The sequence below is a fragment of the Bacillus sp. AR13-1 genome, from assembly GCF_008042285.1.
Classification (GTDB): domain Bacteria; phylum Bacillota; class Bacilli; order Bacillales; family Bacillaceae_G; genus Bacillus_A; species Bacillus_A mycoides.
The window spans coordinates 57,672-158,422 of sequence record NZ_QNUA01000005.1 but is presented as its reverse complement, the minus strand read 5'-3'; the positions used below and the strand labels follow the sequence as shown (position 1 = coordinate 158,422).

The 100,751-nt window shown below is 36.4% G+C and carries 104 protein-coding genes, 8 pseudogenes and 1 other annotated feature (1 of these 113 only partly in view); of the genes and pseudogenes, 80 read left to right on the top strand and 32 right to left on the bottom strand.

The window, feature by feature from the left end:
• The 9 genes and pseudogenes from DN408_RS32315 to DN408_RS02595 all read left to right on the top strand — a co-directional run.
• Positions 1-2,362: pseudogene (locus tag DN408_RS32315) on the top strand (DNA translocase FtsK); the annotation flags it as partial.
• Positions 2,363-2,423: 61 nt separating this feature from the next.
• Complete coding sequence (locus DN408_RS02630; protein WP_147739949.1) at positions 2,424-3,542, top strand: nicotinate phosphoribosyltransferase; 1,119 nt, start codon at positions 2,424-2,426, stop codon at positions 3,540-3,542.
• A gap of 251 nt (positions 3,543-3,793) precedes the next feature.
• Positions 3,794-5,104 carry a UDP-N-acetylmuramate--L-alanine ligase gene (gene murC, locus DN408_RS02625; RefSeq protein WP_002015598.1) on the top strand — a complete coding sequence of 437 codons (1,311 nt, stop codon included), beginning with the start codon at positions 3,794-3,796 and terminating at the stop codon, positions 5,102-5,104.
• 121 nt (positions 5,105-5,225) lie between these two features.
• Positions 5,226-5,639, top strand: coding sequence for a MerR family transcriptional regulator (locus DN408_RS02620; protein WP_002015599.1), 414 nt, complete (start codon positions 5,226-5,228; stop codon positions 5,637-5,639).
• Positions 5,629-6,520, top strand: a pseudogene (locus tag DN408_RS02615) (DMT family transporter). Before DN408_RS02620 ends, DN408_RS02615 begins: the two are co-directional and overlap by 11 nt.
• A 64-nt stretch (positions 6,521-6,584) precedes the next feature.
• A complete protein-coding gene (locus DN408_RS02610; RefSeq protein WP_002015602.1) occupies positions 6,585-7,133 on the top strand; it encodes a GNAT family N-acetyltransferase in 549 nt (182 codons plus the stop codon).
• Positions 7,130-7,621, top strand: coding sequence for a GNAT family N-acetyltransferase (locus DN408_RS02605; protein WP_078177729.1), 492 nt, complete (start codon positions 7,130-7,132; stop codon positions 7,619-7,621). Before DN408_RS02610 ends, DN408_RS02605 begins: the two co-directional genes overlap by 4 nt.
• Before the next feature lie 76 nt (positions 7,622-7,697).
• Complete coding sequence (locus DN408_RS02600; protein ID WP_078177727.1) at positions 7,698-8,102, top strand: PH domain-containing protein; 405 nt, start codon at positions 7,698-7,700, stop codon at positions 8,100-8,102.
• A 335-nt stretch (positions 8,103-8,437) separates the two neighbouring features.
• Complete coding sequence (locus tag DN408_RS02595; RefSeq protein ID WP_002129451.1) at positions 8,438-8,872, top strand: hypothetical protein; 435 nt, start codon at positions 8,438-8,440, stop codon at positions 8,870-8,872.
• 37 nt (positions 8,873-8,909) lie between these two features.
• Here DN408_RS02595 and DN408_RS02590 read toward each other — a convergent pair whose 3' ends face one another.
• Entirely contained in the window at positions 8,910-10,025 is a 1,116-nt protein-coding gene (locus DN408_RS02590; RefSeq protein ID WP_002167560.1) for an aminopeptidase, read from the bottom strand.
• A gap of 187 nt (positions 10,026-10,212) precedes the next feature.
• On the opposite strand from DN408_RS02590, the gene DN408_RS02585 reads away from it, so the two are divergent.
• The 5 genes and pseudogenes from DN408_RS02585 to ccpA all read left to right on the top strand — a co-directional run bounded on the left by DN408_RS02585 (position 10,213) and on the right by ccpA (position 14,107).
• On the top strand, positions 10,213-10,722 hold the full coding sequence (locus DN408_RS02585; protein WP_050001013.1) for a DUF948 domain-containing protein: 510 nt from the start codon (positions 10,213-10,215) through the stop codon (positions 10,720-10,722).
• A gap of 2 nt (positions 10,723-10,724) precedes the next feature.
• The gene (ytxJ, locus tag DN408_RS02580; protein WP_002067603.1) at positions 10,725-11,051 is read left to right on the top strand and encodes a bacillithiol system redox-active protein YtxJ; all 327 of its coding nucleotides are present in this window, start codon (positions 10,725-10,727) and stop codon (positions 11,049-11,051) included.
• A 113-nt stretch (positions 11,052-11,164) separates the two neighbouring features.
• On the top strand, positions 11,165-12,181 hold the full coding sequence (locus tag DN408_RS02575) for a CamS family sex pheromone protein (protein ID WP_002015611.1): 1,017 nt from the start codon (positions 11,165-11,167) through the stop codon (positions 12,179-12,181).
• A gap of 172 nt (positions 12,182-12,353) precedes the next feature.
• Positions 12,354-12,833: pseudogene (locus DN408_RS31850) on the top strand (bifunctional 3-deoxy-7-phosphoheptulonate synthase/chorismate mutase); the annotation flags it as partial.
• Positions 12,834-13,108: 275 nt separating this feature from the next.
• The gene (gene ccpA / locus DN408_RS02560; RefSeq protein ID WP_002034370.1) at positions 13,109-14,107 is read left to right on the top strand and encodes a catabolite control protein A; all 999 of its coding nucleotides are present in this window, start codon (positions 13,109-13,111) and stop codon (positions 14,105-14,107) included.
• Between the two features lie 34 nt (positions 14,108-14,141).
• Here the strand turns inward: ccpA and DN408_RS02555 are convergent, their stop codons facing one another.
• Together DN408_RS02555 and DN408_RS02550 are read right to left on the bottom strand one after the other, a co-directional pair.
• The gene (locus DN408_RS02555) at positions 14,142-14,504 is read right to left on the bottom strand and encodes a DUF4288 domain-containing protein (RefSeq protein WP_002184820.1); all 363 of its coding nucleotides are present in this window, start codon (positions 14,502-14,504) and stop codon (positions 14,142-14,144) included.
• A gap of 15 nt (positions 14,505-14,519) precedes the next feature.
• A pseudogene (locus DN408_RS02550) lies at positions 14,520-14,627 on the bottom strand (DUF3949 domain-containing protein); the annotation flags it as partial.
• A gap of 111 nt (positions 14,628-14,738) precedes the next feature.
• Here DN408_RS02550 and DN408_RS02545 point away from each other — a divergent pair.
• Entirely contained in the window at positions 14,739-15,011 is a 273-nt protein-coding gene (locus DN408_RS02545) for a DUF3917 domain-containing protein (protein WP_002129437.1), read from the top strand.
• A gap of 50 nt (positions 15,012-15,061) precedes the next feature.
• Here the strand turns inward: DN408_RS02545 and mscL are convergent, their stop codons facing one another.
• The 3 genes from mscL to DN408_RS02530 all read right to left on the bottom strand — a co-directional run bounded on the left by mscL (position 15,062) and on the right by DN408_RS02530 (position 17,335).
• Positions 15,062-15,463: a large-conductance mechanosensitive channel protein MscL gene (gene mscL / locus DN408_RS02540; RefSeq protein ID WP_002015591.1), complete on the bottom strand. Its 402-nt coding sequence runs from the start codon at positions 15,461-15,463 to the stop codon at positions 15,062-15,064.
• 128 nt (positions 15,464-15,591) lie between these two features.
• Positions 15,592-16,518, bottom strand: coding sequence for a Gfo/Idh/MocA family protein (locus DN408_RS02535; protein ID WP_002129436.1), 927 nt, complete (start codon positions 16,516-16,518; stop codon positions 15,592-15,594).
• Between the two features lie 136 nt (positions 16,519-16,654).
• Positions 16,655-17,335 (bottom strand): ankyrin repeat domain-containing protein, encoded by a 681-nt coding sequence (locus tag DN408_RS02530; RefSeq protein ID WP_002167563.1) that lies wholly within the window; start codon positions 17,333-17,335, stop codon positions 16,655-16,657.
• 171 nt (positions 17,336-17,506) lie between these two features.
• On the opposite strand from DN408_RS02530, the gene DN408_RS02525 reads away from it, so the two are divergent.
• From DN408_RS02525 to DN408_RS02515, 3 genes are all read left to right on the top strand, one after another.
• Positions 17,507-18,961 (top strand): sensor histidine kinase, encoded by a 1,455-nt coding sequence (locus DN408_RS02525; protein WP_016120905.1) that lies wholly within the window; start codon positions 17,507-17,509, stop codon positions 18,959-18,961.
• A gap of 1 nt (position 18,962) precedes the next feature.
• Complete coding sequence (locus tag DN408_RS02520; protein ID WP_003191846.1) at positions 18,963-19,652, top strand: response regulator transcription factor; 690 nt, start codon at positions 18,963-18,965, stop codon at positions 19,650-19,652.
• 87 nt (positions 19,653-19,739) lie between these two features.
• Positions 19,740-20,009 (top strand): hypothetical protein, encoded by a 270-nt coding sequence (locus DN408_RS02515; protein WP_147739948.1) that lies wholly within the window; start codon positions 19,740-19,742, stop codon positions 20,007-20,009.
• 66 nt (positions 20,010-20,075) lie between these two features.
• Here the strand turns inward: DN408_RS02515 and DN408_RS02510 are convergent, their stop codons facing one another.
• The 4 genes from DN408_RS02510 to acuA all read right to left on the bottom strand — a co-directional run bounded on the left by DN408_RS02510 (position 20,076) and on the right by acuA (position 23,537).
• A complete protein-coding gene (locus DN408_RS02510) occupies positions 20,076-20,936 on the bottom strand; it encodes an alpha/beta fold hydrolase (RefSeq protein WP_370458374.1) in 861 nt (286 codons plus the stop codon).
• A gap of 143 nt (positions 20,937-21,079) precedes the next feature.
• Positions 21,080-22,246: an acetoin utilization protein AcuC gene (gene acuC / locus DN408_RS02505; protein WP_078177721.1), complete on the bottom strand. Its 1,167-nt coding sequence runs from the start codon at positions 22,244-22,246 to the stop codon at positions 21,080-21,082.
• Positions 22,243-22,887 carry an acetoin utilization AcuB family protein gene (locus DN408_RS02500; RefSeq protein WP_002167567.1) on the bottom strand — a complete coding sequence of 215 codons (645 nt, stop codon included), beginning with the start codon at positions 22,885-22,887 and terminating at the stop codon, positions 22,243-22,245. The genes acuC and DN408_RS02500 overlap by 4 nt, the downstream gene beginning before the upstream one ends.
• Before the next feature lie 17 nt (positions 22,888-22,904).
• The gene (gene acuA, locus DN408_RS02495) at positions 22,905-23,537 is read right to left on the bottom strand and encodes an acetoin utilization protein acetyltransferase AcuA (RefSeq protein ID WP_002112293.1); all 633 of its coding nucleotides are present in this window, start codon (positions 23,535-23,537) and stop codon (positions 22,905-22,907) included.
• Positions 23,538-23,713: 176 nt separating this feature from the next.
• On the opposite strand from acuA, the gene acsA reads away from it, so the two are divergent.
• The 7 genes from acsA to tyrS all read left to right on the top strand — a co-directional run bounded on the left by acsA (position 23,714) and on the right by tyrS (position 29,691).
• Positions 23,714-25,432 carry an acetate--CoA ligase gene (gene acsA / locus DN408_RS02490; protein WP_016102955.1) on the top strand — a complete coding sequence of 573 codons (1,719 nt, stop codon included), beginning with the start codon at positions 23,714-23,716 and terminating at the stop codon, positions 25,430-25,432.
• 144 nt (positions 25,433-25,576) lie between these two features.
• A complete protein-coding gene (locus DN408_RS02485; protein WP_002129425.1) occupies positions 25,577-26,041 on the top strand; it encodes a GNAT family N-acetyltransferase in 465 nt (154 codons plus the stop codon).
• A 185-nt stretch (positions 26,042-26,226) separates the two neighbouring features.
• Positions 26,227-26,784: a maltose acetyltransferase domain-containing protein gene (locus DN408_RS02480; protein ID WP_002129424.1), complete on the top strand. Its 558-nt coding sequence runs from the start codon at positions 26,227-26,229 to the stop codon at positions 26,782-26,784.
• 67 nt (positions 26,785-26,851) lie between these two features.
• Entirely contained in the window at positions 26,852-27,307 is a 456-nt protein-coding gene (locus DN408_RS02475) for a hypothetical protein (RefSeq protein WP_002129423.1), read from the top strand.
• Complete coding sequence (locus DN408_RS02470) at positions 27,288-27,833, top strand: RNA polymerase sigma factor (protein ID WP_002129421.1); 546 nt, start codon at positions 27,288-27,290, stop codon at positions 27,831-27,833. The genes DN408_RS02475 and DN408_RS02470 overlap by 20 nt, the downstream gene beginning before the upstream one ends.
• Positions 27,814-28,059: a hypothetical protein gene (locus DN408_RS02465; protein WP_002129419.1), complete on the top strand. Its 246-nt coding sequence runs from the start codon at positions 27,814-27,816 to the stop codon at positions 28,057-28,059. The genes DN408_RS02470 and DN408_RS02465 overlap by 20 nt, the downstream gene beginning before the upstream one ends.
• A 77-nt stretch (positions 28,060-28,136) precedes the next feature.
• Positions 28,137-28,365, top strand: a binding site (T-box leader).
• A gap of 69 nt (positions 28,366-28,434) precedes the next feature.
• Positions 28,435-29,691, top strand: a complete 1,257-nt coding sequence (gene tyrS / locus DN408_RS02460; protein ID WP_002015575.1) for a tyrosine--tRNA ligase — start codon at positions 28,435-28,437, stop codon at positions 29,689-29,691.
• 78 nt (positions 29,692-29,769) lie between these two features.
• Here the strand turns inward: tyrS and DN408_RS02455 are convergent, their stop codons facing one another.
• Positions 29,770-30,072, bottom strand: a complete 303-nt coding sequence (locus DN408_RS02455) for a YjdJ family protein (RefSeq protein ID WP_002167568.1) — start codon at positions 30,070-30,072, stop codon at positions 29,770-29,772.
• 185 nt (positions 30,073-30,257) lie between these two features.
• Here DN408_RS02455 and DN408_RS02450 point away from each other — a divergent pair, with 185 nt between their 5' ends.
• Positions 30,258-30,386: a hypothetical protein gene (locus tag DN408_RS02450; protein WP_000050938.1), complete on the top strand. Its 129-nt coding sequence runs from the start codon at positions 30,258-30,260 to the stop codon at positions 30,384-30,386.
• 379 nt (positions 30,387-30,765) lie between these two features.
• Here DN408_RS02450 and rpsD read toward each other — a convergent pair whose 3' ends face one another.
• Positions 30,766-31,368, bottom strand: coding sequence for a 30S ribosomal protein S4 (rpsD, locus tag DN408_RS02445; RefSeq protein ID WP_002015568.1), 603 nt, complete (start codon positions 31,366-31,368; stop codon positions 30,766-30,768).
• A gap of 398 nt (positions 31,369-31,766) precedes the next feature.
• Between rpsD and megL the strand changes: the two genes are divergently transcribed.
• Positions 31,767-32,945 carry a methionine gamma-lyase gene (megL, locus tag DN408_RS02440; RefSeq protein WP_078177719.1) on the top strand — a complete coding sequence of 393 codons (1,179 nt, stop codon included), beginning with the start codon at positions 31,767-31,769 and terminating at the stop codon, positions 32,943-32,945.
• 199 nt (positions 32,946-33,144) lie between these two features.
• On the opposite strand, the gene DN408_RS02435 is transcribed toward megL, so the two are convergent.
• On the bottom strand, positions 33,145-33,624 hold the full coding sequence (locus tag DN408_RS02435; protein WP_002129416.1) for a GAF domain-containing protein: 480 nt from the start codon (positions 33,622-33,624) through the stop codon (positions 33,145-33,147).
• A 147-nt stretch (positions 33,625-33,771) separates the two neighbouring features.
• Between DN408_RS02435 and refZ the strand changes: the two genes are divergently transcribed.
• Entirely contained in the window at positions 33,772-34,410 is a 639-nt protein-coding gene (gene refZ / locus DN408_RS02430) for a forespore capture DNA-binding protein RefZ (protein ID WP_002088994.1), read from the top strand.
• An 11-nt stretch (positions 34,411-34,421) separates the two neighbouring features.
• Here the strand turns inward: refZ and DN408_RS02425 are convergent.
• A pseudogene (locus DN408_RS02425) lies at positions 34,422-34,730 on the bottom strand (EamA family transporter); the annotation flags it as partial.
• On the opposite strand from DN408_RS02425, the pseudogene DN408_RS31845 reads away from it, so the two are divergent.
• The 8 genes and pseudogenes from DN408_RS31845 to DN408_RS02385 all read left to right on the top strand — a co-directional run.
• A pseudogene (locus tag DN408_RS31845) lies at positions 34,729-35,280 on the top strand (LysR family transcriptional regulator substrate-binding protein); the annotation flags it as partial. The pseudogenes DN408_RS02425 and DN408_RS31845 sit on opposite strands and share 2 nt — an antisense overlap.
• Before the next feature lie 248 nt (positions 35,281-35,528).
• On the top strand, positions 35,529-37,238 hold the full coding sequence (gene ezrA, locus DN408_RS02415) for a septation ring formation regulator EzrA (RefSeq protein ID WP_002129414.1): 1,710 nt from the start codon (positions 35,529-35,531) through the stop codon (positions 37,236-37,238).
• A 426-nt stretch (positions 37,239-37,664) separates the two neighbouring features.
• Positions 37,665-38,807 (top strand): cysteine desulfurase family protein, encoded by a 1,143-nt coding sequence (locus DN408_RS02410; protein WP_002167571.1) that lies wholly within the window; start codon positions 37,665-37,667, stop codon positions 38,805-38,807.
• A 6-nt stretch (positions 38,808-38,813) separates the two neighbouring features.
• Complete coding sequence (thiI, locus tag DN408_RS02405) at positions 38,814-40,028, top strand: tRNA uracil 4-sulfurtransferase ThiI (RefSeq protein ID WP_002129411.1); 1,215 nt, start codon at positions 38,814-38,816, stop codon at positions 40,026-40,028.
• 79 nt (positions 40,029-40,107) lie between these two features.
• Complete coding sequence (locus tag DN408_RS02400) at positions 40,108-40,302, top strand: alpha/beta-type small acid-soluble spore protein (protein WP_000168891.1); 195 nt, start codon at positions 40,108-40,110, stop codon at positions 40,300-40,302.
• Between the two features lie 212 nt (positions 40,303-40,514).
• On the top strand, positions 40,515-42,101 hold the full coding sequence (mbcS, locus tag DN408_RS02395; RefSeq protein ID WP_002167572.1) for an acyl-CoA synthetase MbcS: 1,587 nt from the start codon (positions 40,515-40,517) through the stop codon (positions 42,099-42,101).
• Positions 42,102-42,204: 103 nt separating this feature from the next.
• A complete protein-coding gene (locus tag DN408_RS02390) occupies positions 42,205-42,636 on the top strand; it encodes a VOC family protein (RefSeq protein WP_003191807.1) in 432 nt (143 codons plus the stop codon).
• 88 nt (positions 42,637-42,724) lie between these two features.
• Positions 42,725-44,293: an amidohydrolase gene (locus tag DN408_RS02385; RefSeq protein WP_078177716.1), complete on the top strand. Its 1,569-nt coding sequence runs from the start codon at positions 42,725-42,727 to the stop codon at positions 44,291-44,293.
• A gap of 221 nt (positions 44,294-44,514) precedes the next feature.
• On the opposite strand, the gene DN408_RS02380 is transcribed toward DN408_RS02385, so the two are convergent.
• On the bottom strand, positions 44,515-45,318 hold the full coding sequence (locus DN408_RS02380; RefSeq protein ID WP_002015552.1) for an NAD kinase: 804 nt from the start codon (positions 45,316-45,318) through the stop codon (positions 44,515-44,517).
• Positions 45,319-45,523: 205 nt separating this feature from the next.
• Here DN408_RS02380 and DN408_RS02375 point away from each other — a divergent pair, with 205 nt between their 5' ends.
• From DN408_RS02375 to ackA, 5 genes are all read left to right on the top strand, one after another.
• A complete protein-coding gene (locus DN408_RS02375) occupies positions 45,524-46,162 on the top strand; it encodes a DUF2953 domain-containing protein (RefSeq protein ID WP_147739947.1) in 639 nt (212 codons plus the stop codon).
• Positions 46,163-46,174: 12 nt separating this feature from the next.
• Positions 46,175-46,570 carry a GerW family sporulation protein gene (gene ytfJ, locus DN408_RS02370; protein ID WP_000350005.1) on the top strand — a complete coding sequence of 132 codons (396 nt, stop codon included), beginning with the start codon at positions 46,175-46,177 and terminating at the stop codon, positions 46,568-46,570.
• Between the two features lie 135 nt (positions 46,571-46,705).
• Positions 46,706-47,206, top strand: a complete 501-nt coding sequence (gene tpx, locus DN408_RS02365) for a thiol peroxidase (protein ID WP_002015549.1) — start codon at positions 46,706-46,708, stop codon at positions 47,204-47,206.
• Positions 47,207-47,417: 211 nt separating this feature from the next.
• Positions 47,418-48,404, top strand: coding sequence for a class I SAM-dependent methyltransferase (locus tag DN408_RS02360; RefSeq protein WP_002088985.1), 987 nt, complete (start codon positions 47,418-47,420; stop codon positions 48,402-48,404).
• 299 nt (positions 48,405-48,703) lie between these two features.
• Entirely contained in the window at positions 48,704-49,897 is a 1,194-nt protein-coding gene (gene ackA / locus DN408_RS02355) for an acetate kinase (RefSeq protein WP_002129402.1), read from the top strand.
• Between the two features lie 28 nt (positions 49,898-49,925).
• On the opposite strand, the gene DN408_RS02350 is transcribed toward ackA, so the two are convergent.
• Entirely contained in the window at positions 49,926-50,360 is a 435-nt protein-coding gene (locus DN408_RS02350; protein ID WP_050001021.1) for an NUDIX hydrolase, read from the bottom strand.
• Between the two features lie 71 nt (positions 50,361-50,431).
• Positions 50,432-51,067, bottom strand: a complete 636-nt coding sequence (locus DN408_RS02345; protein WP_002129398.1) for a DUF1796 family putative cysteine peptidase — start codon at positions 51,065-51,067, stop codon at positions 50,432-50,434.
• 137 nt (positions 51,068-51,204) lie between these two features.
• Here DN408_RS02345 and DN408_RS02340 point away from each other — a divergent pair, with 137 nt between their 5' ends.
• On the top strand, positions 51,205-52,038 hold the full coding sequence (locus tag DN408_RS02340) for an EcsC family protein (protein WP_002129397.1): 834 nt from the start codon (positions 51,205-51,207) through the stop codon (positions 52,036-52,038).
• Positions 52,039-52,069: 31 nt separating this feature from the next.
• Here the strand turns inward: DN408_RS02340 and DN408_RS02335 are convergent, their stop codons facing one another.
• Positions 52,070-52,732, bottom strand: a complete 663-nt coding sequence (locus DN408_RS02335; protein ID WP_002015542.1) for a YitT family protein — start codon at positions 52,730-52,732, stop codon at positions 52,070-52,072.
• Positions 52,733-53,589: 857 nt separating this feature from the next.
• Between DN408_RS02335 and DN408_RS02330 the strand changes: the two genes are divergently transcribed.
• Entirely contained in the window at positions 53,590-53,784 is a 195-nt protein-coding gene (locus tag DN408_RS02330; protein WP_002034321.1) for a hypothetical protein, read from the top strand.
• Positions 53,785-53,812: 28 nt separating this feature from the next.
• Here DN408_RS02330 and DN408_RS02325 read toward each other — a convergent pair whose 3' ends face one another.
• Entirely contained in the window at positions 53,813-54,130 is a 318-nt protein-coding gene (locus DN408_RS02325) for a hypothetical protein (RefSeq protein ID WP_002129395.1), read from the bottom strand.
• A gap of 167 nt (positions 54,131-54,297) precedes the next feature.
• Between DN408_RS02325 and DN408_RS02320 the strand changes: the two are divergent.
• Positions 54,298-55,504, top strand: a pseudogene (locus DN408_RS02320) (argininosuccinate synthase).
• Positions 55,501-56,889: an argininosuccinate lyase gene (gene argH, locus DN408_RS02315; RefSeq protein WP_002143374.1), complete on the top strand. Its 1,389-nt coding sequence runs from the start codon at positions 55,501-55,503 to the stop codon at positions 56,887-56,889. The pseudogene DN408_RS02320 and the gene argH overlap by 4 nt, the downstream one beginning before the upstream one ends.
• 58 nt (positions 56,890-56,947) lie before the next feature.
• Here argH and DN408_RS02310 read toward each other — a convergent pair whose 3' ends face one another.
• Together DN408_RS02310 and DN408_RS02305 are read right to left on the bottom strand one after the other, a co-directional pair.
• Complete coding sequence (locus tag DN408_RS02310; protein WP_078177715.1) at positions 56,948-57,514, bottom strand: DinB family protein; 567 nt, start codon at positions 57,512-57,514, stop codon at positions 56,948-56,950.
• A gap of 98 nt (positions 57,515-57,612) precedes the next feature.
• Positions 57,613-57,792: a hypothetical protein gene (locus tag DN408_RS02305; protein ID WP_002129390.1), complete on the bottom strand. Its 180-nt coding sequence runs from the start codon at positions 57,790-57,792 to the stop codon at positions 57,613-57,615.
• 225 nt (positions 57,793-58,017) lie between these two features.
• On the opposite strand from DN408_RS02305, the pseudogene DN408_RS02300 reads away from it, so the two are divergent.
• Positions 58,018-58,709 (top strand): annotated as a pseudogene (locus DN408_RS02300) (hypothetical protein).
• 43 nt (positions 58,710-58,752) lie between these two features.
• Here the strand turns inward: DN408_RS02300 and DN408_RS02295 are convergent.
• A complete protein-coding gene (locus tag DN408_RS02295; RefSeq protein WP_001066676.1) occupies positions 58,753-59,211 on the bottom strand; it encodes a universal stress protein in 459 nt (152 codons plus the stop codon).
• 147 nt (positions 59,212-59,358) lie between these two features.
• Here DN408_RS02295 and DN408_RS02290 point away from each other — a divergent pair, with 147 nt between their 5' ends.
• On the top strand, positions 59,359-60,150 hold the full coding sequence (locus tag DN408_RS02290) for an SDR family oxidoreductase (RefSeq protein WP_002034312.1): 792 nt from the start codon (positions 59,359-59,361) through the stop codon (positions 60,148-60,150).
• Positions 60,151-60,364: 214 nt separating this feature from the next.
• The gene (gene ald / locus DN408_RS02285) at positions 60,365-61,498 is read left to right on the top strand and encodes an alanine dehydrogenase (RefSeq protein ID WP_002015529.1); all 1,134 of its coding nucleotides are present in this window, start codon (positions 60,365-60,367) and stop codon (positions 61,496-61,498) included.
• 51 nt (positions 61,499-61,549) lie between these two features.
• On the opposite strand, the gene DN408_RS02280 is transcribed toward ald, so the two are convergent.
• Positions 61,550-61,975, bottom strand: coding sequence for a hypothetical protein (locus DN408_RS02280; protein ID WP_016127532.1), 426 nt, complete (start codon positions 61,973-61,975; stop codon positions 61,550-61,552).
• The gene (locus DN408_RS02275; protein WP_002003636.1) at positions 61,972-62,235 is read right to left on the bottom strand and encodes a helix-turn-helix transcriptional regulator; all 264 of its coding nucleotides are present in this window, start codon (positions 62,233-62,235) and stop codon (positions 61,972-61,974) included. Before DN408_RS02275 ends, DN408_RS02280 begins: the two co-directional genes overlap by 4 nt.
• A gap of 131 nt (positions 62,236-62,366) precedes the next feature.
• Here DN408_RS02275 and DN408_RS02270 point away from each other — a divergent pair, with 131 nt between their 5' ends.
• From DN408_RS02270 to DN408_RS02240, 7 genes are all read left to right on the top strand, one after another.
• A complete protein-coding gene (locus DN408_RS02270) occupies positions 62,367-62,795 on the top strand; it encodes a hypothetical protein (RefSeq protein ID WP_016127530.1) in 429 nt (142 codons plus the stop codon).
• Between the two features lie 45 nt (positions 62,796-62,840).
• Complete coding sequence (locus DN408_RS02265) at positions 62,841-63,173, top strand: cupin domain-containing protein (protein WP_016127529.1); 333 nt, start codon at positions 62,841-62,843, stop codon at positions 63,171-63,173.
• The gene (locus tag DN408_RS02260) at positions 63,170-63,964 is read left to right on the top strand and encodes a GNAT family N-acetyltransferase (protein WP_002129377.1); all 795 of its coding nucleotides are present in this window, start codon (positions 63,170-63,172) and stop codon (positions 63,962-63,964) included. Before DN408_RS02265 ends, DN408_RS02260 begins: the two co-directional genes overlap by 4 nt.
• Positions 63,965-63,967: 3 nt before the next feature.
• A complete protein-coding gene (locus tag DN408_RS02255) occupies positions 63,968-64,312 on the top strand; it encodes a DUF6176 family protein (RefSeq protein ID WP_016120886.1) in 345 nt (114 codons plus the stop codon).
• Positions 64,313-64,436: 124 nt separating this feature from the next.
• The gene (locus DN408_RS02250; protein WP_002129374.1) at positions 64,437-64,946 is read left to right on the top strand and encodes an RNA polymerase sigma factor; all 510 of its coding nucleotides are present in this window, start codon (positions 64,437-64,439) and stop codon (positions 64,944-64,946) included.
• Positions 64,927-65,940 carry an anti sigma factor C-terminal domain-containing protein gene (locus DN408_RS02245; RefSeq protein ID WP_078177714.1) on the top strand — a complete coding sequence of 338 codons (1,014 nt, stop codon included), beginning with the start codon at positions 64,927-64,929 and terminating at the stop codon, positions 65,938-65,940. The genes DN408_RS02250 and DN408_RS02245 overlap by 20 nt, the downstream gene beginning before the upstream one ends.
• A gap of 63 nt (positions 65,941-66,003) precedes the next feature.
• The gene (locus tag DN408_RS02240) at positions 66,004-66,210 is read left to right on the top strand and encodes a hypothetical protein (RefSeq protein WP_002129372.1); all 207 of its coding nucleotides are present in this window, start codon (positions 66,004-66,006) and stop codon (positions 66,208-66,210) included.
• A gap of 13 nt (positions 66,211-66,223) precedes the next feature.
• On the opposite strand, the gene DN408_RS02235 is transcribed toward DN408_RS02240, so the two are convergent.
• Both DN408_RS02235 and pepQ read right to left on the bottom strand, forming a co-directional pair.
• The gene (locus tag DN408_RS02235; protein WP_078177712.1) at positions 66,224-67,054 is read right to left on the bottom strand and encodes a DUF2785 domain-containing protein; all 831 of its coding nucleotides are present in this window, start codon (positions 67,052-67,054) and stop codon (positions 66,224-66,226) included.
• Positions 67,055-67,211: 157 nt separating this feature from the next.
• Positions 67,212-68,309: a Xaa-Pro dipeptidase gene (gene pepQ, locus DN408_RS02230; protein ID WP_002184836.1), complete on the bottom strand. Its 1,098-nt coding sequence runs from the start codon at positions 68,307-68,309 to the stop codon at positions 67,212-67,214.
• A gap of 149 nt (positions 68,310-68,458) precedes the next feature.
• On the opposite strand from pepQ, the gene DN408_RS02225 reads away from it, so the two are divergent.
• Positions 68,459-69,142 (top strand): metal-dependent hydrolase, encoded by a 684-nt coding sequence (locus DN408_RS02225; RefSeq protein WP_002129370.1) that lies wholly within the window; start codon positions 68,459-68,461, stop codon positions 69,140-69,142.
• A 40-nt stretch (positions 69,143-69,182) separates the two neighbouring features.
• On the opposite strand, the gene DN408_RS31265 is transcribed toward DN408_RS02225, so the two are convergent.
• The gene (locus tag DN408_RS31265) at positions 69,183-69,341 is read right to left on the bottom strand and encodes a hypothetical protein (protein WP_002184837.1); all 159 of its coding nucleotides are present in this window, start codon (positions 69,339-69,341) and stop codon (positions 69,183-69,185) included.
• Between the two features lie 247 nt (positions 69,342-69,588).
• On the opposite strand from DN408_RS31265, the gene DN408_RS02220 reads away from it, so the two are divergent.
• Entirely contained in the window at positions 69,589-70,902 is a 1,314-nt protein-coding gene (locus tag DN408_RS02220) for a DRTGG domain-containing protein (RefSeq protein ID WP_002034295.1), read from the top strand.
• 213 nt (positions 70,903-71,115) lie between these two features.
• Positions 71,116-71,379: a DUF3949 domain-containing protein gene (locus DN408_RS02215; protein ID WP_002034294.1), complete on the top strand. Its 264-nt coding sequence runs from the start codon at positions 71,116-71,118 to the stop codon at positions 71,377-71,379.
• A gap of 8 nt (positions 71,380-71,387) precedes the next feature.
• On the opposite strand, the gene DN408_RS02210 is transcribed toward DN408_RS02215, so the two are convergent.
• Positions 71,388-71,693, bottom strand: a complete 306-nt coding sequence (locus DN408_RS02210) for a YtpI family protein (RefSeq protein ID WP_002129367.1) — start codon at positions 71,691-71,693, stop codon at positions 71,388-71,390.
• 315 nt (positions 71,694-72,008) lie between these two features.
• Between DN408_RS02210 and DN408_RS02200 the strand changes: the two genes are divergently transcribed.
• Positions 72,009-72,941, top strand: a complete 933-nt coding sequence (locus DN408_RS02200) for a DHH family phosphoesterase (protein WP_002167586.1) — start codon at positions 72,009-72,011, stop codon at positions 72,939-72,941.
• 52 nt (positions 72,942-72,993) lie between these two features.
• Here DN408_RS02200 and ytrI read toward each other — a convergent pair whose 3' ends face one another.
• Complete coding sequence (gene ytrI, locus DN408_RS02195) at positions 72,994-73,497, bottom strand: sporulation membrane protein YtrI (RefSeq protein ID WP_002088948.1); 504 nt, start codon at positions 73,495-73,497, stop codon at positions 72,994-72,996.
• Complete coding sequence (locus DN408_RS02190; protein ID WP_002015507.1) at positions 73,494-73,907, bottom strand: YtrH family sporulation protein; 414 nt, start codon at positions 73,905-73,907, stop codon at positions 73,494-73,496. Before DN408_RS02190 ends, ytrI begins: the two co-directional genes overlap by 4 nt.
• A 42-nt stretch (positions 73,908-73,949) precedes the next feature.
• Here DN408_RS02190 and dnaE point away from each other — a divergent pair, with 42 nt between their 5' ends.
• The 8 genes from dnaE (at position 73,950) to DN408_RS02150 (ending at position 84,820) form a co-directional block, all read left to right on the top strand.
• The gene (gene dnaE, locus DN408_RS02185) at positions 73,950-77,282 is read left to right on the top strand and encodes a DNA polymerase III subunit alpha (protein ID WP_033707218.1); all 3,333 of its coding nucleotides are present in this window, start codon (positions 73,950-73,952) and stop codon (positions 77,280-77,282) included.
• Positions 77,283-77,415: 133 nt separating this feature from the next.
• Positions 77,416-78,624, top strand: a complete 1,209-nt coding sequence (gene ystJ / locus DN408_RS02180; RefSeq protein ID WP_161793975.1) for an NADP-dependent malic enzyme — start codon at positions 77,416-77,418, stop codon at positions 78,622-78,624.
• Positions 78,625-78,638: 14 nt separating this feature from the next.
• A complete protein-coding gene (locus tag DN408_RS02175) occupies positions 78,639-79,283 on the top strand; it encodes a FadR/GntR family transcriptional regulator (protein ID WP_002129364.1) in 645 nt (214 codons plus the stop codon).
• Between the two features lie 185 nt (positions 79,284-79,468).
• A complete protein-coding gene (gene accD, locus DN408_RS02170) occupies positions 79,469-80,338 on the top strand; it encodes an acetyl-CoA carboxylase, carboxyltransferase subunit beta (protein ID WP_002015500.1) in 870 nt (289 codons plus the stop codon).
• Positions 80,326-81,300 carry an acetyl-CoA carboxylase carboxyl transferase subunit alpha gene (gene accA / locus DN408_RS02165; RefSeq protein ID WP_000818787.1) on the top strand — a complete coding sequence of 325 codons (975 nt, stop codon included), beginning with the start codon at positions 80,326-80,328 and terminating at the stop codon, positions 81,298-81,300. Before accD ends, accA begins: the two co-directional genes overlap by 13 nt.
• A gap of 128 nt (positions 81,301-81,428) precedes the next feature.
• Positions 81,429-82,388, top strand: a complete 960-nt coding sequence (pfkA, locus tag DN408_RS02160; protein WP_002015498.1) for a 6-phosphofructokinase — start codon at positions 81,429-81,431, stop codon at positions 82,386-82,388.
• Between the two features lie 53 nt (positions 82,389-82,441).
• A complete protein-coding gene (gene pyk / locus DN408_RS02155; protein ID WP_002015497.1) occupies positions 82,442-84,199 on the top strand; it encodes a pyruvate kinase in 1,758 nt (585 codons plus the stop codon).
• A 231-nt stretch (positions 84,200-84,430) separates the two neighbouring features.
• A complete protein-coding gene (locus DN408_RS02150; RefSeq protein WP_002129362.1) occupies positions 84,431-84,820 on the top strand; it encodes an FxsA family protein in 390 nt (129 codons plus the stop codon).
• 474 nt (positions 84,821-85,294) lie between these two features.
• Here the strand turns inward: DN408_RS02150 and ytvI are convergent, their stop codons facing one another.
• The gene (gene ytvI / locus DN408_RS02145) at positions 85,295-86,413 is read right to left on the bottom strand and encodes a sporulation integral membrane protein YtvI (protein WP_002129361.1); all 1,119 of its coding nucleotides are present in this window, start codon (positions 86,411-86,413) and stop codon (positions 85,295-85,297) included.
• 431 nt (positions 86,414-86,844) lie between these two features.
• Between ytvI and DN408_RS02140 the strand changes: the two genes are divergently transcribed.
• The 5 genes from DN408_RS02140 to DN408_RS02115 all read left to right on the top strand — a co-directional run bounded on the left by DN408_RS02140 (position 86,845) and on the right by DN408_RS02115 (position 91,958).
• A complete protein-coding gene (locus DN408_RS02140; protein ID WP_000625507.1) occupies positions 86,845-87,306 on the top strand; it encodes a DUF441 domain-containing protein in 462 nt (153 codons plus the stop codon).
• A gap of 435 nt (positions 87,307-87,741) precedes the next feature.
• Positions 87,742-88,857 carry a citrate synthase gene (gene citZ / locus DN408_RS02130; protein WP_012261808.1) on the top strand — a complete coding sequence of 372 codons (1,116 nt, stop codon included), beginning with the start codon at positions 87,742-87,744 and terminating at the stop codon, positions 88,855-88,857.
• A 160-nt stretch (positions 88,858-89,017) separates the two neighbouring features.
• Positions 89,018-90,310: an NADP-dependent isocitrate dehydrogenase gene (icd, locus tag DN408_RS02125; RefSeq protein WP_002088934.1), complete on the top strand. Its 1,293-nt coding sequence runs from the start codon at positions 89,018-89,020 to the stop codon at positions 90,308-90,310.
• 19 nt (positions 90,311-90,329) lie between these two features.
• Positions 90,330-91,268 carry a malate dehydrogenase gene (gene mdh / locus DN408_RS02120; RefSeq protein ID WP_002131240.1) on the top strand — a complete coding sequence of 313 codons (939 nt, stop codon included), beginning with the start codon at positions 90,330-90,332 and terminating at the stop codon, positions 91,266-91,268.
• 216 nt (positions 91,269-91,484) lie between these two features.
• The gene (locus DN408_RS02115; protein ID WP_002015489.1) at positions 91,485-91,958 is read left to right on the top strand and encodes a MaoC/PaaZ C-terminal domain-containing protein; all 474 of its coding nucleotides are present in this window, start codon (positions 91,485-91,487) and stop codon (positions 91,956-91,958) included.
• Between the two features lie 54 nt (positions 91,959-92,012).
• On the opposite strand, the gene DN408_RS31840 is transcribed toward DN408_RS02115, so the two are convergent.
• Positions 92,013-92,144, bottom strand: coding sequence for a hypothetical protein (locus DN408_RS31840; protein ID WP_002015487.1), 132 nt, complete (start codon positions 92,142-92,144; stop codon positions 92,013-92,015).
• A gap of 91 nt (positions 92,145-92,235) precedes the next feature.
• Here DN408_RS31840 and DN408_RS02110 point away from each other — a divergent pair, with 91 nt between their 5' ends.
• The 8 genes from DN408_RS02110 to DN408_RS02075 form a co-directional block, all read left to right on the top strand.
• A complete protein-coding gene (locus DN408_RS02110; protein ID WP_002129357.1) occupies positions 92,236-92,472 on the top strand; it encodes a hypothetical protein in 237 nt (78 codons plus the stop codon).
• Between the two features lie 164 nt (positions 92,473-92,636).
• Positions 92,637-93,356 carry a two-component system response regulator PhoP gene (phoP, locus tag DN408_RS02105; RefSeq protein ID WP_002129355.1) on the top strand — a complete coding sequence of 240 codons (720 nt, stop codon included), beginning with the start codon at positions 92,637-92,639 and terminating at the stop codon, positions 93,354-93,356.
• Positions 93,349-95,112, top strand: a complete 1,764-nt coding sequence (phoR, locus tag DN408_RS02100; RefSeq protein ID WP_002167588.1) for a sensory box histidine kinase PhoR — start codon at positions 93,349-93,351, stop codon at positions 95,110-95,112. Before phoP ends, phoR begins: the two co-directional genes overlap by 8 nt.
• Before the next feature lie 284 nt (positions 95,113-95,396).
• The gene (gene polA, locus DN408_RS02095; protein ID WP_002164995.1) at positions 95,397-98,030 is read left to right on the top strand and encodes a DNA polymerase I; all 2,634 of its coding nucleotides are present in this window, start codon (positions 95,397-95,399) and stop codon (positions 98,028-98,030) included.
• Positions 98,031-98,042: 12 nt separating this feature from the next.
• On the top strand, positions 98,043-98,873 hold the full coding sequence (gene mutM / locus DN408_RS02090; RefSeq protein ID WP_002015480.1) for a DNA-formamidopyrimidine glycosylase: 831 nt from the start codon (positions 98,043-98,045) through the stop codon (positions 98,871-98,873).
• 72 nt (positions 98,874-98,945) lie between these two features.
• Positions 98,946-99,578 carry a sporulation membrane protein YtaF gene (gene ytaF / locus DN408_RS02085; protein WP_002129352.1) on the top strand — a complete coding sequence of 211 codons (633 nt, stop codon included), beginning with the start codon at positions 98,946-98,948 and terminating at the stop codon, positions 99,576-99,578.
• Between the two features lie 53 nt (positions 99,579-99,631).
• Positions 99,632-100,234, top strand: coding sequence for a dephospho-CoA kinase (coaE, locus tag DN408_RS02080; protein WP_078177711.1), 603 nt, complete (start codon positions 99,632-99,634; stop codon positions 100,232-100,234).
• A 109-nt stretch (positions 100,235-100,343) separates the two neighbouring features.
• Positions 100,344-100,751: the start of a glyceraldehyde-3-phosphate dehydrogenase gene (locus tag DN408_RS02075; protein WP_002129350.1), read on the top strand. Its footprint extends 621 nt past the window's final position; only the first 408 of its 1,029 coding nucleotides appear in the window; its start codon is at positions 100,344-100,346; the stop codon falls past the right edge of the window.

Sequence of the window (100,751 nt, the reverse complement as noted above, 5' to 3'; positions counted from 1 at the left end):
AAGTTGTGGAATTAGAAGAAACTAAGGAAGCGACAGAAGAAGTTGTGGAATTAGAGGAATCTAAGGAAGCGACAGAAGAAGTTGTGGAATTAGAGAAATCTGAGGAAGCGACAGAAGAAGTTGTGGAATTAGAGGATACTGAGGAAGGACAGAAGAAGTTGTCAAGAATAGAGTAATTGAAGAAACGATGAAGACAGATTTAGTGGAAAATACACCAGTTGCAGAGCAACCAGTGATTTCTCAACAAGAAACAATTACGTTCAAGGAAGAAAGTGAAGTATTCGTACCAGTTTCAGAAACGGATGAGCAAACAAAGAAAGATGTTCAAAACTTTGCGAACGTTTTAATTGAAGAAGCGGAAGAAAAGAAGCAAGTTGCTGAAGAACAGCCTGCTTTACAAATAGAAGAACCGAAACGTGAGAAAAAACGTCATGTCCCATTTAATGTTGTCATGTTAAAGCAGGATAGAAAGAAATTAATGGAAAGACATGCGGCAAGAACGAACGTAATGCAATCAACTGTCAGTGAACGAGTGGAAGAAAAGCCAGTGCAGCAAGTGGTAGTAGAACCACAAGCAGAAGAAAAGCCAATGCAGCAAGTGGTAGTAGACCTGCAAGTGGAAGAAAAACCAGTGCAGCAAGTGGTAGTAGACCCGCAAGTGGTAGTAGACCCGCAAGTAGAAGAAAGTCCAGTGCAGCAAGTGGTAGTAGAAGCCCAAGTGGAAGAAAAACCAATGCAGCAAGTGGTAGTAGAAGCTCAAGTGGAAGAAAAACCGATGCAGCAAGTGGTAGTGGAACCGCAAGTGGAAGAAAAACCGATGCAACAAGTAGCGGTGGCTGGACAAGTACAAGAGTCAATTTCAAGTACGGAAGTACAAGAGAAAGCATATGTCGTAAATCAAAAAGAGAATGATATGCGCAACGTACTACAAGCGCCACCGAAGTATGAACTTCCGCCATTAACGTTGTTGTCAATTCCACAGCAGGCAGCATTAGATAATACGGAGTGGCTAGAAGAACAGGAAGAATTATTAAATACGACATTTAATAATTTCCATGTTGGAGCACATGTTATTAATGTGTCACAAGGGCCGGCGGTAACTCGTTTTGAAGTACAACCAGACCCAGGTGTGAAAGTAAATAAAATTACAAATTTAAGTGATGATATTAAGTTAAGTTTAGCTGCGAAAGATATTCGAATTGAAGCGCCAATTCCAGGGAAGAGTGCAATTGGAATTGAAGTTCCAAACAAGGAAAGTAAGCCAGTATTCCTGCGTGAAATTTTAAGAAGTCCTGTATTTACAAAGAGTGAATCACCGCTTACAGTTGCGCTGGGGCTTGATATTTCCGGTGATCCAATTGTAACGGATATTCGAAAAATGCCACATGGACTTATTGCGGGTGCAACTGGTTCAGGGAAAAGTGTGTGCATTAACGCGATTTTAACGAGCATTTTATATAAAGCGAAGCCGCATGAAGTGAAGTTGATACTAATTGATCCGAAGATGGTTGAGCTTGCACCATACAATTCTGTTCCACATCTTGTAGCACCTGTTATTACTGACGTAAAAGCAGCTACAGCTGCGTTAAAGTGGGCGGTTGAAGAGATGGAACGTCGTTATGAATTGTTTGCTCATGCTGGTGCTCGTGATTTAACTCGTTACAATACGATTGTAAGTGGTAGAGAAATCCCAGGTGAGACATTACCTTATATTGTAATTGTCATTGACGAGTTAGCGGACTTAATGATGGTTGCTCCTGGTGATGTGGAGGAAGCGATTTGTCGTATTGCACAAAAAGCGCGTGCTTGTGGTATTCACTTATTAGTTGCGACGCAGCGTCCATCTGTAGACGTTATTACAGGTTTAATTAAATCAAACATTCCAACGCGTATTGCGTTTACAGTATCATCTCAAGTTGATTCGCGTACGATCATCGATATTGGGGGCGCGGAGAAGTTACTTGGTCGTGGTGATATGCTATTTTTAGGAAACGGCACATCTAAACCAGTTCGTGTACAAGGTGTATACGTATCAGATGATGAGATTGAAAGAACAGTTGATCATGTGAAAAAGCAAATGAAGCCAAACTACTTATTTAAGCAAGAGGATTTATTAGCAAAATCAGAGCAGAGTGAGTCTGAAGATGAACTATTTTTTGATGCATGTCAATTTGTTGTAGAGCAAGGGGGAGCGTCCACATCTTCTGTACAGAGAAAATTCCGCATAGGTTATAATCGCGCGGCACGTCTAATTGAAGAGATGGAGTCGCAAGGGATTATTTCTGAAGGAAGAGGAACGAAACCGAGAGATGTCCTTATTTCTGAGGATGAATTCGCTGCTATGCAGGAAACAAATGTATAGGAAACGGTTTTGCTGTATACTAATAGAAAATGTTGGATAGTAAAGTAGGGAGTAAAGCGACATGAAAGAAATTGAATTAAAATTAAAAGGTGAAATAAATCGACTAACAAATAAAACATTTAAATTTGATGAACGTGTTGGAGAAGGCTGGTTCTCTGCCGTTTACTTTTTAAAAACTAGAGAAATCATTGAAGAACTTCGCCCGAAAAGCGTTGTAACAATGCAGTTTTTTCAAAAAGAACATGCAGTTCTTTGCGGAGCAGATGAGGTAATCGCATTGCTACAAACATTTGCCAAAAATCCTGAGGAATTAGAAATTCATTCTTTAAAGGATGGCGATAATATTAGTCCGTTTGAAACAGTTTTAACAATTCATGGTCCTTATGAATACTTCGGCTTTTTAGAAGGTGTAATTGATGGGATTTTAGCTCGTCGTACATCAGTTGCGACAAACGTATATAACGTTGTCCAAGCTGCACGTAGTGTAGATAAAGAAAAACCGGTTATTTTCATGGGAGATCGTGACGATCATTATACGCAACAAGCTGGTGACGGCTATGCGGCATACATCGGAGGTATGAGCGCGCAAGCGACGCATGCAATGAATGAATGGTGGGGCAGAAGTGGTATGGGGACGATGCCTCACGCTTTAATTCAAATGTTTAATGGTGATGTTGTTGAAGCTGCAAAGGCATATCATAAAAAATTCCCAGAAGATGAATTAGTCGTACTAATTGATTATAACAATGATGTCATCACAGATGCACTTCGCGTAGCGCGTGAATTTGGATCAACATTAAAAGGTGTACGTGTCGATACGTCTCGCACAATGATTGATCAATACTTCATTCGTCACCCAGAAGTACTTGGAACATTCGATCCACGTGGTGTAAATCCATCACTTGTATTTGCACTTCGTAAGGCTCTTGATGAGGAAGGGTTCCAACATGTAGATATCGTTGTAACTGGTGGGTTTGATGAGAAGCGTATTCGTGAATTTGAAGCTCAAAATGTTCCTGTCGATATATACGGAGTAGGAAGTAGCTTATTAAAAATGAATATTGGTTTTACTGGTGATAACGTAGAATTAAATGGAAAACCAGAAGCAAAAGCTGGTCGTAAATACCGTCCAAATTCACGTCTAGAGCGTGTTCAATTAGAAACAAAAGAAGATATGTAAAAGCGAGAAAAACTGATAGGTGATTGACCCTATCAGTTTTTCTGTTATCATAGTATAGCGGCTTGTTTTTTGCTATAATAAATGTGTTATGGACATAAAAGAAGTACGTACGAGTTTATCACTGATAAGTGAATATAAAAAGAAATTCACTGCATCAGAAATGTATGATGATTACCAAAATAAGAAAAGATTCATATACTGTCTTATAGATAGGCCGTTGTATTAGTTCGAAATGTTGGAGGTTCTTTAAGATGACAGTTTACCATTTTGTAGGAATTAAAGGAACAGGAATGAGTTCATTAGCACAAATTCTTCATGACATGAAGCATACTGTTCAAGGGTCTGATTATGAAAAGCGTTTCTTTACACAAACAGCATTGGAAAAGCGTGGTATTTCCATCCTTCCTTTTGATAAGAATAATATTAAAGAAGGACAAGTGATTATCGCAGGAAATGCATTTCCTGATACGCATGAAGAAATCGTAGCAGCAAAAGAATTAAATATCCCAGTACATCGTTACCATCACTTCTTAGGTGATCTTATGAATCAGTACACAAGTGTTGCTGTAACTGGTGCACATGGAAAAACATCAACAACTGGTTTGTTAGCCCATGTAATGCAAGGTGCACACCCAACATCATACCTTATTGGAGATGGAACGGGGCATGGGGTAGAAAATAGTAAGTATTTTGTATTTGAAGCTTGTGAGTATCGTCGTCATTTCTTGTCTTACTATCCAGACTATGCAATCATGACAAATATCGATTTCGATCACCCAGATTACTTTGCAGACATCAATGATGTATTTAATGCATTCCAAGAGATGGCATTGCAAGTGAAAAAAGGTATTATTGCATGTGGTGATGATGAAGAACTTCAAAAAGTTCAAGCGAAAGTACCTGTTATTTTCTATGGATTTGGAGAAGATAATGATTTCCAAGCACGTAACATTCAAAAGAGAACTGATGGTACTATATTCGATGTATTCGTTCGTAATACGTATTATGACACGTTCAAAATTACAGGATACGGCGATCACAGCGTATTAAATGCATTAGCAGTAATCGCGCTTTGCCATTATGAAAACGTTGATGTAGAAGCAGTTAAGCATCAGCTAACAACTTTTGAAGGCGTAAAACGTCGCTTTAATGAAAAGCCAATGGGAGAACAAGTTATCATTGATGACTATGCACACCATCCGACAGAAATTAATGCAACGATTGAAGCAGCTCGTCAAAAACATCCAGAGCGTGAAGTTGTCGCTGTATTCCAACCACATACATTCTCACGTACAGAGAAATTTTTAGATGAGTTCGCGGAAAGCTTAAGTAAAGCTGACCAAGTATACTTATGTGATATTTTCGGATCAGCACGTGAAAACAAAGGTGAATTAACAATTGAAGATCTGCAAAAACGTATCGATGGCGCAGAACTAATTACAGATACAACAACGGATGTGTTAAAGAAACATAAAAACGGCGTTCTTATTTTCATGGGCGCAGGTGACATCCAAAAATTCGAAGCAGCTTACGTAAAAGAAGTTCAAGTTGCAGAGAAGTAATAGAAAAGACGCATAGCTTGGCTGTGCGTCTTTTTTTGTTGTGTCCGATTTTTATTTATGTATTGACCTAGAGTTAGCTCTAGGTTGTAAGATGAATATGTAAAAACAAGGGGGAGAAAACATGTATAAAATCGGTGAAGTCGCAGAATTAACAGGGATGGGTATTCATACTTTGCGCTATTATGAGAAACTAGGTTTATTGCCACCACCAACGCGGAATAGTGGCATTCGTCAGTATACAGAAGGTGATGTGCGCCTATTAAAATTTTTATATTCATTAAAGCAAACAGGAATGTCTTTAGAAGAGATGGCTGAGTTTGCAAGTGACGGATGTATTATAGAGGAGATTAGACAGCGGGAAGAGGAAGTACCTGCGAAAATAAAAAAGAGGATTTCAATTTTAACAACACACTTAGATCGTTTAAGGGAACAGCAGGAGCAATTGCAAAAAGTAGTTTTGTTAACAGAGGAGAAGTTAGAAATTTATTATGGTTTTCTAGAAGAGAAAAACTCGGAGGCCAACAATGAAGAATAAAGTATACGCTCAGTTACTAGGGTTTGCGATTTTCACTGGTGGAACATTTAATGCTTCGAAATATGCGGTGCAATATTTCGAAGCGATTCATATAGCGGCATGGCGTTTTGGGATTGCTGCATTTGTGATGTCTGTTAAAAATACGAAAAGATTTTGAGGTGGAGGTATGGAGGCAGAATAGGGCTTATTACCTTTTGCTAGGTATTGTTGGTGTATTTGGTTTTAACTTCTTTTTCTTTTTAGGTATGAAACATACAGAAGCTATTAATGGTGCACTTATTATGGCGACGAATCCGCTCTTTACGATGCTATTAGCAAGTGTTATTTTACGAGAAAAAATTATAAAGCGCCAAGGTATTGGAATGTTACTTGCATTACTTGGTGTTGTTTTTGTACTTACACAAGGTTCATCTACAATACTACAAAGCTTATCATTTTCAAAAGGGGATTTTTATATTTTATTAGGGAATATTTGCTGGGCGTTATACGGTGTACTAGGCAGAAGGTTTATTAAAACTGGTAGCCCAATACAAACTACGACATATACGATGACGATTGGTGCTCTTGCCTTTATTGTGATATCTGTCACTCAAAAAAGTATAGTACCAGTTTTGGAAGTTCCTTTGTTAGCTTGGGGAGCGATTCTCTTTATGGCAATTGGAATGAGTGTGCTCGGTTACTTATGGTGGAATAATGGAATTGCTCAAATTGGGGCAGCAAGGACATCTTTATTTTTTAATTTAGTGCCTGTTGTTACAATGATTATTTCTTTTATTGAAGGAGTAAATATAACGCCCGCACAATCTGTAGGAATGATATTAGTTGTTACGGGAGTATTATATTCTTCTGGTTTTATACAAATAAAACCGAAAAAAGTGTGAATATTTAACATTTTGTATCTGTAAGTGTTAGAATAATAAGAAAAATAAAAAGGGGCTAAAAAACATGTTCACACTCCGAGTAGATGACGAAATCGAACTACAACTATTAGAAAAACATCATAAAGAGGAATTATATCAATTATTAGATCAAAACCGTAACCATTTAAGAAGATGGCTCCCTTGGGTAGATGGAACGAAATCAGCTGATGCGTATAATGAGATTTTTCCGATGTGGTTAAAGAAATTTGCAGAGGGAGATGGGTTTGAGGCTGGTATACGCTATAAAGGAAAGCTCGTTGGGATGGTAGGTATTCATCCGGTGAGCTGGGGTAAGAAAGCTACGAGTCTTGGATATTATCTTGCAGAAGATGCTGGCGCGAAAGGTATTATGACGCGAAGTGTGAAGGCTGTGCTTCATTATGCATTTGATAATTTAAAGCTGAATAAAATTGAAATTCGTTGCGGTGTTGAAAATGCGAAAAGCCGTGCGATTCCAGAACGTTTAGGTTTTAAATTAGATGGTATTTTAAGAGATGACGAATGGTTATACGATCATTTTCAGGATATCGCTGTGTACAGTTTACTAGCTTCAGAATGGAAAAAAATTCGATGAACGAGAAGGTTTGTATTATTCCGTATGAAAGTATGTTTCAAGAGGAAGTAGTAGATCTTATCGTTCATATTCAGCGAAAAGAGTACAAGGTCCCTATTACGAAAGAAGAGCAGCCGGACTTACTTGAAATAGAAACGTTCTATCAAAGGGACAACGGAAATTTTTGGGTAGCAACTTATGATGGGAAAGTAGTTGGAACGATAGCTTTATTAGATATTGGGAAGCATCAAGTAGCGCTAAGAAAAATGTTCGTGAAGAAAGAGTTCCGCGGAAAAGAATGGGGCGCATCACATACGCTACTTCAAACGGCAATTTCTTGGGCGAAAGAAAAGAACTTGGAAGACATTTATTTAGGAACAACAGTTAAATTTCTAGCAGCACACCGTTTCTACGAAAAGAATGGTTTTCAAAGCGTGAGTATAGAAGAGTTGCCAAAAAGTTTTCCAGTGCTAGAGGTAGATAAGAAATTTTATAGGTATACTGTTTAAAAAGGTCATTCATAAATGGACTTTTTTTATGAACTAAAATGGAAAAAATGGTATAATTTAGTTAGGGGGTGTGTGTATGGATTTTCCAATTCAAAGAAGTAAGTCAGCGGTAATTTTCGTTAGTCTCACATTAGCTTTTATGTTTGTGTATCCAATTGTCATGCTTTTCACAAATAAAGAGCAGTGGATGTCAGCGTTGATTGGAATGGGTTTATGCTTCATTGTAAATGTACCAATCGTTTGGGAAATATTTATTAAAAAACATAAAGTGGAAAATGGCGTATTAAAATATGGTATTTTAAATGACGATGTTGTATTAAAAGATATAAGAGTTGTTCGTCAAGTTGGGAAATCACTTGAAATTACGACGAATGCATATAAAGTACATATGATTGCGATGCCGCAAGATATGACAAGTTTTTTGTCACTTGTTGAGAAAGAGAATCCACATGTAAAAATAGAAATGGTAGGTAAGAGATGAAGTATGTAAAACTTTTACCCCGCATTAACGGGCAGTAAGACTCCCACCTCAAAATTCGGCAGGAGCAAAGAAGTTAGGTGGGAGTCGGGCTGCCCGTAAAAGCCCGATTGGTGAGGGCTAATAATCAGTGGGGGATGAACAAAACCCCCACTGATTAAAGTTTCACTTTATTTTGTTTGTGCTTGTTGGTTGCACTAGAGTATATATGAAATGGGATTTGCCCTTATATGTCCCAATATTAATAGGTACTATCGCAGTGACGCTTTTATTTTATTTTCATTTTTAGCAAACAAAAAGCGAGAAAAATAGCTCCATATAAAGTAGGGGGATTAGAAATGAAAAAGATCTATATGTTGTTTTTATTTCTGCTAACTGCATCCATTCTTTTAATAGGATGTAGTGCGAAGAAAGAGAAGTCTGATGTTAGTTTAGAAAAGGCACAAAAAATTGAAATTGAATCGCTTATTGATTCGAGTGATAAAAAAACAATTACCGATAAGAAAGAAATCACAAAGTTGTTTGAATCAATCAAAATGGATGAGTGGGAAATGGAATCGGCTCCTTTAGATACTCCGCAAGGGAAAACGTTTAAAATGTATCAAGAGGATACACCGAAATTATTGGATTCGGGTAAAGATAAAAAAGAGTTACATGAAATTGGTACTATGACAGTATATAAAGATGTCCCTTATGTCGAAGTTGAAATGAAAAATAAGAAAATGAGTTTTAAAGTGCCAGAAGATGTGGCGAAAGATTTATTACAATATTAATAAAAAGACGCTCGGAGAAAATTCCGAGCGTTTTTCATTATTTTAAGTTCTCTGGGTTTAAAGCTTCTAGTTCAGTTACAACGAAGCGTCCGTCTTTACGGATTAATACGTCGTCGAAGTAAATTTCACCGCCGCCGTATTCAGGGCGCTGAATGCATACTAAATCCCAGTGAATGTTAGAGTTGTTGCCGTTCCATGCATCATCATAAGCTTGTCCAGGTGTGAAGTGGAAGCTGCCATCGATTTTTTCATCGAATAGGATGTCTCCCATTGGATGTAAGATGTATGGGTTTACGCCGATTGCGAACTCACCAACGAAACGCGCGCCTTCGTCTGTATCGAAGATTTTGTTAATGCGCTCTGTATCATTTGCAGTTGCTTCAACGATTTGACCGTTCTCAAATTTAAGTTGTACATTTTCAAATGTATAACCGTTGTAAGGAGATGGTGTATTGTATGAAACTGTACCGTTAACAGAATCGCGAACTGGTGCAGAGTATACTTCACCATCTGGAATGTTTAAATGACCCGAGCATTTAATAGCTGGAATGTCTTTAATAGAGAATGTTAAGTCAGTTCCAGGGCCAGTTAAGCGAACCTTATCTGTTTTATTCATTAATGTAACAAGGCTATCCATCGCCTTATCCATTTTACCGTAGTCTAAGTTACAAACTTCGAAGTAGAAGTCTTCGAAAGCTTCTGTGCTCATTTTAGCAAGCTGCGCCATAGAAGCATTTGGGTAGCGAAGAACAACCCAGCGTGTTTTCGGAACACGGATGTCTCTATGAACTTTTTTGCCAACTGTTTGGCCGTGAACTTTCATACGTTCACTTGGAACGTCAGCTTGTTCGTTAATGTTATCACCAGAGCGAAGGCCGATATAAGCGTCCATATCTTTCATTACGCTTGCTTCATATGCAGCGATTTGTTCGAAATGTTCTTCAGTAGCACCCATTAATAAAGAGCGATCTACTTGATGATCTTTTAAAGAAACGAATGGGAAACCACCAGCTGCATATGCTTCTTTTACAAGTGCAGTTACAAGTTCTTTTTGTAAGCCAAAGTTTTCAATTAATACTTTTTCGCCTTTTTGTAAACGAATAGAGTAGTTAATTAAATTGTATGCTAACTTTTCAATGCGTGGATCTTTCATATGTAAAGCCTCCCTACTAATTATGTATCCTCTCCTATTGTAACCTACTTAGTGGAATTTGTTGAATCATTTATGTTACAGTTAACGAATAAGTATGAAAATTCTAATGATAAGATAGGGATTAGAATGAAACGGAAAATGATTGTATAATGGGAGAAAGTATGAAAAAGATAAAGGAAGTGATGAAATGCAAGTTCTTCTATATGTAAGTGCGGCTATTATCGCGGTTGCTTTCGCAGTATTAGTAGTGTATGTATGCAGAACGTTGTTATCGGTTCAGAAGACGTTAGAAAACGTTGCGAGCACGTTAGAAGGTTTAGAAAAGCAAATGCAAGGAATAAGCGTAGAGACGGAGCAATTATTACATAAGACAAATGCGTTAGCTGATGATATTCAACAGAAGTCACAGTCGCTAAATAAAGTAGTAGAAGGTGTGGATGGAATCGGAACGACGATCCACTCTTTAAATACGAAGCTTCGCAACGTTTCAGAGTCTGTTACGGACGAAATTGAAAATAATGCAGATAAAGTGGCACAAGTTGTACAGTGGAGCAGTGCAGCAATTGAAGTATACAACCATTACCGTACTACGAGACAAGAGAAAAAGGTTGAAAAAGAAGAGCGTAAACTTGAGAGAGCTGAGCAGAAGGCTGAAAAGAGAGAGAAGCGCTCTAGACTTCGCATGAGAGGTGAGTAACGATGAGTATGATGAAGATTGAAACGATTGAAGAACTTGAAGCGTTAGTAGAAAAGAACGAGCCTTACGTTCTTTTTAAGCATAGTACGACATGCCCAATTAGTCACGGTGCATATACTGAGTTTCAAGCGTATTGCGGTGAAGAAAGAGAAGTGCCAGCATATTACTTATACGTACAAGAGGCGAGAGATGTTTCGAACCATGTTGCAGAGCAGTACAGCATTAAGCATGAATCTCCGCAAGTGTTATACATAAAAGATGGAATGGTAGTATGGCATACATCGCACTGGAATATTAAAAAAGAAGCTTTAGAAGAGAATGTAAAATAGGGAGAGGCAAGCGAAGGGCTTGCTTCTTTTTTATTTTGTTGCAATATATTTAGTGGTACACTAGAGATACTTTAAAACTAAGTAAATTGACTTTTGAAAGTGGGTTTTAAGCAATGAAGAAAATGGCATTATGCATCGCAAGCTTAAGTTTATTACTGGGGGCTTGCAGCAATAATACTATTGAGAAGAAGGATGAAGTTGTACAGAAAGATACGAAAGAAAAAAGTATGATTCCAAGAACTGCTGTTTCTAAGGATTACTATAGAACTGTTATTCCTTTAAAAGAACAAAAGGTAATTAATACAGTTAATGTTAAAACTAATTCTAAACTAGATTTAGCAGAATATGAAAATGGTTTAATGGATATTGCTTCAAAACAATTCGATACAGAAAATTACGTATTACAATTAAATCAATATATTCCAGAGAAAACAATTGATGAATTAGTTACGAAACAAGAAGTACCAGTTTTGACTAATATTATAGAACAGGACTACTTCGGCAAACAAAATTCAAATGAACTAAGCTTATCTGGCGTTGTTATTGGTTTATCTATGTCTTCAAGTGTATCTAATGAGGAAGCTATTTCTAAAGGTACTGAAGTCGCTAAGGGGCTTATAGAAGCTATTAATAAAAATGATAAATATAACAAATCTCCAATTACGTTTGCTATATTTAAGCAAGAAAGTACAAGTTCTTTAAAGAATGGTACTTATATTTCAAGCGCTACTGTTCAAAAGAACGAGACTAATCTTGGAAATTGGGATACTATTGATGAAAAGTCGTATTCGTATCCTTCTCAAGAATTTGGGGGGGCACATGGAGAAGATAATGATAAGCTAAAGAAATTTTCTGAAGCAATGAAGGCATTTTCTCCAGGAGATTATATCCCTGTTAATGCTAAGATTTCTTATAAGCAAAATAAGATGGATAAATTAAAGATGGATATTGTCGTTAAATATAACGGTAAGTCAGAATTAATGGCACTCTCTCAAACGGCTGCTCAAAGTATGTTAGAACAATTTCCTAAAGATGCTAAAGTTCAATTACAAATAAAGTCCGAGAATAAAATCGAGGCTGTTATTATAAAAGAGAAGAACAGCGATAAACCGTTTGTTTCTTTCCTATAATAAAAAAAGACAGTTTTTAAGCTGAGGCTACTGAAAAAGTGAATACTTCGAGAAAAACATTTCGAATTTCCTAAAGATGTTGAAAGAAGAAAGGAGGTCATTACCTGTACATAGTAGGGAATGACCTCTTTTTTCTTATGAAATAGACTCTTTCAGTGCCTTCTTTAAAGTGTCAGATTATGTTGATGTTATTCAAATTGGCGCTCGCAATATGCAAAACTTTGAACTGTTAAAGGCAGCTGGTGCTGTAAATAAACCAATATTATTAAAGCGTGGTTTATCAGCAACAATTGAAGAATTTATTAATGTAGCAGAATATAGTATGGCAGAGGGGAATGGTAATATCATTTTATGTGAGCGTGGTATTCGCACATATGAATCAGCAACGCGTAATACGCTTGATATTTCCGCTGTGCCAATTTAAAAGAAAGAAACACATTTACCTGTTGTTGTCGATGTAACACACCCTACAGGGCGACGTGACCTTCTCTTACCGTTTGCAAAAGCGGCTATGGCAATTGGTGCTTTTGCTATTATGGCTGAAGTACATCCAGACCCAGTAGTTGCATTATCAGATGAAGCGTAGCAAATGGACATTCCAGAATTCAATGAGTTTATGAAAGAATTAAAAGCATTCGGAAGTAAATTATAAAAAGATTTCTTAGTCTATGTAGGCTTGTTACATAGCTTTTTTACAAAAATTGACCTTTTTTGCATAAAAAATACGAAAATACGAGAAAAGAAGCGAATTTTTTCGAAACTTTTGCGGGAAAATATTGTATGACCCTGTGTTTTTAGCGTATCATTAGTAAAAGGAAGAACTCGGGACGATTGTTGGCATCTGCAAATAGAGTTGATGTCTTTTTTTCATTCAAGTGAACCGATACATAAAAATAGATAACATAAATAGAAGGAGTGTGCGAAGAGATGAACGTAACAATCTATGATGTAGCGCGTGAAGCAAATGTTTCAATGGCTACCGTATCACGCGTTGTGAATGGTAACCCAAATGTAAAGCCTACAACAAGAAAGAAAGTATTAGAAGCAATTGATCGTTTAGGATACCGCCCGAATGCGGTAGCACGTGGACTAGCAAGTAAGAAGACAACTACAGTGGGTGTTATTATTCCGGATATCTCAAATACGTTTTATGCAGAACTTGCTCGTGGAATTGAAGATATCGCAACAATGTACAAATATAACATCATTTTAAGTAACTCTGACCAGAACAAAGAGAAAGAGTTCCACTTATTAAATACGATGCTTGGGAAACAAGTGGACGGGATTGTTTTCATGGGTGAAGATATTACAGATATTCACGTTGAAGAGTTCAAAAAATCTCCAGTACCAATTGTATTAGCAGCGTCATTTGATGAACAAAATGAAACGTCATCAGTAAATATTGATTATACACAAGCAGCTTACGATGCAATGAAGCATTTTATTGAGCAAGGACATAAACGTATCGGTTTCGTCTCTGGTCCTTTCATTAATAAAGCAGGAAGCGCGAAGAAGTTACAAGGTTATAAAAAAGCTTTAGAAGAAGCAGGTATTTCATATGATGAAAATCTTATAATTGATGGAGATTACACATATGATTCAGGTATAGAAGCGTTTGAAAGACTTTGGGGCATGGATGAAAAACCAACAGCAATCTTCGTATCTTCTGATGAAATGGCACTAGGTGTAATCCACGCAGCACAAGACGCGGGATTAAACGTACCAACGGATATCGAAGTGCTTGGTTTTGACAACACACGTCTTGCATTAATGGTTCGTCCGCAACTTTCGACAGTTGTACAACCAATGTATGATATCGGTGCAGTAGCAATGCGTCTACTAACGAAATATATGAACAAAGAAAAAGTAGAAGATCACTCAGTTATCTTACCTCACCGTATCCAATTTAGAGATTCAACGAAGTAAGAATAAGAGAGCTCACAGCGATAGCTGTGAGCTTTTATTCATATTCAGGATAATGGTGTTTAACTACTGTATCTACACTTTCAGTTTTCTTAACATGTAAAAAGCGTGCATATAATTCTTTTCCTGTCTCAAATGGTGTGTCATCTAATTCGAAAACATGCAACACTTTTCTAAACGTCCATGTTACTTGCTCGCCGTACATATTATCGTACGTATCTTCAGACTGTAGAGCTATCTTTTCACCTAGCTCATGAGCTTCCTCTAAACTGTTCGCCTTAACGAGAATGATACTTTCTTCAAAAAGTGTATCGTGATTCTCTTCATAATGTTCATCAATTTTACTAGGATTAGGTTTACCTGAATGGACAGATTCAAATAATAATTTTACAGCATACACATGAGATCAGTCTCCTTATGCTGAATGTTTTATTTTATAAACAATACTCGCGATAAGTGAAGCGGGTATTGTAAATACGTTGCTTTGATAATGGTAATGTATTTGGGATTCTTTATAAGACATTCGCTACAGTTGGGGGTATTCCTTGTTATATGTCACACAAGTGCAAATTTAACTATTATAGGGCAATGTCATGTATAATAGAAAGAAAAGGCTTGTGAGGGGGGAGAAGAGATGATCGTTCTTTGGATAATTACGCTTTGCATGACTGCTATTTTTGCATATATGACGTTAAAACAAAATGGCTTAAAGCGATTTGTTCCAGGAAGTATTCTTGCAGGAATCGCCCTTATCACGTATGTAATTTCTATTTTTATTGAAAGTGTATCAGTGGACATGAGCACAAGTTTAATGTTCATGGGTATTACACTATTTGCAGGTAGCATTATGGTACTTATGGTTGCAGGTATTATTGCATTTATTCATATGAATTCGGAAACGTTATAGCATATAAAAAAAGGCATGTCCCGAGGGGGCATGCCTTTTTATCCGTTCAATTATGCTCTATCTTTAGAAGAGTTTTGTTGTTTTAGTAAGTCGCGAATTTCGCCAAGAATTTCTTCTTCTTTTGTTGGTTCTGGAAGTTCTTCTTTCTTTTCTTCTTCTTCTCTTTTAGATGTTAGTTTGTTGAAAACTTTAACAAACATAAAGATAGCAGCTGCAATAATTAAGAAATCAAAAATAGTTTGGATGAAGTTACCATACATAATAGATGATTTACCGAATGTAAGTTTTAAATCTGTAAAGTTAACGCCGCCCAGTACCATACCAAGTAATGGTGTGATGATATCTTTAACTAAAGAACTAACGATTTTACCGAATGCAGCACCGATTACAACCCCGACAGCTAAATCGATTACATTCCCTTTGAATGCGAATTTTTTAAACTCGTTCCACATGTGTTAATCCCATCCTTTCCACGATTCAATATGAAATTTATAATTCCTATCAACATATTCTATAGAAATTTGTGATAGAAATAAAGAGGAAATGGGAATGAAAGTAAATTCTGAAAAATGTATCCGTTTTAATTTTTGCTTACAGCTTGCAGTAGAGATTGGAGCATTTGTTGAGATTTTAATCCTTCTAATCCATCTACAATAGGCTGTGTATCACCTTGTACACATTGGATAAAATGATGAACAGCATCTTCAAATCCGCGCTGCTTTAACGTTGTCTCCCATGATGGTGAACCACTTTGTGAAACGGAGTTTTCTTGCTCAATTTCAAATGTGTTCATATTTTTTACGCGAATGATTTTACCTGCCGTTACAAGTTCAATTTGTTCTAAATTTGTACCTGCATGGCGGTGCATCGCCGTAGAAAGTAAAAGTCCATTTGCAGTTGTATATGTATGATGTCCGTAAAGAAGTTCGTTCTTTTCATTGATTTGCATCATATTATGAACGATGTTAAGGTCATCGTTAGCTAACCAGCGAGCAGTATCTACAATATGTAAGTAATCATCTAACATAGTAAAGTCATACGTATATGGCCCCACCTTATTTGTGCGGTGCTTTTCAATTCGAATCCATGAAGTATCATTAGCTTGCTCTTTGGCAGTAACGTACATAGGAACGAAACGGCGATTAAATCCCACCATTAACTTTCGATTATACTTTTCACTCATTTCAACTAGCTTCTCTGCTTGCTCAGTAGTAGCAGCTAGCGGCTTATCAACATAAACATCGATTCCTTTTTTCAGAAGTTCAGAAACGATTTCATAATGTGTAGCAGTTGAACTATGAACGAAAGCCGCATCACATTCTGAAGCGAGTGCCTGAAGGTTAGCGAAATCTTGAATACGATATTGCTCGCAAATTTGTTTTCTTTTATTAACATTAGGTGTAAACGCTCCCACAAAAGTCCAATCAGTTTCCTTTGTCAGTGTTGGAAGGTAAGCCTTTTGTGCAATACTGCCTAATCCAATCATTCCAATACGAGGTTTGCTCATGTTTTTTTCCCACCCTATTATAAATATATAAGTTGTCTAGCTGTATAGCTATGTGACGAAATAACTGTAGCATAGACTGGGGAGAATGGCAAAAAATAGATTTAAAAATGATACGTTTTTTATAGGAAATGAGCTTTTATTTATTTGTCGCTAACAAAATCTTCTCTATCTCTTCAAAGTTATGAACACGGGCATGCTCTAGCGGGGTAACACCATCGTTGTCGGGAATATTTACATCTGCACCGTGCTCAATAAGAAGCTGAATGACTTGTTGCTGTGTTTCGTTTCCATTACTTAGTACGATGGCTTCCATTAAAGCGGTCCACCCGAGATTATTTACATGGTTAACATCAATAGTTGTTCGCGTAAGGAGTTCTTTAATAACATCAATATAGCCATGTTCTGAGGCGGGGATAAGAGCTGTTCCGCCGTAACGATTTGTAAGCGATGGATCTGCACCGGCATCAATCGTTAGTTTTAAAATATCAAAGTAACCTTCTGCACCGGCGTATAGAAAGGGATTGTTTTTCATATCGTCTTGGATATTTACGTCAGCCCCTGCTTCAATAAGCACTTTTGCAGTTTTTACATCATTTTTGTATGTAGCAATCATAAGAGAAGTACGTCCTTTATTGTCCGTTATATTTATGTCAGCCCCTTTTTTGAGTAATGATATAACAGTATTCGTTTCTTGTTTCTCAGTAGCTGTTAGTAGTGCTGTCTCCATGTTTGTCATCTCCTTTTTAACTTCTTGTTCTTGTGAGCATCCTTGTAAAAAAATTACGCAACATATCATGCTTAATGTTTTTTTGAACATGGAATTTCAACCTCCTTTTGCAAGCAATTCGGTATCCTAATTTAAACTGTAAAATAGGAACATTAAATTTTTATAAACTGGTGCTAAAATTACTATAAAATCGCTTGAGTATTTGAACATATATTTTTATGCTTATGAATAACAAGGTTTGTTAAAGTGAGGATGTAAGATATGTCTATTAAAACAAGATTTTTATTTTCTTATATCGCTGTTATTCTCGTTTCCATCACGCTCATATTAGTCGCGGGATTTTTAATTGTTTTTTCCATAACAGGAGACTTGGAATCAGTGAAAAATTTCTATAAAAGTTCCTATATTCAAAAGCCGCTTACGCCAGAAGAAGAGAATACGTATATTGAATTGAAATTAGCGGCAAAAAAAAATCAATCACAACTATTAGATGAATCGTTCGTTTCATCACTTGAAAAAGAAGGTGTGAAAATAGTTGTAAGAAAGGGAGAAACCATTTCTTATGCTACAAAAATATTTGAAGGTGTATCTTTAAAAGAAGCCATTCCGAAATTTGAATCAGCAAATATTAATAGTCGTGGTACAACGGAACTAGGCGATACATTTTATCGATATGTAAAATTTGATTTTTATTTTCCCGGAGATGAAGAAGGGAGTATATTTGTACTAAAAAGGCAGAGTTCATTTGTCGATCTTACACAAAAATTATTTCCAATTTTGTTCGGAGCGCTTTTACTGTTAGCCATTTTACTCATAGGGTTATTAAGTTATTTCGTCTCAAGAAGTGTGATAAAACCAATTTTTGTATTGAAAGATGCGACTGGGAGAATTAAAGAAGGGGATTTAGATTTTCAAATTCCAGTTACATCCTATGATGAGATTGGGCGATTAAATCAAGGGTTTGAGGAAATGAGGAAGAGATTAAAAGAGTCGATAGAGATGCAAACACAGTATGAAGAAAATCGAAAAGAACTCATTTCAAACATATCTCATGATTTAAAAACACCGATTACATCTATTATTGGATATGTAGAAGGCATAAAAGATGGAGTCGCAAATACGCCAGAAAAAATGGATAAGTATTTAACGACCATTCATACGAAGGCAAAACATATGGATACACTCATTGATGAGCTCTTTTTGTTTTCAAAGCTTGATTTGAATCGAGTTCCCTTTCAGTTTGAAACGATAGAGTTAAACGTGTTTATGCAGGAATTATTAGAAGAGATGCAGATGGATTTAAGTGAGGAAGGTATAGAAGTTTACTTACAATTACAATCATCACCACTATATGTAACGGCTGATTGCGAAAAGATAAATAGAGTTATATCAAATTTGATTCATAATAGTGTGAAATACATGGATAAAGAAGAGAAGAAAATTACTGTAACAGTATTGAGTGATAACAATAAAGTTATTGTGAAAGTGATGGACAATGGGTCAGGTATAGAAGCTGATACGCTGCCGTATATATTTGAGCGGTTTTATCGTGCAGAGCAATCGCGAAATTCTAGCACAGGTGGAAGTGGACTTGGCTTAGCGATAGCGAAGCAAATTGTTGAAGAACATGGCGGGGAAATTTGGGCGGAAAGTAAGCTTGGGGAAGGTACAAGTATTTTCTTCTCATTGAAAAAAGTGCAGGAATGTGGTGAGTAGAATGAAGAGAATTTTACTAGTAGAAGATGAAATAAGTATTGCAGAATTACAGCGAGATTATTTAGAAATTAGTGATTTTCAAGTTGATGTAGAGCATTCTGGAGAAACAGGCTTACAAAGGGCTTTACAGGAAGATTATGATTTAATTATTTTAGATATTATGCTTCCGAAAATGAATGGTTTTGAAATTTGTAAACAAATACGTGCTATAAAAGACATTCCGATTTTACTTGTTTCAGCAAAGAAGGAGGATATAGATAAAATTCGCGGACTCGGTTTAGGCGCGGATGATTATATAACGAAGCCGTTTAGTCCAAGTGAATTAGTCGCAAGAGTAAAAGCACATATTTCTCGTTATGAAAGATTATCAGGAAATGTGAGTAAGCAACGCGATACGTTATATATTCATGGAATTTCTATCGATCAGCGAGCGAGAAAAGTTTTTATAAACAATGAAGAAATTGCGTTTACAATGAAAGAATTTGATTTATTAACATTCTTTGTAACGCATCCAAACCAAGTATTAAATAAAGAACAGTTATTTGAACGTATTTGGGGACTAGAATCAGCTGGCGATTTAGCCACTGTCGTTGTTCACATTAGAAAGCTACGTGAAAAAATTGAAAGAGATCCTGCTCACCCGCAATATATTGAAACAGTGTGGGGAGCTGGTTATCGCTTTAACGTGTAATGTACCTGCCAAGTAATTGGTAGGTTTTTTATGTTAAGATATAAAGAGAGATAAAACATAGGAGAGCATGAGAGGGCGTGCTACATTTTGGGAGATACATTAAAAGATAATAAATCAAACAAGGCTTTAAAGATTGGAACCAATATCATACTTATCTTATTAATTATCGGTGCAATACAAATGTTTTATGATGAAGATTCTACGAATGATCATTTCGGTGGGTTATTTATGATGGTTTTTTTGGGAATTAAAATAATTTCTAATTTGATGATGAGTATAAAAGCAGGAGATAAAAAGTCGATATTCATTGATGTAGGCTTAATGATTTTTTTGTTCTTCTTGTTGTTTCTAGTGTGAAATATTTCTTTTGAAAAAAGTTCATATTCTTATAGAGGCTGTGAGCTTTCCTTAGTAATAACGGTATTAGTGTAACGATTTATAAAATGTTTGAGTAGTAGAAGTAAACTGAGCAGCTTCTTCTAAAAAAGGATAATGGTTACTCTCCTCAAATATCACAAAGATAGAATTACGTATACCCTCATGCATCTCGATAGAATATTGGATCGGGCACTGTACATCATATCTTCCGCATATAATAAGGGTCTTTGTTTGGATGGAAGGTAAATTCTCTCTTAAATCAAATGACGGATATTCATTGGCGAAAGTGTTCATCCGGCTAGCGGACATAGTTTTTTTGATTGGTTTACAAAAATAAAATTTGTAGTTTTCGGGTTTATACAATGATAATTTTGTTCTCTTAGTAGATAGTTCTTTCCGTTCTTCACTTGTAAGGTGAGGGCTTTTTAAAGTTTCGATGAGTTGTTGCATATAATGAAACTGAGGATGTGCTGGGTGATAAATGCAAAATAGTGTTTCGGTATAGTTACTTGCTGCGGCTCCAACGATGACTAATGATTGTAAGGAATTTGGATATGTAATCGCATATAAAAGTCCAAGCATACCGCCTGTTGAGTGGCCAGCGAAATGCCATGTTGGGAGTTGTAAAGCTTCTCGTATTGCTTCTAAGTCGTGAACGGTTTCAATCATACTTAATTCTTTTTCTGAATTGGCTTTTGCTGAGTTACCAGCGTTTCGTAAATTAATGAGCAATACACGATGCGTAGCAGTGAAAACATCCGCAAAGTAATCGCCAGTGTCATTAAATTGTGAATAGTGATGTGTAATACAAAGCGGTTCGCCATTTCCTTTTGTAAAGAGTTCGAATGTGCCGCGTTTCGTGTTGATTATTTGTTGTTTCCACATAGTGTCACTACCTTTTCTCATTAGAGTTGGGGTTAGTTCATTAATAAATAAAAAATATATCATCGATTCGACACGGAATATCGATTTAACGACAAAACACAACAATAGTAGCAAACAAACTATAAAAGAAAGGAGGCTGTTCAAAAAGCGAGCCTCCTCTCTGTTTAATATAAAGATTTTGTCATATTATTCCGAATAATTTCAAGAGATTTCGCTACAGTTAATGCATTTTTTTCTTCGATTTCTGGTTTTCTAGGGATAGGTTGATACATGTTGTCTGGATCTTCCCATGTAAGGGGAAGGTCGGTTTCTGCTTGTCCTTTCCAAGCGTCAATCCATTCTGGAGGGAGATAACCTGAGATGTTTTGGATGTTGTTCATTTCGAGCCAAATGAGTGCCCAAGCTCTTGGTACGACGCGCCAGTGATCATAGCCACCACCGCCGACAGCAATCCAGCGCCCGTCGCAATATTCATTAGCGATTTCACGAGCGAGCTTCGGTATTTCACGGTAAATGTTCATCGTTGCGCAAAGGTGTGTAAGTGGATCGTAATAATGTGCATCAGCACCATTTTGCGTTAAAATAATATCCGGTTTAAAGTATGCTGCCACTTCTTTTACAACTGTTCGATATGAATCTAAAAATGATTCGTCTTCTGTAAAAGCGTCGAGTGGAACGTTAAAAGAATAATTATATCCATTTCCTTGTCCACGTTCATTTACTGCGCCAGTTCCAGGAAATAAATAACGCCCAGTTTCGTGTAATGAAATGGTGCATACGTTAGGATCGTCGTAAAAAGACCATTGTACCCCGTCACCGTGATGAGCATCTGTATCAATATATAAAACGCGTAAACCGTATTTCTTCTGAATATATTTCATTGCGATAGAGCTATCGTTATAAATACAAAAGCCAGATGCTTTCCCGCGAAAGCCATGATGTAAGCCGCCGCCTAAATTAAGCGCATGCTTTACTTTTCCGGAAAGAATAGCATCGACAGCTGTTAATGTTCCGCCAACGAGTAATGCACTTGCTTCATGCATATTTGGAAACATTGGTGTATCTTCTGTTCCAAGCCCATATGTCATCGCAATTGATTTTTCTAGCTTTCCTTCTCCAGCAAGTTTTACCGCATTTATGTACTCCTCTGTATGAATGAATGCAATTTCCTCATCTGTAGCCATTCTTGGCGAGATGACTTGAGAAGGGGAGATAAAACCACTCTTTTGTAATAAGTCATACGTAAGTGTGACGCGTAGTTGGTTAAAAGGATGATCAGGGCTAAAAGAATAGCCCCGAAAGTCATCCGAATAAATGAAGGCGCTGCTCATGCTTGCATCCCCATTATGTTTGGCCATAATACGCGGTAGCCCTCTGCTTCGAGTGCATCGATCACTTTTAGAGGATTCATCGTTTGAATGCGGAAAACGAGTACTTTATCATTCTCATCTTTTGCTGGATAGACGAGAACGCTCACAATATTTATTTGTAAATCACTAAAAATAGCAACGACTTTTCCAAGAATACCAGGTTCATTTTTCACTTGAATTTCAATTTGTGAACTTGGTTGATGAGCTCCTGTTAATTTTACTAACGTGTGCAGCACTGTAGATTCAGAAATGATACCTACGAGTTTTCCAGCTTTCGTAACAGGAAGACAGCCTATTTTATTTTCAAAAAATAAAGTCGCAATTTCCTCAACGAAATCGAGAGGGTGACAAGTCATAATAGGGTGTTTCATTATGAGTTCAAGCGGTTGCTTCAGCATATCGAGTGAAACTTGTTCATCTAAAATAGACGGACTTGCATCTCTTACATCTCGATCAGAAATAATGCCTACTACGTGATTATTTTGATCGACAATTGGAATGTGCCGAATACCTTTCGTACGTATCGTTCGGATTGCTGTTTCAATTGTATCGTTTGGATGTAGTGTTACTACATTTTGATTCATAATTTCTTCTACAATCATTCCAGTTGCCCCCTTTATTAATACATAAAACGATTGTGAAAACGTAGACGATCAAATGCTTGAATGGAATCCGTATCGACGCGTTTACCGATGCGAACCATTAAACAGTTAGCCGGGTGTGAACAAATTTCAGGATCGTCTGTAGCCATCCATTGTAAACCACCAGCATTCATCATTTTTTCCATTACTTTTCGGTATTCCCAAACATTTAAGCCTGTTTGTTTTAAATCCCAGTGCCAATAATATTCAGTCGTTAATATAATGTAATCTTCCATATGATCGTCCATCATTGAAACTTCTAATAAATTTTTTCCGACAGAGCAACCACGAAAGGCTGGGACAACTTCAATCGCCCCGAGTTCAATTAAGTTTTCAATCTTTCCTTCTGACCATCGCTCGAGCGGATCAGGATATAAGTATGTAACATATCCAACGATCGTTTGGTCATGTCTAGCAATAATGAGACGAGCTTCTGGTAATTTAGAAATTTCGACAATTGCTTTATATTGCTGCTCGGCAGGACGAAACGCAATTAAGTCTGGATGAAATTCATACATTTCAAGATTATGTGTAGAGACAGGACCTTCAATAATTAAAGTGCCTTTCGCTGTTTTTAAGTTTCTGGCATTATATATTTTTTTATGAATCAATTTATTGCTCACCACCTTGAGGGTTTGTGAATCTATTAATATCGTACTTTATAATATATGCGATGTGAATCGAATTTTGTCATTAAAAATTTGTCTAAAAATCAACAAAAATACTGAAAATTTTAAATAATGTCATTATAATAGATAATAGAATACATAGGAGGGGGATGTAAAGTATGAAAGTGGAAACGCTTCCTGTCATTAAAGGAGAAAATAATTTGCCGAATTATGAAGAGGCATACGCGAATTTTAACTGGGAAGAGGTTAATAAAAATTTTACTTGGAATGAAACAGGACGAGTAAATATGGCGTATGAGGCAATTGATAAGCATGCGAAATCAGATCGAAAGAATAAAGTAGCACTTTATTATCAAGATGGATCGCGAAAAGAGAAATATACGTTTAAGGAAATGAAGGATTTTTCTAATAAAGCAGGAAATGTCCTGAAAAACTATGGCGATGTTGAGAAAGGCGATCGCGTTTTTATTTTTATGCCGCGTTCCCCAGAATTATATTTCGCACTTTTAGGTGCAGTGAAATTAGGGGCAATTGTTGGACCATTATTTGAAGCATTTATGGAAGGCGCAGTTCGCGATCGTTTAGAAGATAGCGAAGCTAAGGTGTTAATTACAACTCCTGAATTGTTAGAGCGCATACCATTAAATGATTTACCTGCTTTAAAAACAGTCTTCCTTGTTGGAGACAATGCAGAAGAAGGCGGTAAAACTGTAGCGTTCAATCCTTTATTTGAACAAGCTTCAAAAGAATTACATATCGAGTGGTTAGGCCGTGAAGACGGTTTAATTCTACATTACACATCTGGTTCTACTGGTAAGCCAAAAGGCGTCCTTCATGCTCAAAACGCAATGGTTCAGCACTATCAAACAGCGAAATGGGTATTAGATTTAAAAGAAGATGATGTATATTGGTGTACAGCTGACCCAGGCTGGGTAACTGGAACAGCTTACGGTATTTTTGCACCGTGGTTAGTGGGAGCATCAAATGTTATTTTAGGCGGGAGATTTAGTCCAGAGGCATGGTATGAAGCACTGCAAGATTACGGTGTAACAGTTTGGTATAGTGCACCGACAGCGTTCCGTATGTTAATGGGAGCTGGACAAGACGCAATTAAAAAATATGATTTATCACAAGTGCGTCACGTATTAAGTGTTGGTGAGCCATTAAATCCAGAAGTAATTCGCTGGGGTATGAGCGCATTTGGACTTCGTATTCATGATACGTGGTGGATGACAGAAACAGGTGGACAAGTTATTTGTAACTATCCTTGTATGGAAATCCGTCCAGGTTCAATGGGGAAACCAATTCCGGGTGTGAAAGCAGCGATTGTTGATAATGAAGGAAATGAAGTGCCTCCATACACAATGGGGAACTTAGCAATTGGTAAAGGTTGGCCATCTATGATGCGTGGAATCTGGAATAACCCACAAAAATATGATTCTTACTTTATGCCGGGAGATTGGTACGTATCAGGTGATTCAGCTTATATGGATGAAGATGGATACTTCTGGTTCCAAGGGCGCATTGATGATGTAATTATGACGTCAGGTGAGCGTGTTGGTCCGTTTGAAGTAGAAAGTAAATTAATCGAGCATGCTGCTGTAGCAGAAGCTGGTGTAATTGGTATTCCTGATCCAGTACGCGGGGAAATCATTAAAGCATTTATCGCGCTTCGCGTGGGATACGAACCATCTGAAGAATTAAAAGAAGAGATTCGTCAATTTGTGAAAAAAGGCTTAGCAGCTCATGCAGCTCCAAGACAAATTGAATTTAGAGATAAATTACCGAAAACGAGAAGTGGTAAAATTATGCGCCGCGTATTAAAAGCGTGGGAATTAAACTTACCAACAGGTGACTTATCGACGATGGAAGATTAGAGAATATTTAAATGTAAGTATTATCGTGATTTGAAATTTTGAAAATAGAAGGTAAGCAAACATATTAGTTATGTTTGCTTACCTTTTTCAATGGGATTAAAGATTTAAAATAAAGAATAATTAACATAGCGGGAGGAGAAATACGTGATTACACTAAAGCCTATGGCCGAAGAGGAGTTTCAGCGTTATTGTGAGTATGCGATTGAAGATTATGCGAAAGAGAAGGTTGCTGCTGGAAATTGGAGTGAAGATGAAGCTGTTAACTTGTCCAAAATAGAATTTGACCGGCTGTTACCAAAAGGTGAAAAAACCGAGTACAATTACTTATACTCTATCTTTCATGATCAAAATCTAGTTGGAATGATTTGGATTGCACAAAAAGCGCCTACAAGTAATGAGGCAGGTTTTATTTATGACTTTATTATTTTTGAGCAATATCAAGGGTTAGGGTATGGTAAAAAGGCAATGAAAGAACTTGAAGTGATTGCTAAAGAATTAGGAATGAAAAAAATTGGACTTCATGTTTTTGGTCATAACAAAGTTGCTCGTGGATTATATGAAAAGTTAGGCTATGAAATTACAAATATAAATATGATTAAATCTATTTAAGAAAGCTATTTATAAGTATTAAAAGGGGACTTCCTATAAAACAGTTGACTTTCGTTACGTAATTTGACGCCGAAAAGAACCGGATTTTTTATGGAAGAAAGAGTGTGTTTGAACCACACTCTTTCTTTTTGTATGCTATTATAAGAATGAATAACTTATATATATAAGTTAAAGGGGGCAGTAAAATGAAAACAGAAAAAGAAAAGATGATACAAGGGGAAATGTACATACCGGCTGATCCAGTTTTAGTAAAGGACAGGGAGCAAGCTCGTATATTAACGAGAAAATTAAATGAAACACCAGAAGTAAAGCTAGAAGAACGTAGTGCAATCGTAAAAGAATTATTCGGAACGACTGGAGATAACATTCATCTTGAATCTTCTTTTAGATGTGATTACGGTTATAACATTCACGTTGGTGAAAACTTTTACGCAAACTTTGACTGTACGATTTTAGACGTATGCCCAGTTACAATCGGAGTGAACTGTATGTTAGCTCCAGGTGTTCACATTTATACAGCAACGCATCCGCTTGATCCAGTAGAGCGCATAAGCGGATCAGAGTACGGAAAACCAGTTACAATTGGCGATAACGTATGGATTGGCGGAAGAGCGATTATTAATCCGGGCGTAACAATTGGAGATAATGCTGTCATCGCATCTGGCGCTGTTGTAACGAAAGATGTGCCAGATAATGTAGTAGTTGGCGGGAATCCTGCGAGAATCATAAAAAAAATAAAATAATATTTGAACGAAGCGCCTTCCTCGTCTGTATACATTTATGAAAGAATAGATGAGGGAGGATTTTTATATGTCCAATAAATTGATGCTTACTTTTGCTTTAATTGGAATTATAGTTGTGTTTTCTTGTGGTATGTTATTACCTATACCAATTGGATTTAAAATTTCAATGATTACATTTGGGATTATTATGATTGTTATTTTTTCAATCCTTATTCCGTTTGATAAGAAGTATATTGTACGAAAAAATGGAAATAAAATTGATTTTACAAAAACAAAAATATATTTTCGTTGGAATGTATTTGATACAATTTCGGTCTGTCTTGCAGTGTATGCATGTATATGTGTGCTAGCGTTAAATATTTTAGTTTCAACCGGCCATACGATTCAAAACCCATATATTCAATTTTTTACGAATCAGTCACAAGCATGGGTCATTGTCGCAAGTGCATATTTAATTTCCCGTATTTCATTAACGTTAAAAGGAATAAAGGAGATCAAAAAAAATGGCGCAGATTGGGATTGAGGAGGAGCTCATGCTTGCGTACCAAAATGGAGATAAGCAAGCTGGAGAAAAACTATATGTTTTAATCAAACCAGCGCTATATACATTTTTGTATCGATTTAATCGTGATGAACAACTGAGTATAGATCTCGTTCAAGATACGTTTTTGACTCTAGAGCGTAAGAAACATATGTATGAAACCCGAAAAGGAAAAATTAAAACGTATTTATTTCAAATCGGTTACCGTCTTATGATTAATAAATTAAATAGAAGAAAAAAGTGGCGTTCGCTCTTACCGTTTTTAGTACCAATGCAAGAGGTAGAGTTTTCCCACGAAGACCGGCTTACGGTAAGAGAAGCAATTTTGAAAGTTCCTGAAGAACAGCGAGCGGTCCTGATTCTTTCTTATTATCATGATATGCAGCAAAAAGAAATTGCAGAGGTACTGGATATTCCTGTTGGAACAGTGAAGTCGAGACTTCATAACGGGATAAAGAAATTAAAACAATTGCTGGAGGTGGATGAAATTGAACGAAAATCCCTTTAAGAATGAATATAAATTAAAGCAGCATTTAGATAGCGATCATGTAGAAATACCGGATTTTCCAAAAACGGTAAGCCGCTTCGAGCGATTTCTTGGATTTCTTGCTTCTCCAGCGAAAGATCCTGTGGAAGCGACGATTGGGAATGATTTATCGGTTGTGTTTCATGTGTCGTTATTAGTTGGTGTTCCAGTTATTTCTCTTATTACGATATTCCTTGCGACTTTATAAAGGATTGGTAGGGAAAGAACTCATACCTCTATTTGACACGCCTATATAAATGATGGTATAAAGAAAAGTATATGAATAATTGAGCGTGGAAAGGGAGAAGTAGTGATCATTTCCCTGTTTTAGAGAGCTGATGGTCGGTGGAAATCAGCACATAGATGATCGCGAATTACGCCCCTAGAGCATCTTTTTTCGATTGAAGTGTATTCAAAAGGGAAAAGACGGTGCTAAGCCGTTATGTAAATAAGGTGGTAGGCTTTTTTTGCCTGCAACTAGGGTGGTAACGCGATAATCAAAATCGTCCCTTATTTAAGGGGCGATTTTTTTATGTTTTCAACCTTCACGCCAGTAATGAACTTAAAGGAGAGTATGTAGGATATGGGTATTTTACAAGATCTTGAATTTCGCGGTTTAATTAATCAGCAAACAGATGCTGAGGGACTTGAGCAATTATTAGAAAAAGAAAGCGTTAAATTATACTGTGGTTTCGACCCGACAGCGGATAGCTTACACATCGGTCATATGTTACCAGTATTAATGTTACGTCGTTTCCAATTAGCTGGTCACCAACCAATTGCACTTGTTGGCGGTGGTACTGGCATGATCGGTGACCCAAGTGGTAAAAAAGCAGAGCGTACATTAAATACGAAAGATACAGTTGCTTACTACACAGAAAGCATTAAAAACCAACTTTCAAACTTCTTAGAGTTTGAAAACGTGGACAACCCAGCAACAATGGCTAACAACTATGATTGGCTTGGTAACTTAGATGTAATTTCATTCTTACGCGATATCGGTAAAAACTTCGGTTTAAACTATATGTTAGCAAAAGATACAGTAGCATCTCGTTTAGATACTGGTATTTCATTCACTGAGTTTAGTTATATGATTTTACAATCATACGACTTCTTAAACTTATACCAAAACCATAATTGCCGTCTACAAATCGGTGGTAGTGACCAATGGGGTAACATTACAGCTGGTCTTGAATTAATCCGTAAATCAGAAGAAGATGCGAAAGCGTTCGGTTTAACAATTCCACTAGTTACAAAATCTGACGGTACGAAGTTTGGTAAAACAGAAGGCGGCGCAATTTGGTTAGACCCAGAGAAAACAACTCCTTACGAGTTCTACCAATTCTGGATTAACACAGATGACCGCGACGTTGTTAAATACTTAAAATACTTCACATTCTTATCTCATGAAGAAATTCTTGAGCTTGAAAAGCAAGTAACTGAAGCACCAGAAAAACGTGCAGCACAAAAATCATTAGGATCTGAAATGACAAAACTTGTTCATGGCGAAGAAGCGTTAGAGCAAGCAATTAAAATTTCAGCTGCATTATTCAGTGGCTCTGTAGCAGAACTTACTGCAAGCGAAATCGAGCAAGGATTCAAAGACGTACCATCTGTAGAACGTACTGCAGAAGATACAGTATTAATCGACTTACTTGTAGAAAGCAAAATTTCACCATCTAAACGTCAAGCACGTGAAGATGTAACGAACGGTGCAATCTACGTAAACGGTGAGCGTACACAAGCGTTAGACTACGTTGTAACAGAAAACGACCGCATCGAAGGTAAATTTACAATCATTCGCCGCGGTAAGAAGAAATATTTCTTAATTCGTTACTAATCAGAAACGAATTTAAAACAAATAGTACCCCGAATGGTAGGCTGAAAAGTCTATCGTTCGGGGTTTTTATGTATGCATTTAAATTGCCTCATGATTTCTTTTAAATAGAATATGAAGAATTAATACGAGCATGTAAAGTAAGCTAATTAGCATAACGACAAATGCCCCGGGATAAAATTTTGCCGCATATATAAAGAAATCGATTTGATAAATATCGTCATAATGTGAAACGTACCCTTTAAAATAATTCGTAAACTTAGCGCTATATTTCCATTCATCAGGATTATCTATTAAATTACTCCCTTGATACCAACTCATAAGTGCTGAAGTAATAAACAGCATAAATGCACTGCCTAACTGAACCATTTGGTTTATTGTCAAAAAAAACACCCCCATTTTATGGTTATTATAACGTGATAATTTGCCTTAATAAACTATTCTGTAGATAAAATATAGTTAGCAATCCTGTAACCTTTTTGTTGTAATCTCCTTTTCGAGTTCATACGGAAATCACATGTAAGCGATATGATAAACGTATAACAAATAGAAAGGAGTGGTAAAACAAAATGTCACTAGAAGCGCTCATTATTTTTTCTTTGCTAAACGCTGGTCAGCTTGCAGAGCATTCGAAGGTTGATGTACATAAAGAGCAGAAAGATGCTTATGTATATGTTCAAAAAGAGGAAAATAAATAATTTTAATATATAAATAAAAGCTACCAGAGAGAACGTTTTAGTTTCTTTGGTAGCTTTTTCTATTGAGATATAATTTGGAAGTAATGAAAAAAGGAGTAGTCTGAAAATGAAATGATTATATGTTTAAGGAAATAAGTATAACAGCATGTAATGAAGATGGATTATAAAATTTTGCACAATAAACGGAGCTAGTATTAAAGAGAATCCAATCGTTGGAATGAATAAAAGAGAAGTAAGGACGATTATCCATAACTCATGAAAAAACTTCCTTGAAGTATCTTACTATACATACGATATTTATATAAATAAAAAAAGCCCAGGACCCTTGATAAACAAGGGTCCTAAGGCTTTTAATAATACTCTTTGCAGAGTACCGAGATTAACGAGAGTAGAACTCTACGATTAATGCTTCGTTGATTTCAGCTGCTAACTCAGAACGCTCAGCGTGACGAGTGTAAGTAGCTTCTAACTTATCAGCATCGAAAGTTAAGTATTCTGGTACGAAGTTGTTAACTTCGATCGCTTCTTTAACAACAACAAGGCTGTTAGATTTTTCGCGAACGCTGATAGTTTGGTTAGGTTTAACGCGGTAAGATGGGATATCTACGCGAGCGCCATCAACCGTGATGTGACCGTGGTTTACTAATTGGCGAGCTGCACGACGAGTGCGAGCTAAGCCCATGCGGTAAACTAGGTTGTCAAGACGAGCTTCAAGAAGGATCATGAAGTTTTCGCCGTGCTTACCAGGCATTTTACCTGCTTGGTCAAATGTGCGACGGAATTGACGTTCAGTCATGCCGTACATGTGACGAAGTTTTTGTTTCTCTTGTAATTGTAAACCGTATTCTGAAAGTTTCTTACGTTGGTTAGGACCGTGAGGACCTGGTGCGTAAGGGCGTTTTTCTAATTCTTTTCCTGTGCCGCTTAGAGAGATTCCAAGACGACGAGACAGTTTCCATGCTGGACCTGTATAACGAGCCATAGTTGACTCCTCCTTTAAAAATGTTTTTATTTTCGTAAAATAAAAACAGACGTAATCGATATTTACGGGTATTTTGTTTTCATGTACCTTCGCTCCAGCAGCAGGGAGTTACGAGATACACCTCCGCAGAGGAACAAAATACAAACGATAAACTCACATTACAAGGCTGCCTTTTTATTTTACACAAACGCTATTATATCTTTTACTTACAGTTTCGTCAAGAGACTCCCTTTTTGTTTTATGCAGATAAATTTTGGAAATTAACAAGAAGGAATTTAAAACAATATAAAAGAAAAGATAGAAACACAAATAAAACGCTTACATAAAATGTAGTAAAAACGTTCATCAGATTTTTCCTGGTGGATATGTGGCAATAAAGACATAAGGGGGATGTTTTTATGAAAAAGAAACATATAGAGACAGCATTAATTCATCATGGATATGAATCAAATGAAAATAAAGGGAGTTTAACACCACCTTTATTTCAAACTTCTACATTTACGTTTGAGACAGCACAGCAAGGGGAAGCGAGTTTTGCGGGAGAAGATCCATCTTATATTTATTCAAGGCTTGGGAATCCAACTGTGAAATTATTTGAAGAACGTATGGCTGTTTTAGAAGGTGGAGAGGAAGCGCTGGCGTTCGGTTCAGGTATGGCAGCCATTTCAGCAACGTTAATCGGTTTTCTAAAGGCTGGAGATCATATTATTTGTTCAAATGGATTATATGGATGTACGTACGGTTTTTTAGAAGTATTAGAAGAGAAATTTATGATTACGCATTCGTTTTGTGATATGGAGACAGAGACTGATATTGAAAATAAAATTCGTCCAAATACAAAGCTCATTTTCGTTGAAACACCGATTAATCCAACGATGAAATTAATTGATTTAGAAAAGGTGATCGGGGTAGCGAAGCGAAATGACTTGCTTGTTATTGTTGATAATACGTTTTGTTCACCTTATTTACAAAGACCTCTTGAACTTGGTTGTGACGCCGTCGTCCATAGTGCGACAAAATATATTGGTGGTCACGGGGATGTTGTAGCGGGTGTAACAATTTGTAGAACGAAAACGTTAGCTGACAAAATCCGTCCGATGCGAAAAGATATCGGCGGTATTATGGCGCCGTTTGACGCGTGGTTATTGTTACGCGGATTAAAAACATTAGCAGTAAGAATGGATCGTCATTGTGATAATGCGGAAAAAATTGTATCGTTTTTGAAAAATCATGAAGCAGTAGAAGGTGTTTGGTATCCGGAGGGAGAATTAGCATCTCGGCAAATGAAACGAGGTGGGGGCGTTATTTCTTTTTCAATTAAAGGCGTGAAAGAGGAAACACAGTCGTTTATCAATGACCTCCATTTTATTACAATTGCCGTAAGTTTAGGTGATACAGAAACGTTAATTCAGCATCCAGCGACGATGACACATGCAGCTATTCCGGCTGAACTAAGAAAAGAAATGGGTATTTTTGATAATTTAATACGCCTATCTGTCGGCTTAGAATCATGGGAAGATATCGTTTCTGATTTAGAACAGGCACTAAAGAAGATATCTACTGTTAGTAATCAATAAAATGAAACTTTAATCAGTGGGGGTTTTGTCCATCCCCGGCTGATTATTAGCCCTCACCAATCGGGCTTTTACGGGCAGTTATCTCCCACTTAACTTCCTTGTATTCGCCGAATTTACTGCTCGTTAATGCGGGATAAAAAAGAGTGAGCTATCGGTTTCGTACGTTACGTACGTAATCGATAGCTCACTCTTTTCTTTATTAAATATGTTTTAGGAGTGTTTCCACAAACTTTTCTAAATAGTGCTGATCTACTTCATCGAAACGATTTTTTTCAGGACTATCAATATCAAGCACACCAATGATATTTCCTTCTTTTATAATCGGTACAACGATTTCAGAATTAGAGGCACTATCGCAAGCGATATGTCCTGGGAATTGGTGAACATCTGCTACAAGTTGCGTTGTTTTTGTTTCAGCTGCAACGCCGCAAACACCACGTCCGAACGGAATACGCACGCAAGCTGGCATCCCTTGGAATGGTCCAAGAACAAGTTGATTTCCTTCTGTTACATAAAAGCCAACCCAATTAACGCGATCTAAAAATTGATTTAATAGTGCGGACGCATTTGATAAGTTTGCGACTACGTTCGGTTCGCCAGTTAATAATGCATCCAGTTGTTTAATTACTGTCTCATATTGCTCTTCACGAGATCCTGCATAACTTTCTTTTGTAAACATGGAAACAACTCCCTTTTTAGCGAGATATGTAAAACGATAGCAAAATACGATGTATTTCACATGACTTTGTCGATAGAAAATTAAAGGAATTTGTCTTAAAAGTCAAGAAATTTAAACTATAGCTGTTCATTGAGAGGAAGTGAGCGCATGAAACAGACGAAACAAAAAGTAATTGATGCGGCAATATCGTTGTTTAACACGAAAGGTTATGATGGAACGTCGGTGCGAGAAATTGCAAAGCGAGCGGATGTGAATGTAGCGAATATTTCATATTATTTTGCTGGAAAGCAAGGGTTATTAGAACAGCTTATTACTGATTTTTTAGAAGGATATATTCACGTAATTGAAACGTCATTTGAACAGAGAGAATATTTATCGGCTAAAGATGTGATGGTGCAAATGGTGCGCGGGATTTTACGATATCAATTTGATAATAGAGAACTGACACGTTTTTTTTATAGAGAGCTTTCGCTTGATACGACATTAATTCGTGAAGTGATGACCGTCTATTTTTCTAGAGAAAGATATTATATAGAGCAAATCATTAAACAAGGACAAATGAAGCAAGAATTTAAAAAGGTATCTTTTACAATGTTTATGACGCAATTAAAAGGCATGATGAATATGCCGTTTTTATATCCACAATATATATCAGAGGTGCTACACTCATTTCCGTCTGAGACGTTTTTCTTAGAAATGTATACGAAGGAAATTGAGCAATGGATGGAACGAACATTATATAAAGCGAGTATGTATTATGAACTACCAAGAGCTGTTCATATGTGAAAAATCCCCACCTAACGAACTGAGGTGGGGATTTTTATATGTTGTTTTCTTTGCCATAAATTGTTGCATACTAGCGCAATAATTGTTAATGAGGCAACGGCAATTTCTATGTTATCGACAGTATAACTTTGAAACATAGAACCGATAAGTGCAAATACAGGAACTAAATTCATAAATAATATGCCGTTAATAGATGAAATATATCGATTTCCCGTGTTCCAGCAAAATACAGTGATACCCCCCGCAACAATCGACATATAAAGGAGTTCAAAACGAACGCTCATAACGGTATGTAGTGACGGTACAGAAATTATATTTGTACCGAGTTTAGCGGCTCATTACATATCAAAGTGTAAAGACTTATTAGAGGATACATATGAAATAGAATGGAAAATTGAGCATATGAAAGTATTAATAGAGTTATTTAAAGAGTGAAAAGTTGAAGCGATGTTCATCGATTCAGTAGTAGAAGGCGCTACATATATATAAGAAATGCGGGAAGAAAAAATCGTTTGTGCTGTTTCAAATGATCATCCGTATAGAGTGAAAAAGGTAATCCGAATGGAAGAGTTGCAAAATGAACAGCTAATTGTATACCCAGAAATATGTGATGTAAGGAAAATGATTATGAATGTGTTTCAATGTATGGGCGCGAAACCAATAATTGCGGTTGAAACATCTTATGCAGAACCGATGATTGCGATGGTAGGAGCTGGACTTGGTATAACATTGCTTCCGGAAACCGCTTTACAGTAAGCCGTAATGCAAGGTAACGTACGTGCGATTTCTGTAGAACCACCACTAATGCGAAAGATTTATTTCGTCTCTCATATGAAAGAGAGCTCGTTATCCTGCATTAACTGCCCGTAAAAGTCTTACCTTTATTGCATTCATTTGAGGACGGATAATGGAATAAGTGGAATATTAAGAAATATTACAATCACATGTAAAGAAACATGAAATTTTAAAAAAAACTAGGTCAAAAACACGTCATTACATGGTATGATTAGAACATTGTTAGTTGTTAAATATAGGGGAATTCCCTTTTTATACATAATGCCTTCCATTTCATAAACGGAACGGACAAAAAAAGAGATATAACTAGGAGGCTTTTTTGCATGGATTCTATCCTGACGATCGTTATCATTGTAGTAAGCTCTATTCTAGTGCTGCTCATGATAGAGCTTGTGATAAGAAATCGTTCATATAAAGATATTGAAGCACTGGAGCAGTGGAAACAAGAGATAAAAGATAAACCTGTGGCAGATGAACTAAAGCGGGTAAAAGATTTAAATATGACAGGTCAAACGGAAGAGCTGTTTGGTAAATGGCGTGAAGAGTGGGATGAAATTGTATCAACAACTCTTCCGAAAGCTGAAAAAGATTTAGGGCAAGCGCGAAAATTCGCCTCGCAATTCTCCTTCCGCAAAGCAAAGCATGCGATGAAAGAATCCATAAGTGGTTTAGATGACGCTGATAATCGTATTACAGACATTTTAAATGAATTACAGCAACTGTTAGAAAGCCATGAGAAAAATAGCGCGGAAATTGAAGGGTTACGTGATACATATCGTAGTATGAAAAAGAGCGTTCTTGCTCATCGACACATGTATGGAGCAGCTGAGCAAAAAATTGAAGAGATGTTAGATGTTGAATCCGAGAAGTTCAAAACTTTTGAAGAGGCAACAGATAATGGTGATTATTTAAAAGCGAGAGAAATTGTTATTAGTTTAGAAGAAGGTTTAGCAAGTTTAGAAATCGTTATTCATCAAATTCCGGATTTATTGGTAGAGTGTCAAGCGACATTACCAGTTCAGCTGGAAGATTTATTACAAGGTCATGATGATATGATAAGACAAGGCTATGTATTAGAGTATTTGGAAATCCCTAAAGAAGTCCGCGATATGACGACACAACTACACACATGTTTAATGGATATACAGGAACTTCATATAACAGAAGCAGCAGAAAAAGTAGAGAACTTAAAAACTCGTTTAGACAGTTTTTATGATCAACTTGAACAAGAAGTGCATGCGAAACATTATGTGGAGCAAAAAACACTGTCTGTTTATGAAGATTTAGAAGAAATTCGTACAGAAACAATTGAAACGAAAATAGAAACACAACTTGTGAAACAAAGTTATCAATTACAAGACAAAGATATTGAGTCACAAAAAGTAATTGAAAAGCAAATGCATATTTTAATGAAACGTTTTGAAGTGTTACAAATACGCGTTGCTGAACAAGATATTGCATTCTCTATTATTCGTGAGGAACTAGAAGAGGTTTATGAGCAATGTGAAACTTTAAAAGTACTTCATGCAGAATATAAAGAAATGCTGCAAACGATGCGCAAAGAAGAATTTGAAGCACGTGAGAAGTTACAAGAAATGCGAAATACAATTTTTGAGACGAAACGTTTTATGCAAAAGTCGAATTTACCAGGTCTTCCAGAGAGTATTATGGAAGATTTACAAAAAGGGCAAATGGCGATGCAGGCTGTATATGAGCAATTAGAAGTAAAGCCGTTAAATATGAATACTGTAAATAGCAGTTTAGAAGAAGCATACACAGTTGTGAATGGTGTATCTGAAATGACAGAAGAATTAATTGGACAAGCTTATTTAGTTGAAAAACTAATTCAATACGGTAACCGATACCGCAGTCATGATGAGAATCTTGCAGAAAGCTTAAATTATGCGGAGAAATTATTCCGTGAATATCAATACGATGCAGCTTTAGAACAAGCGGCTTCTATATTAGAGCAACTTGAACCTGGTGTTGTTCAAAAAATAGCTGAATATGTAGACAATGAGCAAACCCTTTAATAAAGGGTTTGTTTTTTTGTGTAATTTTGAAGTCGATGTTGCTATAATGAATAGCGGAATACAGTAAGGTTGTTCGTTTCAAAATAAAGTGAAACTTTAATCAGTGGGAGGGGGGCCATCCCCCCACTGATTATTAGTTGAACCAATTGGGCATTTACGGGCAGTGGATTTCCCACCTAACTTCTTTGCTCCAGCTGAATTTTGAGGTGGGAGTCTTACTGCCCGTTAATGCGGGATAAAGTGAAACCATAAGTGATGGGGTTTCATCCACCACTGATTATTAATCTTCACCACTCAGTATGCCTGCAAATGGCCGGGGGAAATGTACACTTTTATATAAAAACGGAACCTTTGAGTAGTCTTAGCGTAATTACACGTATTTGTGATATGATTATATGATGTGATAGCGCTGAAAGGGGAAGAACGATGATCTATTTTGATAATAGTGCGACGACGAAGCCATATCCAGAAGCGCTTCAATCGTACGTAACGGTTGCAGGGAAATATTTTGGTAATCCTTCTTCTATCCACTCGCTTGGAGGAGAGGCAGAGCGTCTATTAACACAATCGAGAACGATTGCGGCACAGCTCCTTCACGTTAAACCTTCTGAAATTATTTTCACATCAGGTGGAACGGAAGGGAATAACCTTGCGATTAAAGGGATAGCGATGAGGAATCGTTCGCGCGGCAAACATATCATTACAACAAATATTGAACACGCGTCTGTGTTTGAAGCATATAAACAATTAGAAGATCTCGGTTTTGATGTAACGTATTTACCGGTTAACGAGCACGGTGTTGTATCGGTAGAAGATCTAAAACGAGCACTTCGTGAAGATACGATTCTTGTGTCAATTATTCACGTGAACAACGAGACTGGAGCGATTCAGCCCGTTGCTGAAATTGGAACATTATTAACGAACTATCCGAAAATAAGATTCCACGTGGACCATGTACAAGGGATAGGAAAAGTACCACTTGATTTATACGCTTCTCATATTGACCTTTGTTCAATATCTGGACATAAATTTCATAGCGTAAAGGGGACAGGTCTTCTTTACGTACGTGATGGTGTAAGATTAGATCCAATCTTATCAGGTGGTCAACAAGAGCTCAAGTATCGTTCAGGTACAGAAAATTTACCTGGTATTGTAGCGATGGTGAAAGCACTTCGTATGACGATGGAACAAGTGAAAGAAAAGATAGTTCATTTGCAAAATTTACAAACAGAGCTGGTCCGTTTCTTTAAAGAGATGGAAACTGTAACGATTAATACATCACTTGAATATGCGGCACCGCACATTTTAAATGTATCATTTGTCGGTTTAAAACCAGAAGTAGTCGTTCATGCTTTAGAAGAGCATGGTGTATATGTATCGACGAAGTCTGCTTGTTCTTCAAAAGCAAATGAAGTGAGCAGAGTACTAGTGGCAATGGGAGTACCGCACGCCGCAGCTACAAGTGCGATTCGCATTAGTCTAGCACCAGACAACACGATGGAAGAAGTAAAACAATTTGAAGGTATTGTTAAAGAGACGATGCCAAAATTATATGAAGTGATGAGGTAAAGAAATATGATGACATATGAATATATTTTAGTTCGTTATGGAGAAATGACGACAAAAGGAAAGAACCGTTCTAAGTTTGTAAGTACGTTAAAAGATAATGTGAAATTCAAATTAAAAAAATTCCCAAACATTAAAATTGATGCAACACATGATCGTATGTACATTCAGTTAAATGGTGAAGACCATGAAGCAATTTCTGAAAGATTGAAAGATGTATTTGGTATTCATAAGTTTAACTTAGCAATGAAAGTACCATCAGAATTAGAAGATATTAAAAAAGGTGCATTAGCAGCTTTCTTACAAGTAAAAGGTGATGTGAAAACATTTAAAATTACAGTGCACCGCTCTGATAAGCGCTTCCCAATGAAGACGATGGAGTTACTTCCAGAAATCGGTGGGCACATTTTAGAAAATACAGAGGATATCACAGTAGATGTTCATAATCCAGATGTGAATGTACGTATAGAAATTCGCAGTGGTTACAGCTATATTATGTGTGGTGAGCACATGGGAGCTGGCGGTTTACCAGTTGGTGTTGGCGGAAAAGTAATGGTACTTCTTTCTGGTGGTATCGATAGCCCGGTAGCAACTTACTTAACGATGAAACGCGGCGTATCTGTGGAAGCAGTTCACTTCCATAGTCCACCTTTCACAAGCGAGCGCGCGAAACAAAAAGTAATCGATTTAGCACAAGAGTTAACGAAATACTGTAAACGTGTAACACTTCACCTTGTTCCATTTACTGAAGTGCAAAAAACGATTAATAAAGAAATTCCATCTAGCTATTCTATGACAGTTATGCGTCGTATGATGATGCGTATTACAGAGCGTATTGCAGAGGAGCGTAATGCACTTGCAATTACGACTGGTGAAAGTCTTGGACAAGTAGCGAGCCAAACGTTAGATAGTATGCATACGATTAACGAAGTGACAAACTATCCTGTTATTCGTCCGCTTATTACGATGGATAAATTAGAAATTATTAAAATTGCAAAAGAAATTGGAACGTATGATATTTCAATTCGTCCATATGAAGACTGCTGTACAGTATTTACACCAGCAAGTCCATCGACGAAACCGAAGCGTGAGAAAGCAAATCGTTTTGAAGCGAAGTACGATTTCGCGCCGTTAATTGAAGAGGCTGTAGAGAACAAAGAAACAATGGTATTACAAACAGTAGAAGTAGTGGCTGAAGAAGAAAAATTCGAAGAACTTTTCTAAACCCATAAATTACCACATTCAAATGTGCATGAAGTCATGTTGTTTATCACACTCTATACTCACAAGGAGGTGATACAACATGGCAAGCACAAATAAATTAGCAGTATCTGGTGCTCAAGCAGCATTAGATCAAATGAAATACGAAATCGCTCAAGAGTTTGGTGTTCAACTTGGAGCTGATGCAACATCTCGCGCTAACGGATCTGTTGGTGGCGAAATTACTAAACGTCTAGTTTCACTAGCTGAGCAACAATTAGGCGGTTACCAAAAATAATCCCATATACGATGGCTTAGAAAGAGCGGGTTCTCCCGCTCTTTCTTTTTGTCGTTATTTGCCAGTGAATCGTTATGTTAAAAACATCGTCGCTATACATTCATACATCATTTCGACATAAATATAAAAAAATTGTCAAAAGAAGAGGGTTCAAAATTTACTGAAAATTCTTTATTATATAAGGGAGGCATAGAAATAAAGGAGGATGTTATATGAAGAGAGAGGAATTGTTAGCGCCGCCGTCTTATAATTTAGTTTCGGAAATAGAGAAATATACGAGTGATAAAGAGAAGCTTGCTTTAATTTGGCAAGATGATAAAGGGAATAGACGAGAGATTACATATTTTGAATTAATGCAAGGTGCGAATAAAATTGGAAACGCTTTTATAAAAAGTGGCTTACAAAAAGGGGACAAGCTCCTTATTATGATGCCGCGCTTAATTGAAGCTTACATGACGTATATTGCTGCGATTAAAGCAGGATTTGTCGTTATTCCAAGCTCAGAAATGTTGCGTAAAAAAGATATTGAGTACCGTATTGGGCACGGAGAAGTGAAAGCAATTGTAAGTTACGAACCGTATATTGGACAATTCGACGGCGTAGAAGCGGTCGAATCTCTTCAAAAATTCGTTTTGAGCGAGCGTTCAGTAGATGGATGGACGAATTTAAAAACAGCATTAGAAACGGAAAGTGATACGTTAGAAATGGCGAAGACGGATAAAGAAGATATGGTCTTTTTATCTTATACGTCAGGGACGACAGGAAATCCAAAAGGAGTTGTTCATACGCATGCATGGGCATACGCTCATTTACGTACAAGCGCCCCGAACTGGCTCGGAATCGAAGAAGAAGATGTTGTATGGGCAACGGCTAGTCCAGGTTGGCAAAAATGGATTTGGAGCCCGTTTGTAGCGACTCTCGGTTCAGGTGCAACAGGATTTGTATACAATGGTAAGTTTGAACCAAAAACGTATTTAAATTTATTAGGCGATAATAAGGTGAATGTGCTTTGTTGTACGCCGACTGAGTATAGATTAATGGCAAAGGTAGAAAATTTAAGTGAGTACAATTTAGAAGCGTTACATAGCGCTGTATCAGCTGGTGAGCCGTTAAACAGGGAAGTTATTGAAACGTTCCAAAGGCATTTTGATATTACGGTAAGAGACGGTTATGGGCAAACGGAAAACACATTACTCGTTGGGATAATGAAAGGGATGGACATTAGACCAGGATCAATGGGAAAACCGACGCCAGGAAACCATGTTGATATCGTAAATGAAGAAGGAACTCCTGTACAGGTAGGAGAAGTTGGTGATATTGCAGTTCACATTGAAACACCAGCACTCTTTAAACAATATTATAAAGACGATGAGCGCACAGCGATGCAATTCCGCGGTGATTATTATATTACCGGTGATAAAGCGAAAAAAGATGAAGAAGGCTATTTTTGGTTTGAAGGTCGCGGTGATGATATTATTATTAGCTCTGGTTATACAATCGGACCGTTTGAAGTCGAAGATGCACTTGTAAAACATCCATATGTAAGAGAATGTGCGGTTGTCGCAAGCCCTGATGAAATTCGCGGAAGTGTCGTGAAGGCATTTATCGTATTAAGAGAGAATATAGACAAGAACGAAGAAACATTAATTCCAGTGCTCCAACAACACGTCAAAGAATTGACTGCACCATATAAATACCCTCGCAAAATTGAATTTGTAGATGAACTACCAAAAACGATTTCCGGAAAAATTCGCCGTATTGAACTTAGAAAACAAGAGATGGAGCTGCCTTCAAAATAATTTTGAAAATAGTGAAGTAAATAGTTGAATGAAATGTTAAATGTATGATATTATAAAAACGAACATAAGTTCGATTTTATAAATTAAAAAAAGAGGTGTCCGTATGATTTTAGGTATTAATCCGTACTTAGTTTTAGATGGTGGTGGGCAAGAGGCTGTACAGCTTTATAAAGAGGCGTTAGACGCAAAAGTAGAAGTAATGCAAACTTTTGGTGAGATGCCTGAAAATCCAGAATACCCAATTCCAGCTGAAGCGAAAGAGCGCGTTGCACATGCTCATTTGAAAATTGGTAATACGGAACTTATGATTTCTGATACATTCCCAGGTCAGGGGCATACGATTGGATCTCAAGTGACAATTGCAGTTCGAATTAGTAATGCAGAAAAAGCGAAAGAAGTATTCGATAAGTTACAAGAAGGTGGAGAAGTTATTATGCCACTTCAAGAAACTTTCTGGAGCCCAGCTTACGGACAAGTAAAAGATAAATTTAGCATTGAATGGCAAATTACAACGAATCCTACTGAACAAAATTAATTTTTGGAAAAGTACCATTTTTAATCGAAATGGTGCTTTTTTTATACGAATGAATTTCGTAGACTAAAGGGAAAAGGGGGATGAGTATATGGGAGAAATTTGGTATGGCGGCACCATTTACACTATGCGAGAAGAGAATGAAAAAGTAGAAGCTACTTACGTTGAAAATGGCGTCATTGTTGATATAGGGAATAAAGAAGAGTTAGAAAACCGATATTCAGAAGTGAAGTTATATGACTTAAAAGGGAAAACGATGATTCCAGGGCTGGTTGATAGCCATATGCATCTTATTGGGCATGGGGAGAGGTTACTTCGTCTAGATCTATCAAATTGCAAATCTTATAGCGAAGTACTTACTCTTGTTCAGAAGCGCGTAGAAGAAGCGCCAAAAGGATCTTGGATTATCGGAGAAGGATGGAATGAAAATAATTTTACAGGTACAAAACAAGTTCATGTACGTGATTTAGATGAAATCTCTAAAGAACATCCGATTTTATTAAAGCGTGTTTGTCGTCACGTGACATGGGTGAATTCATACATATTGCAAGAAGCGAACATAACAGAAGCGACGCAAGATCCAAAGGGCGGGAAAATTGGCCGTGATGCGTCAAATAATTTAACAGGACTTTTATATGAGCAAGGACAAGAGTTAATTAAACATGTTCAGCCCGAAATAGATGGAGTGTATTTGCAAAGTGCGCTGCAAACAGCGATTTCAGACTGCTGGCAATACGGACTCGTTGGCGGACATACGGAAGACTTAAATTATTATGGCGGCTTTCAAAAAACGTACAATGCGTTTTCACACGTTATAAAAGAAATGCGGTTTAAAGCGCATTTACTCGTTCACCATGAAGTAGCGAATGAACGAAAAGAATATGAAAATGAGCACTATATTGAATTTGGTGCGATGAAAATTTTTTCTGACGGCTCTTTTGGCGGAAGAACAGCTTTATTAAGTGAACCGTATGAAGATGCGAAGGAAACAAATGGAGTTGCCATTTTCTCACGTGAAGAGCTTGCAGGTTTAGTGAAAAAAGCACGAGATTTACATATGCCAGTTGCGATTCATACAATTGGTGATTTATCGCTTGAATATGTCATTGATGCGCTTGAATTACATCCACCAGCAGAAGGATTACGTGACCGTATTATTCATTGTCAGCTAGCTCGTGAAGAGTTGATTGAAAGAATGAAACAATTGCCAGCTATTATTGATATTCAACCAGTCTTTGTTTCATCGGATTTTCCATCAGTGATTGAAAAACTAGGAGACCATCGTCTTCGTTATGCGTATGCTTGGAAGAAGTTACTGGATGCAGGATTACACTGTAATGGAGGCTCTGATGCTCCAATTGAACAAGTGAATCCGTTTTTAGGTATATATAGTGCTGTTACACGTAGAAGTTTTATTGATGGTGTATGTTATATCCCAGAAGAAAGATTAACGGTATATGAGGCTGTTTCTTTATTTACAACAGGAAGTGCGTATGCAATTGGAAAAGAAGGAAAGCGAGGACAAATTACAAAAGGATATGAAGCAGACTTTACGATATTAGACCGCAATATTTTTGAAATTGAGGCGGAAGAAATAAAAGAAGTACAGGCAGAAATGACCGTCATTGATGGGAAGATTGTTTATAGAAAAGACGTCTAAAAATTTGAGGGAGCGGCTCCGAAAATACATTTTGGTGCTGCTTCCTCTTTTTAGATAGGTTGATGATGTCGGTAAATTGATATTTTGGGTAAAATCGTTGATATAATTTCATATACTGTTGTCCTGTTCCAAAATGTTTTGTGAAACAGCGTCAAGTTGCATTTGATAAATAAAAAACCCTCGAATTATGGAAATTCCATAATTCGAGGGTTTTTTGATTACTATAAAAACGTTCTCTGTACTTTTTCCCAGAAAGAGTTGTTTTTTAATTTAACAGTTTTAATTTGTTTATCGCTTAAACGAACAACGGCTTTTTCCACTTGTTTAATGCTAAGTGCTTCGTTATCCATTCCGATAACAGGATAATCATTTCCATCTGGTTTAAGTGTTAAAGTTAACGTACGCTCGTGATTTAAAAGGAACGGTGACCCGAGTGTACGGTATGTGTTGTTATTTAAAGATGCTAGTTCGCTTACTTGGAAACATGGGATAAGTGGATCGACAACTGCACCATGTAATGATTTATTGTAAGCGGTACTTCCTGTTGGTGTGGAGATAACTAATCCATCACCTCTAAAGGTTTCGAAATGTAAATTGTCGACGTGTACATCTACGACAAATGTTTTAATGATACTAGAGCGTAATGTGAATTCATTTAAACAATGGAAAGATGTACCGTGATCTACATCTACTTTAATTGTTGGATATTTTCGCACTTCAATTTCGTTTTTTGTGATTTCTTGAAGGGCTGTATCAACGTGATCGATGTGGAAATCGCAGTAGAAAGAAATTTCATCTTTCGTAGAAATACCTGCGTATAAGCAATCTTCTCTAAAGCCGGTTTTACGAACGGCTTGTAAGAAAGTCCCATCATCTCCAACGCTGACGATAGCGTTTGCATTTTTTGGATGATCTAATATGGTAAATCCATTCTCCTCTAAAATACGATATACTGGTTTCATTTTTTCAACGAGCGTTACTTTGTCATCACCATAAAAGAAAAATAAATTGCGACGATTTGCCATTATGTATCCCTCCACTGCAGTCAAATTTTCTAGTCTTAGTGCTACATATCGTCAGAGTATGTTTCTGGATGATATGTTCAAATAGTATATTTCGATATAAATTGTCAAAATTCCTTTTTATTTTTAGAAAAATTTTTATATTCAATTTTATCAAAGTCTGTTTAATGATGAATAAACTTGTCGATAATGGGTATGGAGTGAAAGGATGGTACGAATGAAGTGGCTCGTAATTGGAATGATAATTCTTCTACTTTTTATTTTGCTTATACTATTATCGAAAATATCGCTTAAGGTGACGTTTTTATATTCAGAAATGGAAAAACAATGTTTGTTTCAAGTGAAAATATGGATGATTCGATATACGTTTGATGTATTGGAAAGAATTGAAAAACAGCAGAAGAAGACAGGACAAAAAATTAAAAAAGCTGAAGAGGACGGCGGAATAGATAATAAAATTATGGCACAACTCGATAGTATAGGGGAACTGATAAAAAAGCTTCAAGACGTTCATACTATTGTTAAAGATTTTCTCAAAAGAGTGAAAATCAATGGTTGGAAATGGCATACGCAAATTGGAGCAGGCGACGCGGCTAGTACTGGAATTATCACTGGATATGCATGGGGGACAAAAGGAATGGCTGCTGGAGTTGTAGGACAATATATGCATATTGTCGACGTACCAGAATTTGAAATTACTCCTGTTTTTCAAGGAAAGGGATTTGCATCAAGATGCGAGTTAACAGCATCTTTTCGTATATTCCGTACTGTAAAAACAGCGATAAAATTACTCATGTTTATGAGAAAGCAAAAATCTGGTATGACAGAAAAATCTGTTCAAGCATAGGGGGGATATAGAATGGACCATCCAATTCAAGGTTTAATGACAACCGCAATGCAGCATTTAAAACAAATGACTGATGTAAATACAATTGTTGGTGACCCAATTAAAGCGGCAGATGGAAGTGTAATTCTTACAGTTTCGAAAGTCAGTTTTGGATTTGCTGCTGGTGGAAGTGAATTTGGTAAAGTAGAACATTCAGGCCGTCATCCATTTGGCGGGGGAAGTGGTGGAGGAGTTTCTATTAATCCTGTTGCCTTTCTTGTTATAAATGGAGAAGGTGTGAAAGTATTACACTTAGATAAGCAAACACACGTCATCGATAAAATAATTGAATTAGCGCCACAAGCTGTTGATAAAGTGAAAGAAATGATGGATAAACGAAAAGAAGATGATCCTGAATTTCAAATTTAACGAATAAAGAAGCTGATCAGTGGATTAGCTTCTTTAATTTTTTTGTAAATAAAGCGATTTTATTTGCATTATCGATAGGGACAAACTATCATTTACATTGTACATATTTTGTTTAAAATAAGGGAGGATTTTTAAGTGGCAAATGTAACTTTTAAAGGTAACCCAATGACTTTAGTTGGAACAGAAGTTAAAGTTGGCGATCAAGCGCCTAACTTCCAAGTATTAGCAAATGACTTATCTCCAGTAAGTTTAGAAACATACAAAGGTGAAGTGAAATTAATTAGTGTTGTACCTTCAATCGACACAGGTGTATGTGATGCACAAACTCGTCGTTTTAACGAAGATGCAGCAGGTATTGAAAACGCGAAAGTATTAACAATTAGCGCTGATTTACCATTCGCTCAAAAACGCTGGTGTGCAGCAAACGGTTTAGAAAATGTTGTAACACTTTCTGATCACCGTGACCTTTCATTCGGTGAAGCTTACGGCTTAGTAATGAAAGAACTTCGTTTACTTGCTCGTGCAGTATTCGTAGTAGATAGCAATGACAAAGTAGTTTACGCAGAATACGTAGGCGAAGGTACAAGCCATCCAAACTATGAAGCAGCATTAGAAGCAGCTAAATCTGCGAAGTAATGTAAATGAAGACGACCTCTCATTAAAGTTTTACTTTAGAAGAGGTCGTCTTTTCTCATGTATTGTTAACTGAACCAATACATGAGAAAAGACGTTACATCATAAACAACTTGAAGGGGAGCTCTTTGCAAGAGGTCGCTTTTTCTTTTGGGAAAAATTTAGATTATGGTATGATATAAGTTATGTGTAAAAGAGAGAAGGAGGAATGTACGTGAGTCAGGCAGTAGAAACATTATTTTCTATTTTTGATTCTTCTACGGTAGTTTTACGTAAAGAATTAGATGTAACATATTTAGAGGCGCTTGTAGAAACAGGTGATAACTTGTTTGAAGGAGCGATTTTACAAGAGGAATTATCCGAATCAACAATTGAAAGGTTGAATCGTGAATATAGTACGTTTAATGAAGAAACATATAAAGGGGAAGAAATTCGTAAAGCATTTCAGCTAGCCATTTTAAAAGGAATGAAAGAGGGCGTACAAGCGAATCACGAAATGACGCCAGATGCAGTTGGAATGTTCATGAGCTACTTATTCCATAAATTTATGCAAGGTCAAAAAGAAATTACTGTTTTAGACCCTGCAATTGGAACTGGTAACTTAATGACTACATTGTTTAATAGCGCCAAAGAAGAACTAACAATGAGTGGATTTGGTGTAGAAGTGGATGAGGTGTTAATTAAACTTGCTTTAGTAAATGCAAATTTACAAAAGCATGCAATCGAATTCTTCCACCAAGATGGACTAGCACCACTTTATATTGATCCAGTTGATGCAGTCGTTTCAGATTTACCAATTGGTTATTATCCAAATGAAATTGTTGCAAGTGAATATACATTAAAAGCAGATGAAGGAATGTCATATGCACATCACTTATTTATTGAACAAAGTGTGAAACATACGAAAGAAGGCGGGTATTTATTCTTCTTAGTACCAAACTTCATTTTTGAAAGTGATCAAGCGCCAAAGCTACATGCATTCATTAAAGAGACATGCTTTATTCAAGGATTATTACAGCTTCCTGTTTCCATGTTTAAAAACGAGAAAAATGCAAAAAGTATATTTGTTCTCCAAAAGAAAGGCCAAGGTGTAACAATGCCGAAACAGGCACTACTAGTGGAATTACCTAAATTCTCTAACATGAAGGCTATGGAGAACATTATGGATCAATTGAATACTTGGTTTGCAACACATAAATAATACGATATATATGTAACAGGGTTAGTAATTAATGTAGTACAGTTTTATAGGATATGTAATGTTTTTTAATATATACAAGATTTAACTGAATTTTTTTGAAATCTGTAATATATTTTTTTTCTTGGTGTTATAATTTTTTCACTTGAAATATATGTCGGACGATGTTTAAATTAAAATCGTGAGTATAAAATTTACTAATGATGAAACGTTTTCATAATGAGTGAATTTAATTAGATAAAATCGAGCGGTTTGTGGAATGATCCACACAACTACCAAGAGAAAAAGGGGCGAAAGACTAGATGTCAAAAATCATCGCGATTAACGCAGGAAGCTCTTCCTTAAAGTTCCAATTATTTGAAATGCCAAGTGAAACAGTATTAACAAAAGGTTTAGTAGAACGTATCGGTTTAGAAGATAGTATCTTCACTATTACTGTAGATGGCGAAAAACAAAAAGAAATTACAAACATCCCAGATCATGCAGTAGCAGTTAACATGCTTCTTAAGAAATTAACTGAAAACGGAATCGTAAAATCTCTTGATGAGATTGGCGGTATCGGTCACCGTGTTGTACACGGCGGCGAAAAATTTGCTGATTCTGTTTTAATTGATGCTGAAGTATTAGCTGATATCGAAGAATTAAGCGATTTAGCACCACTTCACAACCCAGCAAACCTTGTTGGTATTAAAGCATTCCAAGAAGTACTACCAAACGTACCAGCAGTAGCAGTATTTGATACAGCATTCCACCAAACAATGCCGGAATCTGCATTCCTATACAGCTTACCATATGAATACTATGAGAAATTTGGCATCCGTAAATACGGTTTCCACGGAACTTCTCATAAATACGTAACAGAGCGTGCGGCTGAATTATTAGGTCGTCCACTTGAAAGCTTAAGCCTACTTTCTTGTCACTTAGGTAACGGTGCAAGTATCGCAGCAGTAGAAGGTGGTAAGTCTATCGATACTTCTATGGGCTTCACTCCACTTGCTGGTGTAACAATGGGTACACGTTCTGGTAACATTGACCCTGCGTTAATTCCATACATCATGGAAAAAACAGGCCAAACTGTAGAAGAAGTAGTTAGCGTATTAAACAAGAAGAGTGGTATGTTAGGTCTTACTGGTTACTCTAGTGACCTACGTGACATCATTGCGAAAGAAGAAGAAGGCGACCACCGTGCGAAAGTAGCACTTGACGTGTTCGTGAGCCGTATCCATAAATACATCGGTTCTTACACAGCTCGTATGAAAGGCGTTGACGCTATCATCTTTACAGCTGGTGTAGGTGAAAACAGTGCAATTATTCGTGAGCGCGTATTAGAAGGCCTTGAGTACATGGGCGTATACTTCGACGTAAAACGCAATAACGTATTCGGTGAAGAAGCATTCATCAGCTTCCCACACTCTCCAGTAAAAATTATCGTAATTCCAACTGACGAAGAAGTTATGATTGCTCGTGACGTATTACGTCTTGGAGATATTGGTTAATATACTATATGAAAAAAAAGACGAGATCCTATAGGATCTCGTCTTTTTTCTTTTGGATATATTTCAAAATTCCATCCGGATATAGTAATTTTTCTTTTTGAATGAATGCAGTGAGGGAAATCCATTTTGCATATGACAGTGTTTGTTCATCTGATATATTCAGTATTTCCATTTCATATAGTGACATGTCTAATAAGCGTAAAGAATATAGCTGAATGATTTCATGACCAATTTCTCCATCTAGATGAAAGATGTTTTCTAAGCAGCCTAAATAATTGGTGATTTCCACTTCTGTGTGAAGCTCTTCTTGAAATTCGCGAATAACAGTATGTGCTGATTTTTCACCAAGTTCAATTGATCCGCCAAGAGGTCGGTAATATGTTTCATCGCCTGTATGATATTCTTGTACGAGAAGGCGACCGTGATGTATAGCGATGCCAAAAGCTTTTGCACGTGGATACATATATAATCACTCCTTATTTATTTTGTATAAGGATGATTATAAGGCAGGGTGTGATAAAAGGTGACGTGTATTTAAGCGTTTGGCCGAATTGTGATGCCATTAAATAAGTCATTCCAAAATGCTTCATTGTACTGGTATATATCCATCACTGGGCATTTTATAACACAAATATTTTGTAATCCCCAATCTTCTTGGGCGATAGTTGGTACATCTTCAGGAATGAGTAATAGGACAGAGAATGTATGTTTAACTATTTGAGATAAAATTTGTTCCAAGGAACGTGCTTCTTCGTATGTTCCTCCCGTTCGAATAAACAATGTGGATTCTGCCGTTTCGATTGTAGTTAGAAAACGATTAATTCGATGCTCATAGTTTAACTTAATTTCTGTATAAGAAGGCCAGGATGTTGGTGTGTTTACATCTGTTTTAAAGTCGTGACAGGAGTCGATTTCATATAGGTTGTCACGGAGTCTTAATTTCGCATCATCATCCCAAAATGAGATGAAGGATAAGTTTTCGAACTGTAAAAAACGGTCAAATCGATTTTGTAATAATAAATTCACTTTTTCTAATGAAGGGCTTAGCATAAAATCGATAACACCAAAAAATGGTGATAATTCGAATTGATATAAAGCCCAAGCAGGCCAGCAGTTTTGTCCTAAGCTGAATACTGCATTATATTCTTTTTTTATATTGGATAGATTCATGTGATTCATCTCATCCTTTTTGCTAATATTTTATGTCACTAAAAAATGGTATGTGAATAAAGATAGACAAGCATATTTGCAAAGAAGAAGCAGAAATATGTTACAATAGAAAAAAATCGAACGAGGTGGTTGTTACGATGCGATCGAAGCGAGAACAAGCCATTTTAGACAATATAAAAGAGTGGGAAGGGCAATTAGTAGAGCAAGAAGCGACCGATTTTCAAAAGATGTTTGATAAGTGGTTGCATACGACAATTGCGAAACTGCCTGAGAAAAAACGAAAAGACTTTTTTACGAAAGCAGATGGATGGCTCTTTCATTTGCATGCGCTTATTCAAAGTTCACAATCACAGCTAGATGCACGTAATCGTATTTTAGGAACGTCGAGATTATTTGATGAATCGATTGAGCAACTTGAAGATTTGAAGGCGTTATCTATTGATCAATTAACATACATAGCAGAGCAGCAAACAGCACGTCATCGTCTATATTCATTCGTACAAGGCGGAGCAACAGGTGCTGGTGGTTTATTATTATTAACGGCTGATTTTCCGGTTATGATTGCGTTAAATGTGAAGGCTGTCCAACTTGTTGCGACATCATTTGGGCATGATGTGAACAAGCCGTATGAAATGATGCTTGCGTTAAAAGTATTCCATGCAGCATTATTGCCGGCGAGACTTCAGCAATATGCATGGTACAATTTACTGAGAGAACTCGAACAAGAGGATTCATTCTTCTATGAAGGAGACGAAGCAGTATTAAAGCCAGCTTCTACTGAGGTTGTGTTAAAACAAATTTTGAAGACGTTTTCGATTTATGCTCTTCGTCGTAAAGTATTCCAAGGCATTCCTGTACTCGGAATGGCGATTGGCTCTACAGTGAACTATCGCTTAACGAGGAATGTTACTGAATTTGCAAATAAGTTTTATCAAGTACGCTACATATTAGAAAAAGAAAAGAGAGCATGAAAAAAAGCGAGAGGCCGAAGCCTTTCGCTTTTTAGTTTGTCGCATGTTTTTTGGATATTGGAATAGAAACGGGTTGCTTTGCTGCTTTCTTTTCTGTTTTTGGATAGTAAATTAAATCCAATGTTTTTGCCTGTACGGCAATCGAAAGAATAGTAAAAGCAATTTCTGTCCAATTTAAATAATATAATGAAAGCGCAAGAACAATCGCGTCAAAGACGAAGAAAATTTGCCCAATTGTAAACCGAGTTCGTTTACTTAATATAATTGTTAAAATATCGTCTCCACCGGTTGCACCGCCAAATCGCAATATAAAACCGAGTCCAATACCAGCTAACGCACCGCCAACTACTGCAGCTACAAATAAATTATTTGATAAATCTACCGTAAAAGGAGAATAATTTTCCATAAGGGAATAAAATACTCCAAATGAAAGTGAACCTAAGAATGAATAGCCAACCATTTTTCTACCTAAAAATGAAGCACATAGTAAAATAATAGGGATATCCATTACTACAGTTGAAATAGATGGTGAAATATCATAAAAATTTTGGATAAATAGTGCAATACCTACAAAGCCACCTTCTGTTAAGTGGTTTTGGAAGTGAATGTGATATAGCGCTGCTGCTAATATAAATGAACCGATTAAAACCATAAAAACTTCTTTAATAATTTGTCGACTTTGGATGTTCCTCATCGTTATTCCTTCTTTCCGTAGTTAGTAGTCCTTTTGGTGTTGTAAACTAACTACGAGCTCACATGTAGCTTTCAGTTAGTTTACGAAAAAAACTAACTACGCTATATGTCGCTGAAGAAATAACGAATAATCCTCTCGTCCATCAATTCTCCCTACCTTCGTTTTAGTTTAAGTCTTAAAGCGACTAAACAAAACGGGGAGTAGGATTCTTCATTTAGCAATCCTGCTCTTCTTTGTTTTGTTTAGCTAGTAACAATTAAGTCCTAAACAAAACGCTATGTGTAAGAAGAGTCTTTTTTTTGCCAAATTATCCTTCGGGCAATCATAATTTCCCCACTCTCGTATTTTTTTTTGCTAGACTAAAGTATCTGAGCTAAAAAATACGCTACGTGTATGATTCGTCAATACGATGCCACATGCTCCTTCGAGCGATCATGATATCAAAATCCCTTCCTTCAAGATTTATATTATTATATCATACTTTCAAAAAATACATGCGGATGGAAACCGACAATAACCGGAGGGAATCTACAAAAAATGTTATGTTTAAATATTTTTGTAGAAAAGCCTAAGTTATTTCGTAGAACTGGACAACTTTTAGAAGTTTGTCCAATAAGTAAGAAAAGAAGGGTTTTTATTCAATTGTATTGTTCTCATCACTTTTATCTTTAAAAAATGCATCCCAGCTAATGATACTTAAAAAAGTTAAAGCGATAATAATGAAAGCTCGCATAAGTTTGAGACCTCCTTTTGTACATAGTATATGAATAATTTGTTTCGGAATGTGTCATTTTTTTACAAGCTCTAACTATTATGAGAGTATATTAATATAGATAGATGAGGGGGAGAATGGAGATATGCTAAAAGACATGTTTAAAAGAAAAGAATTAAAATGTGTTTCATGTCAGAAAAAGATTCAATATGAAGAAGAGCTAGTTGCTTTTGTAAAGTTGCCGAAAGAAAGAAGTATATTAGTAGGCCCGTTTGATGTATGTTTAGCAAAAACGGCGCAAGAAATATATTGCAAAGCTTGTTACGACAAAAAAGCATGACCCAAATTAATTGAGGGGCATGCTTTTTTCATTGGTGTGCTTTTCCCTCAGATACGTTTTGGGTTAGACGATACCAAAGCCAAAGATCGTTAATAATTGAAGCAAGATCGGCAATTTCTGAATTTAGCTTGCAAGAAATTCCAAAGTCTTCTTCGTTATTTAAGTGGTGTTGTTTAGCGTTAATATGGTGCTCAAGTTCCTTTATGCGATCAGGTATTTTTCCGCGAACTTGCTCCCATTTTAATAAAATAGAATGCTGCGCTTGTTCAGAGATGTCTTCCCATTTTTCTTGTATGTTCGGTACTTCAATTCCTAGATGTTCATTGTATATAAAATACTTTTTCATAGACACCCCTCCATTTCCCTTCCTCTATTTTACATAAAAAAAGAAAGAAGTTCGACGGAATTGTTTGAAAAAAATTTATAAATTCCCCTTGATTCATTTTATGAAAGGTGATAAAGTTTGGATTATTATAAGAAAAAATGAATATTTATTCTTTAGGGGGATGCAAAATGGAGAAGAAAAAAGTTGTATTAGCATATTCCGGAGGTCTTGATACTTCCGTTGCAATTAAATGGTTACAAGAGAAAAATTATGATATTATCGCGCTTTGCTTAGATCTAGGGGAAGGTAAAGACTTAGCGTTTGTAAAAGAAAAAGCACTTTCAGTAGGTGCAATTAAATCATATATGATTGATGTTCAAGAAGAATATGCGAATGAATATGCATTGATAGCGATGCAAGCTCACACGTTATACGAAGGGAAATATCCTCTTGTCTCTGCATTATCTCGTCCGCTTATTGCAAAAAAATTAGTAGAAATTGCAGAGCAGGAAGGCGCAAGTGCAGTTGCACATGGATGTACAGGAAAAGGGAATGACCAAGTTCGTTTTGAAGTTTCTATTCAAGCGTTGAATCCATATTTAGAAGTTATTGCGCCCGTACGTGAATGGAAATGGTCACGTGAAGAAGAAATTGCATATGCAAAAGAAAATGATATACCGATTCCAATTAATTTAGATAGCCCGTTTTCAATCGATCAAAACTTATGGGGACGCAGCAACGAATGTGGAATTTTAGAAGATCCATGGGCAGCGCCGCCAGAAGACGGCATACGAGATGACGTTGGCATTAGAAGATACACCGAATAAACCAGAGTTTGTAGAAATCGGATTTGAAGCAGGGGTACCGACGACTTTAAACGGCACTGCATACCCACTCTCAGAACTAATTAAAACGTTAAATGCACTTGCTGGAAAACATGGCGTGGGACGTATCGACCATGTAGAAAATCGCCTTGTCGGTATTAAATCTCGTGAAGTATATGAATGCCCAGCAGCAATGACATTAATAACAGCGCATAAAGAACTTGAAGATTTAACACTTGTGAAAGAGGTCGCTCATTTCAAACCGATGATTGAGCAAAAACTAACAGAATTAATTTATAACGGTTTATGGTTCTCACCTTTAAAACAAGCGCTCAATGCTTTCTTACAAGAAACGCAAAAAAATGTAACAGGTACAGTACGTGTGAAATTATTTAAAGGTCATGCGATTGTAGAAGGGCGTAAATCTGAGTACTCTTTATACGATGAAAAATTAGCAACGTATACTGCCCAGGATGAATTTAATCATGATGCAGCAGTTGGATTCATTTCATTATTCGGTTTACCTACGAAAGTATACAGTCAAGTGAATCAAAAGAAGGTGGAAGCGTGAGCAAACTTTGGGGCGGACGTTTTACAGAAGAAGCGGAAGCGTGGGTTGAAGAGTTTGGAGCATCCATCTCCTTTGATCAACAATTAGTAAATCAAGATATAAAAGGGAGTATCGCACATGTAACGATGTTAGCAAAGCAAGGCATTGTTACGAAAGAAGAAGCAGAGAAAATAAAGATAGGGCTTCAATATTTACTAGAGGAAGCGAAACAAAATAAATTGAATTTCTCAGTCGAGGCTGAGGACATTCATTTAAATATTGAAAAGATGTTAATTGAAAGAATCGGTGAAGTAGGAGGGAAACTTCATACAGGCCGAAGCCGTAACGATCAAGTAGCGACAGATATGCATTTGTATTTAAAAGAAAAAGTAGAAGATATTATAAAAGCTACAAAACAATTGCAAACTGTTCTTGTTCATCAAGCGGAAAATAACATTGAAACAATTATGCCCGGCTATACGCACTTGCAACGTGCACAGCCGATTTCATTTGCGCATCATATTCTTGCTTACTTTTGGATGTTAGAGCGCGATGTGAATCGTTATGAAGATTCGTTAAAGCGTATTAACATTTCACCATTAGGAGCAGGAGCACTAGCTGGTACAACATTCCCGATTGACCGAGAATATAGTGCGGAGCTTCTCGGATTTAATGGAATCTATGAAAATAGTTTAGATGCGGTAAGCGATCGTGATTTCATATTAGAGTTTTTAAGTAACTCATCTATGCTTATGATGCACTTATCACGCTTTTGCGAAGAACTTATTTTATGGAGTAGCCAAGAATTTCAATTTATTGAAATGAGCGATCAATACGCAACAGGAAGCAGTATTATGCCGCAGAAGAAAAATCCGGATATGGCGGAACTTATTCGTGGTAAAACGGGCAGAGTATACGGTAATTTATTCAGTTTACTTACAGTAATGAAAGGATTGCCGCTCGCTTACAATAAAGACTTACAAGAAGATAAAGAAGGAATGTTTGATACAGTGAAAACAGTAGAAGGATGCCTTCATATTATGGCAGGCATGCTTGAAACGATGACTGTAAACAAAGAAAAAATGGGGCAAGCTGTGACGCAAGACTTCTCTAACGCAACAGAAATTGCCGACTATTTAGCAAGCAAGGGACTGCCGTTCCGTCAAGCTCATGAAATTGTCGGGAAACTAGTTCTTCATTGTACGCAAAAAGGAATCTATTTATTAGATGTACCACTTGAAACGTATAAAGAAATGAGTCCGTTATTTGAAGAAGATTTATATGAAGTTCTTTCACCTTATGCAGCTGTAAAGCGCCGTAACAGTGCTGGTGGGACAGGGTTTGAGCAAATTGAAAAAGCTTTGGAGAAAGCGAAGGGGTTAGCAATAGAGTTTGTTGGAAGTTAAATGATATATGATATAGAAGGTAAGGTTCTTTTTTAGAAAGTACCTTACCTTTTTGTATTTAGATTTTTAGGTATGTATCTATCATTTCATAATTATGTTTCATAATCATAAAATGATGCTTCTCATGAATCGCTAATAGTTGAATAGATTGAATAAGGTTAGGGTAGTGAGCAATCGGATCTAAAAATACGATATGTCCTGCAATATTTTCTTCTGTATTTTGAACTAGTTTTTTTATTTCATCTGTTTCACGTGAAAGTAAGTCTTCTAATTCTGTTACATTCATAGAATCATAAACTTTTTTTGAAGGGATTAAAATCCAAGGTGCTTTCATTCCTCTGCCATGCTTCTCCTTGTATTCGGCATAAATGTCATGAATTTCAGTTGCGAATGGGGCGTTTTTTCTTAGTTTGGCATAAGGGATAAGAGTGAAAGAGAATTTAATCGCTACTTTTAGCATCCTTGTAATTAAATATAAGTGATAAAAGTGCTCTCCAATAGACCATTTTCCGTCCTCTTTTCTATGCCATAGTTGTTCTTGTGAAAGTGAATGAAGCTCAGGAAGGAACTGGTTTCTTTGCACATGTAATGTGTGAAAATGTTTTGAGATATTTTCAGATTTCATATTCTGGTATCCTCTGCGTTTTTTTCCTAATTATAACATTTTTCGTATAGATGTAATTAAGCCTAGAACAATATGTTCTAGGCTTAAAGCTTCATTGATTAATCATACTTGTGGCGATCTTCTGTAATTCGAATGTATTCAATATCCATTAAATCTCTAAGTAATGCACCGTGACTTAGTTCAACACCATGTTTTTCTTTAAAATGCTCGCGAATCATATCTAACATTTCGATTTCTTTCCCATTCACATCTAAAATAATGCGTTCATAATCATCCATGTAGCATCCTCCTTTTCTAAACACATATATTTTGTCCGTCTATTTCTAAAAAATGTATGTTAACCTAATGTTAGGAAATGAGAAAGGAATGGAAGATGAGACGTATTTATCCCGCATTAACGGGCAGTAAGACCCCCACCTCAAAATTCAGCGAAAGCAAAGAAGTTAGGTGGGGGATCAACTGCCCGTAAAAGCCCGATTGGTTCAACTAATAATCAGTGGGGGATGAACAAAACCCCACTGATTAAAGTTTCACTTTATTTTGTAGGGTTAATTTTGTACACGCTAATTGTATTACACGTTGCATTCCCAGAAGTATTTTCATTTGAGAATGTAACAACAATGCATATAGCAATCTTTATCTTTACTTTATTTGTAGTAGATTGCTGTATTTCTGTATGGCTTTCTAGAAAAAAGAAAGTACAAGAAGTAAAAGATAAAAAAGAAATAGAACGGAAAAAGAGAAAACGTTCATTTTGGATGATGACGTATTGTTTTTCTTTAGTGATTGCTGCTGCATTTTTTAGTGAGCATATTCCACTAGAAAGATTGGATATTGAATTTTGGGCAATTATATTTACATGTTATTTTTTCATGCACTTTCTTCCTTATATGAAAGAAAAGCGAGAGAACAAGAGAGTAAGAGAATAGAAGAAGACATAAAGAAACTTGGAGAACACAAGTGGTATTTAAAATCTAAAATCATATATGTTCTTTGTTTTATTACGCCGCCAATTGGTTATTTGTATGTTTTTTTACTTCGCAAAAAAATGACAGAAGATGCAAAACAAACGTACTTAACGGTTGCGACGTTAATGATGGCGTTATGGTCTTTGAAGTTCCTTCCGCCTTATGTGTTTGCAGTTGTCATTGTTGTTCTAGCTTGTCTCGTATTTGTAGTGAAATATGTGAAATGAAAAACACCAAGCCCATGTGGACTTGGTGTTTTTTTATTATAAATTAAAGATCACCTTGCTCCTCGTCACCACGAACAACAAGGACATCGCATTTCGCATAGCGAATAATATGTTCAGAGACGCTACCAATTAGGAAACGTTCTACAGCATTTAAACCAGTTGCACCACACATAATTAAATCTACTTTATGGTTTGGAGCGATTTCTTTTGAAATTTTAGATTTAGGATTACCAAATTCTAATACAGTTTCCACTTTTTCAAGACCAGCTTCAAGCGCAGTTTTTTTGTAGTCTTCTAATAAGTCTTCTGCAAATAGATTTGCACGTTCAGCAATTGCGCGGCTATAAGCCTCTACTGCTGAGTATGCTTTTACATCAACGATATGAGCAATTGTTAATGTTGCGTTGTTTCGTTTTGCAACTTGAATTGCTTTTTTAAAGGCTTTTTCTGCTTCTTTAGAACCGTCCACCGCAATTAAAATATTTGTATATGTATTATTCATAGTAAATTCCTCCCAATCATTTTTATTACCGTTTACAACTTTATTATAAAACAAATTTTGGTAATGTGCTTGTTGGAAACGTTACAGAATTTTGAAAACTTTGCCTTAATTCATTTTAGTTGTAATTGAAGCGAGAACTTGTTACATATGGAGTATAGCAATTTAAAAGGAGGCATGTTTGTGAGACACGCGCTCATTACAGCCGGTACGAAAGGTTTAGGAAAGCAAGTAACAGAAAAGTTATTGGCTAAAGGATATTCAGTAACAGTAACATACCATAGCGATACAAGTGCTATGGAAACAATGAAAGAAACATATAAAAATATGGAAGAACGTCTACAGTTCGTGCAAGCTGATGTCACGAAAAAGGAAGATTTACATAAAATAGTAGAAGAAGCGATGAGCCGTTTTGGCAAAATTGACTTCTTAATTAATAATGCTGGTCCTTACGTATTTGAAAGGAAAAAATTAGTCGATTACGAAGAAGACGAATGGAATGAAATGATCCAGGGTAATTTAACAGCGGTGTTTCATTTATTAAAACTTGTCGTACCGATTATGAGAAACCAGCAATTTGGCCGTATTATTAACTATGGATTTCAAGGGGCAGATAGCGCGCCTGGATGGATTTATCGTTCAGCCTTTGCAGCTGCGAAAGTCGGACTTGTTTCTTTAACGAAAACAGTCGCATACGAAGAAGCTGAATACGGTATTACTGCGAATATGGTATGTCCTGGTGATATAATTGGTGAAATGAAAGAGGCAACGATTGAAGAAGCACGAAATCTGAAAGGTAGTAACACACCAATTGGTAGATCTGGAACAGGGGAAGATATCGCAAGAACCATTTCGTTTTTATGTGAGGACGATTCTGATATGATTACTGGCACAATTATTGAAGTAACAGGCGCTGTTGATGTTATTCATAGACATCGATAGAATTAAATAAAGTGACGTTTCGAATAATTGGACAGTTTATCCTTTATACTGAGAGGTACGGATAATACTGTCCTTTCATGTAAGATTAAATCTATCGGAAAACTTGTATTATTTTTTTGTCAAATATTGAGATATTATGTTAGAATATAAGAGTATAGAAAGCGCTTTAAAAAATGATTCAGGGGTCATTTCATAACTCAAGGGGGAACTAATAATGCGTATCGGTATTCCAACAGAAATTAAAAACAATGAAAACCGCGTGGCAATGACGCCAGCGGGAGCTGTACATTTAGTACAAAATGGTCATGAAGTTTTTGTTCAAAAAGGATCAGGTGTAGGATCAGGCTTTACAGATGAAGAATACGTACAAGCTGGTGCGAAACTTGTTGAAACTGCTGAAGAAGCATGGAATCAAGATATGGTTATGAAGGTAAAAGAGCCAGTTGAAAGTGAATACGGTTATTTCCGCGAAGGTTTAATTTTATTCACATACTTACACTTAGCTCCAGAGCCAGAATTAACGAAAGCATTAATTGATAACAAAGTGGTATCAATTGCATACGAAACAGTACAATTAGACAATCGTTCTTTACCATTACTTGCACCTATGAGTGAAGTAGCTGGTCGTATGTCTGCGCAAATCGGTGCACAGTTCCTTGAGAAAAACAAAGGTGGTAAAGGTATTTTACTTGCAGGTGTTCCAGGGGTGAAACGCGGTAAAGTAACAATTATCGGCGGTGGTCAAGCTGGTACAAACGCAGCGAAAATTGCAGTAGGTTTAGGTGCAGATGTAACAATCATCGACTTAAGTGCAGAACGTCTTCGTCAATTAGATGACATTTTCGGAAACCAAGTAAAAACGTTAATGTCTAACCCGTATAACATTGCAGAAGCTGTAAGAGAATCTGATCTTGTAATCGGTGCAGTATTAATCCCAGGTGCAAAAGCGCCAAAACTTGTAACAGAAGAAATGATTCAATCAATGGAACCAGGTTCTGTCGTTGTAGATATCGCGATTGACCAAGGTGGTATTTTCGAAACAACTGACCGTATTACAACTCACGACAACCCAACTTATGAGAAACATGGTGTTGTTCATTATGCAGTTGCAAATATGCCAGGTGCGGTTCCACGTACATCAACTCTTGCATTAACAAACGTAACAGTACCATATGCAGTACAAATTGCTAACAAAGGCTACAAAGAAGCTTGCCTAGGCAACACTGCATTATTAAAAGGTATTAACACATTAGATGGATACGTAACATTCGAAGCAGTTGCAGAAGCGCACAGCTTACAATATGCAGATGCAAAAGAGCTTCTTGAAAAAGCTCCTGCTTTATCATAATAGAAATAAAATAAAGACCTTTCCTTTGTAGGAAGGGTCTTTTTGTTTAAACTAATTATCTAATTTCTTCACAATTTTCAAGCCGAACATCATTGTGAAGAAAAGAATTCCAAACAAGTAATACAGGGCATACTCTACTCGTATCGTCGAATTTTCGTTAGTGATATATAAAACAAATAGTATCGCAGAGCCAATTAAATGAGAAAGACCGAAAATTTGCGCCATAAATTTTAAGCCCATTTTTTCAATTCTTTCATCTGTCTCAGGTAATGGGTATTTCTCGGACTCTTTCTTTTTGTTCTTAAAGAATATTCGTTTCACTACTAATAGTACCAAGTCTAAGAGTATGTATACGCCAGCGAATAGAAGGACGGAACGAATCTTTTCTTCATCACTACTATTGAAATAAAGAAAAGTCGATCCTAACACTAAAATGGTAAGATGTGAAATGAATTCTTGATTAAAAGTATTTTTCATTCTTTTTCCTCCCCAGTTTTATCTAATTGAAATAAATCTTCTACTTTACAGTTGAAAAACTCACATAATTTCAATGCTAATTCTAAACTTGGGTTGTATTTATTCTTCTCGATAGCGATGAGGGATTGTCTAGTGATTTGAACAGAGGAGGCTAATTGCTCTTGGGTGATGTCTCTAACGACGCGGAATTGTTTCACTTTATTTTTAATCAAATACACAAAGTCTCCTTTTTGTAAATTTGTTACATTTATAATATCCATTTATAGGTAAAAAGTAAATAAAACTTTACAAAAAGTAAATAAAACTTTACGTGAAATATAGCTTGTTATAATGTTATTTTTTGTGATAATTTGGAATTGAGTGAAAAATGAAAGTCAAAAGAGGAGATTCAATGGGAAGCAAAAAGAGGAAGCAAAAACAAGCTAAAAGACAAAAGTACATAAAGAAAAAACAGGAACAGAACATACCTTTTTCACAAAAAGTAGTCATTATGATAGAAAAAACATTTCGGTATATTTGTATGGCTCTGTATGTAATTTTGTGTATGTATTCATTTGGAGTGTTTTACAGTTTTGAGATAACTCCTAATATTATTGAGAGTATTTTAGTATTTATCCTTGTTGCAATAGAATTAGTCTTATTCGTTATATTTTTTGATACAGTATGGCCTAGTCATGAAAGTAAGAGTGATAGGAAAAGAAAAAAGAGAAAAAAATCTTCCTATGCTTCAAGCTCATCAAGTGGATTTGGTGACTATAGTAGCAACGATTGTAGCAGCTCAAGTGATGGTGGAGGTGACTGCGGAGGCGGTGGCGACTAAGTTAGTTTTTTCAGAAGAACGACTAATGAAAGGATGGGACGAAAGATGGAAACTGTGAACTTAATAGAATTAACAAAGGGTATTCAAGATCAACACAAAAACTTTGTTGTTTCAAATATAAATAATCATTGCTTACGAATCGCCGTATTTACTGGTGAATATGATTGGCACTATCATTCTAATTCGGACGAATTATTCATTGTATTAGAGGGAGAATTACTTATTGATTTTCAAGATGGGGAGACAGCAATTTTAAAACCGAACGATTCCATCTTAATTCCAGCATGCACAATTCATAGAACGAGAGCATTAAGGAGAACGGTAAATCTTTGTTTTGAAAATATAGAGGCTGATACGATTAAAGTGGAGCAATTATGAAAAAATTATCTGTAGCCCAGTATAGAAAAATCCTTCCGATTTTAGAAGGTCATACAAGGACAACAACCTTTGCTCATGCGGTATGTGATCAAATGATAGATGGTGAAGTTTTTGCAAACGAGAAGTTAACAGCAGGACTAATTCGTACAGCTAATGGTATCTATTATTTATTTGGTGATACGGATGATCAAAATTATAACGAATATTTATTTGCATATTTAAAAATGGCTATTGAAAAAACAGAGAAGAGATTTACATTGTTCACTTCGAGTGACGAGTGGGAAATGATGTTAGAAGAGCGTTTTAGTAATGCATTTCGGAACATCCCACGAATGACATTTCAATTTCAAAGAGAAGTTTTTGAAGATAGAAAAATAGAATTAAATAAAAATACATATGAAATTAAACGTATTGATAAAAGTGATATAGAACGAAGTAATGAATTTACAGAGGATTATTATAAAGAATATTGGGGATCAAAAGAAGTGTTTTTAAATAACGGCTTTGGTTTTTGTATAGAACAAGATGGGATGATTGTAGCCGAATGCGTCTCAATATTTAGAGGGAATGGTTTTGCTGAAATTGATATTGCAACACATGAAGCACATCAAGGGAAAGGGTTAGCTCAAGCTGTCGCAACACGTTTCATTGAACAGTGTATACAAAATCATATTACACCATGCTGGGATTGTAATGTAGATAATATTCCCTCGCAAAAATTAGCTAGTAAATTAAGCTTCCATAATCCAGTAGAATATGTTTTGTTTGTCCGCAAGAAAATGGGGGAATAAAAGATGAACGTAGAATTAACAAGATTCAAAGTCAAGCCAGGTAAAAGTCATCGCGTAGATGAATGGATGCAGCTTCTTAATGATAATATGAAAGAAGTGCTTTTGACATTAAACGACGAAAAGATGTATGTAGAGACAATTTTCCGGGAAATAAGAGATGGAGAAGAGTACTTATATTGGTATTCTGTGCAAGGAGAAGGCGGGGCTCATGTCGAAAATTCTCATCATGCAATTGATAAAAAGCACTTAGCGTTTTGGTATGAATGTATTGATGAAGAAGCACTGGCTGTCGATCTGAAGACGGAAGTCGTTATGATTCAAGATGTTGTGAAAGAAGCGATGAAATAATAGAGTAGTATTTTGGGGAGAAGCACATCAAAATAGATGTGCTTTTTATTGTGGAAAATTTTTTTAAGAAAAGCTGTATACATTTTGTGCTCTCAAACGTTGAGTATATAGAAAGGAGAGCTAGATGAACCATGATACGTTTGAATCATTATTAATAGAGAAATCAAAAGCTGTGTTTGGATACTTAATTAAGATTGGAGCAGATAGAAAAGAAGCGGAAGATATTGTGCAAGACACGTTATATAAATCTTTATTGCTTATGGGGGAAATACCGTTAGAGCATTTAACACCGTGGCTCTTTAGAGTGGCGATCAATCAGCACCGAGATTTACACCGGAAAGAAAAAAGACTAAGTCCCATTGCGATTGAATCCGTCGTTCTTATTGGTCAAAAGTCATTAGATGAGGTGCTTTTAACAAGTGAACTACAAGGCGAGGTACAAGAAATATTGGAGACGATGACGGAGGATTATCGCCATATTTTACTGTTGAAATATGAATATGAACTATCCTATAAGGAAATTGCCATTTTATTAAGTATGAAAGAAGAAACAGTGAAAACAAGTTTGTACCGTGCAAGAAATCAATTTAAAAAATTGTATAGGAGGAGAAACGATGAGTCGGAAGGACTTTGATTTGAATATGGATGATAAGCAGATGAAGACTTTGATGAAGAGGGCGAAGAGGAAGCAGCTTTGGAGAAATTGGCTTATTTCTATTTGTGCGTCCATTATTGTTATAGTAAGTTTGTTTTTGGGGGCAGCTTATTTTTCTCAGCAAACGTTTAGAAAAATGGAAAGAGAAATGAATGCACTACATAGGGTTCAAGGCCCTAATATTCGTTTTAGTGGAAGTATGTATTTAAGTCTCGGTGTTACAGGGAGTACGGTAATATATAACTCGTATAAAAATATAGCTGGTCAACCAGTAAAATGGATAAATGATATATACGAATCAGGTATATGGAATTATAGTATGAAGCACTATAATGGTGAACTTGTTAGTTTAGATGAAGAGAAAAGGGGGGGAGGGGCTGTTACCATACCAGATTATAATGTACAAACAATGCAAAGAGAAATGAGGTTTTATTTACCTTTCGTTACTTATAAAAATTATGTGGATGATCTGAAAAATATTGGGGATTTGCAAAATAAAGTTGCAGAAGTAGCCTTATCTTTTGATAAATCGTATACAGCTGAACAAATTACTGAGATGCTTCCCAAAAGTGTACAGCCAGTTTGGTTTTGGGTAGATACATATAATGAAAAGAAAAGCGATTTTTATGTAGGGTTAAAAGATCCTAAAGATGGTGCGATATTAAATGCGGAAATGGCAAAAAATGTTTTTGGATTTGAAGGAAGTTATTCAAAAGTGAAAGAAGATATGAAAAACGATATAACAATAAACTCAAAAGAGTTTCTATACCAAATGAAGTATTTAGCAAAAAATAGTGAGGGTATACCAAGTGATTATTTTGAACAATATTATAAAGAAATAAAAAACATCAAACCAAAAGACCTACCAATATACGGTGTAGTTGTAACAGGGAAAGCAGAGGATTTACAAGGTTTACAAGGAGCCCCATATATTAAAGCGGCTGTTAGAGGTGTAACAGTGGAGAAATATTAATTACAGTTAATTAATGTAAATAATCAGAAAATTTATGTTATAATATGGGAAAAGGAGGCTTATATGAGGCAAATACATGGAGCAATTTATATTTACATAACAATGTTTTTCGTAGGAGCATCTTATGGATTAGGGCATGTGTATTCGCATCCTATATTAACTTTTTTAAGCGGAGCATGTATGGTGTTTGCGTTTCTTGTCCACCTTTTCTCAGTTTGGATTGTGAAATTTCAAATAAATATTAGTGAGATAGAAGAAGGCACTTTTTGAGTGGCCTTCTTTTTTAGTAATAATATTTATGAAGTTCTTGTAGTAATTTTTCAACTTCACGTTCAGTTTTTTTACATATAGACATTGTACGTAATTTGAAAAATAAGCTGCGCAAGAAAGATTTTATATTTCCGTATAGAAATTCATACGAGTCAATATGTAGTGTCGGTTTTTGAACTTGTAATTGAGCTACTAGATTACGAAGGGCTAATATGAGTATTTCTTCCTCCAAGCCATTTTGCAGCATTACGACAATCGGATAAACGAGACGCTCATCTTCTTCATATTTGTAATAAATGGAATGGACACAAACTTTGTTTAATAAAGTTTGTAGTATTTCTTCGTAATGTGAAGTTTCCAGTTTAGGATTATTAACAAGTGCCTCAAATGTATCGGAAGCATGAGCGATACTATGTGCCCAGCCTTGGTCTTGTACATACCCACGGAAATCCTGTTCTTTGTTCATATATAGAATTAATTTATCTTTTACATTTAAAATATCAGTCTGTGATAAGAAATTATGATTTGTATCAGCATCAATAATGAGTGCGATTAATAATGTTGTAAATGCACGGGTAAATACAGTATCGTCTTTATCCGAATGAATCTTATAAAATAAATATTTTTCACTGATGCTTTCTGATAATAGTTTCTGTAAGTGGGTGTGTGAAATATAGTCCTTCTTGATTAGATGATAAAAAGTAGAGTAAATGAGTTTGTCCCTTAAATAGCTATCAGTAACACCGATATGTTGAAGCATACTTGAACTTAAAGAATCAATATTGAGTGCACCATTGATTACGTAATTATTATCACGAATTTCTTCTAACTGTTGTTGTAACATGTAAACCTCCTATTTTAGAAAATTCTGTATATTAATAGTATAATGAGAGGAAGAAATAGACAAGAAATAAGTGCTTTTGAATGGAGGGTCATTATGAAGAGAAGATGGTTTTAAAGCGGAAATAAGAAAAAAGGCAGCAATCACGCTGCCTTTTCTATTATTTCACAAATTGTAATTCTTTCGGGAATTTCGTTAAGATTTCTGATCCGTCTTTTGTGATGTAAATATCATCTTCAATACGAACGCCGCCTACGTTTGGTACGTAAATACCTGGCTCGATTGTGAAGACCATACCTTCTTTTAATAGAGACTCATTGCCTTCTTTTACATCTGGATATTCGTGTACGCTAATTCCAAGTCCGTGACCAAGTCGGTGTGGGAAGAAGTCTCCATAACCTGCATCTGCGATAACAGAGCGAGCGGCGTTGTCAATTGCACCAAATGTAACGCCTGGTTTACATGCTTCAACTGCTTGTAGTTGTCCAGCAAGTACAGTGTTGTAAATGCGAGTTTGTTCTTCAGAAAGTTCACCAAATGCTACTGTACGCGTAATGTCAGAGCAATAACCTTCAATGATTACACCTAAATCAAATAGTACGAAATCGCCGCGTTTCATTTTGTTTGCACCTGGAATGCCGTGTGGAAGAGCAGAGTTCGCACCTGCTAATACCATCGTGTCAAATGACATTTTATGTATGCCTTTTGTTTTTAATTCGTGTTCAATGATTGCTAATACTTCTAGCTCACTACGATTTTCTTTAATTGCATTTACACCAACTTCAACAGCATAATCTGCCATTTTAGCCGCTTCACGCAAAATAGAAAGTTCTTTTTCATCTTTAATTAAGCGAAGTTCGCGAACTTTCTCTTCAGCTGATTTGAAAGCTGCATTTGGGAATAACTTTGTTAATTCTTCGTAACGTTCTACGTTTAAATGTTCTTTTTCAATTGCAACTGCATTTGCATCAATACCACGATCTTTAATTGCTTTTGCAATCATATCCCATGGTCTGTCCGTATCAGTAAATCCGATAATCTCATGTGCCCAGCCAGCGTTACGTGCTTGGCCTTCTTCCATTTTAGGACAAATTAAAATAGGCTCTTTTTCTTGGAATACAAACATACCAAGTAGTCTTTCATGTGGTTCACAGTGGAAGTTTGTCATGTAGAAGACGTTCGGTGTAGAAGTTAAGAACGCAGCTTCTACGTTTTTTTCTTTTAGCCATTGCATTAAATTTTCTAATCTAGCATTCATCGATTGGCACCCCCGAGATATTTAATTACAAATATAACTTTACATCGGACGAAAGCGTTATGACAAGTAAATCGATGTTAGAAAAGACAGGGAATTGAGAAATCATGTAGAATAAAAAGTGTGAATGTGAATAGGGGAGGAATGTAATGATGAAAGTATCGTATCACGGGCATTCAGTTGTAAAGATTGAAACGAATGGAAAAGTTATTTTAATTGACCCATTTTTAACGGGAAATCCGAAAACAGATTTAAAGGCTGAAGATGTAAAAGTTGATGCGATTATTTTATCGCACGGACATGGTGATCATGTTGGGGATACAGTAGAGCTTGCGAAGAAAAATAATGCAGTTGTAGTAGCACCGTTTGAACTAGCAACATTTTTAGGATGGCAAGGTGTAAATACACATCCAATGCATATTGGAGGTTCACATGAATTTGACTTTGGAAAAGTGAAATTTACTCAAGCATTCCACGGCTCTAGTTATATTGATGAAGAAAATAAGACGATTACATATACAGGTATGCCAGCTGGTATTTTGTTTACAGCAGAGGAGAAAACAGTATATCATGCAGGAGATACTGCTTTATTCTCTGATATGAAGTTAATTGGAGAACTGAATAATATTGATTTAGCATTTTTACCAATTGGCGATAATTTCACAATGGGGCCAGAAGATGCTGTGTTAGCAGCAAAATGGATAGAGGCGAAAACAGTTGTACCGATGCATTACAATACGTTCCCAGTTATTGAACAAGATCCATATCAATTTGTAGGAAAGCTACAAAATTGTACAGGGAAAGTATTAGAAGCTGGAGAAAGTATTACACTATAAAAAAGAAACCCTTCATTTGAAATGACAAGTGAAGGGTTTTTTATGTGTGTAGTACAGTTTTTAAAGCCTGTATTTGTTTAGCTGATTCTTCTCGTTTTGTACGTGGCTGTTCAGGTGTTTCATTCAATTCCATCGCAACTTTTTTCCCATCTACGAAAGCTAAAAACACAGCACCTATAACCTCTAAAAACTTTTTCATAATGTATTCGCTCCTTTGTTTCATTTCTTGTCTTAATTGTATATTGAAGCGTGTGGACAAAACATCGAACGAGATGACAATACCATTACATTGTTGTAATAGAATGACTGGTGTAATGTAAGGAGCATTTTGTTATAAAAAAAATAGTACAGACATACAAAGAGAGAGTGTAACAGTTTTGGAAATATAGTATACTGAAAATACAACACATGAAGAATTTAGGGAAAAGAAAGTATGGTGAAACCATTTGGCTACCAAACATAATCAAATTTTAGAACATATTAATAGCCTGCCAGTAGGGCATAAAATTTCTGTGCGGCAAATTGCGAAAGATTTAAGTGTAAGTGAAGGGACCGCTTACCGTGCAATTAAAGACGCAGAAAATAAAGGATATGTTAGTACAATTGAACGTGTCGGAACAATTCGAATTGAACAAAAGAAGAAAGAGAATATCGAAAAACTGACATATGCAGAAGTCGTTAACATTGTCGATGGTCAAGTACTTGGAGGCAGAGAAGGACTACATAAAACATTAAATAAATTCGTAATTGGGGCTATGAAATTAGAAGCGATGATGCGCTATACAGAAGCAGGGAATTTACTTATCATCGGTAACCGTACGAACGCACATCAATTAGCATTAGAAACAGGGGCTGCTGTATTAATTACAGGTGGATTTGATACAGAAGAGCATGTGAAAAAGTTAGCAGATGAATTGAAATTGCCAATTATTTCAAGTAGTTATGATACATTTACGGTCGCAACGTTAATTAACCGTGCAATTTATGATCAACTTATTAAGAAAGAAATTGTACTAGTTGAAGATATTTTAACACCAATTGAAGAAACACTATATTTAAAGCCTAGTGACATAGTGCAGAAATGGCATGAGTACAATGAAGAGACGATGCATGGACGTTATCCAATTGTGGATGAAAATAAAAAGGTGTTAGGTATCGTAACTTCGAAAGATATGATTGGTGTTGCGAAAGAAACACCGATTGATAAAGTTATGACGAAACACCCTATTACGGTAAACGGAAAAATGTCTGTCGCAGCTGCAGCACGTATGATGGTGTGGGAAGGTATTGAATTACTTCCTGTTGTGGAGGATGGAAATAAATTGCAAGGTATCATTAGTCGTCAAGATGTACTTCAGGCCTTGCAGATGATTCAGCGTCAACCACAAGTTGGTGAAACGATTGATGACATTGTAACGAATCAATTTATGACGCCGAAAGAAGCAAAAAATGAGCATTTATATCAATTTTCAGTGACACCACAAATGACGAATTCAATCGGGACGTTATCTTACGGTGTATTCACAACAATTGTGACAGAAGCAACAAACCGCGTCATTCGTGCGCAGAAGAAGAGCGATTCAATTGTTGAGAACTTAACAATTTATTTCGTAAAACCGGTTCAAATTGATAATGTTGTATCGGTTCATCCGAAAGTATTAGAAATTGGCCGTAAATTTGGTAAGGTTGATGTAGAAGTACATCATGAAGGTAATGTTGTCGGGAAAGCATTACTTATGGTGCAGTTAATCGATAAATAAAAAGGTGGAACAAATCGCTTTGGTTTGTTCCATCTTTTTTGTTTTATTGGGTTTTGAAGCTGTTGCTAAAGATGTGGAGGAGTTTTAGCTGGAAATATATATATAAGGAGAGATGATTGTATAATTAGAAAAAACAGAATATTAATCCATTTAGAGTGTATACTATGATATAATTAGATTGTAAGATAATGGATGACGGAAGGGGGATGCAATATGTCATCAGAATTACTCTTTTTTGGTGGTATCGCACTCTTTTATTTCCTTGTGATGATACCAATTCAATACTTATACTTACAAGGATTAAATGAAAAAAAGAAACGAACAGGATTATCTCAGCAAGAACTATACAAACAGATGTCTTTTGGAGAAGAACAATTACATTTTCACGTGCAAGGTAATCCCTTTAATATACCATCTGCGTTTGTTGCATATATGATTTTGAAAGTGAAGGGACGTAAAAAAGCATCACAATGTTGATGCTTTTTTTACGTTGTTTTATAAGATTCGGCTTCTTTGACTGCTAATGGTAGAAAATGTTTATATTGGCGGAATCCATTAAATGTACTCGCGCTGCCAAGTAACATAAACAAAACACCAACGATAATGCGTGCAGTTGAAAGTTCTAAAAAGAATTGGTTTATCCCAAAGAATAGGACGAATAAGCCGAGTGCCATTGCGGATTTTCCAGAGAGCCAACCTTTCTCCATTGGACGGTTTGTACGAAAGAATTTTGTTTTATAGAAGAGGTACAACACAAATGAGATGATAATACAAAAGACGAATACTGGCATAATACACGCTCCCATCGATTGGTATAAAAATAACAATTTAGAAAAAAGAAAAATCTAAACTTTCTAACTTTTATTATAAAGCAATTGTTCGCATGTATGAAATGTTTTCCGTTATAATGGGGGATAAAGTGAAACTTTAATTAGTGTGGGGAGATCCCACGTGCTAATTATTAGCCCTCACCAATCGGGCTTTTACGTGCATCCAGGCTCCAAATTAATTTTGCCCCATTGTTTTTAATACTTTTGAGGTGGGAGTCTTACTACACGTTAATGCGGGATAAAATGAAGAAGTTGAATAAAAAGGAGATTATACATATGCATGAGCAAATTTTAGGAGCAATTAAAGAGTTTGATACAATTATTATTCATCGTCATGTACGTCCGGATCCGGATGCGTTAGGTTCTCAGTGCGGACTTGGTACAATTCTGCAAGAATCGTTTCCAGAGAAAAATATTTATATGGTTGGGTACAACGAGCCTTCTTTATCGTTTTTACGAGTAATGGATGATATTGAAGATAGTGTATATGAAGATGCACTTGTTATCGTTTGTGATACAGCGAACCAAGAGCGTGTTTGTGATCAGCGTTATGCAAAAGGAAAGATGTTAATTAAAATTGATCATCATCCGAATGAAGACCCGTACGGAGATATTACATGGGTGGATACGACAGCAAGTTCTACAAGTGAAATGATTTATGAATTTTACAGTTATGGAAAAGATAAAGGATTAACGATTTCAAAGGAAGCAGCTCGCCTTATTTTAGCGGGTATTGTTGGAGATACAGGGCGTTTCTTATTCCCGAATACAACAGCGAAAACACTTCGTTACGTAAGTGAGCTCGTTGACATGGATGTAAAATTCACAGATTTATACAATGAAATGTATAAGACGAAAGAAAAAATTGCTCGTTTGAACGGTTATATTTTACAAAACTTTACGATGGTAGAAGAAGGTGCAGCGTACATTAAATTAACGAAAGAGGTACTAGAAGAGTTTGATGTACTTTCTACTGAAGCATCTGGTGTTGTCGGAGCACTTGGTAATATTGATGGATTAAAGGCATGGGTTCTATTTTTAGAGGAAGATGATGTTATTCGTGTTCGTCTTCGTTCAAAAGGACCAGTTATTAATAAATTAGCAATGCAATATAATGGCGGAGGACATCCGATGGCTTCTGGTGCAAAAGCATCTTCTTGGGAAGAAGCAGATCGCCTGTTTGCTGATTTACGTGAGCTGTGTAGATAAAAATTGTATGTTGAACGAAAGAGAAGGAGAGGCACAGAAGCCCTCCTTTTTTTTATTTTTCTTTCTCTATATCAATACTAATTTCAAGTACGGTATCAAAAGAGACTGTGTCTACTTTAAAGCGGTATATACGATCGTAATGTTTGTACGTTTTATTTTCGATGACTTTTTTGAGCAGGTCTTTATTTTTTGCGATGCTTTGAATGTTTTTCGTTAAAAGATGCTGGAGATCATTATGGATAGAAGTGGTCATGTTTTCAAGTGTAAGATTGTCTAAATCATATTTTTTTCGATTTATAATTTTTATTTTGATTTCTTGAATTGTTAAGAGCCGTTTATTTTCTGTGTTCAATTTCTCTTGGTCTTCGAGAAGGACGTGGAGTTTTGCTTCTTGTTTTTCGATAATTTCTTTTTGTTCTGCTATTTTACTAGTTTGTTCTTCTTGAAATACACCGTATATGTACAAAAAAACAAACCAGCTCAATACTCCTCCAACAGCAGCGCCAGCTAAAACTAAATACCACCTTTTGGCTGTATTGGCACTGGGTACTCTCATACATGTTCCTGTGTAAGCCATTTAATAATAATAAGACCAGTTTGCATACCGCCAGTTGCAAAAAAAATAAGGAGAATTTGTTTTACGATATCTTTCATATCTCCGCCAAAGAAGCTTCTTTCAAAGCTATAAAAGGTATCGAACGTTCCGCCAATTGCTGCAACGAGTGCCCAAATTCTTAAATTTTGGGCGAATTGATTAATATAAGTTAGAGTTGGTTTTCCGATGAGAAATGCACCAAATCCGCCTATTAATGAACCACCAAGTATAACTCCAAAGGCAATAAAATAACTAATAATAAGCAGAGAGAAAAAAGTATGTTCTCTTACATCCATCGTCATTCCCCTTTCTTCTTCATATATATGGACAAAGTATGAGAAGTATGTTTTGATTTCCGCTTTCCTCATCACCTATAATAAAAGTAGTCACATAGGTAAAGAGAGGGTACAACAGTGAAGTTTGTGCATTTACAATGTCAAACCGTTTTTAGTTTATTAAAAAGTGCTTGTAAAATTGATGAGCTTGTCATTCGGGCGAAAGAGCTTGGATTTTCATCGCTGGCCATTACAGATGAAAATGTTATGTATGGAGTTATTCCGTTTTATAAAGCATGCAAGAAAAATGGTATACAGCCTATTATCGGCTTAACAGCTTCTATTTTTAGTGAAGAAGAAGAAAGGTCTTATCCACTTGTCTTACTTGCTGAGAATGAAATAGGCTATCAAAATTTATTAAAGATCTCTAGCAGCATTATGACGAAGTCAAAAGAAGGTATCCCGAAGAAGTGGCTTGCTCATTATGCGAAAGGGTTAATTGCAATTTCACCAGGGAAAGACGGAGAGATTGAACAGCTATTATTAGAAGACAAAGAGAGTCAGGCTGAAGAAGTAGCTCATACGTATCAAAATATGTTCAGCAATTTTTATATAAGTTTGCAGCATCATGCAATTCAAGATGAACTGCTTTTACAAGAAAAACTGCCTGAATTTATTAATAAGGTAAACGTTCCAGTCGTTGCAACAAATGATGTTCGCTATATTAATCAAAGTGACGCACTTGTTCATGAATGTTTATTATCTGTTGAAGGCGGAACGAAAATGACTGATCCAGATAGACCGAGAATGAAAACGGATCAGTATTATTTAAAGTCATCGGATGAAATGGGAGCACTATTTTCTCATGCTGAGGAAGCGGTTCAAAATACAATAACAATCGCGGAACGTTGCCAAGTAGAAATTCCTTTCCATGTAAATCAATTACCGAAATTTCCTGTTCCATCTAACGAGACGAATGATACGTATTTGCGCCGTGTTTGTGAAGAAGGCTTGCAGAAACGCTATGGTACGCCGAAAGAAGCGCATATAGGACGTTTGGATCATGAATTAAATGTTATTTCTCGTATGGGATTTAGCGATTATTTCCTCATCGTATGGGACTTTATGAAATATGCACATGAAAATCATATTTTAACTGGGCCAGGCCGTGGATCGGCAGCTGGTTCACTCGTTTCTTACGTATTGGAAATTACAGATATTGATCCGATTGAATATGAATTATTATTTGAAAGGTTTTTAAACCCTGAACGTGTGACACTTCCAGATATTGATATTGATTTTCCAGATATAAGACGTGATGAGATGATTCGATATGTGAAAGATAAATATGGTCAGCTTCGTGTTGCTCAAATTGTAACGTTCGGAACTCTTGCAGCGAAAGCCGCAATTAGAGACATTGCTCGTGTAATGGGGCTCCTGCCAAGAGATATTGACATATTTTCAAAACTTATCCCATCAAAGCTTGGTATAACGTTAAGAGATGCATATGAGGAATCGCAATCGCTCCGTGAGTTTATACAAGGGAATCTGTTACATGAGCGTGTGTTTGAAATTGCAAAACGTGTAGAGGGATTACCGCGTCATACGTCTATTCATGCAGCTGGCGTTATTATGAGCCAAGAACCGTTAACGGGAAGTGTAGCGATTCAAGAAGGGCATAACGATGTTTATGTTACGCAATATCCAGCTGATGCATTAGAAGAACTTGGATTGCTCAAGATGGACTTTTTAGGCTTACGTAATTTAACGTTACTTGAAAATATTATAAAATTTATTGTTGAAAAAACTGGGAAACAAATTGATATAAGAAATTTACCTCTGCAAGATGAAAAGACGTTTCAATTGTTAGGAAGAGGGGATACAACAGGTGTATTCCAGCTTGAATCAGGTGGTATGCGAAATGTACTTCGTGGGTTAAAACCGAATGAATTTGAAGACATAGTCGCTGTTAACTCGTTATACAGACCAGGACCGATGGAACAAATTCCAACCTTTATTGAATCGAAGCATGGGAAAAGACGAATTGAATATTTACATCCGGATTTAAAGCCGATTTTAGAAAGAACATACGGCGTAATTGTATACCAAGAACAAATTATGCAAATCGCATCGAAGTTAGCTGGATTTTCGCTTGGAGAAGCAGATTTGCTGCGCCGTGCAGTGAGTAAAAAAAATCGTGATATTTTAGATCAAGAACGTAAGCATTTTGTTCAAGGTTGTTTGGAAAATGGATACGATGAGACATCTTCAGAACAAATTTATGATTTAATTGTAAGATTTGCGAATTACGGTTTTAACCGAAGTCACGCTGTAGCTTACAGTATGATCGGATATCAGCTTGCATATTTAAAAGCAAATTATACGCTGGAATTTATGACTGCGTTATTATCAAGTGCAATTGGAAATGAAGATAAGATTGTGCAGTATGTACGAGAAACGAAGCGGAAAGGTTTTCACGTTTTACCGCCGTCTCTTCAGAGAAGTGGTTACAACTTCCAAATAGAAGGAAATGCGATTCGATATAGTTTACTTTCGATTCGGAATATCGGAATGGCTACCGTGACGGCATTACTCGAAGAACGAGAGGAAAAAATGTTCGAAGATTTATTTGAGTTTTGTCTTCGTATGCCATCAAAATTTGTAACAGAGCGAAATTTAGAAGCGTTTGTCTGGTCTGGTTGTTTTGACGGTTTTGGTGTTTCGAGGACGACGTTATGGAGAAGTCTTAAAGGAGCGTTGGAGTATGCAAATCTTGCACGTGATTTTGATTTAGGGGATGCTGTTCCGAAATCAAAATACGTACAAGGAGAAGAGCTATCCTTTATTGAACAGTTAAATAAAGAGAAGGAAGCACTCGGTTTTTATTTATCTAGCTATCCGACAGCGCAGTATGCGGAACTAGGAAAAGAATTAGAAATTCCATCTCTTGCTCAGGCGATGCGACATAAGAAAAAAGTACAAAGAGCGATCGTATATATAACAAGTGTGAAAGTTATTCGTACGAAAAAGTTGCAAAAGATGGCGTTTATTACATTCTGTGATCAAAATGATGAAATGGAAGCCGTTATTTTTCCAGAAACGTATATACATTTTTCGGACAGGTTACAAGAAGGTGCAATCGTTTTAGTTGATGGTACGATCGAGCAAAGAAATCATAAGTTGCAATGGATCGTGAATGGACTATATCCGCTAGAAGAAATGGATGTTTATGAAGGAATGAAAGAAGCGTCTGTTTACGTGAAATTGCCGTCTCAATATGAAAAAAAGCTTGTAAATCAAGTTACTAAAATATTGTTTGATTATTCAGGTTTTACGAAAGTACTAATTTATTATGAAAAGGAACATAAAATGGTACAATTATCTCGAAGTTTATCGATTCATCCAAGTGAAGAATGTCTAGGAGCACTTCGTGAAATTGTCGGTGACGAAAATGTCGTTGTGAAAATATAATGGACAATTTCCCTACACTTCGATTATTATAGTAGTAGTGTTCGTGGTCAGACCACTTGGAGAAATTGATATCAGCAAGCATAATTTGAGGAGAGTGGATAGTTTGTCAACACTTCGTGAAGAAGCACTTCACATGCATAAAGTGCATCAAGGAAAATTAGAAACTGTATCAAAAGTAAAAGTAGAAAATGCAAAAGATTTAAGTCTTGCATATTCTCCAGGGGTTGCAGAGCCTTGTAAAGAAATTTATGACGATAAAAGTAAGGTATATGAATATACAATGAAGGGAAATATGGTAGCAGTTGTGACAGATGGAACGGCTGTACTTGGTCTTGGTAACATTGGACCTGAAGCATCTCTTCCAGTAATGGAAGGTAAAGCTGTATTATTCAAGAGCTTTGCTGGTGTAGATGCATTCCCGATTGCCTTAAATACAAACGATGTAGATAAAATTGTTGAAACTGTAAAATTAATGGAGCCAACTTTTGGCGGTGTAAACTTAGAAGATATCGCAGCGCCAAACTGCTTCGTTATTGAAGAACGTTTGAAAAAAGAGACAAACATTCCAATATTCCATGATGATCAACACGGAACAGCTATCGTAACAGTAGCAGGCCTTGTGAACGCGCTGAAGTTAGTTGGAAAGAAAATGTCTGACATTAAAGTTGTCGCAAATGGTGCAGGTGCAGCAGGTATTGCAATCATTAAACTTTTATATCGCTATGGTGTACGTGACGTTATTATGTGTGACCGTAAAGGTGCAATCTATGAAGGTCGTCCTGTCGGTATGAATCCGGTGAAAGATGAAGTTGCAAAATATACAAATAAGAGTCGTATAGAAGGTTCTTTAGCTGATGTTTTACAAGGTGCGGACGTATTCATTGGTGTATCTGCAGCAGGTGCATTAACTGAAGAGATGGTTCGTACAATGAATGACGATGCAATTATTTTTGCAATGGCGAATCCGGTTCCAGAAATTATGCCAGAATTGGCAAAAGCAGCGGGCGCAGCTGTTGTTGGAACAGGTCGTTCTGACTTCCCGAACCAAGTAAATAATGTACTAGCGTTCCCAGGTATTTTCCGCGGTGCACTTGATGTACATGCGACACAAATTAATGAAGAAATGAAGATGGCAGCTGTACAGGCCATTGCAGAGCTTGTATCAGAGGATGAGTTGAATGCAGATCATATCATTCCAGCACCATTTGACGCGCGTGTAGCGCCTCAAGTAGCGGCTTACGTTGCGAAAGCAGCAATGGAGACAGGAGTAGCTCGCCGTCAAGTAGATCCAAATGAAGTCGCTGAGAAAACAAAACAATTAGCGCTGATTGGTAAAGAATAAGCGAGGAATTTCCATTGACATCATCAAATACAAAAGTATATCTCGAAATTGTAAAAAAAATCCGTTCCATTATGGAAGAGGATTGTTTAGTAGCAGGGGATCGTTTGCCATCTGAGCGTGAGTTAAGTTCACGCTTAAATGTTGGACGTTCCTCTGTAAGAGAAGCATTACGTGCGTTAGAACTGGTAGGATTAATTGAAACGAGACGTGGTGAGGGAACGTTTATTCGAAACTTTTACGATAACGGTCTTGTACAATTAATTGCTCCGTTCTTGCTGCAAGATGAGAAAACAATTCGTGATTTATTACAAACAAAACGATTGCTTGAGAAAGATATGATTCGACTTGTATGTAATTTACCGAAAGAAACGTTTTCTGAAGTACTAAGTAAATTACACCAAGTGCTTGAAGAAAATGAAAGCTCAATTCCGGTGCTTCATCAAACGTTCTTTAAAACACTTATTGAACAATTCAATAATTATTTACTCTATCGCATTTGGATGATCGTAAATGATTACGTTGCAACTCTTTCTTGTGAAGTTTCAGGAGATTCTATCGAAATGTATAGAAAGCTTTATGCTACTTTGGAAGTGAAACAAGAAAATGATGCGTTAAAAATTTACGATGAATTAGTAGAGAATATACAGTTTCACTCGTAATGTATAAAATTTGTCGAAATGACCATGACACGTTATGACAAACATTCTACCGCATAGCGGTTAAAGTTAAACGTAAAGAGAGAGGTTATTAGACAGATTGAGAAGATAAGGCTAACATCAAACATTGGTGTTAGCCCCATTTTCTTCTTACGCTAACCTTAGCTCTCAATGAAGGGGGTCAAATTGTGCTAAGAGATTTATTCGTGAAAAAGAAAAAGTACGCTGCAATACCTTCAGAACAAGTACGAAAAGATGTACCAGATGGCGTTATGACAAAATGTCCGAAATGTAAAAAAATCATGTATACGAAAGAGCTTCTTAAAAATTTAAAAGTATGCGTGAATTGTGGATATCATCATCCGATGAATGCATGGGAACGCCTTGATAGTATATTGGACGAAGGTTCATTTCGTGAGTATGACAAAGAGATGGTTTCACTAAATCCACTTGAGTTTCCGGGATATGAAGAGAAACTAGAAAACGATCGTAAGAAGACTAAATTGAATGAAGCGGTTGTAACTGGTGAAGGAACAATTGATGACATGCTTGTTGTTGTTGCAGTAATGGATTCTCGTTTTCGAATGGGCAGCATGGGCTCTGTTGTAGGAGAGAAAATTGCCCGTGCGGTTGAAAAGGCATACGACTTACAAGTTCCATTTATTATCTTTACTGCGTCGGGTGGTGCTCGTATGCAAGAAGGGATATTAAGTTTAATGCAAATGGCAAAAACAAGCGTAGCTTTGAAAAAGCATAGTAATGCAGGAGGGTTATTTATTTCTGTTATGACTCACCCAACGACGGGCGGGGTTTCAGCGAGTTTCGCTTCACTTGGTGATTACAATCTTGCAGAGCCAGGTGCACTTATCGGATTTGCTGGTAGACGCGTAATTGAACAAACAGTGCGTGAGAAACTGCCGGAAGATTTCCAAACGGCAGAATTTTTACTAGAGCACGGTCAATTAGATGCGGTGGTGCATCGTGATGATATGAGAGAATCACTCCGTAAGATTTTAGAAGTTCATCAAGGAGGGGAAATGGCTGTATGGCAGAGCTAGAATTTGAGAAACCAGTTGTTGAGCTAAGAAATAAGATTCGTGAACTGAAAGACTATACGAAAAACAGCCAGATGGACTTCAGTGAGGAGATTCGTATTTTGGAAGACAAGCTAGAAAAACTAGAGGAAGATATATACGGCAATATGAAAGTATGGGACCGTGTTCAAATTGCTCGTCATGCAGAACGACCGACAACGCTCGATTATATTGAGCACTTATTTACTAATTTTTTTGAATGTCATGGAGATCGCCTATTTGGCGACGATGCAGCGATTGTCGGCGGCATTGCGAAATATAAGGGGATGCCCGTAACTGTAATTGGGCACCAACGCGGAAAAGATACGAAAGAAAATATTCGTCGTAATTTTGGGATGCCTCATCCAGAAGGATATCGAAAAGCACTGCGTCTAATGAAACAAGCGGAAAAGTTTAATCGTCCCATTATTTGTTTCATCGATACGAAGGGAGCTTATCCTGGTAAAGCAGCTGAAGAACGTGGACAAAGTGAGGCAATTGCCCGTAATTTATTTGAAATGGCGGGTTTAACTGTACCTGTTATTTGTATCGTTATCGGTGAAGGTGGTAGCGGTGGTGCGTTAGGTCTTGGAGTAGGAGATTACATTCATATGCTGGAAAATTCCACTTATTCTGTTATTACACCAGAGGGTGCGGCGGCGATTCTTTGGAAAGATGCTGGTAAAGCAAAAGAAGCTGCAGAAGCGATGAAAATTACAGCATTAGATTTGAAAGAATTAGGTGTAATTGACGAAATTATTCCAGAGGCAAAAGGCGGAGCACATCGTAATGTTTTGAAACAATCAGAAAATATAGATTTAATGCTTAAGAAAACTTTTGAACAATTAAGCGGAATTTCGAAAGATGAATTAATCGAAAAACGTTATGAAAAATATATGAAAATTGGGCAAGTTTCGTTTTCAAACGCTTCCATTGGGATAAAATAAGAAAAGCGTGCGTTCCTCTTCGCGAATGCACGTTTTTATTATGAAAAGACACATCTTCTCCATTGTGTTTTTGTATTTTTTCGTGTTATTTTATTATAAGGCAAATAATCTTTATGAGGTGAGTACAAATGAAACGTATTGGTGTATTAACAAGTGGTGGAGATTCACCTGGTATGAATGCTGCCATTCGTGCAGTTGTTCGTAAAGCGATTTTCCATGATATTGAAGTATATGGTATTTACCATGGATACGCTGGTTTAATTTCTGGTCATATTGAAAAATTAGAACTTGGTTCTGTTGGCGATATTATCCACCGTGGTGGTACAAAATTATATACAGCAAGATGTCCTGAGTTTAAAGACCCAGAAGTACGACTAAAAGGAATCGAGCAATTAAAGAAACATGGTATTGAAGGACTTGTCGTTATTGGTGGAGATGGTTCGTACCAAGGCGCAAAAAAATTAACTGAGCAAGGATTCCCATGTGTAGGTGTACCAGGTACAATCGACAATGATATCCCTGGAACAGACTTCACAATTGGTTTTGATACAGCTTTAAATACTGTTATTGATGCAATTGATAAAATCCGTGATACAGCTACATCTCATGAACGTACATATGTTATCGAAGTAATGGGACGTCACGCTGGAGATATCGCATTATGGGCTGGTTTAGCTGATGGTGCAGAAACTATCTTAATTCCAGAAGAAAAGTATGACATGGAAGATGTTATCTCTCGTCTGAAACGCGGTAGTGAACGTGGTAAAAAGCACAGTATTATCGTTGTAGCTGAAGGTGTTGGAAGTGCAATTGACATCGGTAAGCACATTGAAGAAGCAACAAGCTTTGATACTCGTGTAACTGTATTAGGTCACGTACAACGTGGTGGATCACCAAGTGCACAAGACCGTGTATTAGCTAGTCGTCTTGGCGCAAGAGCAGTTGAATTATTAATTGCTGGTAATGGCGGACGTTGTGTTGGTATTCAAAATAATAAACTTGTTGATCATGACATTATCGAAGCGTTAGCTCAAAAGCATACAATCGATAAAGATATGTATCAATTATCTAAAGAATTATCTATCTAATCGGCTTAATGCCTTGTATTTGGGAACGGTTTCATAATTTTCGGAGGTGCAATATGCGTAAAACTAAAATTGTATGTACTATAGGTCCTGCTAGTGAAAGTATTGAGAAATTAGAGCAATTAATGGAAGCGGGTATGAACGTTGCTCGTTTAAACTTCTCTCATGGTAGCCATGAAGAGCATGGAGCTCGTATTAAAAATATTCGTGAAGCTTCAAAGAAAACTGGTAAAACAGTTGGTATCTTACTTGATACAAAAGGTCCAGAAATCCGTACACATGACTTCGTAGACGGACAAGCTGAGCTTGTAACAGGTGCAGAAGTAATTCTTTCTACTGAACAAGTATTAGGAACTGCAGAGAAGTTCTCTGTATCTTATGCTGGTCTTTATGATGATGTTGATCCAGGTTCTCGTATTCTAATCGATGACGGTCTTATCGAACTAGAAGTAATCGAGAAAGCTGACGGAAACATCCGTACAAAAGTATTAAACAGCGGAACTGTAAAAAATAAAAAAGGTGTTAACGTACCAAACGTAAGCATTAAGCTTCCTGGTATCACTGAAAAAGACGTGCAAGATATCGTTTTCGGTATCGAGCAAAAAGTTGATTTCATCGCAGCATCTTTCGTACGTAAAGCATCTGATGTATTAGAAATTCGTGAATTATTAGAAGGGCATAACGCTCAATACATCCAAATCGTACCAAAAATCGAAAATCAAGAAGGTATCGACAACATCGATTCAATCTTAGAAGTTTCTGACGGTCTAATGGTTGCTCGTGGTGATATGGGTGTAGAAATTCCACCAGAAGAAGTACCATTAGTACAAAAACGTCTAATCAAAAAATGTAACGTATTAGGCAAACCAGTTATTACTGCAACACAAATGTTAGATTCTATGCAACGTAACCCACGTCCAACTCGTGCGGAAGCAAGTGACGTAGCAAACGCAATCTTCGATGGAACAGATGCAATCATGCTTTCAGGTGAAACTGCTGCGGGTCAATACCCTGTAGAAGCTGTAACAATGATGGCTAACATTGCGGTACGTGTTGAAAAATCATTACAATATGAAGATATGTTCAAAAAACGTATTAAAGAGTTCACACCAACAATTACAGATGCAATTAGCCAATCTGTTGCGCACACAGCACTTGCTCTTGATGTAGCTGCAATCGTAGCTCCAACAGAAAGTGGACATACTGCGAAAATGATCTCTAAATACCGTCCGAAATCTCCAATCGTAGCTGTAACATCTGACGAGCAAGTAGGACGTCGTCTTGCACTTGTTTGGGGTGTTCAAGCATTTATGTCTGAGAAACGTGCAGCTTCTACTGACGAAATGTTAGATACAGCAATTCAAACAGGTATGGATGCGGGTCTAATCGGACTTGGAGATACTGTAGTAATCACTGCTGGTGTTCCAGTTGCTGAAACTGGTACAACAAACTTAATGAAAATCCACGTTGTTGGTGAAAAAGTTGCTAAAGGGCAAGGAATCGGTCGTAAATCTGCAAAAGGTAAAGTAGTTGTAGCGAAAACAGCTGCTGAAGCTGTAGCGAACGTAAACAAAGGTGATATCCTTGTTACAACAAGCACAGATAAAGATATGATTCCTGCAATTGAAAAAGCTGCTGCTCTAGTTGTAGAAGAAGGCGGTCTAACAAGCCATGCAGCTGTTGTAGGTGTATCAATCGGTATTCCTGTTATCGTTGGTGTAAACGGCGTAACAACAACTTTAAAAAATGGCCAAGAAGTAACAGTTGATGCAGCACGCGGAATTGTTTATAATGGACATGCGGAAGTGCTATAAGAAGTAATACGGAGAGAAGGATCGGAGTCCTTCTCTTTTTTTTACACAAAAAAGGATAGAGATAGCTTTAAATACCTGAAATCGCTTTGAAAAACGTTTATTATAATGTTTAGTGGAAGAGGGTTATTTGTCCTTTATGAAGCTTGTATGAGCGTTTTAAGGGGCTTATAAGGGGTTTTGCAAGGGTGATACTTTCAAACCTTTTAAATGAAATATGAAGGAGTGCGAGCTATGAAGTGGTTACTGTTCTTACTTATTTTAGTGCCGGCGATTGAGATTACGGTGTTAATAGGATCGAGTCATGTAATAGGTTTATGGTCTACGTTCGCTATGATTGTATTTACGGGTATTGTGGGTGTATATTTGGCGAAACGACAAGGGTTTAAAGTACTTAGAGAGATTCAATTTAGGCTAAATAGAGGAGAAATGCCGGGTGATGCGGTTCTAAATGGTATTTTTATATTCGTAGGAGGTATTCTTTTAGTACTGCCTGGATATGTGACGGATATAATAGGTTTTATCTTTGTTGTTCCTATAACGAGGGCTTTATTGAAGCCGGCTGTTATGAAGTGGATTGATTGGAAATTTAGAAAGAGAACTACTATTATTGTTCAAAAATAACGCGTAGATTATAGCGATCTACGCGTTATTTTTTTATTTGCTATTTATAGTCAATCGTTAGCTTCCTGCTCGGGTTGGATTTTTGTTAGTTATTAAACGATAGGATGCAGAGGGTTCTTGTGAATGAAAAGTGTTACATTAGGATGCTGTTTTTTGCTTGTAGTAAGATTCGACTAGTGAGCAGAAGTTAGACAGGAGAAGAAAAATTACTGATTAAAGGGTTCATCTGCCTCATTTTGTATATTTATTCGTTTACATAAAAAGTAATAAATGTAAGTAATAATTATAAAATATATAGAATAAAAATGTATTTTCGTCCTAAAATATGCGTTTTTATGCAAAAAAATAAGAGGATTATCCTTTTTTAGGAAATTCTCTTATAGATGTAGGTAGTACAAAAAAGTACAGTGAGTAATCAGTGGGAATTTCCCACTGATTACAGTTGATTTTTTATTGTGTATGAATTAGGAAATATTATTTTGATGGTGAACCCTTAATGAATTTCCATAAGTCGTGGAATACATGAGCTTTGTGTAATGTATTAAGTAGTACTAATATGACTGGACCGATGATTAATCCTAAAAAACCAAAGAGCTTAAAGCCGACAAATAGAGCGATGAGTGTCGCTAATGGATCTAGTCCAATATTAGATGAAAGTACTTTTGGCTCCATGATTTGTCTTTGGACAATCACGACGATGTATAGGATGAGAAGACCGATGGCGAATGCAGTATCGCCTGTGAAAAATACGTATATAACCCAAGGAACGAATACGGCTCCAGTTCCTAAATACGGGAGTAAATCTACAACCCCTGTAATAATCGCGATAGTAATTGCGTATGGCACGCGTAATATTAAAAGGCCGATTAGTACAATGATAGTTGTCATAGATACGAGTGTAAGTTGCGCTTTAACAAAACCAAACAAAGCTTTTCTTAAATCGACAAAAATAGTTTTTCCGTATCCATGCAAACGATTAGGTAGAAGTTTTCTTACTTTATGAGCAAGACGGTGCCAATCGTAACTAATGAAGAAGGTGGCTAATAAGACGAAGACAAGGACAGTTAAAGTTGTTGGTAATGCACTAATGAAATTTGTTAACCCACTTATAATGGCGGTTAAAAGTTCTTTCATTTGTGTCGTTGCTTCGGTGCCTAAGTTTTGAATGTTTTGTGTAATAGTGTATCGCTGTGGTTCTCCGAGATGATTAAATTTAGAGATTAAATCATCATAGAGAGGCATAATATGATTAAGTGCAAATTGTTGGGCGAATGCAACGATATCTGGAAACTTAACTGTAACAATTTGTAGTAAGTACGTTGTGGCAGATATTGCTTCAGTTACAAGGTATGTAACAAGTCCAACGATAGCTCCGAATACGAGAATTAAGCTAACGAGTACCGCTAATGCGCGAGGGAATTGTAGTTTTTGATTAAGGAAATTGACGACAGGATTAATCAAATAAGCGAATGCAAAAGCGATAATAAAAGGGTAGATAAGACCTGACATGTACAGCAATGCATAGAACCCAACTACCGTTGCTACAATGACAAATATGAGTCGTAATATCATATATAGTAAGTTTCGGTTCAAAGATGTATACCTCCCATTCCAATTTGGATTATCTTAATTCGTTCAACTTATAACTAGTGAGATTCACTGATCAAAGTTTCACTTTATGTTATAGTGGAATGATGGATTTAGCCTGCTTCTGCAGCGGATTAATGACTACAGAAGCTTGTTGGTGATGCTTCTACTATATGGTAAAAACTTCATTTTCTCTCCTTTTTATTTTACCTGTTTCTTATTATAAAAGAAAGGAGAGACATCCGCTTTTAAATGTATATGCATGCTTTATTTTTTTCTGGTTAAAGTCTTGTTTGTAATTTTGAAATGCGCATGAAAATCAATTTGTTTCTTTATTATAATTGGTAAATACGCATCGATATAGCATGTATAACGATAGGTTTAAAGGTATTTTTGTTTGGAAGCGAGTTCATTATTTTCAGAAAGGAAGTGCAAACATGATTAGTCAGTCAACGTTATTTTTATTCATACTACTTATTATAGGACTTATTGCTAAAAACCAATCGCTTACTGTAGCTATTGGAGTGTTATTCTTATTGAAATTTACGTTTTTAGGAGATAAAGTCTTTCCTTATCTACAAACGAAAGGGATTAACCTTGGTGTAACAGTCATTACAATAGCAGTGCTCGTACCGATTGCGACAGGGGAAATAGGCTTTAAACAACTCGGAGAAGCAGCGAAATCGTATTATGCATGGATTGCTTTAGCCTCAGGTGTGGCGGTCGCTTTGTTAGCGAAAGGCGGCGTACAATTATTGACGACGGACCCACATATTACAACCGCACTTGTTTTTGGGACAATTATAGCTGTAGCTTTATTTAATGGAGTCGCTGTAGGTCCATTAATTGGGGCTGGAATTGCCTATGCAGTTATGAGTATTATACAGATGTTTAAATAAGGAATTTTATAGTAATATAAAATTTTTGAATTCTTTCTGTTCACAAAAGTCAGATAATTGTTTATAATAGGATTAGAAACTTTGAAAAGTTACATAACAGCAGAGACTTTACACCAGATAAAATAAACACAACATAAAATAAAAACAACATAAAACAATTTTATAATGATATTGTTTTATGTTGTTTTTATCATAAACTCTTCGGAATTCATTTTCCTCACTAACTTGTTGTTCTGAGCGTGAGGATTCGGGGAGACATTCACGCTCATGCTTTCCATGTAAGCAATGGACAAAAAGAGGGGAACATCGCAATAAATTTGCATGAACGTGCATTTTGCTTGCCTAAAGAGTGAACGAGCGTTCATAATTTATAAGGGGAGCAAATAGATATAAGGAGCAAGGTTGGGAGAATTTTCAGGAAAAGGAGAGAATGTCATGACTGTTATTCGAGGTTTAGAAGGGGTAGTAGCAACAACATCATCTGTGAGCTCTATTATTGATGATACATTAACTTATGTTGGGTATAATATTGATGATTTAGCTGAGAATGCTACGTTCGAAGAAGTAGTGTACTTATTATGGCACCGCAAGCTTCCTAACGAAAAAGAACTAGCGGAATTTAGTGGAACAGTATCTGAATACTATAAGGTACCAGGTGAGGTTTTAACATATTTGAAACAAGTAGATTTAAAAATCGCGCACCCGATGTCGGTTTTACGAACTGCGATTTCCATGCTATCATTATATGATGAGAGCGCTGAAATAATGGATGGAAAGTCTAATTATTTGAAAGCGGTTAAATTACAGGCTCAAGTCGGAACTTTAATTGCGGCTTATGCAAGAATTCGCAAAGGTTTAGATGTTGTTGAGCCAAGAAAAGATCTATCATTAGCTGCAAACTTCTTGTACATGTTAAATGATCGTGAGCCAAATGAAGTTGAAATTGAGGCTTTTGATAAGGCACTTGTACTTCATGCCGATCATGAGTTAAACGCTTCTACATTTACTGCACGTGTTTGCGTAGCTACACTTTCAGATGTGTATTCTGGTATTACAGCAGCAATCGGTGCATTAAAAGGTCCTCTTCACGGCGGGGCAAATGAAAATGTAATGAAGATGTTAACTGAAATTGGCGAAGAAGAAAATGTAGAATCATATATTCATAATGCTCTTCAAAATAAAGTGAAAATTATGGGATTTGGTCATCGCGTATATGAGCATGGTGATCCACGCGCGAAACACTTACGCGAAATGTCTAAGAGATTATGCGTGCTTTTAGGAGAAGACAAATGGTATAATATGTCTATCAAAATTGAAGACATTGTAACAAAAGAAAAAGGTCTTCCACCAAATGTTGATTTCTATTCAGCTTCTGTATACCATTGTTTAGGAATTGACCATGACTTATTTACACCTATCTTTGCAATTAGCCGTATGTCAGGCTGGTTAGCTCATATTCTAGAACAATATGAAAACAACCGTTTAATCCGTCCGCGTGCTGATTATGATGGACCGACACATCAAGTGTACGTTCCGCTAGCGCAACGATAAGCGAAAAACACTATTTTGATAGTGAAAATACGCTTTCAAAAGTCTGATTTTTTTGGGAAGATGTAATGATTAGAATATTTAAATTTGACTAACGGTTTGAACTGAGGGGTTATTCCCTCAGTTTCATACATATGAAATTTCAAACATGGGGGTTATCACATTGACGACAGGTGAAAAAATTACTGTAACTAATGGTGTTATGAATGTACCAAACAATCCGATTATTCCATTTATCGAAGGAGATGGAATTGGTCCTGATATTTGGGCTGCAGCATCTCGCGTAATAGAAGCAGCAGTTGAAAAAGCTTATGATGGTGAGAAGAAAATCGTTTGGAAAGAAGTGCTTGCAGGGGAAAAAGCATTCAACCAAACAGGCGAGTGGTTACCAGAAGAGACTTTAAATTTAATTCGTGAATATTTAATCGCAATTAAAGGTCCACTTACAACTCCAGTTGGTGGTGGTATTCGTTCTCTAAACGTTGCGCTTCGTCAAGAATTAGATTTATATGTATGTCTACGTCCAGTTCGTTACTTTGAAGGTGTTCCTTCACCTGTAAAACGTCCGGAAGATACTGATATGGTTATTTTCCGTGAAAATACAGAAGACATTTACGCTGGAATTGAATATGCACAAGGTTCTCCAGAAGCAGAAAAAGTTCTTGCTTTCTTAAAAGAAGCAATGGGTGTTAATAAAATCCGCTTCCCAGAAACATCAGGGATTGGTATTAAACCAATTTCAGAGGAAGGGACAAAGCGTCTTGTTCGCGCTGCAATTCAATATGCAATTAACGAAAAACGCTCTTCTGTTACATTAGTTCATAAAGGAAACATTATGAAATTTACAGAAGGTGCTTTCAAAAACTGGGGTTACGAAGTAGCTGAACAAGAATTCGGCGACAAAGTATTTACTTGGGCTGAATATGATCGCATTGTTGAAAAAGATGGAAAAGATGCAGCGAATAAAGCGATGGCAGACGCAGAAGTGGCTGGGAAAATCATCGTAAAAGATTCTATTGCAGACATCTTCTTACAACAAATTTTAACTCGTCCACGTGAGTTTGATGTTGTTGCAACAATGAACTTAAACGGAGACTACATCTCTGATGCACTTGCTGCACAAGTAGGTGGAATTGGTATTGCACCTGGTGCAAACATTAACTATGTGACTGGACATGCTATCTTTGAAGCTACACATGGTACAGCTCCAAAATATGCAGGTTTAGATAAAGTAAACCCATCTTCAGTTCTTCTTTCTGGTGTATTATTATTAGAGCACTTAGGATGGAACGAAGCTGCGAATTTAGTAACTGATTCAGTTGAGAAAACAATTGAATCAAAAGTAGTAACTTATGATTTCGCACGCTTAATGGAAGGTGCAACAGAAGTGAAATGTTCTGAGTTCGCTAATGAACTTATTAAAAACATGGATGTAGCGATAATCAAAAACGCATAATTAAAGCGGGGGGTAAATTATGACAATCAAACGCAAGAAAGTTTCAGTCATCGGTGCAGGATTTACAGGAGCAACAACAGCATTCTTATTAGGACAAAAAGAACTTGCAGATGTTGTATTAGTGGACATTCCACAGCTGGAAAATCCAACAAAAGGGAAAGCGTTAGATATGTTAGAAGCGAGCCCAGTACAAGGTTTTGATGCTAACATTATTGGTACATCTGATTACGCAGATACTGCTGATTCTGACGTTGTCGTTATTACAGCAGGTATTGCGCGTAAGCCTGGTATGAGCCGTGATGACTTAGTAGCAACAAACTCTAAAATTATGAAAAGTATTACGCGCGACATTGCGAAACATTCACCAAATGCGATTATTCTTGTATTAACAAATCCAGTTGATGCAATGACATATTCTGTATTTAAAGAAGCAGGATTCCCGAAAGAGCGTGTTATCGGTCAATCGGGTGTATTAGATACAGCTCGTTTCCGTACATTTATTTCACAAGAGTTAAACCTTTCTGTGAAAGACATTACAGGATTTGTTCTTGGTGGACATGGTGACGATATGGTACCTCTTGTACGCTATTCCTATGCAGGTGGCATTCCGTTAGAAACATTAATTCCAAAAGAGCGTTTAGAAGCAATCGTAGAACGTACACGTAAAGGTGGCGGTGAGATTGTAGGCTTATTAGGAAACGGTAGTGCATATTACGCACCAGCAGCTTCTTTAGTTGAAATGACAGAAGCGATCTTGAAAGATCAACGCCGTGTATTACCAGCTATTGCGTACCTTGAAGGTGAATATGGTTATAGTGACCTTTACTTAGGGGTACCAGTAATTCTAGGTGGTAACGGAATTGAAAAAATTATTGAATTAGAACTTCTTGCAGATGAGAAAGAAGCGTTAGATCGCTCTGTAGAATCTGTACGTAACGTTATGAAAGTTCTTGTTTAATAATTAAATATAAGTGGAAAAAGATTCGGGGCCCCGAATCTTTTTCTACTATATATTGAAATGTTTTTTTGAAATAATATGAAAACGCTATCATTTGGTGTATCCTATAATGAAACTATAGACTTATACTATACATTGCCCTCATCACAGTAAATTTCGGATAAGGTATCGCTTTTAGTAGGATAATAAGGTGAAAAAATCGGAGGGGGTTGTAACATGTTAAAGAAAAAAGTTCAAATTGGTCGTAGGATGGATGAAATTACAGTAGGAGAGAAATTATCTATCACTGAAAAAATTGAGGATAAAGATTTGTTATTGTACTTAGGGTTAACGAATGATGCCAATCCATTATATATTCAGCATGATTACGCATCCCAAACTCCGTATGAAAAGCCGATTGTCCCAAGCATTATGCTAACGGGACTGATTACAACGGCGGTTACGAAATATTTACCAGGTCCAGGTAGTCATATTACTAGGAAGGACCTTACGTTCGTGAAACATGTTCACCATTATGAAACGTTACAAATCCACTTTGAAGTTGTGGCTGTTTCAGAGGAGGAACATACAATTGATATGCTTGTATTTGCTCATGATGAAAAAGGAGAAACTGTTGTAAAAGGTTCATTAACAGTAACACCACCTTTTAAATCTGTTTCCATTATGGAAAAAGCATTAGATAATTTTTAAAATATGAAAATATGAATAGCGCTAGCATACCTTTTATAAGGGGCTAGCGCTATTTTAGTTGAAAAATCCTTCTTTGAACCCTTCAGCAAATTCTGAACAACCTGTTTTAATCGTATCCCAGCTAGGTACGTTAAAAGTAAGGAAACATGTTACTACTAAAGTTAAAATAGGTAGTAATATTCGCATAATAGCCCCCTTTTATCGAATTTATTTATATATTTAAATTAATAATATGATTATTGGTAATTGAAGTCAATTAAGGGGGAGGTTTTTTTAGATGAAGTGGAAAAGAGAAGACGTTATCTTTGAAACGATAAGAGAAGCTGAAGTATGGGCCGATTCAATCGCAAATGAAATGTACGGGAAAGTATTTGATGGATATGAAACACCAGATTATAAAATAGCGTATGCTCTTTCGTTTTTCCTAGCGCAAAATCGAGAGTTTATAGTTCATACGGAAGAAGAGTTTAAAAAAGATAGATTCATCTATAAAGTTTGGATAGCGACCGGATAGAGGGAATGAAGTTACGATTGCTTTTATTTTCCGAAACTCTAGTACAAACGAGCTCCATGAATAGACAATTATATTGAGGGAGACCTTGTTTTCTAGTATGATGAGAATAACGGGGAAAATACTAGGATGAAGAAGGTTTCAAGTCTATAACTTGGAGGAAAAGAATGAACAATCGTATTTTAGTAGTTGATGATGAGGAATTTATCTTAACTTTAATTGAATTTAATTTACAACAAGCTGGGTTTGAAGTTATTACAGCAATGGATGGAGAAATGGCGCTTCAAAAAGCGACTACAGAACGCCCAGATTTAATTATATTAGATTTAATGCTTCCAAAAATGGATGGTATGGAAGTTTGTAAAGAATTACGATTGCAGCGTATTATGACGCCGATTTTAATGTTAACAGCAAAAGATGATGAATTTGATAAGGTGCTAGGTCTTGAGCTTGGGGCTGATGATTATATGACGAAGCCATTTAGTCCAAGGGAAGTTGTTGCTCGTGTGAAGGCGATTTTGCGCCGTACGAAATTACAGCAGGAAGAACAAGTTTCAGAATCGCCAGATGAAGAGAGCATCAAAATTGGAGAGCTTAAAATTTTACCGGAGTTTTATGAAGCGTACTTCCAAGGAAGGAAACTGGAATTAACACCGAAAGAATTTGAGTTACTTGTTTATCTTGCGAAAAATAAAAGTCGTGTATTAACTCGTGACCAATTATTAAGTGCTGTATGGAATTATGATTTTGCCGGTGATACAAGAATTGTTGATGTCCATATTAGCCATTTGCGCGATAAAATTGAACAAAATACGAAAAAACCGACGTACATTAAAACGATACGTGGTTTAGGTTATAAATTAGAGGAGCCAAAAGTGGATGAATAAGTTTCGTTCCAGGCTTCTTTTTACATTTGTTTCTCTTATCGTTTTTATTTTAGTTGGACTAGGTGTATTATTAGAAACTGTATTTGAAAACTACTATATAGATCATGCTAAAGAGAGAATGATAAAAGAGACACAGTATGTTGCGGTATTAGCAGAAGAGCAAGGGTTTGATGCTGTTTTAAAAAAGCCTTATGTATTTGAAAAGTTAGAAGAAAAAATACCAGCTTCTATTATATTTGTTGATGAAAAAAAGAAAGTTCAATATAGCGGAGGGCAACCATCTGCATTTAATCAAGAGATGATTAAAGAACTTTCTTCTGAAGCAGCAAAACAACGAAGTAAAGTGATTACGCAAGAAACAGATCAAAAGAATGAATTTTATCATGCGGTGTTCGTTCAAGATCTAGCAGGAAAACAAGGATATATTTTGGTGAAAAGTACAATTGAGCCATTGAAAGACGTACATCAAAAAACGTGGGGATTATTAATTATAGGATTTGTTATCGCTTGTCTCGTAGTCGTATTTTTAGGTATGAAAATTACGGGGCAATATATTAGGCCGATTGAATCGGTTACGAAAGTTGCCATTGAATTAGCGAAGGGAAATTATAAAGCACGCGCTTATGAAAGTCATTCGGATGAAACAGGGATGCTGAGTAAAGCGATTAATATTTTAGCTCGTAATTTACAAGAGATGACTCTTGAGCAGGAAATGCAACAGGATCGTCTGCATACGTTAATTGAAAATATGGGAAGTGGAATGATTTTAATTGATAGCCGCGGTTATATAAACCTTGTAAACCGTTCTTATAAGGAAACTTTCCACGTAACAGATGAAGAATATTTAGATCGCTTATATTATGAATCGTTTCATCATACAGAAATTATTGAGCTTGTGGAAGAAATCTTTATGACAGAAGTGAAAGTGCGTAAACAAATGTTATTGCCGCTTGGAATTGAGCGAAAGCATTTCGAAGTATATGGAGCGCCAATTATTGGGACGAACCATGAATGGAAAGGTATTGTTCTTGTGTTCCATGACATAACAGAGTTAAAGAAATTAGAACAAATGAGAAAAGACTTTTTAGCGAATGTTTCTCATGAACTAAAGACGCCAATTACTTCTATTAAAGGTTTTTCAGAAACGCTCTTGGATGGGGCTATGGATAATAAAAAATTCTGCGAACATTTCTTACATATTATTTTAAAAGAAAGTGAACGCATGCAAGGATTAATTGAAGATTTATTAGACTTGTCAAAGATCGAGCAACAAGGGTTTAAACTAAATATGGGGACCGTTGATATGAAGGAACTTCTTGAAGATATTCATATGGTGCTTGATAATAAAGCGGGAGAAAAAGAAATCTCTTTACAAGTGAATGCATTAAAACGTGTCTCTGTCATTGGGGATCCAGGTCGCTTGAAACAAATCTTTATTAATTTAATTAATAACGCGATTGTATACACACCGGCTGGAGGCGTTGTTTCTGTTGAATTGGCAGAAGATAAATATAATGCTTATATAAAAGTATCTGATACTGGAATTGGTATTAGTAAAGAGGAAATCCCACGTATTTTTGAACGCTTTTACCGAGTGGATAAAGCAAGAAGTAGAAATACGGGTGGAACGGGTCTTGGTTTATCAATTGTAAAACATTTAGTTGAAGCGCATCAAGGTACGATTACAGTGGATAGTGAGGTTGGGGAAGGAACAACATTTACAGTTGTTTTACCAAAATCAGCTACTGAAAAATAGGATGAAGGATATTTACAATATATTAACAATGGCTTAATTAAATATTAATAAAGCTCTGTTAATATAATATATGAAAACCCCTTCATCCAAGGAGTAATTTTGGACGAGAGTAGTTATGCTATTCTCGTCACTTCCCTTTATGCCAATGTAAGTCTGTTTATATATGATAGAAAAAAACCGTTATTTTTCTTCTCTCTATTAGTCATGTTAATATAGAGAGAGGACAGGAACGGTTTTTTTCTGTGGGAAAAATCGTTTCAAATATGTATGGGGAGGTTTGTAGTTTGGAAAAAAAAGTCGTATTAGTAGATGGTAATAATATCGCGTATCGTGCTTTCTTTGCACTACCGCTTTTAAATAACGACAAAGGTATACATACGAACGCAATTTATGGTTTTACAATGATGTTAATGAGGATACTAGAGGAAGAAAAACCGACGCATATGCTTGTGGCGTTTGATGCGGGGAAAACAACATTCCGTCATAAAACGTATAGTGATTACAAGGGAGGGCGTCAAAAGACTCCACCTGAGTTATCAGAGCAATTCCCGTTTATTCGTGAGGTGCTTGATGCATTCAATGTACCGCGTTATGAGCTGGAAAATTATGAAGCGGATGACATTATGGGAACGTTAGCGAAAGAAGCGAGTGAGCAAGGGTTTCATGTTAAAGTTATTTCAGGAGATAAAGATTTACTGCAACTTGTTTCAGATAATACACTCGTATGTATTCCTCGCAAAGGGATTACGGAAGTAGATGAATATACGAAAGAAGCTTTATTTGAGAAATATAGCTTATCACCAAAGCAAATTATCGATATGAAAGGTTTAATGGGAGACCAATCGGATAACATTCCAGGTGTACCAGGTGTTGGTGAGAAGACAGCCATTAAATTATTAACGCAATTTGAAACAGTAGAAGCAGTATATGAAAACTTAGATCAAGTGAGTGGAAAGAAATTAAAAGAAAAGTTAGAAGCGAATAAAGAACAAGCTCTTATGAGTAAAGAACTTGCGACTATTATTACAGACGCACCGATTACTGTGCATGTAGATGATATGGAATATAAAGGGTATGAACCAAGCGATTTGATTCCAATGTTCGAGAATTTAGGATTTACATCCCTTTTAAATAAGTTAGGTGTTACGCCGGAGGAAACGGCTCCAGCCGAATTAGATGATATTACATTTGATATTGTAGAAGAAGTTACAGAAGAAATGCTTCAGCAAGATAGTGCGCTTATTGTTGAAGTGCAAGAAGATAATTATCATAAAGCCGATATTCAAGGTTTTGGTATTCAAAATGAAAATGGTTGTTACTTCATTCCAGCCGATGTTGCTCTTAAATCGGATGCTTTTAAAGAGTGGCTTGCAAATGGAGAAATGAGAAAACATACATTTGATGCGAAGCGTGCTATCGTTGCTCTCAAGTGGAAAGGTGTAGATATTCAAGGGATTGACTTTGATTTATTAATTGCCGCTTATTTACTTGATCCAGCCGATACAGATAAAGATTTCCGTACTGTAGCGAAAATGAAAGAAACGCATGCCGTAAAATCTGACGAAGAAGTTTACGGGAAAGGTGCGAAGCGTGCTGTTCCGGAGCTAGAGGTAGTAGCGGAGCATGTAGCTCGTAAAGTGCATGTATTATATGATGTAAAGCAAACGTTTTTAGAAGAATTAAAAAAGAACGAGCAATATGAATTATTTACGGAATTAGAATTACCACTTGCACGTGTATTAGCTGATATGGAAGTGAAAGGTGTAAAAGTTGATACGGAGCGTCTTCGTAATATGGGAGAAGAACTTGCAGGTAGATTAAAGGAAATGGAACAGGAAATTTATAAGCTTGCGGGAACAGAATTTAATATTAATTCACCGAAGCAACTTGGGGTTATTCTGTTTGAGAATTTAAACTTACCAGTTATTAAAAAGACGAAAACAGGTTATTCTACGTCGGCGGATGTATTAGATAAACTTATGGATCGTCATGAAATTATTCCAAATATTTTACATTACCGTCAATTAGGAAAGCTAAATTCAACTTACATTGAAGGTTTATTGAAAGTCGTACATGAAGATTCATCTAAAATCCATACTCGTTTTAATCAAGTGTTAACGCAAACAGGTCGATTAAGTTCAACAGATCCGAACTTACAAAATATCCCGATTCGCTTAGAAGAAGGAAGAAAGATTCGTCAGGCATTCGTTCCATCAGAAGAAGGATGGATCATGTACGCGGCTGATTATTCACAAATCGAACTTCGTGTGCTTGCTCACATTGCAAATGATCCAGGGTTAGTTGAAGCGTTCCAACATGACATGGATATTCATACGAAAACAGCTATGGATGTATTTGGTGTTGGGAAAGACGAAGTAACATCTAACATGAGACGACAAGCAAAAGCTGTTAACTTCGGAATTGTGTATGGTATTAGTGATTATGGTCTTTCGCAAAACTTAGGAATTACAAGAAAAGCAGCAGCGGAATTTATTGAAAAGTATTTAGAAAGTTTCCCTGGTGTACAAGAATACATGGATGAAATCGTAAAAGATGCGAAACAAAAAGGATATGTGGTTACATTATTAAATCGTCGCCGTTATATTCCGGAAATTACGAGTCGTAATTTCAATTTACGTAGCTTTGCTGAGCGTACAGCTATGAATACACCAATTCAAGGTAGTGCGGCTGATATTATTAAAAAAGCGATGATTATTATGGCAGATCGTCTAGAAGAAGAAGGATTACAAGCGCGTCTTCTTCTGCAAGTACACGATGAATTGATATTTGAAGCACCAAAAGAAGAAATTGAAAAATTAGAGAAGCTTGTACCTGAAGTAATGGAGCATGCAATTGAACTAGCCGTTCCATTGAAAGTTGATTATTCTTACGGTCCAACTTGGTACGATGCGAAATAAGGACGTGATGAAATGCCGGAATTACCAGAGGTTGAAAACGTTAGACGGACGCTTGAAAATCTTGTAACAGGAAAAACGATTGAAGATGTCGTTATTACTTATCCCAAAATAGTAAAACGACCGGATGATGCAGAAATTTTTAAAGAAATGCTAAGAGGCGAGACAATTGAAAATATAAAGCGAAGAGGTAAGTTTTTGCTTTTGTATGTAACGAACTATGTAATTGTTTCACATTTGCGCATGGAAGGTAAGTTTTTACTTCATCAAGAGGATGAGCCGATTGATAAACATACGCACGTCCGTTTCTTATTTACAGATGGAACTGAATTACATTATAAAGATGTGAGAAAGTTTGGTACGATGCATCTCTTTAAGAAAGGTGAAGAGTTGAATCAAATGCCTCTTGCTGACTTAGGCCCGGAGCCATTTGATGCTGAATTGACACCGCAGTATTTACAAGAAAGATTGCAAAAAACAAATCGTAAAATAAAAGTCGTATTATTAGATCAGCGTCTTTTAGTAGGGCTTGGAAATATATATGTAGATGAAGTGTTATTCCGTTCTCAAATTCACCCAGAACGAGAAGCTGCATCTTTAACAGAAGAAGAAATAGAAAGAATTTACGAGGCGATTGTTACAACGCTGGGCGAAGCTGTTAAGCGAGGCGGAAGTACAATTAGAACGTATATTAATTCACAAGGACAAATTGGTTCGTTCCAGGAACTTCTAAATGTATATGGGAAAAAAGGAGAACCGTGTGTGACTTGCGGTACGCTATTAGAAAAAACAGTTGTTGGCGGAAGGGGAACACATTACTGCCCAATTTGCCAACCTAGAATATAGAAAAGGGATAACATCGGATAGGCATTTGTCATATACATAGAGCAGAGCTATGTATAAGGGAGGAGCTTACCGATGTACCTTTATTTATCTCTTATTTTATTAGCTTTTACATTAAGCTTAGATAGCTGTAGTGTAGGGCTAACATACGGGTTAAGGAGCGTAAGAATTCCACTAAGATCAATTATAATTATCGGGATCTGTTCAGCAGCTGTAATGCTCGTTTCCATGGGAATTGGACATATGATCGCGAAAATATTTTCACCTGTTATCGCAACGCGTATCGGCGGATTTGTTCTTATTGGAATAGGTATTTGGGTATTATATCAATTTTTTCGAAGTGATAAAAAAGAAGAACCGAAGCAAGAGGAAAAGGTTTGGAAACTAGAAATTGCTTCGCTAGGGTTAGTGATTCAAATTTTGCGGAAGCCGACTGTTGCAGATTTTGATAAATCAGGAACTATCTCTGCAGGAGAAGCGCTACTTCTCGGTATCGCTCTTTCTATAGATTCGTTTGGTGCTGGAATTGGTGCATCTTTATTAGGTTATGCACCCGCGATGATGGCGGTATTAGTCGCGGTTATGAGTTCTTTATTTTTATTTATTGGAATGAAGCTCGGTACGATTTTATCAAATATGAAATGGTTACAAAAATTTACATTCCTGCCTGGGGTATTACTCATTATTATTGGAATTTGGAAAATGTAAGTATGGGCGTGGAACATTAGTTTCGCGCCTTTAATATTGTGAGGAGGATTATTATGACAGTAGTAATTGGATTAACAGGAGGCATTGCAAGCGGAAAAAGTACGGTATCAGAAATGTTTCGTGAAATGAGTATACCGGTTATTGATGCAGATATTATTGCGCGAGAAGTTGTAGAACGAGGAAAATCGGCATATAACAAAATTGTAGAGGTGTTCGGAACGGAAGTGTTACAAAAAGATGGAGAGCTTGATCGACCAAAGCTTGGGAGTGTCGTTTTTTATAATGAAGAAAAACGATTGCAGTTAAACGAAATTGTTCATCCTGCGGTGCGTGAAGAAATGAATGCACAAAAGGAGATGTACATAAAAGAAAGTATGCAAGCGGTTGTGTTAGATATCCCTCTTTTGTTTGAAAGTAAATTAACAAATCTCGTTGATCGTGTTTTAGTTGTAGCAGTCACACCGAATACGCAATTGGAACGTTTAATGAAACGAAATAACTTTTCAGAAGAAGAAGCAACGGCTCGTATTCAATCTCAAATGCCATTAGAAGAAAAAGTAAAGAAGGCAGATGAGGTAATTTATAATGATGGCACAATTACTGGAACGAAAACACAATTAGCTTCTATTTTGAAAGAATGGAACATTATTGATTAAAAAATTGTGAAATTAATGAAAATGCTTAGTGACATATCTCTTTTTTGTGTTATACTATTATTGGGATTGGAGATAAATAGTATAACGCATTCAAGGGGGATAACATATTATGACTCGTGTGGCAATTAATGGATTTGGACGTATCGGGAGAATGGTATTTCGTCAAGCAATAAAAGAAAGCGCATTCAAAATTGTAGCAATAAATGCAAGCTATCCATCAGAAACGTTAGCGCATTTAATTAAATATGATACAGTTCATGGAAAGTTTGACGGAACAGTGGAAGCATTTGAAGATCACTTACTAGTTGATGGGAAAATGATTCGCCTTTTAAACAACCGCGATCCAAAGGAGTTGCCTTGGAAAGATCTAGGTGTTGAAGTTGTAATTGAAGCAACTGGTAAATTTAACTCTAAAGAAAAAGCAATTCTTCATGTTGAAGCTGGAGCGAAAAAAGTTATTTTAACAGCACCTGGTAAAAATGAAGATGTAACAATCGTAGTTGGTGTGAACGAAGAC

What these genes read in the sequence shown, in the direction of transcription:
- phoR (WP_002167588.1), top strand. Translation starts at nt 93,349, where the DNA reads ATGAATAAGTTTCGTTCCAGGCTTCTTTTTACATTTGTTTCTCTTATC.
- DN408_RS02210 (WP_002129367.1), bottom strand. Translation starts at nt 71,693, where the DNA reads ATGCCAGTATTCGTCTTTTGTATTATCATCTCATTTGTGTTGTACCTC.
- DN408_RS02530 (WP_002167563.1), bottom strand. Translation starts at nt 17,335, where the DNA reads ATGTTCAAAAAAACATTAAGCATGATATGTTGCGTAATTTTTTTACAA.
- ald (WP_002015529.1), top strand. Translation starts at nt 60,365, where the DNA reads ATGCGTATCGGTATTCCAACAGAAATTAAAAACAATGAAAACCGCGTG.
- mscL (WP_002015591.1), bottom strand. Translation starts at nt 15,463, where the DNA reads ATGTGGAACGAGTTTAAAAAATTCGCATTCAAAGGGAATGTAATCGAT.
- DN408_RS02290 (WP_002034312.1), top strand. Translation starts at nt 59,359, where the DNA reads ATGGAGTATAGCAATTTAAAAGGAGGCATGTTTGTGAGACACGCGCTC.
- accA (WP_000818787.1), top strand. Translation starts at nt 80,326, where the DNA reads ATGGCAGAGCTAGAATTTGAGAAACCAGTTGTTGAGCTAAGAAATAAG.
- mdh (WP_002131240.1), top strand. Translation starts at nt 90,330, where the DNA reads ATGACAATCAAACGCAAGAAAGTTTCAGTCATCGGTGCAGGATTTACA.
- rpsD (WP_002015568.1), bottom strand. Translation starts at nt 31,368, where the DNA reads ATGGCTCGTTATACAGGTCCAGCATGGAAACTGTCTCGTCGTCTTGGA.
- DN408_RS02510 (WP_370458374.1), bottom strand. Translation starts at nt 20,936, where the DNA reads ATGAGAAAAGGTAGTGACACTATGTGGAAACAACAAATAATCAACACG.
- coaE (WP_078177711.1), top strand. Translation starts at nt 99,632, where the DNA reads ATGACAGTAGTAATTGGATTAACAGGAGGCATTGCAAGCGGAAAAAGT.
- DN408_RS02310 (WP_078177715.1), bottom strand. Translation starts at nt 57,514, where the DNA reads ATGAAATCTGAAAATATCTCAAAACATTTTCACACATTACATGTGCAA.
- DN408_RS02245 (WP_078177714.1), top strand. Translation starts at nt 64,927, where the DNA reads ATGAGTCGGAAGGACTTTGATTTGAATATGGATGATAAGCAGATGAAG.
- DN408_RS02305 (WP_002129390.1), bottom strand. Translation starts at nt 57,792, where the DNA reads ATGGATGATTATGAACGCATTATTTTAGATGTGAATGGGAAAGAAATC.
- ezrA (WP_002129414.1), top strand. Translation starts at nt 35,529, where the DNA reads ATGGATTCTATCCTGACGATCGTTATCATTGTAGTAAGCTCTATTCTA.
- ackA (WP_002129402.1), top strand. Translation starts at nt 48,704, where the DNA reads ATGTCAAAAATCATCGCGATTAACGCAGGAAGCTCTTCCTTAAAGTTC.
- DN408_RS02585 (WP_050001013.1), top strand. Translation starts at nt 10,213, where the DNA reads ATGCAAGTTCTTCTATATGTAAGTGCGGCTATTATCGCGGTTGCTTTC.
- DN408_RS02380 (WP_002015552.1), bottom strand. Translation starts at nt 45,318, where the DNA reads ATGGCAAATCGTCGCAATTTATTTTTCTTTTATGGTGATGACAAAGTA.
- ccpA (WP_002034370.1), top strand. Translation starts at nt 13,109, where the DNA reads ATGAACGTAACAATCTATGATGTAGCGCGTGAAGCAAATGTTTCAATG.
- ytaF (WP_002129352.1), top strand. Translation starts at nt 98,946, where the DNA reads ATGTACCTTTATTTATCTCTTATTTTATTAGCTTTTACATTAAGCTTA.
- pepQ (WP_002184836.1), bottom strand. Translation starts at nt 68,309, where the DNA reads ATGAATGCTAGATTAGAAAATTTAATGCAATGGCTAAAAGAAAAAAAC.
- DN408_RS02110 (WP_002129357.1), top strand. Translation starts at nt 92,236, where the DNA reads ATGAAGTGGAAAAGAGAAGACGTTATCTTTGAAACGATAAGAGAAGCT.
- DN408_RS31265 (WP_002184837.1), bottom strand. Translation starts at nt 69,341, where the DNA reads ATGAAAAAGTTTTTAGAGGTTATAGGTGCTGTGTTTTTAGCTTTCGTA.
- DN408_RS02225 (WP_002129370.1), top strand. Translation starts at nt 68,459, where the DNA reads ATGAAAGTATCGTATCACGGGCATTCAGTTGTAAAGATTGAAACGAAT.
- DN408_RS02250 (WP_002129374.1), top strand. Translation starts at nt 64,437, where the DNA reads ATGAACCATGATACGTTTGAATCATTATTAATAGAGAAATCAAAAGCT.
- tyrS (WP_002015575.1), top strand. Translation starts at nt 28,435, where the DNA reads ATGGGTATTTTACAAGATCTTGAATTTCGCGGTTTAATTAATCAGCAA.
- DN408_RS02345 (WP_002129398.1), bottom strand. Translation starts at nt 51,067, where the DNA reads ATGAATCTATCCAATATAAAAAAAGAATATAATGCAGTATTCAGCTTA.
- DN408_RS02535 (WP_002129436.1), bottom strand. Translation starts at nt 16,518, where the DNA reads ATGAGCAAACCTCGTATTGGAATGATTGGATTAGGCAGTATTGCACAA.
- DN408_RS02330 (WP_002034321.1), top strand. Translation starts at nt 53,590, where the DNA reads ATGCTAAAAGACATGTTTAAAAGAAAAGAATTAAAATGTGTTTCATGT.
- DN408_RS02375 (WP_147739947.1), top strand. Translation starts at nt 45,524, where the DNA reads ATGGTACGAATGAAGTGGCTCGTAATTGGAATGATAATTCTTCTACTT.
- DN408_RS02605 (WP_078177729.1), top strand. Translation starts at nt 7,130, where the DNA reads ATGAACGAGAAGGTTTGTATTATTCCGTATGAAAGTATGTTTCAAGAG.
- DN408_RS02265 (WP_016127529.1), top strand. Translation starts at nt 62,841, where the DNA reads ATGGAAACTGTGAACTTAATAGAATTAACAAAGGGTATTCAAGATCAA.
- DN408_RS02200 (WP_002167586.1), top strand. Translation starts at nt 72,009, where the DNA reads ATGCATGAGCAAATTTTAGGAGCAATTAAAGAGTTTGATACAATTATT.
- refZ (WP_002088994.1), top strand. Translation starts at nt 33,772, where the DNA reads ATGAAACAGACGAAACAAAAAGTAATTGATGCGGCAATATCGTTGTTT.
- DN408_RS02470 (WP_002129421.1), top strand. Translation starts at nt 27,288, where the DNA reads ATGGCGCAGATTGGGATTGAGGAGGAGCTCATGCTTGCGTACCAAAAT.
- DN408_RS02335 (WP_002015542.1), bottom strand. Translation starts at nt 52,732, where the DNA reads ATGAGGAACATCCAAAGTCGACAAATTATTAAAGAAGTTTTTATGGTT.
- DN408_RS02480 (WP_002129424.1), top strand. Translation starts at nt 26,227, where the DNA reads ATGAAAACAGAAAAAGAAAAGATGATACAAGGGGAAATGTACATACCG.
- DN408_RS02475 (WP_002129423.1), top strand. Translation starts at nt 26,852, where the DNA reads ATGTCCAATAAATTGATGCTTACTTTTGCTTTAATTGGAATTATAGTT.
- acsA (WP_016102955.1), top strand. Translation starts at nt 23,714, where the DNA reads ATGAAAGTGGAAACGCTTCCTGTCATTAAAGGAGAAAATAATTTGCCG.
- DN408_RS02115 (WP_002015489.1), top strand. Translation starts at nt 91,485, where the DNA reads ATGTTAAAGAAAAAAGTTCAAATTGGTCGTAGGATGGATGAAATTACA.
- pfkA (WP_002015498.1), top strand. Translation starts at nt 81,429, where the DNA reads ATGAAACGTATTGGTGTATTAACAAGTGGTGGAGATTCACCTGGTATG.
- DN408_RS02350 (WP_050001021.1), bottom strand. Translation starts at nt 50,360, where the DNA reads ATGTATCCACGTGCAAAAGCTTTTGGCATCGCTATACATCACGGTCGC.
- DN408_RS02390 (WP_003191807.1), top strand. Translation starts at nt 42,205, where the DNA reads ATGATTTTAGGTATTAATCCGTACTTAGTTTTAGATGGTGGTGGGCAA.
- DN408_RS02150 (WP_002129362.1), top strand. Translation starts at nt 84,431, where the DNA reads ATGAAGTGGTTACTGTTCTTACTTATTTTAGTGCCGGCGATTGAGATT.
- DN408_RS02620 (WP_002015599.1), top strand. Translation starts at nt 5,226, where the DNA reads ATGTATAAAATCGGTGAAGTCGCAGAATTAACAGGGATGGGTATTCAT.
- DN408_RS02270 (WP_016127530.1), top strand. Translation starts at nt 62,367, where the DNA reads ATGGGAAGCAAAAAGAGGAAGCAAAAACAAGCTAAAAGACAAAAGTAC.
- citZ (WP_012261808.1), top strand. Translation starts at nt 87,742, where the DNA reads ATGACTGTTATTCGAGGTTTAGAAGGGGTAGTAGCAACAACATCATCT.
- DN408_RS02545 (WP_002129437.1), top strand. Translation starts at nt 14,739, where the DNA reads ATGATCGTTCTTTGGATAATTACGCTTTGCATGACTGCTATTTTTGCA.
- DN408_RS02280 (WP_016127532.1), bottom strand. Translation starts at nt 61,975, where the DNA reads ATGAAAAATACTTTTAATCAAGAATTCATTTCACATCTTACCATTTTA.
- DN408_RS02295 (WP_001066676.1), bottom strand. Translation starts at nt 59,211, where the DNA reads ATGAATAATACATATACAAATATTTTAATTGCGGTGGACGGTTCTAAA.
- DN408_RS02255 (WP_016120886.1), top strand. Translation starts at nt 63,968, where the DNA reads ATGAACGTAGAATTAACAAGATTCAAAGTCAAGCCAGGTAAAAGTCAT.
- DN408_RS02600 (WP_078177727.1), top strand. Translation starts at nt 7,698, where the DNA reads ATGGATTTTCCAATTCAAAGAAGTAAGTCAGCGGTAATTTTCGTTAGT.
- mbcS (WP_002167572.1), top strand. Translation starts at nt 40,515, where the DNA reads ATGAAGAGAGAGGAATTGTTAGCGCCGCCGTCTTATAATTTAGTTTCG.
- DN408_RS02275 (WP_002003636.1), bottom strand. Translation starts at nt 62,235, where the DNA reads ATGGATATTATAAATGTAACAAATTTACAAAAAGGAGACTTTGTGTAT.
- DN408_RS02610 (WP_002015602.1), top strand. Translation starts at nt 6,585, where the DNA reads ATGTTCACACTCCGAGTAGATGACGAAATCGAACTACAACTATTAGAA.
- DN408_RS02630 (WP_147739949.1), top strand. Translation starts at nt 2,424, where the DNA reads ATGAAAGAAATTGAATTAAAATTAAAAGGTGAAATAAATCGACTAACA.
- acuC (WP_078177721.1), bottom strand. Translation starts at nt 22,246, where the DNA reads ATGAGCAGCGCCTTCATTTATTCGGATGACTTTCGGGGCTATTCTTTT.
- DN408_RS31840 (WP_002015487.1), bottom strand. Translation starts at nt 92,144, where the DNA reads ATGCGAATATTACTACCTATTTTAACTTTAGTAGTAACATGTTTCCTT.
- mutM (WP_002015480.1), top strand. Translation starts at nt 98,043, where the DNA reads ATGCCGGAATTACCAGAGGTTGAAAACGTTAGACGGACGCTTGAAAAT.
- ytrI (WP_002088948.1), bottom strand. Translation starts at nt 73,497, where the DNA reads ATGAGAGTACCCAGTGCCAATACAGCCAAAAGGTGGTATTTAGTTTTA.
- DN408_RS02340 (WP_002129397.1), top strand. Translation starts at nt 51,205, where the DNA reads ATGCGATCGAAGCGAGAACAAGCCATTTTAGACAATATAAAAGAGTGG.
- murC (WP_002015598.1), top strand. Translation starts at nt 3,794, where the DNA reads ATGACAGTTTACCATTTTGTAGGAATTAAAGGAACAGGAATGAGTTCA.
- DN408_RS02435 (WP_002129416.1), bottom strand. Translation starts at nt 33,624, where the DNA reads ATGTTTACAAAAGAAAGTTATGCAGGATCTCGTGAAGAGCAATATGAG.
- DN408_RS02240 (WP_002129372.1), top strand. Translation starts at nt 66,004, where the DNA reads ATGAGGCAAATACATGGAGCAATTTATATTTACATAACAATGTTTTTC.
- pyk (WP_002015497.1), top strand. Translation starts at nt 82,442, where the DNA reads ATGCGTAAAACTAAAATTGTATGTACTATAGGTCCTGCTAGTGAAAGT.
- DN408_RS02140 (WP_000625507.1), top strand. Translation starts at nt 86,845, where the DNA reads ATGATTAGTCAGTCAACGTTATTTTTATTCATACTACTTATTATAGGA.
- DN408_RS02400 (WP_000168891.1), top strand. Translation starts at nt 40,108, where the DNA reads ATGGCAAGCACAAATAAATTAGCAGTATCTGGTGCTCAAGCAGCATTA.
- DN408_RS02500 (WP_002167567.1), bottom strand. Translation starts at nt 22,887, where the DNA reads ATGATTGTAGAAGAAATTATGAATCAAAATGTAGTAACACTACATCCA.
- DN408_RS02260 (WP_002129377.1), top strand. Translation starts at nt 63,170, where the DNA reads ATGAAAAAATTATCTGTAGCCCAGTATAGAAAAATCCTTCCGATTTTA.
- DN408_RS02235 (WP_078177712.1), bottom strand. Translation starts at nt 67,054, where the DNA reads ATGTTACAACAACAGTTAGAAGAAATTCGTGATAATAATTACGTAATC.
- phoP (WP_002129355.1), top strand. Translation starts at nt 92,637, where the DNA reads ATGAACAATCGTATTTTAGTAGTTGATGATGAGGAATTTATCTTAACT.
- ytxJ (WP_002067603.1), top strand. Translation starts at nt 10,725, where the DNA reads ATGAGTATGATGAAGATTGAAACGATTGAAGAACTTGAAGCGTTAGTA.
- DN408_RS02590 (WP_002167560.1), bottom strand. Translation starts at nt 10,025, where the DNA reads ATGAAAGATCCACGCATTGAAAAGTTAGCATACAATTTAATTAACTAC.
- ytfJ (WP_000350005.1), top strand. Translation starts at nt 46,175, where the DNA reads ATGGACCATCCAATTCAAGGTTTAATGACAACCGCAATGCAGCATTTA.
- DN408_RS02450 (WP_000050938.1), top strand. Translation starts at nt 30,258, where the DNA reads ATGTCACTAGAAGCGCTCATTATTTTTTCTTTGCTAAACGCTGGTCAG.
- ystJ (WP_161793975.1), top strand. Translation starts at nt 77,416, where the DNA reads ATGCATAAAGTGCATCAAGGAAAATTAGAAACTGTATCAAAAGTAAAA.
- megL (WP_078177719.1), top strand. Translation starts at nt 31,767, where the DNA reads ATGAAAAAGAAACATATAGAGACAGCATTAATTCATCATGGATATGAA.
- DN408_RS02575 (WP_002015611.1), top strand. Translation starts at nt 11,165, where the DNA reads ATGAAGAAAATGGCATTATGCATCGCAAGCTTAAGTTTATTACTGGGG.
- thiI (WP_002129411.1), top strand. Translation starts at nt 38,814, where the DNA reads ATGATGACATATGAATATATTTTAGTTCGTTATGGAGAAATGACGACA.
- DN408_RS02595 (WP_002129451.1), top strand. Translation starts at nt 8,438, where the DNA reads ATGAAAAAGATCTATATGTTGTTTTTATTTCTGCTAACTGCATCCATT.
- DN408_RS02385 (WP_078177716.1), top strand. Translation starts at nt 42,725, where the DNA reads ATGGGAGAAATTTGGTATGGCGGCACCATTTACACTATGCGAGAAGAG.
- DN408_RS02215 (WP_002034294.1), top strand. Translation starts at nt 71,116, where the DNA reads ATGTCATCAGAATTACTCTTTTTTGGTGGTATCGCACTCTTTTATTTC.
- DN408_RS02525 (WP_016120905.1), top strand. Translation starts at nt 17,507, where the DNA reads ATGTCTATTAAAACAAGATTTTTATTTTCTTATATCGCTGTTATTCTC.
- DN408_RS02410 (WP_002167571.1), top strand. Translation starts at nt 37,665, where the DNA reads ATGATCTATTTTGATAATAGTGCGACGACGAAGCCATATCCAGAAGCG.
- DN408_RS02325 (WP_002129395.1), bottom strand. Translation starts at nt 54,130, where the DNA reads ATGAAAAAGTATTTTATATACAATGAACATCTAGGAATTGAAGTACCG.
- DN408_RS02520 (WP_003191846.1), top strand. Translation starts at nt 18,963, where the DNA reads ATGAAGAGAATTTTACTAGTAGAAGATGAAATAAGTATTGCAGAATTA.